We start from the raw sequence: 108,665 nt of genomic DNA, 5'->3' as shown, positions 1-108,665 counted from the left end.
CCCGCCGCGACGACCATGCTCGCGATAAACAAGATCATGTGTGTCGCAGAAACGCTTGCCATCTATCGAATTTCCTCCGTTGTGTCGCTGATGCCGTGTTCGGTGACCAGTTTTACCCGCTCAAGTTCGTCGCCGTCAAAGAGTGTAGCCATCTGATCGGGGTCCTGATCGATCCGGATCTCGAGTCGAGAGCCTGGATACCAGACGTCGGTATCGATTCGGTCGGCGTCGGTAATCGACTCACTCGCGTTGACCTCGGCGACGGCGGTTTCGTACTCGTTCTTAGAGACGTATTCGCCATTGAGCATGAGATCAGTCTTCATCACATCGAGGGCGGTCGTTCCGCGATTGTCGGCGACGACGGTGATCGACTCGAGGTCACCAGAGGAGTTATTCACAGTCTCGACGGTCTCGAGTTCGATGTCGGTGTTTACCAGATCTCGCGTTTGGTCCGACTGCCCGGAGAACGCGTCGCCGACGTTGCTTCCGGCCGTAAACACCGTGGGGAACAACACACCGGCCGCTAGCAGAAAGCCGATGAGCATAATCGCAACTGCACCGCTCGTGCTAAACCCCATTACGTCCTCGAGAGACAATCCATATGCAAAAACGCTCTGGCCATCGTGCGGATGGGTGTCACAAGAGTTTGCCGCGTTCGGCGGAGACAGACCCTCGAGGTCCGGACATTTTGATACGGAACAGAGAATAATCAAACCGTGACACGACGCGATGTGATCCACCTGTGAGTGAGCGGACGTGTAGCGGCCGAATATGCGGGTGAAGGACGAGAAAGTCGGTCGTACTGCGTCTCGAGTCGGACACTCGAGGATGGTAGCGGGGGTCGAGGGCGAGCACGCACCGAGAGAAGTGCATCGACGAGCGCGACGACGACCACGAAACCCCGCGAGAGGCCAAGACCGAATTGGTTGCGAACCGGCGGGAGGCAGAACAGGCCGGTAGAGGCGACGATGCCCCCGCCGAGTATCGCTCGGAGGGCTGCTCGCTCGAGTACGTAAACGCACCCAGTCCGGCCAGCAACAGGAAGATACCGTCGCCCCAGACGATGATCGTGCTGAGATAGCTGCTGCTCGAGGGAATGACATCGGTTTCAACACTGACCGTCGAGGTCCCCGACCCGATCGTACTGATGGTGTTTCGGACGCCACACTCGGGACAGATTTCTGTGCGTTTCTTCATCGGTTCACCACACGACTTACAGAACACTTCGTCAGTAGCTCTGGGTCGGTCATTGGTTTGTCAGAGGCGTATTCGTTTTCGAATCGATTATTATCTGCCGTCCAGCAGAATCGAGTTTCCTCGGATATTGGTTGTGATTGATTTTTCGCTGCAGATGGGGATAGCACACGAAAATTTGTCAGCCGAACCTACAGCCGAACCGTGTCACCGTCGGCGCCGTCGAGCGTGGTCGGTACCGAGAGTTCCGTAGTGATCTGTGCGCCGTCGTTGGTGACGATTTTGATTATCGCTTCGTCGCCCGGCTCGAGGACACCCACTTTGGACTCGATATCGAGGGTGATCGTGCCGCGGTCGTCATCGTCTTCGAGAATAGTGCTGTCGGTTCCGTGGACGGTGACCGGCATTCCGTTCACATAGGCGCTGCCCGATGGCCCGACATAGTCGATAACAGCGTTGTCAAGATCGATTGGCTTGGATCCGGGGCCCAGGCTCACCGTCATCTCGAGGGTGTCGACGTTGCCGTCGGCGTCGACGGTCCCGGTCGTGGTGTAAATGTTGAGGCTATTCGAAACCTGTGCGATGCTTTCCTGCCCGGTTGCTTCGGCCTGTGACTGAAGGACGCCAGCAGTGCCCATCAGGACGCCCGCCGTGAGCGCAGCGACGAGTACCATCGCTACGAACAGGACTAGTGTCCCAATGCCTACTTGTGCACGTCTATCTCCGTCAGAGACCGTCTCGAACATCAATAAATAAAACCTGAAGTGTGGTAGCTATCTCTAAACCGGTTTTAGAGAGTGATCGCGTCGGACGTCAGCGTCGACGGTGCCATCAGCACTTCAGTCGTCTGTGCGTTGTCTGCAGTGACAATCGAGAATTCTGCAGATTCGCCTGCCTGAATCGGCGTGAAGTCTTCATTGTTACCGCCGTTGAGTTCGAGTTCGATCTGGTAGCGCTCGTCGGAGGTGAGCACAGCGTCGTCGAGTTCACCCTCAGCGAGACTGTCGCCTTGGAGGTTCTCGATGTCGAGGTGCTCAAGGTTACCAGCCTGACCGCGCTGGGTCTCCTCACCGACGTATTCGAAGGTTGCTGCTTCGAGGTCGACAGCATCTGCACCAGGGCCGAGCGAAACCATCAGCGATGCAGTCTCGATGTAGTCACCGGTGCCGCCGTTATCTGGGTAGTCGGCACCCATTGCAGCAGTAATCCCGCCTTCGCTGTCTTCAATGATGTTGACTCCATTATCGAGTGCTCGTGCATCAAGATCGAGAGTTACGGATTCACCACGGAGGGATTCTGGGTTCGAAGCATCGTCATCGACAGTGATTGTGATTTCGCTATCACTAGAGAGGTCCAAGGCATCAGTGCCGAATTCTGCATCGAGGTGAGGCGTGGACCCGTCAGCTCCGGTAACAGCAGAACCACTGTACTCGACGGTGACGGATTCGAGCTGTCCGATCTCGTCATAGAATGTGACGGTACCGTAAGTTCCGGAATCGAAATTCAAGGGACTGTACACACCAGCCAGCGAACCGGCGCCATCGTGATCAAACTGGAGATCAATAGCACCATCTTCGTTCACGTCGTTCGCACTAATAGTGTACGTCTGGTCGTCCCCTCCACTCGCAGTCGTAAATTCTAGGGTATCCTCATCGGAGAGATCCAATCCGGCTAGGTTCTCTTCGAGAGTGGTCAGTGAGGAACTTGACGCTAGTTCTTCACCACTGCCGGTGGAAACTGTAATCTCTTCGTTTGGTGCAGAGTTCACCTCAGTGAAGACAATATCAACATCTTCAAGGGGAGCACCCGAGCCAGCGACCTGTCCTGTCGCCGACTCGATCTCGACGACGTTCGAGACCTGCGCTGTACTTTCTTGACCCGTTGCCTCCGCCTGGGACTGCAGAAGACCGGCGGTGTTGATCAGTACACCTGCCGCAATCGCTGCGACAAGTACCATCGCGATGAACACGATGAGTGTACCGATACCCACCTGACCGCGCTCTTCTTCGTCCGTGATTTGTTCGAACATTATTGTTTGTGTCTGCTCCAGCACCCCTCGAAAGTATATGTGCGCCTCCGCTGGGTAGCCGGAACGTATGATCGATATTTAACTAATCTGTATTAAGTCTATTCGCCATATCTGACACTATATAACTCTACTTGCCGAGCGCTCTATCCCTTAAATCTACTTGCCGACGAGGCCTTTTGGTATATAATACTACTTGCCGACTGGCCAAGATATAATAAATTCATCATGGTGATCGGGCGAGACACTTAAGACCGACGACCCGAATTTCACAGCTATGGACATCATCGACGGAGAGAAAGTCGAGTGTAGCCGCTGTGATGAAATCACAGATCTCGAGGAGGTCAACGTCCTCGGGAAGCGAAACAATCGGACCTACGCGAAACCGGTCTGTGACGACTGTCTCGACGGCATCGGCGTTCCGCGGGGCTACGAACTCGAGCGCGACGTGAGCTATCTTAAGGAGGGCACGGACGAAACCCACTCCTGAGCACCGCCGGTCGAACCTGTCTTTTGTGACTCGCGCGCAGATTGGGGAGCCGACGGCTCGAAAAGATTCGAACCGCCTGTATCAGTCGTCAGTGTCCGTCTCCCCACTGTTTCGAACAGCGGCCCAGTGGTTCTGGGCAACCGGTCCGACGGCGTCCTCGAGCGAGGTTGTCTTCCGTCCTGAAGCTGTTTTCTCGACGAGTCGGTTCATGCGTTCGATAATCCGTTCGGGATCGCCTTCGGGTTCGACGATCACCGTTCCATCCCGTTCGGAGATTTCGACTTCCGTTCTGGGAGTCAGTCCGACCCAATCCAAGTACCCTGCGTCACCAACTCCCGAGTACTCATCTGTGAGTGAAAATCATGGATAGAAATATATAGAATGTCGGTTTCACCCCCGTTTCGAGCCCGAATTTCGACGAATCGCCCCCGAACTCGAACCCGTTGGCTTCGACTCGAGAACCGTTCCCAAACCCCGTGACGTAGCCCCGATGGACGGTCGGCAACGCCGATTACGGTTCCACCCGAAACGGACGGTCGAGAACGTCGCGAGTGGAGTTTGGAGGCCTCGAGTGATTCGAGTAGAGTGCTGACGACCGCCGGTAGCGTTTCGGATCTCGAACGGAACTCGCGCGAACTTCGAAAGCTGGCTTCGCGTGCGCGTAGATTAAATTAAGTGAGGCACTGGAGTCCACACCGGGACAGGCGACGAAAAGTTAGTCTCGTCGGACGTTATTTTCACTCCGAAACAGTAGCTATATGACACTACAGTACAATCGCTCAAATGGAAGTCATGGACTCCGCGCACGGGGGCATATTGAATTTGAAATGCCCCGGGTGGTCAGAGCACCCGAGACGTGGCTTCCAAACCCGAGAGGGTTTGTCAACCATGTTCGGATCTATTCTCCGCGGGCTTAAACATCCCGTCCGACAGACGAATCGAACCACCAATACCGCTGCCCTCGAGCGATTGGGACCGCCAGCGACGACCGCGGGAGGTGGGCGACAGTGACCGGCTCGAGGCGCCCGCTCCTCGTCGACATCGCCGCGACCCTCGAGCGCCACGGCCTGCCGCCGGATGACTACCGACTGGCCGACGAAATCGACCCCGAGGCGGTCGAACGCGTGCTCGGCTCCGACGGGCCCGAAACCGAGGTCCGCTGTTCGGTTCGAGACGTGTCGCTGGTGATTACCGCCGACGGTCCACGGGTGAGTGCGGCGTGAGCGAGTCCGAACGCGACTCGAGCGCGGAGCGGTCCGATTCGGGGACCGAACGCGAGACCGACCACGCGGACACCGTGGACTCGAGCGAGGACCGCTCGAGCGCCGATTCGGGCGACGACGCCGCGGGCGCTGCGGACGCGAGTGCCGCCGATTCGAACGCTGCGAATTCGACCGACGACTGGGAGAGCCAGACCGATCTGGACCCCGCCGAGTCGCCGTTTCCGCAGTGTCCCCGTTGTGGCCGGCCCGTCACTCGCGTGACCTCCACCGGACCGACCGACCACACCGCGAGTCCCTGTGGCTGTCGCGTGAGCCCGAACTTGCTCGAGTGAGGGGTACTCGGACAGCTGTATCCGGCAACTGACCGGGACTACTCCCGAGCGAGATGCGTTTTCCCGCCGAGGAACACGGCGAGCGTCGCGACCGAAACGAGGCCACCCAACCCTGACGTGTCGTCGGCCCCGGTCACACCGGTATCGGAATCCTCGGTTGGCAGCGAGAGGACCGCTTCGAACCCATCGAAATCGGTTCCCGCATCCCACGTTGCCCGATTGTCCGTTTCAACTGTCGGATCGTGCGAAGCCGACTCGAGCGTTGCGTTCGCAGGTCCTTCGAGAACGACAGTCCTGTCGGTTTCGAAGCCGCTGGCAAACGGTTCCGTGACGGTAAGCGTTCGGTCGTCGACTGTCGCCAGTCCGTCCCACGTCACCGAAAAGGCCGCTAAACCGCGTTCGTCGGTCGTTCGCAGGTCGACTGAGTGTTCGGAAACCGCTTGTTCGCTATCGTTATCGACAGCGGCCGCGACCGACTGGAGCCGGCCGGTGAATCGCTCGAGTAAGTCCGATTGTGCCCCCTCGTCTTCGCGAAGCGATTCGAACGCGTCGCGCTCATCGGCCTGCGTGAAATTGTAGCCGGTTACCAGCGTTACCGTTGCGTCACCGCCCTCGGACAGGTTAATGTGGAGGGTCGATTCCGCTCCGTCCTCGAGGGTGGGGCCATCGTGGCTGGCACTCGATCCGGCTACCGGAGCCGCGATACCGCTCGACAACAGTATCGAGGCGATACACAAAGCGGCGAGCCTACTGCGCATTGTCAGGCGAAGGCCGGCCGAGAGTTACCGTCGTCTCTGTTCGACGTGTCGGACTCCGAACCATGATCTGTTTCCGATTCGTCGCCTTCATCGGCTTTTGGCTCCGGTTTGCTTGTGGAAGCTTCTGGCTCCGATTCGTCGCCTTCATCGGCTTTTGGCTCCGATTCGCTCGTGGAATCACCATCAATCGGTCGCTCTGAAGAGGAGTCACCAGCGCTGGCGTTTCCTCGCTCTCGTGGGGTGTTCTCGGCAGCGGGAACCGAGGCCTCAGTTCGGTTCGACTCGGTATCGACCGGCGGGCCGGCCGGGACGTCAGCGGGACCGTTGTCGCCCGCGACTGGACTCCCAGCCGAATTACCCGCTATCGATTGTGCGATCTCAGCGGTTTCCGGTCCGGTGAGTTCGTCGGCGCGCTCGCTAAGTTCTTGAATCGCGCTGGCGTTGACTCCCTGTTCTTCGAGCAGATCCGCCGGCAACTCGCTTGCGTTGGATTCAGCGTCGGCAGCTAATCGTTCGGCGGTCGCCTGTTCGGCCCGAATCGTGGCAATCTCCGCTCGGTATTCTCCCTCGCTAATGTTCCCCGTGTCACGCTCGTCTTCGAGTTCGTCGCGACGGTCCTCCAGATCCTCGAGCCGATCGTCGATATCCTCGAATTGCTCGCCGATAACAGCGGCCTCTGCATCCGCGGTCTGTGCGTTCGCGATTTTGATACCGTATGCTCGCTCGGTGACCGCGCCGTTGACTTCCGCGTTCTGAACGCCGAGGACACCAGTTAACTGCGCACCGGGTGCGATCGATTCGTTCGTCGCTTGGTCGTTCTGTGCGGCTTGTACCTTCTCTGGCTGAGCAGTCGCCGTCCCGACTGGCAATATTGCCAGAGAGACAATGAGTACCAATGCCAATGTAATCGTTGGAGTTCGGTCCATTGCACTCGAGCATAGCTGTCCCCCCGTAATAGACCGGTGCGATAATCACCCGGGTTCAACGACCGTTTCGCCGATTTTATTCGTTTTTCACCCCGATTCCTGCTGTCGATTTCGCCGGTGACAAAGCGGTCACGTTCCAGCCGAGAGGCGAGCGCAGCGAGTTACTCAGATCGATCATCCAACGTCTCCGCATCCGCGTTCGGAAGCGAAAGCACGTTTTCCCGACCGATGCGGAACGACTCGAGTTCGTTCTCGTCGCGCAATCCGGTTACCACCTTACTCGTCTTTGCGTCTGTCCAGCCGAGTTCCGTCACGACTGTTTGTTGTTTCATTCGTCCACCGTTTTCCTCGAGCAGCGACAGGAGCCGTTCTTCGTTACTCATAAGTGACGGAGGCGGGCTCGAAGACGAGTCATCCGAGGAAGTGTCAGGTATTACACCATCCGGTTCCGTGTCCCGGTCAACAGGGGGAGAGTGATCGGACTCGCTTTCACGAGTTCGGTACCACCAACCGGCACCAATCACGGCAACGCCGGCGATGCCAGCACTGACTGCGGCCACAGGTGCAACTGCTCTACCGTCATCTGCCGAGAGAACGAGCGTCGGTTCGCCGGATATAAAATCGGTTTCGCCTCCGTGCCAAAGCGCCGCCTGATTGCGTTGGGTATCCGGAGTAGGAGAAATCGACTCGAGCTCGTACTCTTCCGGCCATTCGATCAGCAGGCGCGAGCCATCGTCGATATTGATCCCCTCGATTGCGTCCCCGACGTGCAATCGGTCGCCGTCGACAGCGGCAAAGCCTGTCCACCGGAACGTATAGCTGATAACGCCGTACTCGCGCGCGAACGATTGACGCGAGGTGGCCACGCGAAACTCGTTCGCCGTCATCTCTCTGTTTGTTGTCTCGCTTGCACTATCGACGGTCGTCTCGATTCGCTCTGAAAATTCCTGCGTGTGAGCCGACGGGTTCTCGTCGATTTCGTCCTCGAGCGATTCGAACGCCTCGATTGTTTCGTTGTCGTCGAGATGAACCCAGAGTTCGATCCTCCACGTAGCAGACCCGTTCGAGTCTACGGCGACATTCATCCTGATTTCGTCCGAGTCGACGTTTTCGGGTTGTGAGACGAGCGGGTTCGATGCTGTAGAACCTGCCACAGCCGGTCCACTCAGCATGACCGGACCCACGATGAGAAAAACCAACAGACCCAAACGAACGTCCATACGGAACCTGTGTGAAGAACTTCGTATAAAATATTCGGAATAGGTGGTATTCAGCTATAATGGCACAGATCGCCCCATATGGGCCGATATCCAAAACACTCAGTTCACACAGAACCATATTGTCAACATTAATTCCTTATCAGCCGTCAGTATGAGGTTTCGAGGACAGATCGCCAGAGCATATCGCTTTGTTCTCGAGACGGAGAATCGTCAGAGATCGATGCTATCGTCGCTGTCATCGGTTTGGCCGTCGATAGCTTCGTTTCCATCAGCCTATCACCGGTTACGTCCTCAGTCGACTCGTTTTCGGACGATTCGCCGTCTATTTCAGAGAACTCGTCGATAACGCTTTTCACGAACGCAGAGAGTACCCGACCCAAGACAGTACACACAGTCGACGGGTCCGTGGCGGGATTTTGGCGGTCGGATCCGTGCGAACACGTATGCCCGACGACCGCTCAACCGACGACACCCTCGAGCGCGAGGACCAGGAGATCGCCGCCGAAATCGCGGGCGACGCCGAGTCGCTGCTCGATGCGCTCCCCCACTACTACAGAGGCGAAGTTGCCCAAACGACCACCGCACAGGATCGGATCGACCAGACGACCAACTGGGCGATCACGGTGCTCGCGGCCCTGCTTTCCGTGGTCTTCTCGAGTCCCGACATGCCCGCCTACCTCTTGCTGGTCGGCATGGTCATTCTGGCGGTCTTCCTCTCGTTCGAGGTTCGTAGGTACCGATTCTACGACCTCTACCGGTCTCGAGTGCGCTTCGTTCAGGAGAACGTCTTCGCGAACGCCCTCGATCCCCGGGGCGTCGAACACGCCAACTGGCGCGAGGAACTGGGCGAGGACCTCCGGTATCCGACGTTCAAAGTGACGCTGCTCGAGGCGCTCTCCCGACGCGTGCGTCGTATCTACGCGCTGTTGTTCGCGGTGCTCGGGGTCTCGTGGGTTGCGAAGGTCACGCTGTTCACCCCGGAATCCCGATGGACGGAGGCCGCCGAACTACCGGGTATCCCCGGGCCCGTCGTGGCCGGGCTCCTCGCCCTGTTTTTCCTCGGACTCGTCGTGCTGGCGAAGTGGCCGGGGTCGCGCGAGGCGAAAGGAGAGATACACGGCGAGGAGCCCGGCGAGTGGAAAGAGACGGGTGAAAACGAACCGGAGCCCTGACCTACTTGCTGTTCATCGACTCGCTGGCGATATTTCGCCCGCGGGGTTTCAACGCGACCTCCCGGCGGACTCGGACCTCCTCTAACACGTCGAGTTCGATCATGCGCTCGTACATCTCCTCGACGTCGTCGGTATCGATGTCGAGGAACTCGGGCACTTCGAACGGCGACACGCCGGAGTAGATCGCCATCAGCACCTCCTGTTCCTGACTCGAGAGGTCTATCTGCGAGGCGTTTTTCTCCGCACCTCGGTCGAGGACGGACTTGAGCATCGCGCAGTTTTGCCCGCCCCCGGAGAGGTACGTCTGGACGCTGGTTCCCTCCTCCGTGTGTTCGGCTTCGACGACCGGGCGCTCCTGTCCTCGGACTGCTCGTTCGTCGCTCTCGACCGTACCGACGTCGTCGACTTCGATCTGGACGAAGTTGCCGTTCTCGACGGCGAAGTTCGCCACGCCCTCGTTGATCTTGACGCGGGCTTTCTTCCAGGCGGAATCCTGTACCACGCCGCCTTTGACCGCCGGGTGTTTCACCAGGACGATTTCCCCGTCGAGAATCGCCTTCTGGATCTGGAGTTCGAACTCCTCGACCTCGCCCATCGAGATCAAATACACGTTCTGGCCGGCGTTGACGCTGATGTAGTCCGACACTTTCGCGATCGTTCGGTTGACGTCGTACCGACCGCGGATGGACTGGATCTGCGCGAGCGGCACCGTCTGCTTGCCGCTGTTGCTCGCGATCACCAGCCGCTTGTTCGAGAGGACGATCCGGCCGTTCGACCAGTCGGTATCGGAGAGCTTTCGCCCATCCTTGACGACCTGGGTGAACTGGCCGGTCACGTCCGCGAGTTTCGTCTCGGATTTGCTCATGCGAAGTCACCAGTTGGCGCGCCGACGCCGCCGAGTTTCGACAGCGCCGAGAAGCCACGCTTTCGCAGTCGGTCGTTCTCCACTCGGTCGACGAACCCCGAAAGCCGGTCTCGCGATAAATCCCCGCCTATCTTCCCGAGGACGAACAGGGCCCGCACGCGCGTTTCCACGTCGACGTGCTCGTTTTCGACGAGATCGAGCAAGCGGGTTTCTAATTCGTTTCCATCCAACATCGAAAGACTCGTCGCCGCGAATTTCGAGGTCATCGTATCGTCGTCACCGAGCGTATCGATCAGCGCGTCCTGAGCCTGGCTTCGATGATCGTCGTCCGCCACGCGACCGAGCAACCAGGCGGCGTTCCGGCGCTGGGCAGTCTCGGTGCTTTGGGTCAAAATGTCGACCAGCGGTTGGACGGACTCGCTGGCGTTTGCCTGCTCTAGCTCGCCGACGATCTTCTCGCGTACCTGGTGGCTCGCGTCCGCCGGCGCTTCCGAGAGCAGTTGGACGAGCGAGAACATCGCCGTCCGGCGAACGGTCTCGGAGTCGTCACGCAACGCCTCCGCGAGCAGTTCGACCGCCTCGACGCTTCCGAGACGGCCGAGCGCGTCGACCGCGATCCGCCGGAGCGTCTCGTCGTCGGCGTCGGCGACCCCCGAGAGTTCCCGGATGGCGTTATCGGACCCGATGTCCGCGAGCGCGTAGGCCGCCTCGACGCGCACGTCGTACTGATCCTCGTGGAGGATCTTCGAGAGCCCCGGAACGCTCTCTGCGGCACCGATGCGACCGCAGGCTCGAGCGACCCGTTTGCGCACCCGCGGATCGGGATCGCCGAGCTGATTGACCAGTGGCCCGACGACGTTGTCCTCGCCGATCTTGCCGAGTCCCGTCGCGGCGGCCATCCGCAGTTCGGGCCGATCCGCGCTCAGACTCTGTGCCAGCGCCTGAGCCTTCTTCCACTCGGCGACGTCCTCGAGCGGCTGGCCAATGATCTCGCCGATGAGCTGTTCGAGCGCCGCCTGTCCGTACTGATCGAGCGCGTCGATCGCGGTCGCGCGGACGTCCTCGCTCTCGTCCTCGTTTGCCGCCCCCACCAGGGCGTCGACGAGTTCGTCTCTGGGAAATTTGCTGTCTTCGTGCTCGGATTCGAGACTCCCGATAATCTCGCAGGCCCGACTCCGGACGTTCGGGTTCGAGCTCGACTCGAGGAGCTCGACGAGTTTCTCGAAGTCCGCGTTCCGCTCGAGTTCGAATAGCGTCATTGTTTCGTTATCACCTTCCTCGAGGGAAATGTCCCACCAACCGATACATGGCCAACTATTTCCCCCACTGGTCCTTAATCTTGCCTTTGGTAGTTGACACGCCCGGACTGGCGTTGCGTGTGACCGCCCAGTTTGCGGACCACCGATGCCAGAGAGCGTTATTCCCCATCGCTCTCGTTGCCACCCGACCCGCCGTCTACCGACGAGTCGCTTATTTCGGACGAATTCGTTCGATTGGCCGGGTCGGTCTCACCCGTCTCACCGGACGTCTCGTTTCCATCCGACGTGGTGCCGTCATCACCCGTCGGCGGATCGCTCTCGTTCGAAACCGCTGGGTCGTTTCCATCCCCGTAGGATTTCGACTCCACGATCGTCCCCCACAGCTCGTTTTCGTTGATTTCGCCGTCGAGATACCGCTCGACCCAGTCGGTGTCGATGCCCCAGCCACGGGCTTGCTCCTCGAACGGGTCGACGATCTCGGTATAGAGGTTCTCGAGCGAGGAGCCATGGTCGATCAATTCCTGATAGGCCTGATAGATGACAACGATCTCCTCGTCGGATTCGGAGCGAGTCTCCGCGCTCGAATCGTAGAACAGATCGAGTCGGTTTTCCTCAGGCGTGTGATAGAGCTCGTCGACGACGATATCGTGTTCTTCGATCAGATGATAGAACTCGCCCGGCGTCGCGTCCGGGTTTTCGCCCGGATCTTCCGGTTCAACCAACCGCTGTCCTGATGAGCCCTCGAGCCCCGGAATCGAGCCGAGACAGCCGGCGACTGCTCCCAGCGAAAGCGTTCCGACGCCCGCAAGCGCCCCGCGACGGCTGAGCGAGTGTGTCGCTCGAGTCGTATCGGTCGCCCCACGCGACTGTGACGACCCGGAATTCGCGCCCAGCCCGCCGTCGTCGTTCCTGCTGGGAGAGTCGGCTTCCCGTGACATCTATACGTCAGCGTAGCACCAACTACGTGAAAAGCGCGTTGGCCGTCCGGCCGTTTATATAATATACCCAATAATAATCGCCCAGAGAGTATTTCAACACCCCATCCAAACAGATTGAAACATACGATTGGTGTCGTCTGGATGAGAACGAATCCACCCCCGCACTCGCTAGTCAGTTCCGACAGGTATGCCGCTATAGGAGATTGTCTTCGATCGAAAAGACACGACCTGCGAGCGGTCCGATCCTCGCTAGCGATCGGTGTCTTGCTAAGCGTGGTCCTCTGTGGACTGTTACTCACGGCGGGAATCGGCACCGCGGCGGGCGCGGAGACGGACAATACGACCGACGACTTTGAGTCCGGCGAACTGCTCGAAATCGAGAACCAGACCAACGTGCCACTAGCCACGGGATCGTTCGACGACACGGGGTACTACGGTCATGACGCGGTAGTGACCTTCGATGGCGATATCGTTCGCGGCGAAAACGCAGCGGGGGACGAAACGCCTAAAGACCCGACCATCACCGTCAATGGCGAGGATTTAATGGTCGCAGATGACGGCACCGTCGAAACGATAACCGACGGACGACATGTGACGACGAGCGATGGCAATAAAACGGTCACCATCGACGACAACCTCGTGGTCACCGATGACGGAATCGTGGAGTTAGCGGATGGTACTTCCCTCGAGGTCGATGGGGCCTCGATAGAGTACAGTGCGTACGACCAGGGGATTCCATCCACGAACGTTTCTGCGGATGGAGACTACTCCGAGGGTGAGCAACTGTCAGTCACTGTCGACATCACGAACGTTGGATACGGAAATATTCGAGACGAAGTCGAACTCTACGGAGTTGATACCGACGGAAACGTCGAGGATCGGTTGATTGGCGAACCTGAATTCATCAACGAATCCGGTGGCAATACCACATCGCTGACGTTCGAGCGCGAACTCGTGGCGGGGGATCACCAGATCGACGAACTTCGCCTCGACATCCTCTCCGAGCAGTTCACGACGCCGATCAACATCACGAAATCCGAAATTGCGATCACGAACGTCGAAACCAACGATCCGGTCGCTGGCGAACCCCTCACCGTCGCCGCCGACCTTGAGCGACGCGGCGCACTGGATCTCGGCGATCGGACCGTGACGCTCTCGGTCGACGGAACCGAGGTGGAGTCGCGCTCGATCACCCTTGCCCAGGGCGCTAGTACCACCGAAGAGTTCAGCTACGACACGGGAGACATCAACGCCTCGGAAGTCGACATAGCGGTCGCGGTCCCGGAAGACTCGAACACCGAGCGAAAGGCCGTGACGGTCGTGTCGAAGGATGCCCACAATGAACGGATGTCCGCAACGGTCATCAACGAGCCGACTGCGAGCCTCTCAGAAGAACTCGAGGTCGTCGCAAATATCGACTATGACGGGACGGTTCCGGGCGGCGAGACCGTCGTCCCCACGACCTTCCGCATCGGCGACTCGGTCGAAGGCGAGCGCAACGTCACCGTCGAGGACGGCGCTCCGACCGAAGCGACGTTCTCGACGTATCTCGACAGCGGGTCCGTCCCGCTGACGAGCGTGACGGTCGAAACGCCAGGCCAGAGCGACACGCTCGAGTTCGAGCGTAACCTGTCGACGAAATTTACCGATGTCGACGAGTCGTTCGGGTCTGAAGAGTCGCTAGATGCCGTCGTCACAGTCGAGAACGACGGCGAGACGCCGGAGGTCGTCGAACTCACGGTGGCGGTCGACGATCCAGACGGCGTCGCCGACGACGGCAGCGAGACGGTGATGGTGACGGTGAATCCGGGCGAATCTGTCGAAAAGGGCTTTTCCTTCGAACCAACCGAAGACGCGCCGTCGGAGATCGAACTCACGGCGGAGACAGATGTCTCAAGCGATACGGCCGTAGCGATTCGACCGGCGTTCACCGTCGAAGACGTCAAGCTCGAAGGAGCCGACAACGCGAATTCGGGGCTGACCATGAGCGGGAACGTGACGAACACGGGCGAGCGGGCGGACACCCAGTCCGTACAATTCAACTTGGGCGACGAACTCGTCGCCGAGGAGAGCGTCACACTCGCGGCCGGCGAATCGAAGACGGTCGAAACGTCGATCGAACCGCCGGCGGAAAACGGCGAGTATAGCTACAATATGACGGCACTCAACGTGAGTGGAGCCGAGTCCGCCCAGAAGAGCGCACAGATCAACGTCTCCGGCAAGTCGATCCTCGACCGGGTCACCTCGCTTGGCCTCCCGCTGGCGCTGCTCGCGGTGCTCGCGCTACTCGCGATCGCCGCCGTCGCACTCAAATACCGCGACGATCCCGAAGCGCTTCAGGCGCAGTTACTCACGGCGAAGTCGCGCGTACAAAACGCCGTACAGGGAGTCGTTGGAGGTGGCGGCAGCGTCATCGTCGAAAACGGCCTGCCGAGAGATTCGACGGTTCGGCTGCAGATCAAAGACGAGAGCGGAGTCGTGTTCCAGGAAGACCTCCAGCTCGCAGATGGCGAACAGCGAGAGTTTCCATCGCTTCCGGGCGACGGACAGTTCGAAGTCGGCGTCGGCGTCGACGATGTCGCATCACACTCGGAGGTCTTTCAGGGTGCCACCAGCGATATCGGCGTCGTCCTCCAACCGGACGGCATTCGGATCGGCGAACTGTAACCCACCAGCTGAGATCAGACTCGCGTTCTCTCGAGACGCTCCAGGGGCACCGCGACCGACACCTCAGGGGATCGCTCGAACCGGTCGGGGGAGATAATCGGTGCGAGGGCCTCGAGTGTCTCGACCAGACGCGGACCGGGTCGGTTGAGATAGTGGTTGCCGTCCATCGCCCAGACGCGGTCGTTCCGAACGGCCGAAAGCTCCGCCCACCCCTCGAGCGACGTCAGATCCGACAGGTTCGCGGCCGTCTGCGCGAGGTCGAACCCACACGGCGCGACGACGATGACCTCGGGGTCGTACGCGCGGATCTCGCCCCATTCGCGGGGCCTCGAGGCCTCGCCGGGGTCTGCGAGTCCGTACTCGCCGCCGGCCCACTCGACGAGGTCCGCCGTCCAGTGGCCCGCGACCATGACCGGATCGGTCCAGTCGAAGACGGCGACGCGCGGTCGGTCGCTCGAGCCTCTCGGTTGAGTGCTCGAGTGGGTTACAGTGGCGCTCGAGTCGGTGGCGGCGTCACTCGAGTCGCGGCGTTCGTCGTTCGCCCGGGAGCGGACCGATTCGATCCGATTCTCGAGGTCGTCGACCACTGTGCGGGCTCGTTCGGCCTTTCCAGTCACTTCGCCAATGCGCTCGACGTCGTCCAACACGTCGCCGACGGTGTGGGGATCAGTCGTCAGAATCTCCGGCTCGGCGTCGATCCGTTCGGCCGCTCGCTCGACGACGACCTCGTCGACCGCACAGACGTCGCAAACTCCCTGCGTGACTATCAGATCGGGGTCGAGTTCCTCGAGCGTCTCGATATCGATGTCGTAGACGCCGTCGCCATCGGCGACCGACTCGAGGACCTGTCGGTCGATCTCGGAGCTGCCGGCGTCGGCGTCGACGCTCGAGGCCGTCACCGCGGGTAGCGAGCTCACCGACGGCGGATAATCGCACTCGTGGGAGACGCCGACCGGCTCGAGACCGAGCGCGGTCACGATCTCAGTCGCGGACGGCAGCGTCGTGACGATTCGCATAGCTGGATGGTCGATCTACAGGCCTAAAAACGGGACCCTCGACGTCGACTCGAATCTCGAGCCGACGACACTGCCAGCACTTACCGCTCAGGGGAGTCCGCTTCGATGTCGAACTCGTCGGTCTCGAGTTCGTCGCCATCGACGTCGACGGTGCCGTCCTCGATCTCGATGACGACGCCCTCCTCCGAGGGTTCGCCGCGCCCGAGAACGCGCATGGCGGCCGACTCGGTTTGCTCGTTGATCGCCCACACGAATCGTAGGACGGTCTCGAAGTCGGTTCCGGCGGCGCGACCGACGCCGTCGTTCGCGAGTTCTCCGAGGCTCTGTGCGCCCTCCGGATGCAGGTACTGGATCGGGTGATCGTTCGGTACCTCCTGGAGGTCGACGTCGAACGACCACAGGTACGGCAGCAACTGGACGGCGTACCCGTGCGGTTTCGGCGCTCGCCGCCCGGCGGCGGTCAGCGCGACCGTCGCGGCCGTGCTTTCTGCGCTCGTATCGTAGTAGACCCCCTCGAGGCCCGGAATTGAGACTTTCACGGGAGAAGCCTAGGGGCACCCGCTCGAGAGTCTGTACCCGGCACAGCCAACCCCGTTTTATCGGGGTGGGTACGCTCGAAGACGGCTGTACGTTCGGCGGTGGCTGTGCGTTCAGCGATTGCTGGACGTTCAGCGGTTGTTCGACGGCGACGGCTCCGCGTGCGGCCTACTCGAGGTCGTAGAGGTCGCCGTACTTCGCGTCGACGTACTCGAGGAAGTACTCCGCCGTGAACGGCTCGCCGGTTGCCGACTCGATCAGGTCGGGCGTGGTGTAGCGCTTTCCGTGCTGGTGGACGTTCTCGCGGAGCCAGCCGTTGAGATCGTCGAACTCGCCCGCTCGAATCTGGTCGTCGAGATCGCCGAGTTCGTCCTCGGCGGCCGCGTAGAGCTGGGCCGCGAGCACCGATCCCAGTGAGTACGTCGGGAAGTAACCAAAGGAGCCGTGCGACCAGTGGATGTCCTGCAGACAGCCCTCGGCGTCGGTCTCGGGGCGCACGCCGAGATACTCCTCGTACTTGTCGTTCCAGACCTGGGGAACCTCGGAAACTTCGAGGTCGCCCGAGATCAGGCCCCGTTCGATTTCAAAGCGGATCACGATGTGGAGGTGGTAGGTCAACTCGTCCGCGTCGACGCGGATCAGGTTGTCGTCGTACACCTGATTCGCGGCCTCATAGGCCTCCCGCGGGGAGACGTCCTCGAGCTCGGGGAACCGCTCTCTGGCGGTCGGCAGGAACCGATCCCAGAACGGCCGGGAGCGGCCGACGTGATTCTCCCAGAGTCGCGACTGGGACTCGTGGACCGTGAGGTCTCGAGCCTCGCCGAGCGGCGTGGCGTACTCCTCGTCGGGGAGGCCGATCGTGTAGTTCGCGTGGCCGAACTCGTGGATGACCGACGTGATCGAACCCAGCAGGTCCTCCTCGTCGAACCGGGTCGTCACCCGCGCGTCGAACTGCGTCCCCGACGAGAACGGGTGCGGTGCCGTATCGAGGCGACCGCGACTCCAGTCGTAGCCCAAGGCGTCGAGGGCATCGCGGGCCAGCGCCTCCTGGTCGTCGTCGTCGAACTGGCCGGCGAACGCGTCGGTCGCGAGGTCCGCGTCGCTCTCGTCGATCGCCTCGAGCAACGGGACGAGAGTATCGCGCAACTGCGCGAGGATTTCCTCTGCGGTCTCGAGGTCCAGATACGGCTCGTAGTTGGCGAACAGGACCTCGTAGGGGTCCGCGTCGGGGTCGATGTGGGCGGCGTACTCGCGTTTGAGGTCGACAAGTTTCTCGAGCGTCGGCGCGAACTGCTCGAAGTCGTCCTCCTCGCGGGCCTGCATCCACGTTGGATGCGCGTTCGAGGTCGTCTCCGAAATCTCCTCGACGAGTTCCTGTGGCACGCTGGTCGCGCGGTCGTACTGCCGGCGGACCTCGCGGACGACCGCCCGCTGGTCGTCGGTGAGATCCGCATCCGCGGCCTCGAGTTCCGCGAGAAGGTCGCCCGTCTCCTCGTCGGTCAGCAGTTCGTGGCTGAGCGACGACAGTGTGGAAAGCTGTTTCGCCCGCGCTGGCGTCCCCGCGTCGGGCATGATAACTTCCTGGTCCCACCGCAGGACGCCCGCGGCGTTGCCGATGTTCGAAATCCGCTCGACGCGCTCCTCGAGGCGGTCGTACGCCGCGGTCGCGTCGGTCGCCGTCTGTGTCTGATCTGCTGTCATTAGAACACAGTATGAGTGACTCACCCATCAACGTCCGGGTTCCGGTGGAAGCGGCGAACCGACCAGACTCGTCGTCACTCGTCGATATCGTGCTGGTAGATCGCGAGATAGATGGAGCCGATCGCACAGAGAATCCCGCCGGCAAAGAGCAGCGAGTACGGCGATTCCTCGGGCGCGAGCCACGAGTCGGTCAGCGTTAGCCCGATGAATCCGACGGAAAGCAAGACGGGCGCCCCGTTTTGCATCGCCATCGCGATGCGCCAGAGCCACCCCCTCGAGGCCGACGAACTCGGCGAGTCGTCGAGTCGCTTCCGGTCGGTTCCACCGGTGTCCATTGAACGAATTGACAGTCTCGAGGAGCCTAAGTCCACCGAAGGACGACACTCGCGAACGACCGACTCATCAGGCGTCGTGGACGACCACGACCGTCATCGGTGCGGTTCGGACGACCGATTCGGAGACGCTGCCAAAGAGGAGTCGCCCGGCTCGTTTGCGGCCGTGACTGCCAATCACGATCTGATCGACGTCGTTTTCGACGGCGTGCTCGACGATCTCGTGTGCCGGTTTCCCCGTTTCGACGACCGTCTCGATGTCGCGATCCGCGTCGGACGCCCGCTCGACCGTCTCCTCGAGGAGGTCGTTCGCACGGTTGTGCGCTTGCTCGTGTCCGGGGAAATCGTCTTCGGACTTGACGAACGCCGCCCAGTACCCCTCGGGGAGTTCGATGACGTGTATCGCGGTGATCGACGCCTCGGGGAACTCCGCGAGCGCGTACTCGAGCGCGGCCGTCGCCTGCGGCGAATCGTCCATCGGAACCAGGATTTGCTCGACCATGAGATCATCCACCACGGACGGGAGCTTAAACCATCCCTACCGGACGAATCGATCGCATCTGACAAGGTAACGGTCCACATCAACCCTGCTCGAGCGAGGGCGTCGTCGAACTCACAGCCACCGCTCTGCGAGTCGCCGATAGGTCTCGAGACACCGCTCGAGGACCGAAATCGAGACGCTCTCGGTTTTCGTGTGGGCCTCGCCGGGCTCGGACGCGCCGTAGATGACACACTCCGTGCCGGCCCGCGAGAGCCAGCCCGCGTCCGTCGCGTGGGGTTTCGTCACGAGTTCGGGAGCGGCCGATTGGGACCGGTCTGCGGCCTCGCGGACCGCGTCCGCGAACGCGCCGTCGTCACACCGCATCGGCGGCAGGTCCTGGTCGACCGTCCATTCCACGCCCTCGAGGTCCGCCACCGTCTCGAGAGACGCCCGCTCGCCCGGCACCGTTCGCTCGTCTACCGTGATCGTACAGTTCTCGGGAACGACGTTCCACGCCGAGCCCCCCTCGATCTCGGTGACGACGAGACTGCCCTCGAGTCGATCGCCCGCGACCTCGAGTGACGGGGCCTCGAGATCGCGAATCGCGTCGACCGCGTCCGCGGCGCGGTAGATCGCGTTCTCGCCGGCCTCGGGTTCGCTCGCGTGGGCGGCGGTGCCGCGGGCGGTGATCGTGCTCGCGCGCCGACCCTTGTGGGCGACGGCGACGTCCGTGACGTCGGGCCCGGAGTAGTTCGTCGAGCCTTCGCCGACGACGGCGTGGTCGGGCGCAAACCCGTTCTCGATCGCGTGGCGAGCGCCGATACCGCCGTCTTCCTCGCCGACGAAACTCGCGAAGACGAGTTCGCCGGGCCGAGGTTCAGAGTCGACGTTCGAACCGGAGTTCGCACCCGGGGTCGAGTCAGCACCGGAGGGCGACTCGAGGCCAGTGTCTGGAGCCGACTCGAGGTCGGCGTCTCGGAACGCGACGGCCGCCGCCGCGAGCGATCCTTTCATGTCCGCGGTCCCGCGGCCGTAGAGCCTGCCGTCGCGTTCCTCGACGACGTACTCGCCGTTTTCGATCTGGGAGTCGTCCGGTGGGACGACGTCGTGGTGGCCGACGAGCGCGAGCGTTCGCGGGTCAGCCGCTTCGGCCTCCGCAGTGCCGACTGCCTCGCTCGAGCGTCGCCGGGCGATGACGTTTCCGAGTTCGTCCCGCGTGACCGTCGCGTCGGTTTCGGTCCGGAGCCACTCCTCGAGCGCGTCGCCCGCCGCGGTCTCGTCCTCGTGGCTCGGAATCGAGACCAGCGTCCGGGTGAGATCGACGACAGACATAGCGAGCGGTACGGTCTCGAGGGTGTTCGTTCCACCGGAACACATCGAAGTGAGACCGCATCGACTCAGCGTACCCCCGTTAGTCGGCGACTCGACTTCGACGGTTCGCGAATAGCGCTCGAGCCCGCCAACCACCGTCCCGCTCGTTGAACACCCTTATTGGCGTCGGGTACCGTAGATTGACACATGAACGTCGTGCCGGACACGAGCGTGGTCATCGACGGCCGCGTCTCGAAGACGATCGAAGACGGGCAGTTCGAGGGAGCGACGGTTTCGATACCGGAACCCGTCGTCGCGGAACTCGAGGCGCAGGCCAACGACGGCTACGATAGCGGCTGGGACGGCCTCTCGGAACTCAAGCGGCTGGCCGATCTCGCCGACGACGGCGTCGTCGACGTGGAGTACGTCGGTGAACGGCCCAACGCCATCGAACGCGGCCACGCCTCCGAGGGCGAGATCGACGCCCTGATCCGAGATCTGGCCGAGGAACTCGAGGCCACCTTCATCACGAGCGACATCGTCCAGGCTGAGGTCGCGCGAGCGAAAGGCCTCGAGGTCGAGTACGTCTCGCCCGAGACTCGGGAAGTGGGCACCCTCACCGTCGAGGACTACTTCGACGAGGAGACGATGAGCGTCCACCTCAAGACGGACACGGTACCGATGGCCAAACGCGGCGCGCTCGGCGAGATGCGCTACGAGGAGATCGCCGACGAGCCGCTCGATGAGGCGACGATGGACGAGTACGCCCGCGAGGTCGTCGACGGGGCCAAGGAGTCGAGCGACGGCTTTATCGAACTGAAAGAGCCGGGCATGCAGATCGTCCAGTTCCGGGACTTCCGGATCGCCATCGCTCGACCGCCCTTCTCGGACGGCATCGAGATCACCGCCGTTCGACCGATCGCCCAGACCGACATCGAGGACTACGAGCACGCCGACGAGTTGAAAGATCGACTGCTCGAGCACCAGCGCGGGGTCCTGATCTCCGGCGCGCCGGGGGCGGGCAAGTCGACGTTCGCGCAGGCGGTGGCGCGGTACATCTCCGAGAACGATTACTCGGTGAAGACGATGGAAAAGCCCCGGGACCTGCAGGTCGGTCCCGAGATCACCCAGTACACCGAACTCGGCGGCGAGATGGAAAAGACCGCGGACGCCCTGTTGATGGTCCGACCCGACTACACCATCTACGACGAGGTGCGAAAGACCAACGACTTCGAGGTCTTCGCGGACATGCGACTCGCGGGCGTCGGCATGCTCGGCGTCGTCCACGCCACGCGGCCGATCGACGCCCTCCAGCGGCTCATCGGTCGGGTCGAACTCGGGATGATCCCGCAGGTCGTCGACACCGTCGTCTACATCGAGGCCGGGGAAGTCGCAAAGGTCTACGACGTCCGGACGGAGGTCAAGGTCCCCGCGGGGCTCACCGAGGAGGACCTCGCCCGGCCGGTGATTCAGGTCACGGAGTTCGAAACCGGCGTTCCTGAGTACGAGATCTACACGTTCAACCGACAGGTCGTCACCGTCCCGCTCGACGACGACGAGGGCGGGCCCGGTTCGGAATCCGGCGTCGACCGCATCGCCAAACAGGAGATCGAACGGGAGATTCGCTCGATCGCCCACGGCTACGTCGACGTCCAGCTCAAGGGCCAGGACCGGGCGGTCGTCTACGTCACCGACGACGACATCTCGAGCGTCATCGGGAAGGGCGGCGGTCGGATCAACGACGTCGAGAACCGGCTCGGCATCGACATCGACGTTCGGACCCACGACGAGAACCCCCACGCCGGGGCGGGCGGAGGCGGCGGAACCCGACATGCTGGCGGAAGCGGCCCCGCAGACGCAAGCGGCGGGGCAGATGGCGGCCAGTCCGCCGGGCAGATCGTCCAGCCCGAGATTACCTCGAGGCACATCGTCGTCCCCGTCGACGGCCACCAGAGCGAGACCGTCGAAGTGCAGGCAAACGGCGAGTACCTGTTCACGGCGACGGTGAGCCGCGGCGGCGAAATACAGGTGTCTCGAGGGAGTGCCATTGCGGATGAACTTGAGCAGGCGATCGACCAGAAAGATCCGATCACCGTCGTTCCGTCGTAAGAACTCCGACTGCGAGTGAGCGAAGCGAACGAGCGGCCGTTTTACAGAAGGGGCGAGGGCAGGCCTGAAAACGGTGGTAACAGCGTTTTTGGAATCGAGAGCAGACAAGCCGAATGGACGAGTCAGCGAAAAACGCACGTCCAGTAGTTGGTAATACGGTTTCTTTATCCAGAGCTCGTCGTGAAATCCAGTGGTACAGGAGAGGGACGTACTATCGGGCTGTTTAAGAGAATCTATTGACGACCCGCTCGGCGACGTGGCCAGCGACCCACATACCGACTACAAACGCTGCGGCAAGGACTGTGATTCCTGCAGCAGAGGTAACAAGCCAATTGAGTTGGAGGAGACGGAGTATCCCTGCAAAAAACTCGTAAACAAAAAACGTGACGGGGAGACCAATTATGAGTACAGAACCAAAATAGACCACACTGGACGTTGCTAGCGGGCGGCGGTGTTGGAGGTGATTGAGTGCCATCTCGTTATCAATTCTACCTGTATCACTATATGTTTTCCTCGAGAAGTCTATCAGTAACGCTCAGTTCGTATCCGTAGTTACTGAATTACCCGATTCAGTTTCAGGAATAGTACTGGATAAAGAAAACGTGCTATTATCTACTGTTACGCGTGAAATAACGCTTTCATCGACAGTACAAGACCGTTAATTGATTCCATATAAATAGATAGAAGTTTTAATATTCAATTTATATAGACCAAGACCTATAGTGGGTGTTCACATTAGCAAGTGCCACGATGGCAGATCAAACTGATGCCGAAGTCATTCGTCGAGAGCTGGACACGGACGGCGAGACGCCGACCGTACAGATCGTAGAAATCGTCGCCAGTCTCGAGGGAATCGATCAAAGCGAACTGCCACCGATGTACAACTGTATCGACGGCGTTCTCAAAAACCTCTTTTCCGATCCGCCCGCGCCCGAAGCACAGATGATAATCGAATTCAGTTACAGAACGTATCGAATCACCGTCAATCAGGACGGCACAGCGAAGTTCGTGAAGACGGAATAGAGACGAACAAGAGCGCTCGAAACGATACGTGGGAAGCGGTTTTCAGATTTTGAGCGTCCGGGTAGCTCGAGGCGAAAAACTGCTTCGAACCATGGAGGGTTCTCGAGAAGCATCTACTGCTCACTCCAGCGAATCGAGTGAGAGCCCGACGCCCTTTCTCGCTACTAGTTGTTTAAGGCGCACTCCTTTATACGAGTAGCATCTCGATTCAGTCATCAAATGACGGGGTACGTGCTGCGCTGCAGCGGTGAACTGCATGCCAACTGAGGACGCCGACCTCGAGTCGGACGGACGGCCGTTCCTGACCGACCGGGAGAGTCTGGCGGCGGTGTACGAACGGATCACATCGTCCGTCGAATCGCTGGTCACCGAGGCGGGTGCCGACGGGGTCGTCGTCGCGATGAGCGGCGGCGTCGACTCGACGCTGACCGCGACGCTGGCCGCCGACGCGGTCGGGGGCGAGAACGTCCTCGCGCTCGGGATGCCCTACCACAAGACCGAACAGGCGGGGATGGTCGACGCTCGAGCGGTCGCCGAGAACCGCGAGATCGACTTTCGCGAGATCCACCTCCGGTCGCTGATCGACGCGTTCGACGAGTCGATCTCGCCGGCGCTCGAGCCGGACCGAGAGTCGCTGTCCCGTCCGAACCAGCGAAACCACGCGCTCGGGAACGTGGCTGCCCGCATGCGGATGGTTACCCTGTACTACGCGGCCAACCGCCAGTCGCGGATCGTCCTAGGAACGGCGAACCGCTCCGAGTCGCTGCTGGGGTACTTCACGAAGTACGGCGACGGCGCCGCCGACTGGTATCCGATCGGCGACCTCTACAAGACCGAGGTGCGCGCGCTCGCGGACTACCTCGACGTTCCCGATAGGATCATCGACAAGGAACCGACGGCTGGCTTTTACGTCGGCCAGACCGACGCGGACGAACTCGGGGCCCCCTACGCCGTCATCGATCCCCTCCTCGAGCGTGTCGTCGACCGAGGTCAATCGCTCGAGCACGCCGCCGACGAGATGGGTATCGACCGGGATACCGCACGGGAAGTGTTGGGGATGTACGACTCGTCCAAACACAAGCGGACCATCCTACAGACCCCAGGTATCGGCGACGGAAAGCGGCTCTAACGCGAACCCTCGTGAGTCCGATTATCGCGAGTCGTCGTCGGACCGGTACAGGCCGGTATTTCGCCAGTAGAACGCCCCCCAGGCGGTCACGAATCCGGCGATCATCGCGAGTAGTTCACGAACGAGTCGGCCCAGTCCGGCTTCGAGTGTCACCGCGACGGCAAACCCGGCGGCGATAGCCGAGCCGACCACTACGAAAAAGACGTCGCCGAAGTAACTCGCCGAAGAGCCCTCCCAGTAGGCGGCGCGGTCGTCTTCGTACCAGACGCTGACGTAGATGACGACGAGTGACATTCCGCTGATGAGCGTCACGACGTAGTACTCCGGCGGCAGGCCGATTCGGCCGAGTACGAAGGCGTTGAGCAGTTGCGCGAAAACCGCCATCGCGAACAACCCGAGTAACAGCCAGCCCCACTGTGGAAGTCGCTCTTTGTCCATAGACGAGAACGTCACCGCGCGAAAATAATCCTGCCGCTCTCCCGATTACGCTCGAGGCCGATTACTCGGCACAGCAGGCGTCTTTCTCCGCGGGGGCCTCCTCGACGCCGTTACCGTCGGCCGCGACCGGTTCCTCGATCCGATACAGGCTCTGGCGCGCGTCCGCGAAGTAGATGTCCTCGTCGACGATGCCGATGTCCTCGAGTCGCTCGAGGGCGTAGCGAACGGTTCGAGCAGAGAGCATCGACTCCTGAACGATCTGTTTCTGGGTCAACGGACCATCGTACTCGAGCACTTTGAAAACGAGTTTGGCGCTCGGCGGCAGGTCTTCGATTTCCTCTCCGTCGGTCTCTTCCATACTACGAATCGAAAACTCCCAGACGCATAAAAGTTGAGCCTTACTCGAGTGGTTCGGACGTAAGTATTCGAAATAAATGATCGAAAAATACCGTTATGGGTCGTTACGAGCGGGATATCGAGCTAATTGACCAGTCAGTCAGGACCCGTTGTAAGTCGGACGCAACTGTCGAATCAGTTCACGTCGGGCAGAATTCACACGAGATCGGGGGAACCGTTCGGAGATCGAAAGCGGCCCAAAACCGTCTGCGGACACGACGCAAACGACTGAGCCTGTTGAATATACGGGCGAAACGTCGTCCCTGGCCCCTCGTGGCCCGCGAAGGGCCTCGGACTACCCTTCACCGATCAGTCGGTCCTCGTCGGCCCACTCCTGCTCTCTGAGTTCGTACTTCTGGGTCTTTCCGGTCGCGGTTTTCGGGAGCGTTTCGACGTACTCGATTCGGCGAACGGCCTTGTAACTCGCGAGTTCCGCTCGCGTGTAGGCGGTCAGTTCGTCGGCCGAAACCGGCGGGTTGGCGACATCCCCCGACGATGGGACGACGAACGCCTTCGGCGTCTCACCCCACTCGTCGCTCGGCGCCGGGATCACAGCCACGTCCGCGACCGCGTCGTGGTCGAACAGCGCGTCCTCGAGTTCGATGCTCGAGATGTTCTCGCCGCCGGAGACGATGATGTCTTTCTTCCGATCCCGGATCGCGATCATGCCGTTCTCGTCGACGGTCGCCAGATCGCCCATGTGGTAGTAGCCCTCGAGACGGTCCGAGAAGGCCTCCTCGGTCGCCTCGGGCTTGTTCCAGTAGCGGTCCATCACCTGATTACCACGAACGACGACTTCCCCGAGCGTCTCGTCGTCGCGCGGAACGTCCTCCCCGTCCTCGTCGACGACGCGAACGTCGCTCCCGAGGATGCCAAAGCCCTGGCGTTTCTTTATCTCGAGGCGGTTCTCCTCGTCGATGAGGCGTTTGGCGTCCGAGATCGTGATCAGCGGGCCGGTCTCGGTCGCCCCGTAGAGGTGTTTGAGATACCAGTCGAACTCGTCTTCGACGGCGCGGATCGTGGCCTCCGGCGGCGCGCTGCCGGCGGTCGTCACCCGGACGTCGTTCGCCCCGGCCATCGCGGGCTGGCCCTCGGACTCGTAGTACTCGAGCAACTGGTTGAGGACGGCGGGGGCGGCACACAGGAACGAGACGTCTTCGCTCGTTATCGTCTCGACGACGGAGTCTGGCGAGACCCCGCGCGTGCAGACGTGCGTCGCGCCGATCCCGGTCACGGCGTAGATGTGTCCCCAGCCGTTGACGTGGAACATCGGCAGGGTCCAGAGGTAGACGTCGTCGTCGGTGAGCTCGTGATAGATCGAGACGAGGTACGCGTGCAGCGTTTCGGTCCGATGGGTTCGACAGACGCCCTTCGGATCGCCCGTCGTCCCCGACGTGTAGTTGATCGTGATAACGTCGTCCTCGGCCATCTCCGGTCGGTCGTACTCGGGACTCGCCGCTTCGAGGGCGTCGTCGAACGACTCCCAGCGGCCGTCAACCGCGTCCGCGTCGTTCGTGATAAACGTCTCGGTCGGCACGTCCTCGCGAATCGTCTCTATTTTCTCCGCGTACTCGTAGTCGGCGACGACGACGTCGACGCCGGCGTCCGAGAGGATGTACTCGTAATCCGACGGCGTCAGCCGGTAGTTAAGCGGCGTGTGGACCGCGCCGATCTGCATGGCTCCGTAGGCCGCCTCGAGGTGGTAGTGGGTGTTCGGATCGAGCACCGCGACCCGGTCGCCCTTCTCGACGCCACGATCCCGTAACGCCGCGGAGAACCGATCGGCTCGCTCGCCGAACTCCCCGTAGGTGAATCGATCGCCGTCCGCGCCGACGATCGCCTCCTCCTCCGCGTAGTACGTCCGCGCCTGATCCAGAAAATCCGTGACGAGCAGTGGTGTCTCCATACAGCACGTTCTCTCTAAACGATAATGATTAATATTGCGATTTAGGGTGCGTCCTCGGGACGTCTCGAGGACGACTCGGATCACTAAATCGCGTCCCAGCCAATGCGAACGGCTTTTCACCGACGGCGACTGAGTTCGGCGTATGTCGACGGAATCGATTAGCGACCGATACGAGCACATACGCTCGGTCAGCGTGACGGCGCTGTCAGCGCTGCTCGGGGTCGCAACCGCGTTCGTCTGCCTCTCGCTGTACGGGACCGGCGAGGCGGGCGCGCAAAACCAGGAGGCGCTATTGGTCGTCCTCGGAGCGATCGTGATTCAGTTCCCACTCATCAAGCTCTCCGGAATCTACAACGAGGACGAGTTCGGAGCCAAACACTACCTGTTCATCGCGTTCATGACCTTCTCCCTGTGGTTCGTGACGTGGGGAATCCTGCTCACCACGGGGGTCACGATCTGACGATGGCAGACGATAGCATCGCCGTCGTAGACCTAGACCGATGCCAGCCGGATCGGTGTAACTACGAGTGCAAGAACTACTGTCCGCCGAACCGAACGGGCAAGGAGTGTATCACCCTCCGCGGCGAGGAACCCGACCAGGGCCAGCCGGAACAGGTCCGCATCTCCGAGGAGATCTGTCTCGGCGAAACCTGCGGTATCTGCGTCGAGAAGTGCCCCTTCGACGCCATCGAGATCATCAACCTCCCGCAGGAACTCGAGGACGATCCGGTCCACCGCTACGGCGAGAACGCCTTTTCCCTGTACGGGCTTCCCGCCCCACAGGAAGGGCAGGTGACCGGTATCCTCGGCCCGAACGGGATCGGGAAGACGACTGCCGTTCGCATCCTCGCGGGCGAACTCGAGCCGAATCTCGGCCGATACGACGAATCGCCCGGCTGGGAAGAAGTGCTCGACGCCTACCGCGGCACCGAACTGCAGGACTACATCGCAGACGTGCGCGACGGCGACGTGACTGTCTCGAGAAAGCCCCAGTACGTCGATCAGATCCCCAACCAGTTCGACGGCAACACGCGGGAACTGCTCGAGCGAACCGACGAACGCGGCGCGCTCGACTCGCTGGTCGAACGACTCTCGATCGGGCCGGTCATGGACCAGTCCATCGACGACCTCTCGGGCGGGGAACTCCAGCGCGTGGCCATCGCGGCCACGCTGGCTCGGGACACCGACTTCTACTTCCTCGACGAGGTGACGCCGTACCTCGACATCGGGCAGCGAGTGACCGCCGCGCGGCTCATCCGCGAACTCGCCGAAGAGGAGGGCAAATCCGTCCTGGTCGTCGAACACGACCTCGCGATTCTCGACCTGCTCTGTGACACCCTCCACGTCGCCTACGGTGAGCCCGGTGCCTACGGTGTCATCACGACGCCCAAATCGGTCCGCAACGGGATCAACGAGTACCTCTCGGGTTACCTCGAGAACGAGAACATGCGGATTCGCCCGAGCCAGATCGAGTTCGAAGAACACGCCCCGCGGACGGCGACCCACCGCGACACCCTCGTCGAGTATCCGGATATGACGAAGTCCTACGGCGACGGCGAATTCGAACTCGCGGTCGAGGGCGGCGAGATCATGGAAGGGGAAGTGCTCGGTATCGTCGGCCCGAACGGCATCGGGAAGTCGACGTTCGCCCAGTTGCTCACCGGCGACCTCGAGCCCACAACGGGCGAAACGGACCTAGACCTCGACATCTCGTATAAACCCCAGTACGTCACCATCGACCAGCACATGCGCGTCGACGTGTTCCTCTCGTCGATCACCGACCAGTTCGGTTCCTCACACTGGAACACCGAAATCGCCCAGCCGCTGCAACTCGAGCGGATCATGGAACAGAACCTCTCGGACCTCTCGGGCGGCGAGCGCCAGCGGGTGGCCATCGCGGCCTGTCTCTCCGATACCGCCGACCTGTACTTGCTCGACGAGCCGTCGGCCCACCTCGACGTCGAACAGCGGGTGCAGGCGACGAGCGCGATCCGACGCCACGCCGAGATGCAAGACGCCACCGTGCTCGTGATCGACCACGACACGTACGTGATCGACCTGCTCGCGGACCGCCTGATGGTCTTCGACGGCGAACCCGCCGTGGAAGGCCGCGCCGGAACGCCACAGCCGATGCGCGAGGGGATGAACGACTTCCTCGAGAACCTCGAGATCACGTTCCGTCGCGACAAGCGGACCTCGCGCCCGCGGATCAACAAACCGGATTCGCAGTTGGATCGCGAGCAGAAACGCGAAGGCGAGTACTACTACTCGGTCTGACCGCGACGCGACTCGATCGAACCACGGCTTATTCTCCGTTGCCATCCAGCGAATACGCGACCAGACCGCCGACAAGTGCGATAATAACGCCAGGCAACGCGTACGCGACCATCGCACTCGAGACGGCCACGCCCCCCGTCGCGCCGAACACCGCCCCGGCGGCAGCGACGAGAACGCCGGCCAGAACCAGCCCGAGAGCGATCGAGACGCTCAGGGCGTCGAATCCGTCTTTCTCGACGGGGTCGGGACGTTCCGGCGGGTCGACGAGCCGCCACGTCGGCCCCGTCCCCGTCCGCTCGAAGCGCCCGCCAAGCGAGGCCTCGAGCAGCGAGTTCACCGTTCGACCCGCCGCCCTGGCAGCGGTCCCCCGGAGGCCGTCCCACTCGTCGGCGTCGTGCTCGCGGTCCGCACGCGCGAGGTACACCGATTCGCCGACGAGGTGGCCGACGGAGGCCGCGTCGTAGCCGACGTCCTCGACGATCCGGGCCAGCAGATACTCCTCGGACCAGGGAATCGGCTTCTCGAGTTCGAACGACGTCGTCCGGCCGTGGGGCAGCGCGACCTCGAGACGCACCGTCGTCTCGTCGACGGTCTCGAGGTCGGTGACGCGGCCCTCGACGTAGCCCTCCGGCGTCGACATGACGTCGACCCGGCCGAGTTCGTCCTCGAGGTCGCGCGGCCGTGACCCATCGCTGTCCTCGAACAAGCTCGAATCGCGACGCCACGGCGCGGTCTCGAATTCACCCTCGGACGGAGTCCCGTCGTCCGACGACTCGTCGACGGAACGATCGCCCTCGGTTTCGACGTCGATTTCGATCTCCCGCTCGTCGTCCGTCATCGACGCTCACCCCCGTTCCCGCCGCTACACGGGGCCGAATCAGCCGTACCGTTCCGCGAGAAGATGGCGGGTATCACGGCGGTGATCTTAGGCGGCCGTACGAGATTGGTGCCTAAATCGTTGTTCCCGACGGTGATCCGTGAACCGGCCGGAGCGAGCGAGCTACTCGAGCGTGGCGCGAACGACGCCGAACAGTCCGTCGCCGTGTCCCGATCGAACGCGACCGGTCGCCGTCGGTTCGGCCGCCAGTTCGTCGCCGCCCGGTTCGTCACCGTCCAGTCCGTCACCATCCGGTCCGTCGCCACTCGATTCGTCGAACACCGTCTGGAGCCGATCGCGAACGACGAATCCCGCGTCCTCGAGGGCAGCGCAGACCTCCTCGCCGGTGACGAACTGTGCGTCCGCGTAGAACGGGCTCTCGTCTTTGGTCGCCTGATAGCCCTGTCCGAGCGGACTCGAGCGGTCGAGAAAGGCGACGACGAGTTCGCCGTCAACAGCGAGCACGCGTCGGGTTTCCGCGAGCGTTCGCTCGAGATCATCGAGGAAACACCAGACGGTAACGAACAGGACCCGCTCGAGCGCGCCGTCGCGCACTGGAAGCCGTTCGGCGACGCCCCGAATCGGTTCGACGCCCCGCTCTCGCGCTTCCGAAAGCGGATTCGCCGCCGGATCGATCCCGACCGGAATCCCGAGCGGGCCGGCAAAGCGGCCGGTGCCGACGCCGACCTCGAGCGTGGTGGGGCCGGTAGCGTCGTCTTCATCGTCTATAGAACCGATCTTCTCGGGGAGCAAACGCTCGAGCGCGGCCAGTTCAGCCCGATAGGCGTCGGAGTTCGATTCGAACCACGCGTCGTACTCGTCGGTGAGCGTCTCGAAGGGGGCAGTGGTAGGCACTGGTTCGAATACGTCGTGGCAGTAAAGAAAGGTTAGGTCCGCTCTCGAGGAGAGCGGTTGGCGTGCGAACTACGTTATCAGCCGTTGACAGCTCCCACAGAGGTTCTCCTCTTTGATGTCGACTTCGCGCACCGTCGGGGAGAAGTTCATCACGCAGCGGTTGTTGTCGCAGTGTTCGAGGCCGTAGGTGTGGCCGATCTCGTGGACGATCTCCTTTCGGACGCGGTCCTGAAAGATGTCGGCGGCGCTCTTGTTCGAGAAGCCGCCGTCCGAGGACGTCTGGAGCCGATAGGTCGAGACGACGCTCCCGCTGCCGTCCAGGTACGCGAGCCCGAAGACGTAGTTTCGGCGCCGGTAGAACAGATCGTGCGGCGTGATCGCGATGTTCTTCTCGCCCCGGCCGGTTCGTTCTGCAAGCTGGATAAACGCCTCCGCAGAGTACTGGTTCCGTCCGTCGTCGTAGGCGCCGCTCGGAATCGACTGCGAGTCGTTGATCGCGACGTCGCAGTCGTAGACGGAACGCAGCGCCGTCGAGGCCGCCCGCTTGACCTCCGCGGAGACCGACCCCACCGGAACGATATCGACGAGCATGGAAACGACTATGGCCGCAGGTGCCATAAACGTCCCGCCATGGCACACTCTCGTCGGAATACGGAGGCAATCCGCGATTACCTCTCGGACGCGGATCGGGTGGTCGAGGTGGGGATCGGCCGCCGAACCGATCTGGCGAGCGTGCTGTCGAAATCCGGGGTTTCCGTCACCGCAACCGACGTTCACGACCGATCCGTCCCCGACGCGGTGCGGTTCGTTCGCGACGACATCGTCGAGCCGGAAATGGGCGTCTACGAGGGGGCCGACGCGCTGGTCGCGCGAAACCTGCCGCCGGAACTCCACCGACCGACGCTCACGGTCGCTCGAGCGGTCGACGCGACGTTCGCGTTTACGACCCTCGGCGGCGACCAGCCGACCGTGCCGGTCGAACGGAAGACGATTCCGGGCGGGACGCTGTTCGTCGCGGACTGAGCAGTCGAAGACGAGAGGCCGATCCAGAACACTTAGGCCGGGGTACGAACGTTCTGGGACATGCTCGTGCTCATCGGGTTTCTCATCAGTCTGCTGACTATCCCCGGCGTGGTCGTCCACGAGTTCGCACACAAGAAGGCCTGTGACGCGATGGGGGTTCCCGTCGTCGACGTCGCGTACTTTCGACTCGGAACGCCCGCCGGCTACGTCACCCACCGCGAACCCGATCGCTATCGGGAGTCGTTCGTCGTCAGCGTTGCACCGTTCGCGTTCAACACCGCGATCGCGTTCTGTCTGTTCGTCGCTCTCGCCGTCGTCGTCCGCTCGAGCGGCGCGCTCGCGGGCGGTATCGGGCCCGGCATGACACTTCCGGGCGAGGAGATCGTCGCAACGACGGTCGCGTTGGGCTGGCTCGGCTTCAGCATCGGCTCGCAGGCGTTTCCGAGCACGGGCGACGCGAGGACGCTGTGGAACCGGACACGATCGGAGTGGCGCCGCTCGCCGTCCGTACTCTTCGGAATTCCGTTCGTGATCGCGATTTACGTCGCGAATCTGCTCTCTTGGTTTTTCCTCGATACGCTCTACGCGATCGGGTTGTTAGCCCTCGCGTCGTGGTTGACGCTCTCGCTCGGCCTGTGAACCGTCTCGGCCTGTTCCGTCTGTAGAATCGGCCGTCAATCCGCGTCTGTCGTCGAACCGGGACGATACCGCCGGCTCACGGCCTTCCAGCGACCGGAGCGAAAGAGCCAGTAGTTGATCCCGCCCGGGACGAACGTCTCGAGTAAGAACGCGAGATAGAGCGCCGAAACGCCGAGCGGCGTCACGAGTCCCAGCGCCGCGGCGGGGAGCGCGCAGGCGTAGCGACCGATCAGCGAGGCGACGAACGGCCAGCGGGTCGCACCCGCCCCCAACAGCGCGCCAGCGGCACCGCCGTCGATCCCGAACCCGATCGCGCTGATCGCGCCGACCGCGACGAAGGTGCCGGCCTGACCGACCTCCGCGGGACTGCTCACGAACACGCTGGCGATCGGATCGGCAAAAATCAGGACGAACGCGGCCGCGACGATGTAGAACAGCGTCGACAGCCGGACGATCGCCTCGCCGTAGGCTTCGGCCTCGTCCTCCTCGTTCGAACCGAGACGCTGGCCGACCAGCGAACTCGAGGCCAGGGACATCCCCCAGTTGATGCTGTTTATCAGGCCGCGGATGCGTCTGCCGACCTCGTAGGCGGTGACGATGACCGGACCGAACGCGGCGGCGATCCAGAGCAGCGGGAAGACGACGACGCCCTGTGCGAGTCGCCGGCCGATCTCCGGCAACGATATCTCCATCAACTGGCGGACGATACCCGCGTCGAACAGCGGCCCAGTCCGGGTGAGCGGAACGGGACTCGGTTCCATCCCCAGCGCCCCGTATCGCCGCCCGAACATCCCCCAGGCGAGCACGACGGTGACGAACCCCGTCGAGAGCGTCGTGCCGATCGCCGCGCCGGCGACGCCCATGTCGAACCCGAAGATGAAGAGCGCGCTGAGGACGACGTTGAGAACCGCGCCGCCGCCGCGGGCCATCATCTCCGTGAACGTGTCGCCGATCCCGGTGTACGTTCGACTCGCGATGAGGTTCAACAGCTCGAAGAGGACCGCCGGCGTGACGAAGGTCAGATAGGTGCTCCCGTGACGGATCGAATCCGGATCGTTACCGAGGAGACCGATCAACGGCTCCGTAAAGAGGGTGAAGACGGCCATCACCGGCAACGCGAACGCGATGGCGACCAACGCGCTCTGTTTGACCACGACCGAGGCGCGGCCGGTCTGCTCGCCGCCGTAATTCTGAGAGACCAGGGTGACGGTTCCGCCGGCGAGGCCCAGCCCGAGCATGGTCACCACCTCCCAGTAGGCAAGCGCGAACGCGAGCCCGGCGGTCCCCGTCGTGCCGACGGCGATGCCGACCATCGCCAGGTCTGCCGTCTGCTTGGACATGATCGCGAAGCCGGTCCCGATCCGAGGCAACGCGAGTTCCATCGTCGGGCGGAACCGCTCGGCGGAAATGATGCCGAGACGCTCGAGTCCCCGCGCGACGGCATCGACGATACGTCCCTGTCCCCCGCTCATAGCGAGGACGTTTTCGCGACACGGACTTCTCTCTGCTGGTTCGACGCGAGGCAGCGGTAGTAAACGGAGCCAGCGTAGTCGAGTGTACCGCCGGCCGAATTCGGCGCGTTTTATCACCTCGAGCCCGTGTCTCGACGTATGACCACAGACGAGAGCCCGGACGAAGACGGCGACGGTGCGATAGCAGCCGGTACCGTCGACGTCAACGCCGACGACGCGGCCGCGAACGCCGCCATCGATGCCGACGCGGTCGTCCTCGACATCGACGGCGTGCTCGTCGACGTCGAAAACTCCTACCGGCGCGCGATCATCGAGTCCGTCGAGCGGGTCTACGACCGAACCATTCGGAAGGCGGACATCCAGCGGTTCAAAGACGCCGGCGGGTTCAACAACGACTGGGAACTCACCTACGCCGCGGCGCTGTACGTGCTCGCGACCGAGGAAGGCTACCGCGGCTCGATCGACGAGTTCACCGACGAGATCGCCGAACGCGGCGGGGGCCTCGAGGCCGCGACGACGGTCGTCCGCGAGGGGATCGGCGCGACGGCGACCCAGCGCGTGACAGACCGCTGGGATCGCGAGCGGCTCCGGGACGTCTTCCAGCAACTCTATCTGGGGAGCGAACTCTACCGCGGACTCGAGGGCGGCGAGCCCGAGAGCGAGACGCGCGGATTCATCCACGACGAGCCGGTATTGCTCGAGGAGGACACTCGAGAGCGGCTGACCGACGGCTACGACGTGGGCGTCGTGACCGGGCGGCCGGAGGCCGAAGCCGAGATCGCCCTCGAGCGGGTCGGCCTCGAGATCGGTCCCGGCGACCGGTTCACGATGGACGACTGGGAGGAAGGCAAACCGCACCCGCGCGCGTTGACGACCCTCGCGGCGCAGTTCGAGGCCGAGACCGTCGTCTTCGTCGGCGACACGCTCGACGACGTGCGGACCGCCGTCAACGCGAGCGAGGCCGACCCGGGTCGTACCTACCACGGGATCGGCGTCCTCACCGGCGGGTTGACCGGCGACGACGGGCGGCGGAAGTACGACTCCGCGGGCGCGTCGCTCGTCCTCGAGTCGGTAAACGAGTTGCCCGACGCACTCGGGGAGTAACCTCCAGCCGGAGCGGGAGAGTTTCGATCGGGGGATCGAATCTATCGCTCTGCCGCACGATGACGCACCGACGCCGAGATTCGGTCGTCTAAGGCCGAGTTGGCGGCGATTCGACCACGTCTCGGCGTCGCACCGCCCCACCCGTTTTTTGCCGCCCGCCGTGGTACCGCCGGGTCAGATGCCCGAACCCTTCAGGCGGCCCGCCGACGACCTCCCCGGCGAGCCTGTCTCTCCCTGGCTCGCGAGCCCGCTCGAGGCCGAATACGATCCGCTCGAGTCGAACCGATCGGTTGACGCGGCCGTCGTGGGCGCCGGAATCGCCGGCCTCTCGACGGCGTTGGAGCTCCGAGAGCGCGGGAAATCGGTCGTCGTCCTCGAGCGCGACCGGGTCGCGGCGGGCGTCACCGGGAAGTCGACAGCGAAGCTGACGAGCCAGCACGGACAGATATACGACCACCTTCGTCGGGAGTTCGGCCGCGAGGCCGCTCGCCACTACGCGTCGGTGAACGAACGAGCGATCGACATCGTCGAGGACCGGATCGACGACCTCGGGATCGACTGCGGGTTCGAGCGCCGGCCGTCGTACCTCTACGGCGACGAGCCCGACGCGATCGAACGGGAGGCCGACGCGGCCGCGATGGCGGGGCTCGAGGCGACCGAAGTGCGGTCGGTCCCGCCGTTCGAGCGGGCGGCGGCGGCGCTGCGATTCGACGACCAGGCGTGGTTTCACCCGCGGCGCTACCTGCTCGCGCTCGCAGAGGAAATCCACGAGAGCGGGGACGTGAACGGTGACACCGAAAGCGCGGGTTCGGCCGGCGAAACAGGCGTCTACGAACGCACTCGAGTGACGGACGTGACGCCGGGGAACCCCTGTCGGCTCCGAACGGAGCGGGGCCAGACCGTCACGGCTGAGCGGGTCGTCCTCGCGACGGGCTACCCGATCCTCGATCGGGCGGGCTACTTCACCAGGATGCACCCGAAGCGGTCCTACGTGTTGGGGCTGCGGATTCGGGGCGAGCCGCCGTCGGCGATGTACTATCGGCCCGGAGAGCCGTACCGCTCGGTGCGGACCCACCACGACCGCGAGGGGGCGCTCGTGCTGGTCGGCGGCGAAAATCACAAGACGGGACAGGGCGGGCCGACCGCCGACCGGTATCGCAGGCTCGAGCGCTGGGCGCGCGAGCGGTTTCCCGTCGAATCGATCGACTACCGGTGGTCGACCCAGGACTACGTGACCGCAGATCGAGTGCCGTTCGTGGGCCGCGCCGGCGTCGCCGCCGAGAACGTCTTCGTCGCGACCGGCTTTCGTGGCTGGGGAATGACGAACGGCGTCGCCGCCGGTCGGCTGCTCGCCCGACTCATCGACGGCGAACACCCGCCGGAGGCCGACCTGTTCGATCCGCTCCGGTTCACGCCCAAACCCTCGGCGGCCGACGCGATCACGGAGAACGCGGACGCCGCGAGCCAGTTCGCGACCGACTGGCTCCGAACGCTGTTCGCGCCCGACCTCGAGTCGATCGCGCGCGGCGAGGGGCGGGTCGTCCGCGACGGGCCGAAGCCGACCGCGGTCGCACGCGACGCCAACGGCGACCTCCACGCCGTTTCCGCGATATGTCCTCACACCTACTGCGTCGTCGACTGGAACGACGCCGAATGTAGCTGGGACTGCCCGTGTCACGGCTCGCGGTTCGACCCCGACGGGACGCTTCTCGAGGGCCCGGCGACGGACGACCTGCCGACCCGCGACGCCGGGCCGGCGTCCGATCGCGATCGATAAACGGACGATCCTCTGTGATCGGGAATCGATCCGCGCGGTGCGTGTCGCCGGCAGGGGAGTTCTGGCGCGCGAATCTCACTGTGGGTTACTGCTCGAGACCGTTCCCAGTCCGGGATAGTCGGCGATGATCCCGTCGACGCCCGCCTCGGCGAGCTGGTCGAACTGGGTCCACGTCTCGGCGGTCCAGACGTTCACCGCCCGTCCCTCGTCGTGGGCGGTCTCGAGCAGGTCGAAAGCCGGCTCGTCGTCCCTCGAGAATCCGGCGTACTCGGTCCCCGCAAGTCCCGTTCCCGCGATGGCGTTTCGCGGCGGGTGGATCGCCTCGCAGTCGTACCGGCGGGCGATTTCGAGGCCCGCCTCGAGGTCGTCCCAAATCAACGGGGCGGCAGCGTAGGCCGGCGCGACATCGCGGACGGCCGCGAGCGCGCCCTCGCAGAACGACGAAAAGAGGATCTCGCCGGCGAAGGCGTCGCAGTCGGCGACGACCCGTTCGACGAACGGCTCCCAGACCGCTTTCCGTTCTCCGCGGTCGTCTTCGGAGAGCGATTCGCCGAACCGAATCGCCGCGGTGCCGGGATTTTTCAACTCGACGTTGATCGCCATCGACGGCGGAATCGCCTCGAGAAACTCCGCGAGCGCCGGCACCGTCTCGTCGGTACCGAGCACCTTCGCGTCCCGGATTTCAGCGAGAGGCGTCTCCCAGACGAGGCCCTCGGCGTCCGTCAGCGGCTGCCCGTCGCGGGCCCCCTCGAGTCGCTCGTCGTGGACGACGACGGGAGTTCCGCAGGCCGCCGGCTGAACGTCGATCTCGAGCATCGACGCGTCGGTACGCTCGACGGCGGTGCGCGCCGCGGCGACGGTGTTCTCGGGGGCGACGCCGGCGAATCCGCGATGCGCGATGACGGCGGGGTCGGCCATTGGGCGAACGAACGCGGGCGGTCCTGTTGTATTTGTTCCCCGGAGCCCGGTATCTGTGCACCGAGCGGGGAACATGCGCGCAAACCTTGAAACCACTCCCCGTCGAGACACCGTCCATGACGGATCGGAGCCTTCCCGACATCGAGTCAGACCTCGAGCGAGCCGCGGACCTCGAGACCGGCGCGGCCGTCGAACTGCTCGAGCGCGCCCGCCGAGATCTCGCGGAGCTCGCGGATGACCCCGGCGTGGATCAGGACCACCGGCGGACGCTCGAGAACCGACTCGAGCAGCGGATGCGCGAGTTGCGGAATCGGGACGCCTACGACGGCGGCGACTTCGGCGCGGCGATGGATCCGGACGAAGATAACGCGCCGTGACTCTCCGCTGTCGTCCGCGGTCGAAGCGCCTGCGATCGCCCGTTTCGAAGCGCTACGTTCGCCTGTGTTCGGGAGCCCGGAGCCGCTCGGGGACGACGGTCCGCTCGAGGAGGTACGCGAGCGCGAAGCCGGCGATGCTGCCGGCGATCCATGCGTCGAAGAAGAACAACACGCCGCCCAGTGCGAGGTCGACGCCGAGAGTGAGGAAGAAACAAAGAAAGACCGCCCCGAGAACCGGGTACAGAAGATTCTCGCGACGAGAGGCCGGAATGCGATCGCGAGCGACCCAGACGACCGGGCCGACGAGGAGGAACGAGCCGAGGGCGTACCCCGCGGCCCAGAGCCACGCGCTCGAGCCGTGTGCGAGGAGATCGGCCGCGCTCGAGATGACGAGGAACGCCAGACAGGCGAACAGGATCGCGCGCCGGGTTCGTGCCGATACAGAAACCTCCATGGCGGAACTGACACCCGCAGTGACAAATATGTGGTGCGAGCGAAGGCCGTCCGCCGGAACGACAATCAGCGACCGACTGCCAGCCGCGGTTCCGGCGGCGGGCCACCGACTACCAATCGCGGTTCCGGTGGCGAACGATCGACAGACAACCGCGATTCCGGGGAAGATGATCGACCGACGACCGCGGTTCCGGCGAGTTCGGCCATCCTCCCACCCTTTATTCGGACGCCACACTGATGGGGAGACATGCGCATCGCACTACTCGGCGGAACCGGCGACATCGGAGAAGGGCTCGCGCTCCGGTTTGCACACGATACCGACCACGAGATCCTGATCGGCTCTCGAGACCCCGAAAAAGCTCGAGACGCGGTCGAAGAGTACGAAGAGCGGCTCGCAGAACGCGGCGTCGAAGCGTCGATCAAGGGCTTTACGAACGAGATGGCGACCGATCGGGCGGACCTCGTCGTCCTCTCGGTACCGCCCTACTACGCCGGCGACACCGTCGACGCCGTCGCGGAAAAACTCGACGCGGACACGATTCTCGTCACCCCCGCCGTCGGGATGAAAGGCGACGAGGACGGGATGCACTACCACCCGCCGTCGGCCGGCAGCGTCACCGAACTCGTGGCGGGCCGCGCACCTGACGAGGTTCCGGTCGTCGGCGCGTTTCACAACCTCGCGGCGGGCGAACTCTCGAACCTCGAGCACGACCTCGACCTCGATACGCTCGTCGTCGGCGGAGGATCTGCGAAGGACACAGTCACGTCGCTGGCGAGCGAAATCGACGGGCTTCGTGTCCTCGACGCCGGCCCACTTACGAACGCGGCCGAAGTCGAGAGCATCACGCCGCTGGTGATCAACATCGCGAAACACAACGAGGAGTTACACGACGTCGGCGTCAAGTTCCAGTAACCGGCGTCACGGCGGATCGAAATCGGCGACGGACCCGCGGGTCACCGGTCGCGGTTCGGCGGCAGAAAAAGCGAATCGACGGCGCCCTCTCGATCAGGCCCCGGCGGATTCGAGGGCGTCTTCGATGTCTTCTCGCTGCGTAACACCGACAAAGCGCTCGACGATCTCGTCGTCGTTCTCGATGACGAGCGTCGGGAGCGAACGCACCTGATACTCGTTTGCGACGTCTTGCTGTTCGTCGACGTTTACTTTCTCGACTTCGAATCGGCCCTCCCAGTCTTCCTCGAGATCCTCGAGGATCGGATCCTGGGTCTTGCAGGGGCCACACCAATCTGCGTGGAAGTCTTTAAGTGTGACAGTCATACCGTTCAGTGGAGTTTCCCGCGCTGCGCGCATAAGGGTTTCCCACTGCTGCGTGTTTGCCGTGACCGACGACGCCGATAGGTCGCGGGTCGTGCGGACGGTCGAAAGATTTAGTGCCCGGCGAGCGAAAGAGGGGGTATGGATAAAGGACAGAACACTGGCGGGCTGATGTCCAGTGCCGGCCTCATCCGGTACTTCGACTCCGAAGACTCGAACGCGATTCGCATCGATCCCAAGACCGTCATCGCGACCGGCGTCATGCTCGGCGTGCTCGTCCAGTTGCTGACGTTCGTTTCGTAACGAATCGCTACGTCTCGCGAAGATATTCGATCCGTTGTAGTTTCTCTTTTGATCGCCGAGTTAGAAATCCCCGTTGATGATGTCTGCAACCCGCTGGCGGTCGAACAGGTGTTCGTCCGTGGGGAGATCTGGATACGGCTCACCATCGACGTAGCCCGGCCATTCACCAAACTCTGCCGGATACAGTTGTTTAGCAGTCATCTCCAGCTGGAAGAGGTTCATAAGCGGACCCTGGCGTGGATTGCCAGAAGCGTAGAGACGGTCGTTCTGAACGGCGGTTAGTTCCGACCCGACACTGTGCTCGCGAAGGGACTGCTTGATAGAAGCGACGTCGTAGTACGACGAGATTCCGTAATTCATGATGAGTACGTCCGGGTCGGCCTGGAGCAGCACCTCATAATCCACGAGTTGACCACCGAATTCGTCTGCCGTGATATCCTCGAAGACATCGACTGCTTCCAGCGGGCGAGTGTGTGCGAAGAAGTACCCCGGTTGGTTGAGTTTGTGGATATAAAAAGCGTCCTCCGAAAGTCTCGGGTACACCATCCCGACAGTAGGCCGGTCACTCGATGCGGGGAGTTTCGATCGTATGTCAGACAGAAGCGTTTCTCTGACGGTGTTTAATTGCGCAAATCGGTCCTGCTCTTCGAATACCTCGGCGAATTTTTCAGTAAGCTCCCAGAGGGTGTAGTACCGATAGGAATCGCGCCAAGATTCGGGCGGCTGTCGGTGCTTTCGGCTATACATGTTGCCGAAAAAAGGGCCGACGGTCTCTTCGACCTCGTCGATATCAGATTTGCTCCAGTCGTCGAGTGAGTTGACGTACGCTGGATCGAGGAAGTGAACGTCGCTGTCGAGTTCGTAAAGCGTTTCCTTACTGAAATTGCCCGCCTCCTTGAAATCGATCCAATCGGTTGAGACATCCAGCGTAGAGTAATAAAATTCCAATGATGGAGTGGAAGTCGACGGACTCGACGTCGATTGTACCGCAGAACCGTGTCCGAGAGCCGCGACGATATCGATGTTGGACGTCGAACTCGCTAGTGCGTTCTGCGGGACGCTATCGAACGAGACTGTCCCCATCGGTGACATCGTTACCGAGTAGGACTCGTCCGACGGTGTCGATTCCTGAGAAGTATCGCCGACACAACCCGCGAGGATTCCACCGCCAATCACCGACCCACTATACTTCACACAGTCACGCCGCGTCAGGGTTTTATCTCCGTTAGTCGCTCGAACCATGAAAGTTAGGCTCGCCTAAAACAATATAGATACTTCGATATTTACTCGTCACGAACTGTGGCTGATTATATTCTCTTCGGGCGTCCGGTGCGTCCGTGACGCGAGTTTTTTCACGTTGCTCGCACTATTCCGGCTATGTCACTGGTAGCGGGCGTCGTCGCCGTGCAGGGCGACGTCTCCGAACACGCAGCCGCGATCGAGCGGGCGAGTGCGGCCCGCGGCGAATCCGTCGAGGTCCGCGAGGTCCGCGAATCGGGTATCGTCCCCGACTGTGACCTGCTCGCGATGCCCGGCGGGGAGTCGACGACCATCTCGAGGCTCGTCCACTCGGAGGGAATCGCCGGAGAGATTCGCGACCACGTCGCCGCCGGGAAGCCGCTGTTCGCGACCTGTGCCGGGCTCATCGTCGCCTCGAGCGACGCGGGCGACGACCGCGTCGAGACGCTCGATCTGATCGACGTGACCGTCGAGCGAAACGCGTTCGGTCGACAGAAAGACAGCTTCGAAGCGCCCCTCGAGGTGGCGGGGCTCGCGGACGAGGAGCCGTTTCCCGCCGTGTTCATCCGCGCGCCGGTCATCGACGACGTGGGCGACGCGGCGGTCCTCGCATCGTGGGACGGGAACCCGGTCGCGGTACGGGACGGCCCCGTCGTCGGAACGTCGTTTCATCCCGAGTTGACGACCGACGAACGGATTCACGAACTGGCGTTCTTCGAGACCGACGGCGCGTCGGTGCCAGGACTCGAGTAAAACAGCGGACGACCCGCCCGCGGCTCCGCAAGAGACGACGGTTGCAGGCGTACAGACTTTTGCCGTTCGCCTTCGTGTATCGTGATATGAACGCGTCCATCGACGCCGTCCGCGTCGCGGGCACCCAGCAGGGCCCGGTCCCGGTCTTGATCCTCGCCGTCGACGGCGAGGAGGACATCGTGCCGATCTTCATCGGCTTCAACGAGGCGACGAGCATCGCTCGAGGGCTCGAGGCCGAGGACATCGGACGGCCGCTGACCCACGACCTCCTGCTCGACGTGATGGAGGAACTCGGCGGGCGAGTCGATCGCGTCGTCGTCAACGAGATCGAAGAGCGCGCCGACGGACAGGGCGGCACCTACATCGCGGACATTCACGTCGACACGCCTCGCGGCGAAACCGTGATCGACGCCAGACCGAGCGATTCGCTCGCGCTCGCGGCCCGAACCAACGTCCCGATCGAGGTGACGGAGGCGGTCTTCGAGGACGGGCGAGACGACAGCGAGAAGTTCGCCGAACTCGAAGACATCCGTGACGTTCCCGGTGAATTATAAATGGACGAGACACTCGCGGAGCTGTTCGCCGTCATCGAAGACCGCAAGGAAACGCTACCCGACGACTCCTACACCGCGTCGCTGTTCACCCACGAAAAGGGGGAAAACGCCGTGCTGGAGAAACTCGGCGAGGAATCGACCGAACTGGTGTTGGCCGCCAAAGACGACGACCGCGAGGAGATCGCCTACGAGGCCGCCGATATCGTCTATCATCTACTCGTTTTGCTCTCGATGAAAGATATGGACCTCACAGAGCTCGAGGACGAACTCGAAGCGCGCCGGTAGGCTCGAACAGTCGTTTCCGACGCTTCGCCGATGGACCGACGACTCGAGGGCACAGGCACCGGTCGATCAGATAAACTGAAACCTTCGTTAAACTTTACGCGTAGAAATCACCACAAAACTCATCCCAGACGGCTCAGAGGAGGTGCTATGGGTTCGTTTGAAGACGACCGGAGCCAGGCCGAGGCGATACGGCCCTCCGTCCCGGAATATGAGCATTTTCCTGCGGATACCTACTGCGTCGCGTGCGCCGTCGCGGTTTCTCAGGACGAGCTAACGGCGTTCCGAGAGCTGATCGAACGAGAGACTGCGACTACGGCAGTGGTCGAACAGTCGACGTTTCTCTCTCGAGAGCTAGATTGTGGATTGGAACTCCAGCAAACGGAAGCCGATCTCGCGGCGTTCGCCCACGAACTCGTCGAGACCTGGGAGGGGCAGCTAGATGGCGATCCGTCGGCCGTCTGGTGGCCGCTCGAGTCGGACTGGCGAGTCGCGTTGTACGTGCGATACTGCCGCGCGAGAGCCGAACACGAAACCGATGAGTTCGACTGCGCGGAGCGGATCGAGCGCGTCCGGACGGTGGTCTCTCGGTGTGAATCGGCGGCCGAAAACGCTGCAAAACGCGGTCTCGTTCACAGGGACCACGTACCGGGGGAGCGAGTCGAGCAGTAACCGAGGCGTGTTTTTGGCATTTATCCGATAGTTCGGGTAGATGGAGCCACACTACTCGGTCCGTCCGTCGCTTGCACTCGCCCGTGCCAGTTTGATACCCGACGCTGGCGTTCGTCTACGCGATGGCACTCCAACAACTCGAGCACGCAGACGAGCAGATGCGAGAGTGTATCGACAACTGTCTCGAAGCCGCGCAGGTCTGTGAGTGGTGTGCGGACGCCTGCGCGGACGAGGGCGAGGAGATGGCCCGCTGTATCCGACTCTGCCGCGACGTGGCCGACCTGGCGACGTTACACGCGCGGTTCATGGCTCGAGACTCGGGCTATCACGGCGAGCTGGCGTCGATCTGTGCGGACGCCTGCGAGGAGTGTGCAGAGGAATGCGAACAGCACGACCACGACCACTGTCAGGCCTGCGCAGAGATCCTGCCCGAGTGCGCCGAGAGCTGTCGGGAGATGGCGTCGGCCTAATTCGACACGTGACAGGTCGTCGGAACACGAGCCGGTCGGATGCATGCGGCCGTTTTTTCGTACCGATCAGTGCGATTCCGAGCGACGGCGACGAATCGAATCGATCGGTCGAAGTCAGTTTGCGAGCAGGCTGCCGACCGCCCCGGCGAGCGCGCTCTCTATCGCCATGATCAGGGCGAGCCCCGCCACGAACACGAAGATGCCGACGCCGAGCAGGCCGCCGATCGGACCCAGCGTGAGACCGGTGAGACCGACGACCACGCCGAGGATGAACGCGCCGATAATTCCTCCGAGTGAGCCCGCGAGGAGGCCATGCCAGAAGCCCCGAAGCAGGCCGCCGCCGGCGATGAACCCGGCGGCGAATCCGCCGGCGAGACCGCCTGCGAGCTGTCCGATCCCGGGGAGTACGAGCCCGAGAGTCGAGACGACGATCGCGACCAGAAAGCCGATGAAAACGGCGCGCCAGTTAGTCATAGAGAGAGTACGACGCCCAGTAGAATAAGCCCACGGGCGGGTTCGGCCTCGAGTCACAGGCGAGCGATGGGACAGAGACGCGGCCTCGCGGACGAACCGACAACGAACGCCCTTTTAGTGTCGAGGCTGTACTGGTGACTATGATTTTCGAAGACCTTCCGACGACGCCGACGTCGGAAGAGCTGATCGACAAGGCGTTCTCCCGGGCGGCCCGCTCGGGCAACGCCAAGAGCGGCCTCGAGGCCCAGCAGTCGATGCTCCAGACGGCGGCGAACATCATGTCGGACAACTTAGAGAACGTCGTGACCGCGTGGCCGGATTTCGAGTACGACGTCGACCCGTTTTACTACGAACTCGCAGACGCGATCCTCGACGTTTCCATCACCCACTCGAAGGAATCGGACGGCGACGAACCGACGACCGGCGTCGACGCCCTTCGCCAGAGCCTCTCGCAGGTCAGTTGGGCCGGCCGAAAGACCCGTGAGATCCACGAGGAGTACCAGTCGCGGCTCCGCAAGACCGACGTCGACACCGCACGGAAGCACCGCCAGCAGGCGTTCGCCCGACTCGCCGACATCGTCGAACAGGTCGACGAACACCTCCGGGTGATAAACGACGCGCGTAACGAACTCCGTGACCTGCCCGAGATCAACGCCGACGAACCCACCATTGTCGTCGCCGGCTACCCGAACGTCGGCAAATCCTCGTTCGTCAACGACGTGACCAACGCCCGCGGCGAGACGGACTCGTATCCCTTCACGACGACCGGGATCGGACTCGGACACTTCGAGCGGGACCACATCCGCTACCAGATCGTCGACACGCCGGGACTGCTCGACCGACCCCCACAGGAGCGAAACGAGATCGAATCGCAGGCCGTCAGCGCCCTAGAGCACCTCGGCGACTGCGTCCTCGTCTTGCTCGACCCCAGCGGCGAGTGTGGCTACCCCCTCGAGTCCCAACTCGAGTTGCGCGACGCCATCGAGGCCCAGTTCGAAGACGCGCCCGTCCTCACGATCGGCAACAAAGCGGACCGATCGAGAGACGTCGAGGCGGACTACTACATGAGCGTCGAAACCGGCGAGAACGTCGAGCGAGTGCTCGAGGCAGCGATAGAGGCAATAGACTACGAACCCGAACTCCCCTTCGACGGCTAACGGCGGTTCCGACTGTTACTGGGCGGTTGTAGACGCCGATTCGTACTGAATCGGTTCGACGCGAACGTCGATAGCCTCGCCAGTGGTTTCTTCGATGGTTTCGGCGACATCGGTCGCGAACGTCTCGGTATCAGCAGCGCCCGTTTGGGTTACCACGACCGTCACGCTCCGCGGGCCGGTGTACGGCGACATGTCTGAGTACTGCGTTTGCACGGACACCGCGGTGAGATTGCCGTAGGCGGGGTCCTCGAGCGTCTCCTCGACCGACGCTGCGACCTGCCGGTCGACGCCGACCTGTTGGACGGTCGCGAACCCGACCGAGAGCGTGAGCGCGACGACGACCAGTGCGAGTAGTCCCGTCGCGACGAGGGATCGATCGAGGTCTCCCGCCGGTGATGCGCGCTCTCGAGAGACGTAACCGAGGAGAACCAATACGGCGAGTACCGCGAGATTGATCACGACCATGGTCACGCACAACAGAATTACCGTTCCGATCGCGAGTTCGAGCTCGATCCAGGCGATCGAAATCCCCGTCGCCGCGGCCGTTGGAAGCAATGCGGCGGCGATCATGACGCCGATTATCGAGGTCGGCCCCTTCGTCGTCAGCCCGATCCCCGCGGACAGCCCCGCCGCGACGGCGACGACCAGCGAGAGCATATTCGGCGCGAGTCGGACGCCGAACAGCTCGAGCGCCGGGAGGTCGAGGTCAGTCGGGACGAAGCCAGCGAAGCGAAACACCGCTGCGAGCGCCGTTGCGGCAGCGATCGCCAACACGAGCCCGTAGAGTTGCATCCAGAGACTATCGGCGATCATCCTTCCGTCGCCGGTCACGGTCCCGACGCTGGCGGTCAACGCCGGCCCGATGATCGGCGCGATCACCATCGAGCCGACGACGATCGCGGGCGAACCGATTAGTAATCCTGCGGTTGCGATAAGCGCACTCAACACCATCAACGCCGCGTAGGAGGCGGTATCCCTGCTCAGGTCGCGAGCTTTCGTCCGAAGCTCGATCGCCGTCATCGGCTTGTACTGTCCCGCGTACTCACGCTCGAGCGTCTCCGAGGTCGTCGTCATCGCCGCCTCGGCGCTGGCGACGACGGTGTACCGTTCGATATCGACCTCGGCCGCCTCGAGTTCGTCGAGAACGTCACCGACCGCGTTGCTCGGGACCGGGATTTCGAACATGACGCCGTCATCGGCGGTCGGAATGACAGTGAACGTGAACTGCCCGTCCTCGAGCGCCGCCCGGACTGCATCCTGGCGCGCATCTGGAACGGTGACGTGAACGAGACGCACGGGTAGGAGGCCAACACGGAGGGCAAAAAGGCACAACCCTGTGTGCGCCGAGAGCGGTCGAAACCGACGGATCGGGATCGACAGTCGATCCGAAAATCAGGCTGCGGAGGCAGTCACCGCTGGGCGACTTCCACGAACCGGACTTCGACGTCGATCGAGCCGTCTCCATGACGATTCACCCGATCGTCGAGTTCGTCGGCCAAGTCCGGATCCGTCTCGCCGGGAGGACCACCGACCGTCGCAATCACTCGTTCGGGGCGCACGAACGGATAATTCTCGTCCATCACGACCTCGAGTTCGAGCAGCTGGTAGCCGTCGTACTCGGGCTGCTCGAGGAGGTCCTGAACGTCCTCGCGGGTGTTTTCCTCGAAGGTCGCCGCCGAGTAGGAGCTGTAGGTGATCCCGCCCAGAAACACCCCGAAGAGGAGAACGATGACGATCAGCCCGACCGCTCGACGGCGGACCCGCCTCTGTGTCGGGCGAAGCTCGAACAGGTTCTCCGGGCGATAGCCCGCGTACCAGAGCGTAAGCAGCCCCGCGAGGTTCACCGACAGAACGTTGACGAGCACGAGCACTGTCGAGCCGATCGCCGCCGAGGGCTGGCCCCACGCGAGCGCGATGCCGACCGTGGCGGCGGGCGGAATAAGCGCCGCCGCGATCATCACGCCGACGAGCGCGACCGAGATCCCGGTCGAGATGGAGACGATCCCGGCGACGCCGGCGCCGAGTGCGATCACGAGCGAGAGCAGGTCCGGCGCGAGCCGTTCTGCGATCTCGTCGACGCTCGAGATGTCGAGCCCCGGGGGAACGACGTACGTCACTCGAACGGTCCACGCGAATATCGCCGCCGCGGCGATTGCCAGCACGACGCCCATCAGTTGGTACTTGAGACTGCTGAGAAACAGCTCCTCGTCGTCGATGACGGAGCCGACGCTGGCACCCAACGCCGGCCCGATCAACGGGGCGATAACCATCGAGCCGACGACCACCGCCGCCGAATCGAGCAACAGCCCGGCCGTCGCGACGATGGCGCTCACGACCGTCATCGTCACGTAGACCTCGAACGAGGGGGTCAACGACTCCGCTTCGGCTTGCAGCTCTTGTCTCGAGATCCGCTCCGATTCCACGTCTCCGTTCTCGTACTCCTCACGGAGGGCCTCGAACCGGCGTGAGATGACGGTCTCGGCGTCGACGACGACCGTGTAGGCGTCCTCGTCGACCCCCTGTTCCTGTAGCGAATCGAGGACCGGTTCGACCGCCGCCGCGGGGAGCGGGAAGTACGCGACCGCCGTGTAATCGCGGTCACTCGTCTCCTCGGTGACGACGTAGTCAACGCCCTTCTCGTCGAGCGTCTCGAGGAGGGTCTGTCGTTTCCCCGTCGGTATCGTCAGCTGTACGAGCCGCACACCCGGTATCTCACACCGCGGTATGATAACTCCAGTGCCGACGGCGGGGGTGGAATCGTGGGCGGAGACCGACCGAACCCGAGAGGCGAGGAGTCGGCGCGCCGTCGCGGCGCTTATTACCCGGCATCGTCCTACGTCAGGTATGTTCGAAACCCGCCCGAACTGCGAGGCCGAGGTCGCACTCGTCGGGCGCTCTAACGTCGGCAAGTCCACGCTCATGCGGGAACTGACCGGCCACTCGTTCGACACCGGCGGCAAGCCGGGCGTCACCCGGTCGCCGAACCACTACGACTGGTCGGCAGAGAATTTCGTCCTCACGGATCTCCCCGGATTCGGGTTCATGAGCGGCGTCGAGGAAGACCACCGCGAGCAGATCAAGACCGACATCGTTCGCTACCTCGAGGAGTACGCCGACAAGATCCTCGTCGCGGTGCTGGTCGTCGACGGCAAGAGCGTCGTCGACATCATCGACCGCCACACCGGGCCAGATTCGATCCCCTACGACGTCGAGATGTTCCACTTCCTGCAGGATCTGGGAGTGCCGACCGTCGTCGCCGTCAACAAGATGGACAAGGTCGACGACCGCGACGAGCGACTCGACGACCTCGCCGAACGCCTCGGCCTCTATCCGCCCTGGAAGCAGTGGCAAGAGACCATCGCGCCGATCAGCGCCAAGCGCGGCCAACTCGAGCCGCTGTACGAGGCCGTCCGCACCCACCTCCACGAACAGGAGCGCGACGATCTGTTCAAATTTTTCTAGAACCAAACTTTTGCTCTGCGGGCACGGCTGCGCCGTGCCCTCGGCAAAACTTTGATGAAAAGCACTCCTCCTTCCTCTCTGTTCGCGTTGCTCACTCCGAGTCAGTCGTCGGCCCGCTCGCTCGGCCTGCGGCCTCGCTCGCGGTGATGGGGGTGTGTGCCTGCCCTTCCCCGAGTTGCACGCCTCTCGTAGTACTCGAGCCGTGCGCCCGGCCACCGCGAATCGTGATCCGCACGCGTCGCAGCGACGAGTTCAGACGACCCTGTTTTGCAGGTCGTCGTCACGCTCGAGCCGAGCCACGTTCTCGGTGACGATTTCGCCGACGTTGGAGCCGTAGTCTCGCGTGAATCCCGCGCAGTGGGGCGAGACGATGACCTCGTCGAACTCCCAGAGCGGCGATTCCTCGGGGAGCGGTTCGGTTTCGAAGACGTCCAGTGCCGCACCGGCGATATCGTCGGCCTCGAGCGCCTCGACCAGCGCCGGTTCGTCGACAACGCTGCCCCGGGCGACGTTGACGAAGTACGCGTCATCGCGCATCGCGGCGAACGCCTCGGCGTCGAAGCAGTGGCGCGTCTCGTCGGTCAGCGGAACGGTGGCGATCACGAAATCCGCGTCGGAAATCGCCTCGAGCAGGTCGTCGTTCGCGTACATCTCGTCGAACGCCGGGAGCGGTTCGGTCGATCGGCGGACGCCAGTGACGCGGACCCCGAGCGATCCCAGCACGTCGGCGACACCGGTGCCGAGCGTCCCGGTGCCGACGACGCAGGCCGTCGTTCCTGAGATCGTGAACGCCTCGTCCCACGCCGGGGGCTCCCAGCGGCTGTCGTCCTGATTCGCGACGGCGTCGTGGAGCCGGCGGGCGAACGCGAGCAAGTAGCCTGCGACCGTCTCGCCGACCGATCGGCCGTGAATGCCCGTGCTGTTGGTCAGAATCACATCCTCGGCCTCGAGCGTCTCGAAGGGAAACCGGTCGACGCCCGACTGGATCGAGTGGATCCACGCACACTCGAGCATGGCGTCGTCGTACTCGAGCGTGACGACGGCGTCGCAGGCCGCGATCTCGTCGTCGCCGATAGCGTCGACCTCGAGCGGGAGGTCCTCGAGCGAGTCGACGAGCACGCGGGCCGGAAAGACGGTCGCGACCGACTCGTGGACGCCGAGTCGTTCGATATCGATGTGCATGAACGGTGCTACAGAGTACACCGTGTTCAAGGTTTCTCCGGCGAGCAAGGCCCTCCCACGAGAAGATCGGACCACCGTCTCGCACGGCGCGTCGGCTCGAGCGGACAACGCACGTCAGGAACGGACGGCGGCTCGGTGAAAGTCCTCGTCACAAGGGGCTCGGAGGGGGTAACTCTTCGTCACGGCCGCCACCCGAACGTCGTCTTCGAGGGGTTTCGGTCTGTCGTTTCGCGCGAACGCCTCGAACCGCGACCGAATGATTCGCGATTACGACTCGTTCCACGCCCCCAGTTCCCGCAGTTCCGCGGCGATCGAATCGATATCAGCCCGTTCGAGCGGACCGCGTTCGGTGACGTACTCGTCCACGCAGTCGGCCGGCGTCACGTCGAACGTCGGGTTTAGCACGTCGATCGACGCCTCGCCGTCGTAAACGGCCGCTCTGGAACCCGATTCGAGGTTGACATCCGAACGCGTCGAGACCTTGTCCGCGGCGGCGATCACGGAAAATGGAATACCCTCGCGGGCCGCCGTGAGCGCGATCGAGCGCGTGCCGGTTTTGTTGACCACGGCACCGTCCGGGCGGATCGTGTCGGCACCGACGACGACGCGGTCGACCGCCTCTCGAGAGAGTACCGCGGCCGCGGCGGCGTCGGTGTGGATCGTGACCGGGATCTCTCCCGCGAGTTTCTCGGCGACGTCGACGCCCTCGCGAGCTGGCCTGGACTCGGCGACGAACACCCGGGCGGGGGCCCACGCCTCGAGCGCTGCAAGCACCGTCCCCGAACGCGAGAGCGTCAGTACCCGCTCGTCACCGCCGAAGTGTTCGGCGGCGGTCTCGGCGGCCGTCTGATCGACATCGACCGACCGATCGATCCCGGTCACCGCCGACTCGAGGAGTTCGAGAGCGCCGGGGACGCTGGGAGCCGCGGTTGCGGTCCTGTCCCCGGCAGAACCCTCGGCCTCGGCGTCGTCCCCCGCCGATGCGTTTGCCATCGCTCTGTTCACCCGATTTCGGAGGACGGCCATCGAGGGCCGAGCCTCGAGCAGTCGGCCGGCGAGTCCCGCGAGTTCGCCCCACTCCGCTTCGGGGTCGACACCGGCGTCGGCGCGTTCGCCGACCAGCAACCCAGCTCGGTCGCGAAGCACCTCGAGCGCGCGAACCGACAGGAAGGCCGCGCCGTGTTCGTCGTCCGCGGCGACCGACCGTACCGAGGGGGCGACGCGCTCGTAGGCCTCCCAGAGGCCCGGGACCGTCTCTCTGTCGTCGATTCCAGGGATTTCGGCCGCGGCGGCCACCGACGCCGACGAAGTTGGAACCGATCCGTCCGCGAGATCGATCGCTACCGTCGGAGAGACCCACTCGAACGCGTCGTGTTCCTCGCTCAGTTCGACCGCGCGCGACTCGCACTCGAACAGGTACGGGTGGACGACCCACTCGCGCTCGAGTTCGTCGTCGATCACCTCGAGTTCTCGCCCCGAGCGGACCAGCGAGACGCGGTCCTCGAGGCCGGTCTCCTCGACGATCTCGACGCGTACCTGCTCGTCGGGGTCGTCCTCGGCGAACCCGGAGACGCCGCCCCACTGTCCCGCGTAGGTCCCGACCGCGTCGCTTCGACACAACAGTAACACCTCGCCGCGATTCCGGAGGAACGCGGTGACGACGTGACTCGCGTCGCCTTCCTCGTGCTCCGTGCTCGAGCCTGTCATGGGTGGGTGGACGACCGCCTCGAGGGAAGGCGTTTCGGGACCGAAACCCGACTGGAGTTACGATGCCCCGCGAAAAACGAAAGCGGCGTCGCTACGCCCCGCGAACGACGTGGCCGTACTTGAGAACGGCGACGAATATCGCGCCGCCAAACGCGTTCCCGATCGTCGAAAGGGAGAGAAACGCGAGGTAATCCAACGGTGTGATCGACGCGGAGATAAACAGACCGAACAGCACCTCGACGTTGCCCGCGATGGAGTGTGGGAGGTGAAGGAGCCCGATCGTGGCGGTGACGATCCAGATGATGGCCACTCGACTCAAGGTTCCCTGCGCAGCGGTAATCAACCACGCTAGCAGCCCCATCAACCAGCCCGCGAAGACTCCGGCGACGAACAGCCAGTGTAGTTGGTGGGAGACGAGTTTGGTCGCGATCAGTTCGAACGCCTCCGGCGAGATGACGCCGAGCCCCGGCATCAAGACGACGGCGAGTAACGTGAACAAGAGCCCTCCAACGATATTTCCGACGTAGACGAGTCCCCAGAGACGCATCAACTGTCCGATCGACGCCTGTCTATCGAGAACCGGGACAACGGCCAGCGTCGTGTGCTCGGTAAACAGTTCCGAGCGACCCAGAATCACGAAGAGAAAGCCCACAGAATACACGCTCGCCAGCAGCAGTTCGGTCGTGAGATCGCCGTAGGAGCCCTGCGAAAGCGTGAGGACGACCGCCATCAACAACGGGCCGAATCCGATATCGAGACCGGCAGAGAACCCCGAAAGCAACAGGCCTGATTTTTCGCGTCGTATCTCGTGGAGTCCGCTCTCGATGAGAGAATCGAGAACCTCCTGCGTCGGCATCTGTTCCATCACGGCGAACGTATCGGGCTCTGAGTCATCCACGCGTTGTCACCACGCTTGCCTTATCGGCCGACCTGTATCCGCCTTTTCATCTACCAGATGCGATAGCAACCACCGGGACGGCGGGACTCTCCGATGACGGTGCGTTTTTGGCGCGGCTGACCCTGTTTCCGGTATGGAACTACACGCAGTGGCGGGTCTGCCCGAAATCCGTCCCGGCGACGACATCGCCGAACTCGTCGCGGACCGGGCTACGCTCGAGGCCGGGGATGTCCTCACCGTCGCGAGCACGATCGTCTCGAAAACGGAGGATCGAGCCGTCGACCTCGAGGAGTTCCCCGTCAGCGGCCGTGCGGCCGAAATCGCCGATCGGCTCGAGGGGATAACCGGCGACGAGAAGGATCCGCGGTTCGCACAGGCCGTGCTCGAGGAGAGCACCGAACTCCTGATCGACGCGCCGTTTCTGCTGACCGAAACCCGATTCGGCCACATCTGCGTGAACGCGGGGATCGACCGTTCGAACGTGCCGGACAACGATATCCTTCTCCTGCCGAAGCGACCGGCCGAGAGCGCCGAACGGATCCGATCGGGTCTCGAGGACCGGGGGATCGAAGACGTCGCGGTCGTCGTCACCGACACCTGTGGACGGCCGTTCCGACACGGCCAACGCGGCGTCGCCCTCGGGTGGGCGGGGATGCCCGCCAGCCGGGACTGGCGCGGCGAAACGGATCGCGACGGCCACGAACTCGGCGTCACCGTCCAGTCGGTCGTCGACGAACTCGCCGCCGCGGCGAACCTCGTCACCGGCGAAGGCGACGGTGGGACCCCGGCCGTGGTCGTCCGCGACTGGGAGTTCGGCGACCACGGCGGAAGCGACGAACTGTTCCGATCGGTCGAGGACGACCTGATCCGGCAGGCGCTCCGCGAGTGGAGGTTCGACGAATGACCGACCGATCCATCTGGGGAATCGAACTCACCCCCGAACACCCGCCGGATCGGATCGCCTCGTTGGCGGCCCAAGCGGAGGAGAGCGGGTTCGACATCGCGTTCACGAGCAGTCATTACTTCAACCGCGATCCGTTCATCACCTGCTCGAAGATCGCCGAGGCGACCAACGAACTCCGAATCGGTCCGGGCGTCGTCAATCCCTACGAGACCCATCCAGCGAGACTCGCCGCGCAGGTGGCGACCGTCGACGAGGTCAGCGACGGCCGCGCCGCCTTCGGCGTCGGCGCCGGCGACCGCTCCTCGCTTTCGAACCTGGGTATCGAGCGCGACCGCCCACTCCGGCGCGTCCTCGAGACGTTCGACGTGGCTCGAGACCTCTGGGCCGGCGAGACGGTCACTCACGAGGGGACGTTCACCGCGAGAGACGCCTCGCTCAACCTCGAGTCGCCGTCGGAGACGATTCCCGTCTACGTGGGCGCACAGGGACCGCACATGCTCCGCATGAGCGCGAAACACGCCGACGGCGTCCTGATCAACGCCGCTCATCCGACGGACCTCGAGTGGGCGAGCGAGCAGGTCGAACGGGGGCTCGCGGACCGCCCCGACGACCGCGGCTCGTTCGAATCGCTCGCGTTCGCCAGTACGAGCGTCGCCGCCGACGAGGAGACAGCCAGAGAGGCGGCCCGACCACCGGTCGCGTTCATCGTCGGCGGCGCGGCCGATCCGGTGCTCGAGCGCCACGACGTCGATCCCGACGCCGCGGCGGCGGTCAGCGAGGCGTTAGAACGCGGCGACCTGCACGACGCCTTCGGCCGAGTTACGCCCGAGATGATCGACGCGTTCTGTATCGCGGGGACGACCGAGACGGTCGCCGACCGGTTCGAGGCGGCCCTCGAGCACGTCGACGGCATCGTCGTCGGCTCGCCGCTCGGGCCGAATCTCGAGGACGCGATCGAGCGCTCGAGCGAGGCGCTCCGAACGGCGACCGGAGACGAACGGCGAATCGACTAACGATCAGTTGGTCGGTATCGAGAGACGAGAAAGCCAATCGCGAGTCGCGTTCTAGTTCGCAGTGAAGAGATTTCCGACGGCACCGAGAGTCAGCGCGCCGAAGATTCCGAGGCTGGCGACGACGATGAGTCCGCCCATCGCGACCAAAAGCGGCGCGGCTCCGTCGCCCATCGCGACGTCGGTGAAGAGGTCGTTCATCTCGACGAGGTTGTCCACGATGACGTTCAGCGGTACGGCGGTGTCCATACGTGCGGGTTGTCACCGATGGTACTTGTCCGTGCCGGTCCGAGGCGAGCGCCGGCCGAATCGAGTATCCGTCTGAGACGGCAGCGCGTTCGTCCGAACTCGGATATCGGTCGCCCGAGTCGTTAAGTCGCTTCCGGACCTATCGCCGCCCGTGACAGAGGACGCGACGCTCTCGGCGTTTACCGGGGACGAGGACGCGGCGGACTCGAGCGCCGAGGAGGGAGCTTCGGAGTCAGACACAGCGTCGGAGACGGAATCAGACGCGGAGTTGGACGCGAAGCCTGAGAACGCACTCGAGAGAGACGACACGACCGAACCGGGTCCCGCCGTCGAGCCGGCGACCTCGACGTACGTCTGGGGAAGTTACACCTGCGAGACGTGTTCGGAGACGGTCGATCGGGCCTGGCTCGAGGACGGAGCGCTCGTGTGTCCGACCTGCAAGGACTGGTGAACGACCACGACAAACAGTCGGGTCGGCAAGAATCGGCAAACACCGCACAATCGCCCCGAACATTTATGCTATAGTCGTGGCTCTAGATGCCTGCAATGGCGAAAGGCACGGTCGAATTCTTCAACGACACAGGCGGTTACGGCTTTATCGAAACCGAGGACGCAGACGAGGACGTGTTCTTCCACATGGAAGACGTCGGCGGTCCTGATCTCGAGGAGGGACAGGAAGTCGAATTCGATATCGAACAAGCAGATAAGGGCCCGCGCGCGACCAACGTCGAGCGACTGTAAGCGCCCGAAGAAGGGGTATCGTTTTTCGAGTACTCACGGCCGTAGAGCCGTCAGTGTATCCTGGGATCGAACGCCGGCCGGATCCGCCTCGAGGACTAGCTATATCCGGAGCGACGTGGACGTATGGATACCAAAACCCGACCGTGACCCGGGCGATGAGTTCCGACTGGAATCTGACCGTCACAAAACATATACGGGTGACCGACGCAGAGACGCTAACGATCCGATCGCGGTCTCCGCACCACTCTCGCCAGATATATGCCCAACACAAACTCAACCGCTCGAAGCGAACGCGGCCAGCAGCCGCCAGAGCCCCTCCCGGTCGATACCGTCGCCTCCCTCTGTACGGAGATTCACGAGAACGTCGGCCGCGTCATCGTCGGTCACGACGAGGTGATCTCTCACGTCATCACGACGATTCTCGGCCGCGGTCACGCCTTGCTCGAGGACGTTCCCGGCGTCGGCAAGACGATGCTCGCTCGCTCGATTTCGACCTCGATCGACTGCGAGTTCAGCCGCGTCCAGTTCACCCCCGACTTGCTACCCGCCGACGTGACGGGCGTGAACGTCTTCAACCAGAAACGCCGCGAGTTCGAGTTTCGATCCGGCCCCGTCTTCGCCAACATCGTCCTCGGCGACGAGATCAACCGCGCCCCGCCGAAGACCCAATCAGCGCTGCTCGAGGCCATGGAAGAAGAACAGGTCACCGTCGACGGGACGACCCGCCGGCTCCCGAACCCGTTTACCGTCATCGCGACGCAGAACGCCATCGAACCCGATCGGACCTACGAACTCCCGTTCGCGGAGGTCGACCGGTTCATGAAGAAACTCCACCTGGGATATCCCGACTCCGACGAAGAATCGGACATGCTCGAGCGGACCGTCGGCCACCACCCGATCGAATCGCTCGAGCCGGTCACCGACCTCGAAACGATCGTTCGAGCCCGCGAGACGGTGGCGAACGCGACCGTCGAGAAACCCGCGCGGGAGTACGCGACGCGGCTGGCGAACTACACGCGCGAGCACGCACACATTGGCGTCAGTCCGCGCGGGACGATCTCGCTGACGCGCGCGGCACAGGCCCGCGCGGTGAGCCAGGGGCGCGGATACGTCGTTCCGGACGACATCAAAGGCGTCGCACCGGTCGTCCTGAGCCACCGCATCAGAACGAGGGATCGAGATCGAGATGGGGCGAGCGTCGTCGAACGCGCGCTCGAGACCGTGCCGGTCGAATGAGACCGACGCGTCGCGGGGTCGCCGTCGTCGCCACGCTCGCGTTCTCGTGGCTCATGGCGTGGCAGTACGGCAGTCGATCGCTGAGCGCGATCGTCTTTCCGCTGGTGATCGCGCTCCTCGCAGCGGCGGTAACGGTGGCTCGAACCGAAGCCCCGACAGTCACGCGAACGCCAGTCGAGCCAGGGTTCGTCGGTGAAACGCGCACGGTCGAGACGGCAATCGAGCCGAACGCTCCCCTCTCCGCGACCGTCTCCGATCGCGTCGGTGCGAGCGGCCTCGCCGTCGACGGGACCGAAAACACTGCAGAGACCACGATATCCGCGTCGGACCGATTTCGGTACGACGTTCGACTCGAGGCTCGCGGCGAACATGCGGTCGGCCCGATCTCGGTCGTCGTCACCGACCTGCTCGGCCTGACGAAACGCCGATTCGAGGACGATCAGACGACATCCGTGCTCGTCTTTCCGAAAATCTACGACCTCACCGGCGGCTCGAATCCCGAGTTACAGGCGATCGCGGCGGCCGCAGACCGCGAGCACCGCGGGGAGTTCGACCACCTCCGGGAGTACGTTCGCGGCGACTCGCTCCGGGACGTCCACTGGAAGTCGGCGGCGAAGCGCCCCGACGACGAGCTGATCGTCAAGGAGTTCGACGACGACGGCGATCGCGGCGCGATCTCGATCGCAGCCGAGTGTCCGCCCGGATACGAGGACGAGATGGCTACAGCGGTCGCCAGCGTCGGGACGTACCTCCTCGAGCAGGGCGTCCCCGTCGGGGTCGTCCTACCCGAAGCGACCAGAGCGCCCGCGAACGGACGAGCGCACCAGCGGGCGATGCTGCGAGCGCTCGCCGTCGTCGAAGCGGGCGAACTCGACGATCGAACGAAGGCAGACGCCGACGTGCTGATCCGGAGTGATACCACCGGGACGACCGTTCTCGTCGACGGGCGCGAGATCCCGTTCGATCGACTTCGCGGGCGCTCCTCGAGGAGCGAGAGTCCCGGTGGTGAGACTCGTCCGGCCGAAACCGACGGCGAGCCCCCGGAGGTGCGCTCGTGAGCTCGCGATCCGAGCGGCGGGCCGCATCGATCGACTTCGACGGGGCGGTCGGACCGCGCGCGTTCCGGGTGCTCGCACTCGCCGGGGTTGGCGTTCTAACGGCGTCGTACGTTCGAGTGCTTCACCGGGAAGTCACCTCGGTCGTCGGCGGTTCGCAGACCTTGTTGGCGCTCGCCGTCACGTCGATGGTCGTGGCGACCGTTCTCGCGTTCACGATTCGACCGCGGACCGCGGCGGTCGCGGCGCTGGTCGCGGCCGTCGGCGGGTTCGCGTACTACCTGAGCGCCGCGGGCATCGAACTCGGCGTCGCGATCGCGGCCTGGGACAAGCTGCTCTCGGACGCGCTCACCCTCGCGACGGGACTGTCGATACTCAGGATGGTCGAGGCCGGAACGTGGGCGTTCGGATTCGTCCCCGGCCCGGTCTTTCTCTCGTGGTACCTCGCGATGCGAGAGCGATACGTCTGGAGCGTCGTTCCCGGCGGGTTCGCGCTGTTGTTTCTGGTCCTGACCGGAAACGCCGCGATACCGATCACCCTGCTCGGAACGCTCGGGGCCATCGCGGCCGTCGCGTTCGGGGAACTCGCTCGCCGCGGCGGCTCGATCGCACAGGCGGACGTCCTCGCGATCGCGTTCGCGCTCATGATCGCGCTCTCGCTTTCGGTCACGGTCGTCCCGGGCGGCGAGAACGGCGGCTCGATCTTTCGCGACGGCGGCGGCCCGAGCACTCTCGAGGGCGCGATCGACGGCTCGCCGAGCCAGTCCGATATCGGCGGCCCGGTCGATCTCTCGCCCGAAGTCAGGTTCACGGCGACGGTCGACGAGCCGACGTACTGGCGGACCGGCGTCTACGATCGATTCACGGGAGACGGCTGGATCCGAACCGGGTCGATGTCGCCGTACGACGGCCGGCTCGAGTCGCCGCCGGGCGAGTACGAGACGGTCGTTCAGGAGATCGACCTCGAGACGGAGATGCAGACGATGCCGACGGCCGCCCAGCCGCTGTCGGTCGAGAGCGACACCGTCTCGGCCGTGGAAGTGTCCGCTCACGGGCAGCTTCACCCCACCGAAACGCTGCTCGAGCAGGACTCGTACGCGGTCGAAAGCGCCGTCGTCGACCCCGAACCAGCGGCGCTGCGGACGGCGGGAACGGACTACCCGACCGAAATTCGCGACAGCGAATACCGCCAGCTGCCCGAAAGCACCGCCGCGGCGTTCGAGGCGGAAACGGCGTCGATCGTCGCGGACGCGGACACTCCCTACGAGAAGGCGAGCGTGATCGAATCGCACCTTCGATCCAGCAAGGGCTACTCGCTCGACGTCGAGAAACCGTCGGGAAACGTCGCGGAGAAATTCCTCCTCGAGATGGACGAGGGCTACTGCGTCTACTTCGCGACGGTGATGACCCAGATGCTTCGGGCCGAGGACGTTCCTGCGCGATACGTGACCGGCTACGGAGCGGGCCAGCAAGTCGACGACGATGAATGGGTCGTCCGCGGATTGGACTCACACGCCTGGGTCGAGGTCTACTTCCCCGACCACGGCTGGGTGGCGTTCGATCCGACGCCGCCGGGAGACCGGCAGGGAGCCAACGCCGACGCCATACAGGACGCACGCGAGAGCGGCCAGAGCGGCATCGATACGGACCAGAGCGAAGACGTGCCGATCGAAGACGCGGAGTCGGACGACGATCCAGACTCGACGGAGCCCGACACGGGGAACGAGTCCGAACAGCCGAACGAGAACGCATCCGAGACGAACGAGTCCGAACAGCCGAACGAATCGAACGGGAGCCAAAGCCTCTCCACCCCCGACGACGCTGGTGGGGAAAACACCGATACGAACGCCGAAAACGGGGGAGGACTTCTCTCGTCGCTTTCGCTCGAGACGCTCGCGATCGGGCTCTCCGCGCTGGTCGCGGTCGTCGCGGGTGCCCACCGGAGCGGAGTCGGTTCGTACGCGAGTCAGACGGCCCACCTCTACTGGCACGGCTCCCGAAAGACGCCGGCGGCCGACGCCGTTCGCGCCTATCGGCGACTCGAGGTGCTCCTCGAGCGATCGTACCGGCCGCGGCGGGAGAGCGAGTCGATACGGGAGTACCTGAATGCACTCGAGGAGACCGCCGACCTCGATCCGCGCGTCGAGCGGGTCGGCGAGACCTACGAGTTGGCGACCTACCGCGGAACTGTCAGTCGCGAGCGGGCCGACGAGGCGATCGATCTCGTCGACGAACTGGCGCGCGAACGACTCCCAATGGTCGGCGATTCGGGCACGACGAGCGCCGTTCACTGAAAAAGAATCGCTCGAGGGAGGGACGGTCCCGATAGTGTTTAATATGCCGCTTTCGTACAGGTGAACGTAATGTCGGAAGTCTGCTCGACGTGCGGGCTGCCCGAAGAGCTCTGCGTCTGCGAGGACGTCGCCAAGGGCCAGCAGCAACTCACAATCCGCATTGACGAGCGCAGATACGGTAAGGAGGTAACGATCATCCAGGGATTCGATCCGAAAGACGTCGACCTCGACAGTCTGTCGTCGGATCTCAAATCGAAATTCGCCTGTGGCGGCACAGTCGAAGACAGCCAGATTGAACTACAAGGGAATCACTCGGGCCGAATCGAGGATTTCCTTCGGGATCGCGGCTTCAACGTCGCATAGGATGATCTGAGACGACTCCCGAAACACGGAAACCCGTATCGCTTCGCTACCGTCCGATTTTCTCTGCGGAACCGTGCGCGACAGCGACGGGACCGGCGGCCTAGTTCCCCCACCCACGTCTCCGTCGGTGACGATCAAACGACCACCGAAACGGACTAGAACGGAGATTCGGTGCCAGCGGTCGCCTCGTCGCTCGCGGACGATTCCGAAACGAGCCCGTACTTCAGCCCGTACTCCTCGAGGCCGCCTTCCATGCTCTCGACCGTCGCGTCAGCGGTGCCTTCGTAAGAGCCGATGAGATTGGCGGCTTGGACGCTCGCTTTCCCGTGCGGGCAGACCGTGACGATGCGTTCTGCGTCCTCGAACTCCTCGACGCGACTCGAGAGTTCGCGAAACGGGACGTTTTCGCTGTCGGGAATGTGGCTGTGGTCGAAACTTCGTTCGTCGCGGATGTCGACGATTCGAACGTCGGCATCGGACTCGAGAAGTTCGCGTACCTCGTCAGTGGAGATTTCGCCGTCCATCGGGCAGGTGTTATCGCTCGGACCGAATAAGGCCACGGGTCGAACGAAACGGAGCGACACACACCTACAGCAGTCCGTCTTCTTGAGCCAACAACAGCGCGCTTATCGTCGAGTCGTTCGCCGGCTGCTCGCGGGCACGCTCGAGAGCCGTCTCGACCGGAATCGACGTCACCTCGAGGAACTCGTTGCTATCGAGTTCGCGCTCGCCGGGAACGAGGCCGTCGGCGTAGACGACCGCCCGATCGTGGTTCAACACGCCCGTCGCGACGGCGTATTCCTGTAAGAGTGCCGTCGTCTCGGGCACGAAGCCCGTCTCCTCTTCGAGTTCGCGCGTCGCGGCTTCCGTGTAGGACTCGCCGTCTTCGACGATCCCGGCGGGCAACTCGAGGTGGTGCTCGCGGATCGCCGGCCGATACTGCTCGACGAACAGCAGGCGATCGCCCGCGGCGTCGTCCCCGCTCGAACCGACGGCGGTCCCGTCGATCTTCGCCACGACGACGACCGCCGGCGGCAACTCCGCCCAGTAGTAGCGTTTCTCGCTCCCGTCGGGCTGTTCGACCAGATCGTATCCGCCGTCGTACCAGCCGGTTTCGTACTCGAGTTCGCGCTCTACGACGTCCCATCCCGCCGGAACGGACGGGCGAGACGACTTGTCTGGCTCGCTCATCGAACCCGACTGGGCGCTCGAGGGGGTAATAGGTGCCGTTTCCGACGCGTTTCGGGGTATCGCGATGGGGAGCGGTCGTGATCGAGATGGGAAGCTACGAGGAGCGGCGATCCTCCAGTCGGTCGCGATACAGGCGGCCGAACGCCTGCCTGCGAAGGGTCGCGACCGCCGCGTCCTCCTCGTTCTGGAAGGTCGCGGCGACGGCCTCGCCGTCGGGGCCCGCGTGCCAGGCGACGGAGTCGACGGACTCGTGGCCCGTCTCGGTCACCTCGCCCGCATAGTCCTCGAGCCACTCGGCGTACTCCTCGCGCGTGCCGACGCGAACCGAGAGCATACTCGCGAAAAGGGCGTCTCGCGCCGTCTCGATGACCTCGCTCGAGACGCGGTCATTGTACTCCTCTCGGTCGAATTCCATCGCTCTGGTGACCTCGCGGACGACGGTCTGGGCCGCAGGGCCGAGGGTCTCGTAGCGTTCGCGCGCCGCATCGATCGAGTCGGGGGAAAACGAACCAGTCGTGTACATAGGAGAGAGGACGAACGCGGACGGTTAGGGGGTTTCGTTGTCAGACTCGGTCGAGTGCTCGTCGTCGGCTGAGTCCGCGGGCTCGCGTCGCTTTCGGGTCAGTTCGCGGGCCTCCTCGAGTGCCTCCTGGGCGTGGGGACTCGGCTGTTGTGTCATCGATCCGCGACCGGATCGACGGGACTGGGCCGCCAGTTCGTCCTCGAGCGACGGCGATCGGCCGTGACCGTCTCCCTGTTCGAATTCGGGCGTCTCGACTTCCCGAGCGTGTTCGACGACGATTTCGGCGAGCTGCTCGGGACTCCGTTCGTTCCAGTCGGACGCGTGGCGCTCGAGCCACTCGAGGTGGTCCTCCCGCCCCAGCGACGCGGTCACGGCGAAGTGATTCGCCAGGTGAACGCCGTCGGCTTCCTCCGTCGAACAGACCGGACAGGCATATCCCATATCCGGGCGTACGTCAGCCAGGGGTAAAGTCGCCACGTCTCCGATTCGGCGAAAGAGCTTCCTCGCTCGGGCACACCGACTTGAGCGGCGTCGTTTCCCGGTTACGAAACGACGGCGAACGCGGGACACCTCGAGTCGCTGTCTCACCGGAGTTCGTAGATCATCACGATGGCGTCCTCGTCGTCGTCGTAGTACCCCGGTACGCGACGGAGCGGGTCGAATCCGAACGAGCGGTACAGCCGTCTCGCGGACTCGTTGGACGGTCGCACCTCGAGTTTGATCGAGTCCGCATTGTACGCGCCGAGCACGGACAGCGCTCGGGTGAGCAGTGCCGAGCCGACGCCCGACTCTCGATGGTCGGGATGCACCGCGATGTCCTTGACGTGGCCCAGATTGCGGCCGTAGTTCGGCGTCACGTCGGAGACGATATACCCCACGATCGTTCGGGTTTCGTCGACCGCGACCAGAAACCCCGGCTCGCCGAGAAACGTCTCGAACGCGTCGTGGGGCCAGGGCTGGGAAAACGAGGCGTTCTCGATCCGAACGATCGCCAGCAGATCTGCCCTGCGAGCCGGTCGGATCGAGAGGCTATCGCCCCCCTCTGGAACAGGGGCCGTCATGCACGGACGTATCACAGCGAACCATAAAAACGAACCGTCGAGCGGTCGACGTTCTCCTCCGTTCGAACTGTCCAACGCCAGCACGTGTTCCCGGCGTATATCACCGCTGACCAGCTACGCCTCGCTCCGACAATACCCCGCCCCTAGGTATCGACAGCTCCATCCTCGACGCGCGCGGCGTGTTCCTCGAGTTCGCCCGCCAGCTTCCGAGCCTGTTCGGGCTCTAACTGGAGTTCGACTACGTGCTTTGGAAAGTGCGCTTCCGTCCGATTGTCCAACTCGACCTGTAGCTGCACCTCCGCCGGCTCCTCCCTGTCAGTCGTCGCGTTCACCACGCCAACTGAGTCGAATTCAAACTCGTAGCCGGTTGCAAGCGCGTCGACGTAATCCAACGTCGTGTGTGCGGTAACGGAGAGCAAACGATTCGACATGCCTCGAATATTACGCCGAAATCACTTAGCCGACGCGGCTCGGAGCGGACTCGAGCGGGCCGCGACGATATGATGACGGGCAGGACAGTCGAAATCGCGCGACTCGAGGTACTTTCGGTCGAAATATCGAAACCGAGATAGCGGCCATCCTTTCCGCCACGAGCGAGTACGGGTATCGCTTGCACCCGAAGGCGAACTTATGGCTGTGTCGCTCATATTGGGTGTCATGAACCACGAATCAGGAACGAAGCGCGGGAGTCGAGAGCGCGCGTCGGGCAGTGTTTCGCTGCGAGCAGACGTGACAGAGGGGTACCATGACTAAAGCTGAGTGCGCGACAGAGCCAGCAGAGGACGACGAACGCGACGACAGCCACCTCGACGACGTCGAAGTCGGCGCGGGATGTACGGAAATCTGGGAGCACCTCGCCGAAGAGCGCGACGAGTAAGGCGCTATCGGAACAGGGACTTTTTGGCGATCAGATTCCTACTACGTTGGTATGAGCGACAATCGGCGCGGAGAAAAACAACAGGACGGGACCGATCGATCAGTCCCGACGGACCGCAAATCGCCCGTCGGAGCGCCCGTCATCCGCGGTGACGAATCCGTCGCCGGAAACCGTGCCGACCGAGCGGTTCAGTTCGACCCGGACGACCCCGACAGCCTCGCCGACGCCGCCGAAACGGTCAGACAGTTCGCGGCCGGCAACACCATGGGCGACCACCTCGACATGCTTCGCGGTGCCGCCGCCTGCGCGGCGCTCGTCCGCGGCGAAGGATCGTACAAAGCCGCCGCAAAACGGGCTCGAGACGGCCTCGAAGAGGAATCACGGGAGAGAGACGACGAGGACGAAACCGCCACTGTTTCGTTCATCCGAAAGTGGGCTCGCGTGCACGACCTCCCTCGATCGGTCCGTCGACAGGTGGCGCTCGGACAGATCGCCCCAACCGCGGCGAAACACATCGCACGCGTTTCCGGCGAATCTCGCCTCCTCCTGGCCTGGGCGACGCTCGACGGCGACCTTACCGTCAGAGAAGTTCGAAGCGTCGCGAGCGCGGTCAACGACGACACACCGATTGACCAGGCGCTCGCCCAGTACGACGTCCACCTGGGAACGCTCGAGTTGACGCTCCCGCCGATCCGCTATCGCGACCTGCGACAGCAGGCGTCGCTCGAGGGCCGGCCCGTCGGCGAGCTCGTCGCGGACGCGCTTGAGGGATACCTCAAGTGAGTTCGAAGCGGATCACCATCGGAGAAAGAAACGTTTAACCACTGCTCGGCGATAGTACCAGTTACGGGGCCGGTAGCTCAGTTTGGCAGAGCGTCTGGCTTTTAACCAGACGGTCGCGTGTTCAAATCGCGCCCGGCCCGTTTTCACGACGAACAGACGTGAGGAGTGAAACGGCCGCCGCGATTTGAATCGCAGGGAAGTCGTACACAGCGAGAGTCACCGAAGCGGTTCGACTGTCGTTTCGCTCGTAAAGTGCAGTTCTTTCCGCCCGTTGAAGGAGGTGTCCTCAAGGTCCGTCAGGCGGTAGCGAACATCGACTTCCACGTTCGGAGGAGACACATTCTCCCACGCGACGAATTTGATCCGGCCGCTCCAGTCCTCGAGGATCCCCGCGTGTGCCTGACTCGCGGACGCATCGTCCCACAGTCGCCTGATCTGGCCGTAACCGTGATTTTCGGACCGACCTCCCCTAGATCAGCGACACCCGTCGGCCGGAAAACGTGGGTCTCGATCTCCTCGAGAAACGCCGATTCCTCGCCCGACCTCGTCAACAGATCGAGCGTCGATTCCGACCGCGTCACCGCGACGTAAAAGAGTCGCCGCTCCTCAGCTTCATCGCTCGCACGCACGTCGCGAGCCAGATCTAACAACTCGTCGTTCGCACGTCGGGTGAGAACCCATCCGCACCCGCGGCGACGTGCAGTAGAATAACGTGTGGTTCCTCCCGTCCTTAGCCTGATGGGCCAAGAACACCGAGACACCGCCGTCATCTGCCTCGCTACCCGTAGTGGTGCATCGGTGGACGGAACGAATCGCGTCGTCTTTGCCGTCGTACGGGCTCTCGCGATCCTCGAACGCGGTCGTGACCCGATTCACGAAGTCGGCACCGTATCGTATCGAGAGAGGATATGACGTCGTTCGGATCGCTCTCTGCCTCGATGGTCTGCGACCACGTCGACGCGACCCGTACGCGCCTCGCGTGCGATCGCGTTCGCGAACCCGTGAGTCGTGCGCACCTCGACGCCAATGATACCGAATCGGTCCTTGAGGCGGTCCTGTATCTCAGCTGTCGATTCGTTAGTGAGCGTGATCGCGACGATTCGTTCGGGGTCGACCCCGCACTCGATAAGATAGGTAATCCGGTGCGCGAAAAGGAGCGTCTTACCGGATCCAGCCCTAGCAATGACCTAGTTGTACTCGTCGTCTCGAACGATCGCTTTCTGCTGGTCTTCGTTGAGATTGTGTCCCGCCTCGTCGACGTCCGTAACGAGATGTGCGTACCGCTCGAGTTCCTGCTCGACGAACTCGTCGTTGTAACTCCGCACTCGTTTCGATATCGACTGTAACGTTTCTCGTATTTCGGACAATCTATCGAGGTCGTCCTCCGAATAGCGAAACGGCCAGTTCGTCGAGTAAATATCCGCGTACGTCTCGGAGAGTCGCTGAACAGTCGCGTCCAACTGCTTCTGCTCGGGCGCCGTTAGGTAGTGTTGCCCGTCGAGAGTCGCTCCTGCGTCTCGACTACCGCCTCGAGCTCGGCCCTGAGGGAATCCACTCGAGATTCGAACGACTGCCGCTATCGTCCGGAATCTCTGACCCATAGTCGAACGAGAAATTTTGGGATAATACGGAGGAGAAATCGTACGAACAAAGACCGCTCAGTTACCACTGGAACCTCGATCCGTCACTCGTTCATTACTCTGATATTCGACGATAGACTCGTTATAAATTCTATGAGAGTGATAGAATTCAACGTGGAGTCAGTACAGACAACAACTGGTTGTGGCAGCTCGTACGCCCTCGACGAACGAACCGGGTATGATAATTCGAATAGATGGCGACCGTGTCGGTAGAAAGGAGTTCTGGAAGGACAAGCCAAGGGCCGGCTTCTAGCCGAACCCTTACAATCCATTGTTCCGTGAACGTTGATAGATGAGCGACTCCGACCCACGCGCCGAAGTCGACACCCTCCGCGACCGTCTCCGGTCGAACGGGGAAGACTCTCGCTACGTTCAGTTCGAGGCCGACCGCCGTCACCTCCTGAAGTTCTCGGATAACATCCGGCTCGTTCCCTCGGAGATCGGCGACCATCGCCACCTCAAGCTGCTCCGACACTGCAGCCGAATGGCTTCCCTGGTCCCACCGCCATCCGTCGAGGACTTCGAAGACAACGGCGAGGCCGACGAGATCGACGACGAATCCGACGTCGACGAGCTCCTCGAGGAGCACGGCCTGCTCGGACTCGCACTCGAGTACCGTGCCGCTGCGGAGGCTGTCGTCCGCTGGATCAACGAGGAGTACACCAACGAACACACCAACCAGGACTACCGGACGGCGCTGCGATCGTTTGGTCGCTACCGACGCAAACTCGACGAGCCGCCCGAGAGCCTCAAATGGATCCCGACCGGGACGAGTAACGACTTCGACCCTGTCCCCTCCGAACGCGATCTCCTGACCTACGACGACAGCCAAGCGATGGTCGAGACCGCCCACAACGCGCGGGACAAGGCACTGTTCGCCGTCCAGTTCGAGGCGGGTCTCCGTGGGGGCGAGCTCTACGACCTCCGCGTCGGAGACATCTTCGACGGTGAGCACTCGGTCGGCCTCCACGTCGACGGCAAAGAAGGCGAGCGCACCGTCCACCTGATCACGTCGGTTCCATACCTTCAGCAATGGCTCTCGGAGCATCCCGCTCCGGATAACGACCAAGCACCGGTCTGGAGCAAGCTCTCCTCGCCCGACCGACCCAGCTACAACACCTTCTTGAACTACTTCAAGAACGCTGCTGGTCGCGTCGACATCACGAAGGACGTCACGCCGACCGCATTCCGGAAGTCGAACACTCGATGGCTGATCCTCCAGAACTTCTCGACAGCTCGAATCGAGGACCGGCAGGGCCGAAAACGCGGGAGCGAGCACACCGCGCGCTACATGGCTCGGTTCGGCGAGGAAAGTAACGAACGCGCGTACGCGCAACTCCACGGCCTCGAGGTCGAATCCGACGAACCCGAAGACGTCTCGCCCGTCCCCTGTCCCCGATGCGGAGAGGACACCCCGAGTGACCGGGATTTCTGTATCCACTGTCACCAGAGCCTCGATTTCGAGGCGAAGGAACTCCTCGACGAAGTCCGCAGCGTCCTCGACGATCGGTCGATCGAAGCCGAGGACCCGGAGGATCGGCGAGAGTTCGTCAGCGCTCGACGGACGCTCGAGGAGAAACCCCACGTCATGGACAAAGACGACCTTCATGAGTTCGCCTCCTCGTTATCGTCTGAGGACTGAAGCACGATCTCGCAGATACGTCGCACCTCGTCGTCATCCTCGTGTTTCTCAGCAATCCGTTCGAATAACGCTCGTTCGTCGTCGGTTAGGTCGTCAACTGGTTGGGGAGAGTCAGCCGTACTCATTGGTCTGTCACCTGTTTTCGGATGTAGATACGCTCGGACCACGGGCGGTCCATCAGCTCAATGCACGTCGTGATCGCGCCCTGTCGGGCGAGAATGACGGTGTCGCTGCGACGGTGGTACCGGGCAACTGCCCCGCGTCGGGCACTCGGATAGTGGATCGGGGTAGCTTCGGACCACGCCTGTTCGATGTCGACGTCGTCGACGAGAGCGCGATCGGGCCATTGGTCTTCGACGTGTTCCGTGGCTCCGACCACGTGCTCGGCTGCACGCAGGCGTTCGCGATCGGCAATGTCCTCGGTGCTCGTGCTCACGCGAACACCACCCCCTTTGCGAGTAGGAGTGAGAATAAGAGGGCTGCTGAGACGATCGCGACGAGAGCAAGGCCCTCGAAGGGGCTCAGTTGCGCTCGCCCGTCGACGAACTGCTCGAGTGTCATCCATGAGCCAGTCTCGAGGTCGACGTCCTCGGGAACCCCGCCTTCGTTGAATAGCGCCTGGACCTCGCTGTAGTCGTCCGGTCGACGTCCAACCAGCTTCTCGAATCGGTTCTTGTGTTTGCGCGCGTGGGCGGGCCCGGCAAGTGGGCTTGCGAGCTCCTCGCCACAGACGGAGCACTCGCTCTGGCTCATTGGTCCCCTCCGGAGACTTCCCGAACATCTCCATAGCAACCGAGAGCAACCGTAATCGCCCGTGCTCGCCCTCGCGTAACACCGAGTTCATCAGCTATAGTACCGAGTGCGTCGAACTCGTCAACAACAGCAAGAACGTCGGCTTCGGTTACGCCATCGGGGAGCGCGATATCGGGTTCGTCCTTCTCGCCATCGACAGCGTCGACGGTGATCTCGTCGGTGTCCTCCTGGACGCCTTCGTCGGTGCCCGCCGACGAATCGTCCTCGTCGTGGTCGACATTTGGTACCTCTGACACCTGTTCGTTAGTGTTGTCTTCGATAGATGCTTCGATTTCCTGACCATCTGACGATGGGGGAGAGTCGGCTTCGTCATCGCCGGTGCCCGCCGGCGAATCGTCCGTGGCGTCCTCCTCGAGGTCGACTGGTGCCTCTGACTCTGACGTTGATTCGGTGGTGTCGTCCTCGGTGGAGGTGCCGCTTTGTCTCTCGTGAATTCCGTTCTCGACCATCCGGTTGTAGACAGCGCCGTAGCCGACATCGAAGCGCTCGGCGGCAGCGCTGATATTGCCGTCCGCTGCGTTGTATGCCCGCTCGAGATCCTCGGTGTCAGTGTGATCCAGCGTCTTTTCGGGGGCATCACCCTCATCACCACGTCGGTCGGCGGCTTCGGTTGGATCTCCGAAGCCCTCGAGATCGTCGTCGCGAACAGTGACGGTGAGCTGGCCGTGGAGCGTTTCGTCGTCGGCCTCGAGCAACCGAGCGTCGTCGATGCCGATCGGTGTGTCCTGGAAGACGGCGACGACGTCGGCGAATCGACGAAGCCCGTCGGCGGGGTCACTCATCGGAATCACCGTAGACGGGTTCATCGAACTTCGCTCCACAGCGGTTACAGTAGTGAGATGGTCCACCTGGGTTACTGGATGGTTTCCCTGTCTTCTTTCGAACCGCGAGTTGGTTGCATTCCGGACAGCGCGGACGCTCGTTGTGTGGCGTCGTCGACGGTGCCTGGCGAGCGTGTTTGAGGTCGAAATCGTCGGGGATGAGTTCACTGCTCACTGACGGTCACCCCCTTCGGTTCCAGTGGAGTTCTCAGACTCTGCGAACGGCAGACAAGTCTCTGGTTGCGATGTCCGGTGAGGGGTACCGATAGGCAGGTACTTGACCGGCAGAAATCTATTGTTATATGTTGTCAATGGACTTGGTTTGATGAACCCATCAGATGCTGACGAAGACAAAGAAAAACTCCCTGGGAAGTGTGACAGTTGTGGTGCAGTCTTCACTGTCTGGGTATTAGCCGACGGCTCTATCCGACCGGTTTCTCCGGAGAATTCATGTGCCTGTGAAGAGGGGATCCTCAGGACTGTTGATAAATCGGATATCTTTGACAACAACGAGTGATGGCCCCTCGCGAACTGGGCACTCTCGTCCACACACTGGCCGCCATCGGTCACGACCGCTCGCTCGAGGTCGACATCATGCATCTCTTTGCGCGCGTGGCGCTCCATCTCGTCAGAGACATCCACGAGATCAGTGTCGCGGTAGGACCAACTGCAGTCCTCACAGTCCGCTCGATGTTGTGGACGTCCACCGTCGGCGATCGCCTGTTGCTCCTGGCAGTCGTGACGGATCAACTCGCCTAGCGTCTCAAATGGGGTCTCGCAAAGGTCACACCAGTGGGCGTCACCTGCGAGGAAGGCATCGCGACCACCGTCGGTCGCCACAACCCGCTCGAGTCGGTCGCGAACGCGCTGGTGGACGTCGTCGCGACGATGCTCGAGTTCGTACTCGCCGACGACGTAGTTGATCGCGACGCTCGTGCTATCGCCGGCGTCGATCAACGTCGCAGCTTCGCGAACGGCGCGATCGACTTACTCGGATTCCCGAATCCCACCGTCGGCTCGGACTTCGCTTGTCCCCTCGTGACGTGCGTCGACGGCGCTGTTCTCGAAATCGTGGGCGCGCTTGAGGACTTGTCGGAACTTGTCTTTTCGTGCCGTTGGGATCGTGGAATCCGCGGGTGGGCGTTTGCACACCGACGGCGGAACTCCGTCGCGATCACATAGTGTCCAGTCCTCACTGGTTGCGCGGTAGCGGGTCTCGAGCCCGATCTCGAGGTCGCGGGTCACACCGAGGACGGCGATCGACGCGACGTCGGTGTTCTCTGCCCACCCACGACGGATGGCGATCGTGTAGAATCGGCGCTCGTTCTCGGCAGGTTTCGGGTAGTCGGCATCTTCGAACGTGCCTTCGTCGGCCCACTGGATGGGCCCCCACTCAAGGCCGTCACCGTCCATCACGACCGGTTCGGGGTAGAGACAGTTGTAAGAGGCCATCACCGCTCACCTCTATCGATCTGTTCGCTGTCGGCTTCTGAGCGGAACCGGCTCTGGGCGTCGTCGACAAACGCCGCACAGTCAGCAAAGTGGGGGCCTGGTGCGACCTCGAGGTCCTGCTCATCGAATTCGACGATGTCGTAATCGTCGAGTTTCGGGAGATGTTGCTGAGATAGCGAGACGTATACGGAGTCGTACTGGCTGTCGGTGATGCACGCGATCGCGTCCGACAGCGCTCGGATATGCATCGGTCCGAGTACGTCGACGAGCTCGACGACGAGTCGGCGGCGAATCGGCTGGAACAGGTGCAGCGCCTTGTCGGTCGTCAGCTTGCGTGGGAATTTCGCAGGCTGATCGGGTCGGGCGGCTGCAGTCATAGTCGCACCCCGTAGAAGAACGTCGAATCGTAGCGGTCGGCACGCTCGAGCGCCTCGACCAGGTATGTCGATGGGGTAGCGTTATCCGCGTCGCGCGTGTGCGAGTTTCCTAGACGGGGCTGGTGGCCTGAACAACCTCCCGTCTGTGCTACCGCGTTGCCGCGCGGTGGTTTTTCGGATAAATCAGTGGGCGCTGGAGAGTCATCTCGGCCGTGTGGACGGCCGGCGGTACTGCGTTCTGTGGGGCAATCTCTTTTTACCCCGGTGTGCTCGTTGGACATGACTTCTGAATTCCCCGTGTGAAGGGTTCGGAAGTCAACCTCGGGGTGCGCCAACACCCCGAATCTTCGCAGATTCTGGCGAGGATGACTTCCTATCTATAGTGACTGGTTCGACCGTTTAATACTTTTCCCACCACTGGCCGGATATCTACCAGCTAGTAACCGGACTCTTATAGGCTAGTGGCCTGAACAGGTCATCATATCGGTGTACATATGAGTCCTACCGACCCAGTTAAACGACAGATGAGGAAGCCGGCAGATTGGATGCGTTCGCCGACTGACGATCGCATTCTGGAACTGATGAATGAGGAGGGGAACATGACGCCTCGAGCATTGTCTCGTGACGGTTTTGTTCCTCGTATCGACATCAGCCGTGAATATGCCGGCGACCGGTGCCGAGAGCTCACGAAATACGGATTGCTTGAGCGACTTGACCGTGGACTTTATCGGTTGACAGAGTTCGGAGAAGCTTATCTCGAGGGGGACCTCGACGCTGGGGAACTCGAGCCGGTCGAGGGCGTCGAAGACTGACATCTTCTCTCACCGGATCTCTGCTTCCACAGCTCTGAGCGCTTCGTTGATCCACTGCGGGACTGTCCGTGTTGGTGGATCGCGATCGGTACACTGCCCCCGGACGAATTCGAACGTCCACTCTTCTGGTCCGTGATTGAGATGCACCGTTCGCTCGCTGTCGTCACCGTACTCGATCTCAAGCGCAATTACCCGTGGCACCTCCGCCGGGATCTCGGCGTCGACGTCAGTGCGGAGGTCGACATCGATCGTTCGCCTTGCAGTCGACATGACAACCGCTGATTGGCATGGTGTTTGCTTTAAACCCCCTTTCAATTCCGAATGTCTCGTCAGATAGATATATTATCTATATCACTCTGAAAGGGTCGCAGAAAACAGTATATTATCTAGAGGGCGTGATTTCTTCTAGCGAGTCAATACCTTGATTGACCAATTCCTTCGGAATCTGAGATAATTTGTTGAACATTGGCAAATCCCGAAATATATATTGAGCTAATACTTCCCCATAATCAGTCAGTCTCCATGATCTCTTGTTACCTGATAGTAAAGGAAGTTCTTTCCAATTTGTTTGAGAGTCATAGTGTTCTCCTGAAAGTGCCCGACCAATAGCCGTTACTTGAGGATCACGGTGTTTCCGGGAACCAATAATTTCAGCAATTTCATGTGAGGATATATTAGGTCCCTCAGTGTTTATTAGTTTGAAAACCTGAAATGCATTGACTCCTCTCCACCGATGATCTCTCAGTCGAGAGGTGTCTTCCGCTAGCCGAGAACTAAGCTGGATTCGCTTTCGGATACGATACTTGGAATACACTTCAAGAATGTTCTCTTTTGAGGCGAACACATCTACATCTAATTGATCTAAATCGTGGGTATCTTGGAATGCCGCCACATTACCTCCAGAACCGGGAATAGTGCTATAACCAACACTCATGTCGATGATATCACTATCCACACCATCTGCGATCAAGTAGTCTCTTGTTTTTTTGATTATTTTGTGACTTCGTGAGTTTCTATACTCCTCCCATTTCGTCGAATAATCAGTATCATCAAGGGAAAATAATATCCCATCGGGTGTGGGGTCTGGAAATAAATGTTGGTCGTCGTCATAAAGATAGCCAGCTTCGAATAATGTATGCCGGATATTTTGATCAATATCTCTCTCGATTTCCCTCCATTTTTGACTATATTCATCCATCCCTTCCGTAAATTCGTCGAATGTCATTCTCTCCTCGTCAAACTTAGAAGCGAATGTGAGTGACATCTCATTTATTTCACCAATAAATTGATCAACTCCATGTTTGTCAACCTCCGCAACTGGCAATGGAAGTATATATGCACCAAGTATGAATCCAAATGACATCTGAGATACTATCTCTCGCATTTGCTGATCATCGCGACCACTCATTACGTGATGTATGGTTTCACCTATTTCTCTCCCTAATTCACAGGCCGGAGACATCGGCCTGAACTCCAGATTTAGCTCTGTCAGTGGTATTGATGAATCATACATTGATAGTGAATTTGGCAAACTTTTGAGCGATAACTGTTCTAGCATATCCACATCCATTCGATCAGAAAGTAATTCCATATCATCCATAAGCCTCTCAAAACGTTCAGGTAATTTATCCTTTTTCGCTTCTATCTGCGACTCCAATTTCGATTTTCGATAACCACCGGTAGATCCGTTTTTTAGGAACTCTCTTTCCGCTTGTGTCAAAGCAAAAGAGGCGGGGCCGCCTCTTGATCGACCTTCATCGGCCATATATAATATACCACGTTAAAGTAGTTTCTCGCCCTATTTAAATCATCCTTAGCAACCAATCTTTCACTGAACAATGATCGAGAACATCCACCTCATTTGGCCTTTACTCGCTTTGGCTCTGGTGAATCGCCATAGGGCGTTGGGTTGGACCTACATAGTGGCACTGTGAATGAGTCCAATCGTTTCGCCAGCAGAGATTCGGGGGAAACTGAAGCCAGAATTGTCCAAGAGTAGTGCATCGAGCACCTGATATAGAGTTGAAAGTCGCCGGAGTCTAGCGATTCACCAGAGCCCTCGCTTTTGTACTCTATACCGTTAGCCTACTCCTGATCAGCGCTATGTGCCAATCAAAGGAAACTGTGAATATTGAAGTTATAATAGATCTGTTTTAAATATAATTGTGGTTCTAAAAGACGATTGGTCATTCTAATGGCATTCTTCCCGGTAGTTCTAGCAATGGTTCTACATCAGAATCAATTACCCAGTAGAGCCGATCACGTGTCGGACCGTCATAGTCGATGAGATCGTACTCTGCAAGCTTCGAGAGCTTCTCCCGGCGAGCGCGTTCTCCAAGTGGTTGCGGCGGCGACCCCGCATAGATATCCCCCGAAACAGCGTCGTAGCGGTCGTGCAACTCCGACGCCGAGAGCTCCTCAGCTTCGTGAATTATCGCATACAGCACTTGGTGGTGAAACGGCAATGAACTTAGATTCAACTTCCGAATTCGGTGGCGGGCATGTTCGTAGGAGTCGTCGACGTCCCGATCGCGCACCCGACGGTGGCCGCGTTCCCGAGCGAGCACTGCCGCGGAGCGCAGCGACTGGATCCCATGGCGAGCGACGCCGGCGACCTCGTCGGCGATCGCCTCGAGTTGGGCTCGAGAGACGGGTTCGCCATGCAATCCCTGGCGGGCACGCCGCTCAAGGATGTCCGCGAGTTCGTCGACGCCGTAGCGTCCGAGCTCAAGGTGACCCTGGTCGAGTCGGTGGCCGTCGGTGACGTCCAGACGTGAGAGCCAATCGGTTCCGTCGTGGGCGATCACCACGACCGTGACGTTCGCCATCGCGAGCAGTTCACCGACTGCGTTCGTCTGGGGGAGATCATCACCTTCATCCAGGACGACGATCGTTTCGCTGGTGATCGCCTCACGGATCTCTCGGCAGACGTCTCTCGTCGGGAGGGTCTGGGCGACCTCGTTCGGTCCTCGAGGCAGCTGCTCGAGCATCGCCCGAAGAATGCCGCCGGTCGTCTTCCCGAGCGAGTCGACGAACACCCGCGTGACGTCGGTCTGTGTCTCGAGGTGATCGACCGCTGTTCGGGCGAGAACTGTCTTCCCGACCCCACTGGGTCCGGAGATAAGGACGTCCGACTCCGCTGGGTGGCGGGTGGTAAACCGGCGGAGAAGCTGTTCGATCTCGTTCTCCCGATGGAGCAAATCGGGTGGGACGAACTCGTCGTCGAACACCCGCAGATCGGCGATCATATTCTCGAAAACTGTCTGGTATCCTAAAAAGACTACTTGTAATTCCGAATAATCGCTGTACTGGGCCCGGTATAGTTCTCATAAGATGCGTGATTGAATATTAGGTGTTCTCGACGAGCCAGAGTATGAGTTGCGAGATAGACGTGATTGCAACGCCTCCGCCAATAGCCGCCATCATGATTTCGAACAACGGCAACAGGAGCCCATAGGCTGTGATAATTTGGCTGGATCCAGCCGCTCCTGTGGCTGAGACGATGGCACAAAGCGCGACAAGCCAGGTAAGCCCCGAACTCACCTCGATATTCTCCTGTTCAAATATTTCAGAGAGTATGAGACGAGCGTACGCCACCATTCCAAAGAGCGTAGAAAAGTACCCGGTTATGGACAGCACTTCGAATAGAGTACCGAAGATAGCCATCTCACTACGTGTGAGTGTTAGTGCATCCTACTTATCAGCTTCTGCAAAAAGAAGAACGAGTTAGTCGTTGAACCGATCCCGCCAGTAGTCTGTCTTCGCCCAGCGCTGCGAGCAGTCCTTCTCGTGCGGGATTTCGTCTATATTCAGATGCGACCGACCGCACTCGCAGCACTCGATTTCGCCGGTCGGCTCACCTTTGCGAAAGCCGTCGACATCGATGGACGTCTCGCTGCGAACGACGTTGTACTCCGTGTCCGGAGCCAGAGCGTCACGGCTCATTGAACCTCCACGACGAGATGGTCGCCTTGTGGCTGGGCGAATGTGATGCCACAGTCGTGGTCACCGAGGTCGCGGAGGACCGCCGGTGGGACGCGGTCGACTCGTTCGAGCAGCACGATCTCGAGGACGTCGTGTCCGTCATGTTGATCGACAGCGCGGGCGTCAAGCACCACTGGGTGTGGTTCCACCGCGTTGGCCGCACCTTTGATATCCGAGGTTTGCACACTCACTTCGACCACCTGGGTTCACCGGAAACGTGCTCTCCTAACTGTTGGTCGACGTCGTCGCGATCGGCACCGAGGGGGATCGATCGCCGGCCCGTCGCAAAGCGGACTCGATGTTGGTGTTTGCAGGTCACACCCCGGTAGGTCGCATCATCGCACTCGCACGTTCGTTCGCGAACGTCGACGAGGTACTCCGATCCACTCTCAGAGACGACCAGATACATGTCGTCGGCATCGCGAACGCGCGGATCGTCCTCGAGGACGGTGAGGTACTGTTCCAGAGCTCGGCGTTCGCGATCGGCGAGGTGGGCCTGTGGAGATTCGGCGACCGCCATCACTCATCGACCTCCTCAAGGAGCGCTGCGACATAGCCATCCAGATCCTCTCGGTCGGCATGGCGAACAACGAGCTCGGCGAGTCGAGCGCCAGGCCCCCACAGTGGCGACCCCTTGAGATCCTTCGCGAACTCGAGCGTCAGTTCGTCGGCGTCTTTGCCGGTGTTGTTCCGGAGGTAGGACTCGAATCGGTGGTCGGCTGCTGTGACAGATTTCGGATCGATCTGACCGCCGACGATCGTCTCGGCAACGCCGACGAACGCCTGGACACGGCCGTCGACCTGAACGCTCCAGGCCTCGAGTTGTTCGTCGTCGATCACGTACCGTAACAACTCATTCTCCCGGGACTCGAGCACCTCTCGAATCGCGTTTCGCTTCCAGTTTCGGAGATCGCGGAAGCGCCAGAACTGTGCGAACTCATCAAGCGTCTCGAGGCGGCGGGTGATCGACACCTCGCCTTCGGTACGCTCGGTGATGTCGCCGTGTTCGCGAACGACGGTCACTGGCCCGGCACCCTCGACGAGGAACGACCGCGGCAGTGCTGTCCCCTCGGTGGTGTCACTGTTGATTGTATCCGCGACGTCGGTGTCGTCTGCTTCGGTCGACATCACTCGCTCACCTCCTGGTCGTCGTTGCGATCGTGGACTCGAGCAACGATCTCGAGGCGAGTCCGTGGAAATGCGTACCCCTGCAGCGGTCCTATATCGGTGCTCGTCCGCTCTGGGAACTTCACCACGACGACGTCATCGTCAGCCGGGTATCCGGGGTTGGACTCCGCGACCGTCTTCCCGTTTCGAGCATCCACTTCATTGGCCGGCTCGAGCGGCGTCCGAACGACGACCATCGTCGCGTCGATGTCCTCCCGGTCCTGGACGTGATCACCGACGTCGACGGGTGGGTACTCGAGTTCGTTCTTGGCGATCTCTAGCTGCGCGTTTTCGTTTGCGGTGTAGGTGTCCGCCTCGCCGCCATCAGCTCGGAGTTCGGTTTCGGGGGCGGTGACCGCCTGCGCTTCGCGCTGGATTCGGAGTTCGTCCTGGGCTTCGGACTCAAGGTGGTCGGCTTCGATGGAGCGTCGTTTTGCGGCCCGCATCTTAGATCGCCTCCGCGACCGCAGTCTCGAGGGCGTCCGTTGCGAACTCTCGTGCAGCGTGGAAGACGTAGAAATCTGGGAGCGCATCAGTCGTCGACGTATGCTCGCCAGCGACCGCACTTAGGTCGGTTTGGGTGGTTTCCGTTTCCGATTCAGCGTTCGATTCGTCCGCAATCGTCTTGAGGTGGGCTTGTGTAGTTGCCATTGCTTCTCACCGAAGCACGAGAGGTCGGTGCTGGAACACCGGCCTCAGATTCTCTGAGGCGTCCCGTGCTTCACAGTCACTACTTTGCACCAGTGCATATTAAATGTTTTGCAGCAATGCAAATGTATGCATAGGCGCAAAGTTTTAGGGAGCTGAGAAAGAAGCTTCATTTGCAATGGCGCAAAATAAAACACCCAGAATGGGACGGTACCGTGCAATCATGACGGACACGGACCGCGAGTACATCTCGGGCGAAGCAGACGCTTCGGAGTCACAGCGCCTTCAGTCCATCTCGCGTGTACGGTCTCGGATCAACGACGAACTGACAAAGGACATCGAAGTACTCGAAGAACACCACCCGGAACTACTCGAGGAACTCCGCGACGTGGTCTGCGAAGACAGTGATTCCAATGAGTAGTGCAGCCACCAACGGGAACTCCCGTCTCGACTGGCCCACTGAGCTCGAGCGAACCGATTCAACGAATCGTGAACGGACCACCAAGTTCGACGTCACACTCGGGAACGCGATCAAGGACATCAAGCGCGAGATGGATCGCCTCGACGTCGACGACTGGCGACTCGAGACCGCGATGCCCCAACGGAAGACCGACGGCCTCCCCTATGCTAGCGCTGCCGAACCCGAGGATCCCGGCGTTGCACTCCGCTGGACTGACGATGGCGAGGACTACGCGATCGCGTGCGATCACTATACGCGTGTCCGTGATAACACCCGTGCGATCGGGCTGTACCTCCGCGAAAAGCGCAAGATGGAGAATCGGCCAGTGACGACCGGGCAGTCGGAGTTCGCGACGGCGCGGTTGCCGCCAGCTAATGAGGACGCGATCGCCGCGCCGCCGGCCTCGAGTGACGACGAGTTTCAGGAGGAACCACACGAGATTCTCGAGATCTCCCCCGACGCATCCGACGACGTCGTCAAGGCTGTCGCGAGACGAAAGTCGGCGGACGTCCACCCCGACAGTGACGCCCCTGATGTTGAGGAATACAAACGGATCCAAAAGGCGAAAGACGCGATGCTTAACCGGTAATCCTCTGCCCCAGATAGCACACCGCCGAAAGTTATTTGAGGTTGTACTATCAGTCTTTGGACCAATGAGCGATGAGGACCGTGCTGTCGGAGACTGTGTTTGCCGAGAAGCGCGGTATACAGTCGACCACCACATTACTCGAATACATAATGTCGATAAGAAGGCTGTTGGAATATTTCGTCTTAACCTCCTCCTTATGGGGGTATTGCTCACGGCATTGACGATAATTTTGAATCGTGATGGGATCGAGGTCGCACCGTTCTTCAATATCTGGTCTTATGGGTGTCTATTTTTCCTAGTTCTATCGACATTTTTTGCATCAATCACGTACACCTCATCTAGCTACGACCTCGGTGTTAGCCCCAAGATTATAGAGGATGTTGAAGAGGGAGAGATCGATTCCTCGGAAGAGTTCAATGACGAGGTAACAGAGTTATATAAAGAATGGATAGTCCACAATAGAAACATGGGGGATTTCAATTCATATCTCATCACGATAGCGATCGCCTCTGCGTTTAATGGGATTGTGCTGCTGTTAGGAGGCGGCGCACTCGGACTATCTGGATACGAAAATGAGGGAATTATTTATCTCACGTTCTTGGTTACATCATCAATTCTCATTTTCCTTGATTGGGTAATCTGGAATGCCGATAGTTTCTACGCTCGCATCAGCGACTGAACTAAAATTATCTCCCCTCTCTTAATGTCGGCAATAAGGCTTATATTCTGGACACCGTAGTAGAAGATGTGATGACCTCGAGTGACAAAAACTCAGAGAAGTCGCGGAAGAGGTCGAGAGGGACGGAGCGTGTGACAAACTCGCCAAATCTTGGCCCGATAACTGCGATGAAGAAGGCCGCGCGTCGACTCCGAAGCGGAAACAGCGATGAGGAATAAGAACAGCAGTGAAGTGCCCCAACCCTACTTCACTATTTTGTAGCCTGCGTAGAGAGATTTATCGCCATTCGTAGTGAACCCACTCGAGATCGTCGCGATGGTTCTCGAGCCACTCCGTCGGATCGTTAGTCTTGCAGAGAACCTCATCCCAGGTGGTGTGCCCTGAATCCAGCACCTGGTACGAGATGATCTTCCCGAACCCGTGGTACGATCTCTGGAAGACGATCGCCTCGAAGCCGCGATTTCGAAGTCCCAGAAACTCCCCGTCGACGAAGCCCTTCTGCAGCCGACGGACGATACTCGAGATGTCGTGATCACGGACCCGAAGATAGTACTTCGAGAGCTCGTGTTTGAGCACTAAACGCCCGCGTTCGTGTGCGCGCATACGCCGGTGTGTCTCGTGCCCTATAGCGAAAGCCTATCTGGGGCGGTTCCAACAATTCCGATTTCGAAAACTACCGATAAAAGACACTGAAATCTGTAATTCAGCGGCAAATACGTTTACGTAGGAGATAGCGCCTAGGCCAACTGCGTAGGGAGAAACCCCCCTCTCCCAATGTGTCCTTGCCGTTCGTCGAGAGCTTTGCCTTCTCACACACCCTGATAGTTATATTGTTTGACATTGTCTAGGGATGCACGCCAGGTCTGTGTGGGTCTCCGCCCAACAGCCATCCCCACCTGGCGTTCTCTCTCATCCCTCGAGCAGAGCGTCGCCATCACCGATTTCTATCCTGCATTAGTATCAACAATACAATAATATTAACTATCTTCAGACGAACACCTAACTGCAACCGGGAAGAGTGAAAGGGGGTTTTGTCGTTGTCACCTACCTCGTCCTACCATCAACACATCACGCCACCATTTCTTCCCGGGTGCACTCAGCGTCACGCTCCATTGGTCCCTTACTACGACAGTAGAACTCACGGCTCGATATCGCCCAGAGACTGATATCCATCGCACTGCGATGTCCACCTACACCAGGAGTGTATAGACTCTCCCCCATATGTCGATACACGTCCCGCCTGGCGTTCTTTCCTTCTCCCAGTCGGACCATGAGTCTTGTCGAAAGACGCTAAAACTGGTTTCCAACAGAAATCATCATATCAAACTGGCGAAAAGATTGATAGCAGTGTGTTCGTGAGGTACAATTGCAAACGGGGAGGAATGGGGGCATCTGTTGTTGCCAAACAGATCGATTGACACACCACATCGCCCTTCTTCCCGTGCGCGCTTTCAGAAACACGCTCCATCCAACACCCCCCTTCTGCGAAAGTTTATATGAGAAGCCGCGGCCAGACACCCCAATGTCCGGAGAACGAGACGACGATTCCTGATCGCAGTGGCATTGACTCGCTTCTCAGTCCAGTTCGAAGACGCCAACCCCGAGCTCGCGAACTACGCGTGGCAGTTGGCAGCTGATCGCCTCGTTGAATACGACATCGCCCCTGCAGAAGCGGTTCATCAGGTGTTGTGACTGGGGCAAATCTATAAAAGAAATGCCGTCGTTCGAGTAAATGGGAAACGTGGTAGGGTCGGTTCCGTTTACCGGCCTATTTTCGACAATATAGATCGAGTAGTGCGATCGCTGTATTCACAGCAAGCAATACGACAGTCGTGAACTGGAGTGTTATCTGGTTGATCATACCCACAGCTATCCGTTGATAAACACCCCACCTGTGGGAAACGTGGTAGGGTAGTCTCCAACGGCAGACTTTCATAGATACCAACCTCATATAAGGGGAAGAGACAGTTCAAAGGAGGAAGGTCGTCTTTAATTTGCTAAAGGTGAGCATTAGTAGGATACTACTAGTTTCATCCTAACATCACATTCTGCCTAGAGAGATTATCTATGTACGATGGCACTGCTCCAAAGGGATTTTGCTAAAAGTGGATTCGACTCCTCGAGTGTCAGGACGTCGAACGGGAACCTGCTTGCTTGTTGATGGGGAATGAGAGTGGAGAAGCAAGCTACTGGGTATTCCACATAAAGTTTACATCAATTCGCTATCACATGACGGTATGCAAAAACCATCACGAAAGGAGATACTCGGCGTTCCAGCCGCGGCTTTACTCGCGTATCTTCTCAGTGGAGGACTGGGCTTTACATCCGTAGAATCCCTTGCAAATGCTTCAACTGCCGCATTAGCGTTTGTCTCCCCTCTCTTGGGCGAGGGCGCTTCTATGGTGTTTACGAATGTCATCAGTATCGAGATCTCCTCACTTGTGGTTGAGATAGTCGGCCCGATAGTAGCAATTGCAGCAGAATCCAATCTGCTCTTGGCCCTCATCGGAGCCTCGACGACGTTCCTTATGATTGACTTCGTGATTACTAAAATTCAAAATACCGACGCCTAACCGTCCTGCCGTCCGAGCGTGAGATCGATCCGCCACGATGTTTTTATATTCAGAAAGGGGTCAGTCCTGAATCAGGTACTCGTCGCTCTCGAGTGCTGGTTAAACTGGATCGAACGAGTACTGATCTGCATTTGCCGGGATCTCCTCAGCGCCGATATTGTCCCATGTGATCTCTGCAGCTGTCTCGCCGGTCATCATGATTTCCGAGATGACTGTATCTTCTTCGCTCCCTTGCTGGTCGACTGTAGGGACGTAGGCTGTGATCAGCAGCTGTTCGACGTCCAGATCTTGCTCGAAGACGGACTTGAAGACGTAGTACGCCGTCCAATTGGCGTTCTCTTCGTACGCCGAGTCCGGTTGGTCGCTCGAGCGGTATTCGAGTTCGCATTCGAGTGACGCGTTGTAACCGTCGCCACTGTCTGCCTCCACAGAGACGATATCGCCGACCTCTTCGACGAACGCCCCATCGTTGTTCGCTCCCTCTTCGATGTAGTGCCCGACCTGTTCACGCGGATCTTCTGGCGGGCTACTGTCTGATTCGCCCGATCCAAGACACCCACCGACTGCAGCAACCCCAGCACACCCTGCGAGGTATCGTCTCCGGATCATATCATTAAATTTGACTGTACCCACGAAAAGAGTATCGTTCGCGAACGTCACCGCGTCGACCGGCGGACGTTCTGCCGGATCGACCCGAATATCGATTCGATCGAGACGCCTTCCTCGAACTCGAGCTCGGTCTGCGCTTGGCTGCCATCCTGGAGCGTCGACGTCTCGAGTGTGAGGACCTCGTCGAAGATCTCGACATGATAGGCAAAGCCGGGCCAGACGACCTTCGGGGCGACCTCGAGCGAGCCCGTCGTTCGATCGACGCTGGCCAGATTGAACAGTTCGTTTCGCGTCTCGACAGTCAGTTCAGCGAGCGTCGTCGCGTCACTCACCACTGGCGGGCCAGGGACTTCTCCATGTTCGGCGATCTCATCGCTGAGTCGGATCTCGACCTCGATCCGCTCGCCCTCGCTATCCGGTTCACCGAATCCTTTGAGGACGTTCGCGTAGTCACGCATATCTCGCTTCTTCGTTTTCGCGAGTCGCCGCCAGTCCGACTCGAGTTGGATCTGACCGGGAGTGAACGACGCTCCCTCGAGGCCATCTTCGGGCCAGGTCGGCTCAGGGTTTTGACTCGAGAAGTCGATCGACGCTGGGAGGAACGCCATCCCCACTTCGTCGTGCAGGTCGCCAAAGTTCTCGTAGTGATTGCCGACCAGCTCGAGATCTTCGATCACGCGGAGGTCGTTCGTGTCGACGCTGAGTTCCCAGCCATCGAATATCTGGCCATCATATCCATAGCGAGGGGTGTCGTCCTGCGGATCTAAATCAGTCCGTATACCGAGTGCGACCTGTCCATTAACGGTCATCGTATCGGTGTCTGACCCGAACTCGGCGCTGGCCGTATTGGCCTCTGTCTGGACGGGCTCCTCTCCGAAGGATACTCCCATTTCGAGCAGTCCGTTCGCATCATTTACGTCGCCATTGACGTACGCACGAGTTATGTTCGTCGACGTTGAAACGTCGACTGCCACCAAAATAACGGGTTTCTCGGGGGAGGGGTACTCGTACGGCCGGTCCAGATGTCCGCCAGGTTCGTGGACGTCGTTGTCAAAGTTGTCGAAGTCGTGGAATCGCTTGTCGAAATACACGACCGCATCGGCGACGTAGGGATCCGTGCCGCCGGATTGTGTGATCTCTATATTGCCGCCGACATCGCCACTGCGTCCATCCCAGAAATCCTGCATAGCGCTCGAGAGATCGACCCATCGGGGAGACGTACTCTCGCTAATATTGTCTCGGACAGTTACTTCCTGGAAGGTTCCGTCCGCCGCCGAGTACGTGATGTCTCCCGTATCTGGGCCGAAGATCCCTTCGCGGACTGCAAAGCCAATATGTTCCGTGGGGATATCGTACGCGAAGAACCCCATCAGATGAGTGATGGGACTATCAGACGTATCCTGTGCAGAACCGCCCGTGTACTGCGGATCTGTTGGGCCGTCTGAGTCTCCAGCGTCTATTGAAACGATTCCTGTTCGCTGTAAAAAATACACATCCTGATCTAGCGTGATCGGGTGGGCGGCAGGGTCAAAGTCCTGCTCCTCGAGCGGGAACACTGCGCTGAGATCTTCGGCCGACGGAGCGTCCTGGAGCAGGAGGCCTTCGTCGACGAGCTCCGGCTCGGGCTCGAGCACGTCCCACTCCCAGTCGGTGAGATACGTGTTGGCGTAGTCCCTGATCGCCTCGTAGCCAGCGATGCTCTGGTAATGAACCTGCGCACCGCCGCGTTTCAACAGGCCTGTGAGGTCCTGTCCGCGGACGGTCATCAGGCCGTCCGGGTCGCCCTCCGTGATGTCGACCTCTCCCCGGTAGATCAAGTGTTCGACGTCGTCGTCATCGACCCAGTAGACTTTGGCGTCGGCGAGCTCGAACCCAGAGAGATCTGCCCGATACTGAGTTTGGACGCTCCACTCGTCCGCCGCCGACAGGCTGATCGGGAGGTTCGGGGCGATACTCTCGTCTGGGGAGATGGTTTTCGTCTCTCCCTCGAGAAGGAATTCGAATTTGTAGCCACTCATGATGGTGAGAGTTTCGGATTAAATTAGCGAGACACTCTGCACGGTGTCGCTTGACTCTATGAGTGTCTCAACCAACGACCAATCCGAGAGGTCATGCACGTACGTATTTTGATCAACTCCTCCATACGCGATATACTGGCCAGACAGTGCGACCCCACGAACGCCGTCCGACGATTCAGTTAGTGTCTCGACCAACGACCAATCCGAGAGATCGTGTACGTACGTGTTGTTGTCATCACTCCCATATGCAATGTACTGATTAGATAATGCAAATACCCACACGTTATCGCCCGACTCGGTCAATGTCTCAACCAGCGACCAATCCGAGAGATCATGAACGTATGCATTGTTATCGTACCCGCCATATACAATGTACTGGTCAGAGAGTGCGACCCCGCGCACGAGGTCTGCCGATTCAGTTAGTGTCTCGACCAACGACCAATCCGAGAGATCGTGTACGTACGTGTTATCGTCTAACCCTCCATATGCAATGTACTGATCAGATAATGCAACACCTAACACGGCGTCCGACGATTCGGTCAGTGTCGCGACTAGCGAAAAATCCGAGAGATCATGAACATATACATTGTTATCTAACCCGCCGTACGCAATGTACTGGTCAGAGAGTGCGACCCCCCGAATGCCGCCTGATGATTCGGTCAGTGTCGCGACTAGTGACCCATCCGAGAGGTTGTGAATGTACGTGTTGCTGTCTTGACTTCCATATGCAACGTACTGGTCAGAGAGTGCAACTTCATAAACCCCACCCCCCGATTCGGTCAGTGTCTCGACCAACGAAAAATCCGAGAGATCGTGTACGTACGTGTTATCGTCAATCGATCCATACGCGACTATACCAGATAGACTGGGAGAGTCATTGATCTCCGTCGAGACGGCCATGATTCCCTGACCAGTCTGGATTCGGAGCTGATCTAACTCCGCTTCGGAGACGTCGACGACGTTGATCGCCCCGATCCCGTTCGCGGTCTGCACCCGCCACACAGGATAATCTACGTCGGCGATCTCGAATACCGGGACCTCGACGATCCCACTGGCTGTCTGCAGGTTTATTGTCCCAATCTGAGCCATCGTTACCCCTCGGTCGAGACATCAAGCGACGTCGAGAACGTCCGCGCTGTGCTGCTCAAGTCGTGCTCTGGGAGCTCCATCGTCGAACACTTAAACTCCGGCGTGTCGGCCTCAGCATCGTCCAGAATCTCAGTCCAGTCCCGAAGGTCGATCTCATCCAACCGATCTTCCTCAGCCGTCCACTCGACGACCAGCTCCTCGGCGCCGGACACATCAACCGTCGCAGTGTCTCCGTCCGCGATCGTTTCGGTCGCAAACGGATCGATCTCCTGTCCGTCGAGTGTGACGACGACGTCCGCGGCGTCGATCGACTCCGGCGCCGAGTACGCGATCTCGACGTCGGTAGAACTCTCGTCATGGGTCAGTGCGAACGCATCCCGACCAGGGATCCACGTCTGTTGCTCTGGTGCGACGGAGTTTGCTCGAGCGAGAAGCGCGTTGTAGTTCGCCATCGCCTGAGCGAGATCGTCCGCCAGTTCCTGCTGCTGCTCGAGGATCTTCGCTGCCGAGGAGACGTCGAAGCCCGCGTCGTCGATCGTGCGTGCTTCGTCGACGATCTGCTCTGCCTGTCGCGTTACTCTGCGGAGCTGTGCTGCTGTCCGTTCGATGTCTTGTGTTCTCATAGGAATCGTCTCTCTTAGTCGAGATCGGTCCGGTACCACTGCCGACCAGTGTCGTTCGGATCGTCACTCGGGTCGCTCGTTCGGTTCTCGAGGTTGGATGCGACGCTGTCGTTCGTGCGGACGTCTTCAGCAAGGCTGTTAGACGCGCTCGAGGCATCGACTTCCCCAGCGTTGGAGATGTTGTTCCCGTTCGCGTCGAGTGTCGCCTGGAGCGTCGTTGCCCCCAGCGTTGCGCTGGCTGCGACTAACTCATCGACTTGGAGGTCGATGAGCTGCCAGTTCGATCCGTTGCCTCGATAGATCTTCCCCGTGTCCGTTGCGACGTACAGCGCTGTACTGTGGGCTGTATAGTTGCCTTTCGAACTATCGGTGTCGAGAATCGTTATCTGGCTATCGATCTCGGCGGCATTTTCGTTCCAGTCTATTCCCCAGCCCTCTGGCTTTCCGATTTCAGGCTGTGTAAGCCCGATATTGTCGGTTTGTTCGTCACTCATTGGTCTAAATTGGTGTGTTCTCGAGGTCGGCTTTCACGTCGTCGACGGTGTCGTACTCGCGAAGATTCGAGAGGACAAACAGATTGAAGTCCAGCCGTCGCGCTGTCGACTCAGCGCCGGCGACCCTCGACTGATCGGTCACGTCCGTGACGAGTGCCCAAAAGCCGGTATGGTCGACGACGTCGATCGGTTCAACCGAGATGACAAGCGTGTCGAAGTACGCATCGGATGGGACACGCTCCGAAAACCACGGGACTCCCGCGTCGGTCGTCCCTGTCGTCTGCGAATTCGGAGCGAACCAGCCGTATTTTCTGAGCGCCAGATACGAATTCTCGACTCCGCCGAGGCCGCCCTGATTGTAGGAGAATTGGCCGTATGCTCCCCGCCCGAACGCGAGGTTCGTCTCCGTGAGGTTATTGTCGAACAGCAACTTCAGCGTGATCTCGGAGCCTCGAGTGAGCGTCGGGACGGGCTGATCGACGACCGCCTCGACGGCATAGCCTGCGACGCGCCAGTTCACTGTCGCCCACCTCGGGATCCTCGAGCGCCACGGACATCTGCTTGAGACGCGATCTTTTCGTTCTCATCCTGGACGACGCCGCGGACCTCGGCTTCCCAACCGTTCAGATCAAGCGTCCCCGAGATTTCTTGGGGCCCGCCGAGCGCACGGATCGCCTCGAGGAGCTGGTCGAGTCGATTAACAACACGGCTGAGATCCTGTTGACCAGATTGTCCAGACGATCTCGATCGCGACTCGAAGTCCTCGAGCATCGAATCGATATCCGAATCCGTCGATTCACTCGATGCATCCAACTGCTCTTGCAACGAGGCAGTGTCTGTCTCGGTGGCCCCCTCGCCGCCCTGGTTGTCCTCCAGTTTGGCATAGATCGATTCGATCTTCTCGGCATCCGCTCCTTCAAGATTTTCGGACTCCTGAAGGGCATCCTCAGGGTTCTGGCCAGCACCCGCTTCCGTATTTTGGAGAGGGTCTTGTCCGTTTTGTCCGCTCGTGAGACCGTCAGTTCCTCCCTCGAGACCCGAGTCCGACATGTCATCTGGGAGGTAATCGTCCTTATCCTGCGCTCCCCTCGAACTAGACCCATTTTCGGTTGTGAAATCGACATCCTCAGCTTCGAAATCAATCTCCCATCTGTTAGGGAGGATTTTGTTGATCTGATCAACCATCCAGTTCAGAAGGTCGAGCACAGTGTTGACGCCGTTCTCCGTCTGGCCCTGGATATCCATGAAGTTGGTCTGCCATGCCGCTGCTAACCCGATGACTGCAGCGATGATGGGTGCAATCGGGCCTAATAGGGCAGACCATAACGACGCGAACGCCCCGGCCGCCATCGATGCCCCAGTTGCCATCGCGGGCAACATGGTCAGGAGCGTCCCAAACAGGATCAACAGTGGCCCGAGCACAGCCACTAACGCGCCGACGACAACTATCGCTCTTTGTTGCCCTTTATTTAATCCCTGGAACTTCTTAGCAGCTACCGTTGCATAGCCTGTTAGCGTAGTCAGCATCGGGATCAAGATAGACCCAATAGCGATACCGACATCCAGGAGATTTGACTTCGCGATTTGCAACTCCGCGTTGAGCGTCTCTCGCTGAGTTGTGGCCATCTCACGGGTCGCCCCGTCTGCGTCCTCGAGTTTCTGAGTGTTCTCCTCGAGGGCGCTGCTCCCCTCCGAGATGAGCGCGGCCATCGCCGGGCCGGCTTCGGTCCCGAAGATCGTAGCCGCGTCGCCGGCTTCGACGCCGGCCTGCTCCATGTTCTCGAGGATCTGCGTCAGCGAGAGGATGTCTCCCTCGGAGTCACGGGTTGCAACGCCCATATCCTCCAGTCGCTTCGTCACTGGCGATGTCTCGTCGGAGATCTGGGAGAGGACGTTCCGGAGTGCTGTCCCAGCACGTTGGCCCTGGATACCGACGTCCCCCATCTGCCCGATCGCAGCGGACGTCTCCTCGATCGAGATGCCGAGTGACGAGGCGATCGGCGCGACGTTCGACATTGCCGACGACATCCCCTGCATCGTCTGGTTGTGGTTCGAGACGGTGGCGGTGAGCGTGTCCGTCACTTCGTTCATCTCGCTGGCCTCGTACCCGAACGCCGACATCACGTTCGTCGCGACGTCGGTCGCCTCCGCCATTTTCAGGTTGCCGGCCTCAGCAAAGGCAGCGACCTCCGGCATCGCTTCCATGGACTGTGCAGCGTCGAGCCCAGCAGACGCCAGATAGTAGTAACTCTGCGCTGCCTGATCGGCGCTGTGGGTCGTCGTATTCGCAACCTCTCGAGCTCGTTCCTCGAGGTTTTCCCGCATCGATGCATCGACGTCTCCCATCACGGCGATCGACTGCTGCATAGCCTGATCGAAATTCGCCGCCGTTCGGGCCGAGAGCGCCCCCATTGCAGCCAACGGCGCAGTAACGCCCATCGTTAGCGACTGGCCGGCGGAGGCGAGCCGATCCCCAGTGCGTTGAGCCCGGCTGCCGAATCCGTCGAGATCTCTCTGAGCGGTATCGAGTTTCGACTCGAAGTCACTCTTGTCGAGTTCGAGAACCGCTGTTAGTGTTGATATTGTTGGCATAACTATCGGTTTTTATCGACTATCAAAAGGGCGGTTGAGGGAGAGTCGAAGGAAGGTGTCACATCTGGAGTTGGTTGTCAAGCTCCTCACGCCTTCTCTGACGCTCTTCGTACCGAGTCATCCAGAACATCTTCTCCGCCTCGCTCATCGCGAAGAACTCGTCGGGCCGGTAGTGCTGCTCCTGGTTGAGCCACTCTAGGAATCGTCCGACAGGAGACCGTCCAACATCTCGAGCTGCTGCGACTGCGTCTCGCCCTCGCCAAGCGCCAAAAAATCTTTGTAGAGATCTCCGATTTCCTCCTCGGTGAAGCCGATCGTCTCCCGCCAGACCGCCGGCTTCTGGAACGACGGGTCGACGGCGTGGTTGGACAGTGTCTCCTCCATCTGCTCGATACCGACCTGGGCTTCCTCGAGGAGGTCGAAGAGACTGGCGTCGCCCTGGGCCTTTTCGAGGACAGTCTGCTGTCGGTCCTCGAACTCCTGTTGAGTCTCGGGGTCAGGATACAGGAACTCGATTTCGACGCCGTGGCGGTCGACAGTGAACGAATCCCGAGAGCGAGCGTCGAAGAGTTCCTGGGCCTTGCCGTAGAGTTCGGCCGTCTCACGCTGCTCTTCCCGCTGCTGTTCCTGCATCGAATCGAGTGCCGAGTTCGCGGAGTCAGCGTTGGCTACAGACATAGGTCAGTGGTTAGGCACCCGGCGAGTAGCTGATCCAGGCATCTCCCTCAACCCAGAACGTCCAGGACGCCGTCGGCGGCGTTGCGGACGGGTCGATCTCCGGCGACGTGACCTCGCAGTCGGCGAAGCGATGCAGGAGCTCGGAGTCGGCCGGGATGTCGACCGAGCCGAAGTCCGGTTCGTCTGCGAAGTACGCGATCTCGAGATACTCGTTATCGCCAGTCTGCCGGTCCGAGCTGTCGAACGTGATCTTCCCGTCGGAGTCGGCGACGCCGATCAGTTCGAGCGCTTCGAGATCGGGCGCGACGGCGGACGCGACTTCGACGTCGATCGTGTTGTTCGTCCGGAAGCGTCGGGTGCGCCGCTGCGAGCCAGGGTTGAAATCTTCGTTCGATTCGTCGACGGTGACCGACAGATCGTCTTTAGTGCACAGTCCCAGAACGGTCCGGACTGGTTCAGCCCCACTCTCGTCGACGTGGATGACCGATACGATGCTGCCCTCGACCTCGAGGTCGTTAGTGATGTCTGCCATGGAATTACTCCTTCAGTGTGATCTGCGATTTGTTGATCTTCGTTTCGCCATCGAACTCGGCGGTGATCTCGATGACGTAGGTGCCGGACCCGTTCGCGTCGGCATCAGTATCCCAGACGTATTCGAACGCTCCGACGTCGTTGTGCGTCATCGACTGCGCGGAGATCACCTCGGTACTGTCACTGTTGGCGGTGATCGTGATGTCGGCGTCTGGATTCTCGTCTGTGTCTTGATCGTCCGGGTCGACCGCCCCGTTCGAGTCACTGTACGCGATCTCGATCGGGACGTCCTCCCCAACGTATGCTGATTTGATTGTCATCGTTCTCCGGGGTTGTAGGTCGTGAGCCGGCCGGCAACCCGGCCAGTGTCGTCTCGACCAAACGCCGCATCGGGCTGGGCGTTGGTGAGCTGTGCGTCGACGTGCGCGGTTGGACCGCGAGTGATTGTTCCTATCGGCATTGTGTCATCGCGTGTAGGTCGTTGTCAGCCAGTCCTGCATCAGTGCGAGGCGGTCGCCAGTGACCTCCGACCAGCTGCTCGAGTCGGTTCCCTCGGGCAACAGTTCCGGCGCGTCGACGGCGATGTCCAGGCGGTCGGCGACCGTCGCCATGATCTCGGCCATGCGGTAGGTCGGCGCGCTCTGTTCGGAGCGCCACGTATCCGTCATGACGACGCTCACCTGCAGGCGGAACTGGCGCTGGATCGTCGAGAACTCGCGCTGGGAGTTCGAGGCCTCGGTAATCGGCTGGACGCGAACGACGACCGGATGGTCCTGGACGTCCTTCGGCCAACCCTCGTCGATCGCGGTCGGGTCCTCGAGGAGAGCAACGAGATCGTCATGAGCTCGAAGGTCGACTATCGTGTCTCTGAGGGCGTCGTGCATCCCGTAGGTCATATATCAAACTCCATGAGATGTTCAGTTCCGTTGATCGCCACGACGGCAAGTGCGCGGCCGAGCGATGGCCAAGTCCAGACCTGTTTAATCTCGGCCGGGACCGTGATCTTCGATACCTCGGTCATGCGTTGCCCTCCTGTGCGGCGACGCGGAAGACCAACTGCTCGATATCACGGATCAGTGCCATTAGTTCACGATCCATCGCTGGCCGGAGCATCGGTTGTGCGCTCATCTTGCTGGTCCCTCGCTCGACAAACTCGGCGTAGCTCGCGGTGTTGCCGACCTCGGTCATGATCGTGCCGCGTCGCGCCTCGGTCAGCCCCGTCCAGGAGGCGCGGAGGTTCCCCGTGTCGACGGGTGAGCGCTGCTGGGCCTCTTTCTGGATGTTCTGCTCGGCCTCTTCCATGCGTTCGACGAGCTGGTCGTCAGCTTCCTCGATCATGTTCTCGAAGACCTCTTGGGCGTCTTCGGGAGCGAAGCCGCTCTCGAAGTCAAGTTGCATATCCATGATCAGACCTCCACTTTCGTCACTTCGAGTTGGACGTACTCGGGGATCTCCGAGTCGAGACGCTGCAGGTTCGGCGGCTGCATCGCAAACTGGCCGTCGACGCTGTCGAGTTCGACGCGATCGTCCGCTGCGACGCCGAGTTCGTAGGAGCGGCCCGTGACGATCTCGTTGCCATCGGCATCTGTCTCGGTTTCATCGACGACGTCGCCAATCGCTCGAGGAGACACGTAGAGCCGGTAGACCTCTTGAGGCCACTCGCCGTAGACCTCACGGACATACGAGGCGCTCTGTTGCTCGGCCCTCACCGAGACGTCTTCGTACGCTGGCGTCCACTCGTAGACCGGTTCGGTCTCTCCGTAGGGGTCCTCATCGGTCCCGGTTTGCTCTTCCGTGTAGAAGGTCGCCGTCTCGTTCTCGAAGCCATCGATCATGATTAGCTCCCTGTCGTCACGTTTCGATCACTATCCCAGACGACGCTACTGCCAAGTTGGCCCGAGGGATCCCACTTCGAGAGGTCGGCCCGAAGCTGTTCGATGCGGCCTCGTTCGTAGGTCTTCCGTGCGTTTCCGACCTGCTTGTCCGATGCTGATCGCTCGGAGGTCGGGAGTGAGAGGATCTTGATCGACGCGAGGAGTTCCTCGACGCGGCGGATCTGCGTCTGGTCCATCGCGTCGACGTCGTTCACGCGCTGGTTGTCCTCCTGGGCGCGATCCAGATACGTCTGGATGTCATCGTCAGACAGCGACGGGTCGATGAGTGAGCGCACGTCACTCGGCGTCGCTTCGGTCACGGATTAGTCCTCCAGTTCGTCCATCCGGGCGTCGATCGCATCTTTCGCGCCGTCACGATCCTTCTGTTCTTCCTCGAGATTCCGGAGCGCCTCGAGCGCGGCGGCGTCGTCGACGTCCTTGACACGCTCGGCGATCTCGTCGTTGGTGTGCTCCTCGGGGTTGAACGGCAGCGTCTCCGACTCGTCGTCGGGTTCGTCGATATCGTCCGAGCCACCGGGCCCGTGGCCACCGCGCTCGATGTGCCGGTGCATCGCCAGCAGCTTGTCGGCGACGATGGGGTCTTCGACGTAGGCGTAGCCGTCCTCGTCGAACTCGAGCGGTGAGCGATCACCGAGGATCTGCGAGTTGCGGAGTTCGCCCGCCTCGCCGGACTCGTGTTTGATGTAGGGCATGGCTGGTTACGTGTCGATCGCGATGTTCGCCGACGGCTGGGTTGCGGCGAAGCCGACCCGTTCGTCGATCTGCCAGACGGTGCTCTCGATGCTCTCCTCGTAGTAGCTCGAGACGTCGACGGCGCGGCGGGTCGATTCCCAGCCGAAGTTGGTCGGATCGACGAGGTACGCCTCCCCTTCGGCGTAGTTGCCGGTGTTGTCGAGGAAGACCGGCACGTCGCCGGCGACGCCGAGGAACGCCTGCTGGCCGACGAGGTTCCCCTCGGGGAGGATACCCATCTCGAGGACGGAGTCGCCGAGTTCGCTGGCCTGCGTGAACTTGTCCATGTTCAGCAGGGCGTTCATGTTCTGGCCACCGGTGAGCAGCCGGAGCTCGCCGAGATCCAGTTCGTCCTGGAAGGCGCGCTGGCGAGCGAGCGTGATGTCTTCGTACTCGATGACGCCGCTTGCCTCGTTGCCGGCGTCGATCGGGCCGGCCGAGTTCGTGTTGTTCGACAGGATGTTGTACGCGATCGCGTCAACACGGGTCTCCTCTGCCCGGATCAGGTCCTCTTCCTGATCCATCGTGATGTCGATGACGTTGTCCTCGACGTCTTCGTCCGGGATGACGATCTCGAGGCCGTATTTCGTGTGAGCGACCTGGACCGTGTCGTAGTCCTTCGTCGCTCGCGGGAAGTCACTTCCCGGCGGGACCTCGGCGACGTCGCCATCGAAGTCGCCATCGGAGATCGGGAACTCGACAGAGTTCGAATCGTTGTTGGTCGCGTCGTAGTCCTTGAAGGCGGTACGACTCTGGTACTTCTTGTTTCGGATCTTCTCGACGATCGCGCGAACGTCGTCGTCGCTGATGATGTCGGATGCTTTCTGAGCCATATGTGATTAGGATGAGTTGTCGTCGTTTACAGCAGGACCCACGCGTAGCCGTCCGGGGCGTCCTGGCCGCGCCAGGAGCCGCCAGCATCGGAGAGTGCGTGTGCAGGGCCACCGGCGCTCGTTTCGAGGACGCCGTCACCGCCGGTCGTCCCGAGGTCGAGATCGTCTCCGCCGGAGACTGTGCCCTCGACCGATGCGACAGTCACACCGCCGACGTGGACTGGTGCGATACCGCTGTTTTCAGTCGCTCGACCTCGAGCGCGAACACCAAGCAGTTGCTCGGTGTCCGTGCCGGGTTCGATCTCACCGCCGGTGATGCCGACCGCGTCGCCGGCTTCGGTGGTGTCGCTCGCATCGGAGTAGCCGATGGTACTGGTACTGTCGCCGCCGTTCTGTCCGGGTTCTGCCACCATGATCAGAGCACCTCCAGCGCACCGTCGTAGTCGTCAGCCCCTGCGAGACTGGCCGCTTCGTCGCGGAGGGCCTCGACACGTTCGTCGGGCAGCGCGTTGCCGACCGCCGAGAGCTTCGTGTCGATCTCCTCGATGCGTTGCTTGTCCTCGTCGGTCGGGCCGCTCGAACCACCGGATCCGCCCGTCGGGCCCGATCCGGCCTCGGGAGACTGGGTGAGCGCTTCGACGTCGAGATCTCCGTCGTCGGTCTTGAACTCCGACGCCATCGCGTCGAAGCTCATCGCCTCGACGGTCGCCTCTCGAAGACCGAGATCTTCGGTGAGTGCCTCGGCCATCATGCCCTCGACGATGTCGACGCGTTCGCGCATCGCTTCCGCCTCTTCGGCGTCCATGACCTCCGGCTCATCGAGGTCCGCAGCCTCTTCGATGAGCTCTTCGTGTTCGTCTGCCTGTTCCTCGAGTTCGGTGAGCCGATCGCGCACCTCGGCCTCGACGACCGTCGGGTCGTCCTTCTGCCGGGCTGCTGCGACCAGCTCCTGCTCTTTGTCAGTTAGATCCATGATGATCGTGTCGTCGTTGGCCGGGGTGCTCTGGCCTCTCGAGTCAGACCCGTTGGTCTGGCCCGAGGGTGTCGTATGGCCGTCATCGCCCTCCGGGTAATCTTCAGTGAGTGCTTCGACGTCGACGCCGTAGTGAGCCGACAGCGCTTCGGCCGCTGCCGGCTCGATAGCCGGCGACTGCCCGACGTTGATCTCGTTGCTCGGGACCGCGCCATCGGCGACCAGGGCGACGTCTCGAGCCACCTCGACGCGAGTAGGCTCGTAGATGGCATCGGGTTCTCCTTCCTCGCCTTCCACGAGTTCGACATCGCGGATGACGACCGGAGAGATCTGAGCAAGGCCGCTTTCGACCGTCTCCTCGGCTTCCCAGTCGGCGAGGAAACCGTCGAAGAGGAGGCCCGCGTCTTCGTCAAACTTCGTCGCCGTGATCTCGCCGACCTTCTCGTCCATCGACACGGCACCGGTCAGCGCTGGTCCGCTCTCGGTCATCTCGACGCCGGCGTGCTGCTCGGGGTCGAGACTGTCTGCGAGCGTGAACGGCTTCCCTTCGAAGATGCCGTCATCGGCCATCTTCTCGAGGATGTCTGCCGGCCAGCGGGTCCGTTTCCCGGTGAGCCCCTGCGTGATGTCGCCGGGCCCGAAGAGCACGCCGTGGACCGGTAGTTGGTTGTCGGCCGGTTCGGCTGCGACGGCTGCGATACCGTCGCTCAGGATTTCGTAGGTGGTCATAGTGGTGTCATGAAAAGTCCATGTCGGGAGGACCTCGCCCCGACGGGGTCATCGGTGGTCGATCAGTCGCCCGTCCAGACCGTATGCACACAGCGGCAGTTCGGATGGATTGGTAGGTTGCCGTAGGCCTCCGACGCCACGAACGGCGCGTCACGGGCGTAGGCCCAGCACTGCTCACACGCACCGTTCGACAGGATGACGTCCACCTTCTCGACGCCGGCGCGTTCCCACTCCTTGAGCCGGGCCCAGTTGTGGGAATTCATCAACTCCGTCCGCGAGATCATCGTCGCGCGGTTCATCGCCGCTCGGGGCGTGCCGTCGTCGACCTTCCCGAGGATATCCGAGACGTCGCCGGCGATCGTCCGCGGGTTGTCGCCGGACGCCAGGCCATCGGCCAGCTCCCGCCGGACGTCCCTTGCGATGTCGTCGGTCATCCCGCGGAGCTCCTCGAGGTTCCGTGAGTACAGCTGCTCGAGTTGCTCCTGGTGGACCGGCATCCGCATCGATGCGGAAGCGGCCGCCTCACCACTGCCGACGTTCAGCGCCCCGAGCTCCCGTTGGGCGTCCTCGATGCCTTTGAGGTAGGAGCGCTCGATGTACTGGTTCTCGCCGCCGTACTCGGTGAGGACCTCATTCTCGAGTTGCTTCTCGAGCCAGCGTCGCGCGGCCTCGACCTTCTGCGGGTCGGTCGTGAACTCGAACTGTCGCGTCGAGGGCGCGTCGACCAGTGCCTCGGTCTGAAGACCGAAGACGTCGTTCTCGACGATCCCCGTTCGGAGCGCCGAGCGGATGTCTGCCAACCGCCCCCGAAGACGTTGGGCGTACTGTTGTCGAACCGATCGGATCCGCGCCGGTTCGTCGCGATCGCGAGCCCGCTCGAGGTAGCGCTCGTGGGCCGACGTTTGCTCCGGGACGCCGGCGTCTGCGTTGGCGGCGGCACTCATCAGTCGTCAGCCTCCACGTAGTCGGGGTCGTCGGAGCGAGCTTCCCATTGGATGGGGCCGCCCAGATTGTCCTCGAGCCATTCCTGGTTGAACACCAGCTCTCCCGCTGGCCCGAATCGGTTGTCTCCCTCAATCGCCAGTCGAAGCGCGACTATGACGAAGCCCTCCATATCCTCATGACGAGTCAGAAAGTCGACCGGTCCTTTTGCCGGTGTGTGGATGACGAGGCGGTGGGTATTGACGTGTTCACAGCCGTTGTAGGACCGGCTATCGGTTTCTGGGAGCTTCCCAAGCGCCGTGTAGCTGTGTTTCGTCGGGTCCGTAAAACCGGTCCCCGACACGTAAACGCACTCGTCGTCCGGGAAGTGCCGTTTATAGTGTTCTCTGACTTCGTCGTGACCCATCAGTCATCAGCCTCCGTGGCCTCCTCGCCGGGTGTCTCGCCGAACATTTCCTGCATGTCCGGGGCCGACTCATCGACCTCGATCTCGCCATCGACGAAGACGTCTTCGGGGAGATCCATCGTCGTCTGGAGGAACTCCTTGAGGTCCAGGACCGAGTCGATCGGCACGTTCCCGAGGCCCTCGTTCAGCGCCGTCATGAACTGCTCCATTTTCTCGATCTCGTCATCGTCCAGCGTCGCGATCGGGTTGTCGCTCTCCTTCGGCGCGATCTTCACCTCGAGGCCGGCCGGATCGAGGTCTGGGTGTCGATCCGCGACCGCACGGAACGCCTGCGTCCAGTCGCGCTCGGCGTCCCGGCGTTCCTCGACGACCGTGTCCTGGTAGGAGTTTTCCTGCCGGTCCGAGACGTGGTTAGCGATCGACTCACCGAACGCGGTCGCGTACTTCGGCGCCGGGAGCGGTGCGAGGATGTCCGCGACGTAGTGCTCGAGCGGACCGTCGAGTTCGGGGATTGTCGGCTCCCACTGGTCGGGCGTGATCGAGCCATCGTGGCCGATGATCCCGCCGGCCTCGAGGTCGTTGACGTTCGAAACCCACTCATCTTGCTCGTCCTGATCCCACGTCTCGACGATCACCTCGTCATCGCCCACCTCTGTGACTTCGGTATCGAACTCTACGAGCCAGACACCGTAGGCAGTCTTCTTGATGGCAACTGCCCGGTCGCGTTTGATCGATCGATACTCTTCGGCGTCAGCGGCGCACGCCTCGAGCGGAGGCGACCCGAATATCCCTTCTTCGGTCGCATCGTCGCCGCCGATGTCCGGGTCGATCGTTCGCTTGAGGACGTCGTTCTGTGAGAGGAGGACCTCGTCTTCGTCCATGCCGTCTCGGCGCTGACCGACGATCGACTGGTCGTCGAACTGAACGTAGGCTGCCGCCTCTCCGCGCTTCGTGATCTCGTCCTCTTCGGCCGTCTCGATGTCGTCAGGCTCGAGGAGGATGTTCGTATTCGCGTACGTTCTCGCCGAGACCGTCTCCGGTCGGATATGCTTGAAGCCCGTAATCGGGCCCTCAGGATCCGTCTCTTTGCCGTCCTGCTTGAGGTACTCGTTGAGCGTCGTCCCTTTCGTCCACTTCTGGACGATGTCCTGTTTCAGATAGGGGTAGAACGGCTGGCGTTTCTCGCCGGCGAGGACCGCGCAGTTCTCGAGGAAGCCGCCCGCAGGAGCAGACTCGGGAGCATCGTCACCGCCCATGAAGTAGGCTTCAGTGGTGTCGTCATCCGCGGTGATCCGGACGCCCGGCTTGACGACATCGCGGACGAACTGGTTGATGTTCGCTCGGATGATGCCGATCTCGAGATAGTAGTCGTGGTACTCGTCGATGTCCTCGGGCGGGTTGATGTCGTCGACGTCGCCGCTCTCGATGAAGATCCGCGAGTTACGCGTGACCGTCTCGACGGTCTGGCTGATGCGTTCGGCGAGCGCTTCGACGCGGCCACGGATCGGGCCTGATGTGGATTGTGTCGTAGACATGAGTTATCGAATGGAGTTCTGACTGGGCATCGAGCCAGACTTGTAGTGGACGGTGGTCTCGGGTTCAGAATCGTGGGTGAACAGCGCGTATCGGCTGGCGTCCAGGACGTGATCGGGGACGTCGCCCGAGGACCCGACGTGTTCCTCTTTGTAGCTCTGGAACTCTTGGACCAACTCGACGCAGTCATCGGAGACCAGAAGACCCGGCCGCTCGGGGTCGCCTTTAACTTCGAGTAGGCCCCGTACAAACGGAATTCCCTCGTCGAGGCTCTTGCTGGCCTTCTGGGCGTTGAAACCTGCCTGGTTGAACTTCTGAATGTGCTCGGGTTCGTGTTCGGCGTACAGTGGCCCGCGCTCGAGATCGTTGTCGTAGACGTATCCAGAACGGTCCTCGGGATCACACAGGTCGTCAAACGCCATTTCGGAGGCGTAGTAGCAGTCGGTCGCGATCCACTGATCGTGGTGGGTTGGATACCACTGGACCAGGACGCGGGGGTGATCCCAACCAGCATCGTAGCCGTAGATTGGCGTGGCGTCCTCGGGGATCAGGCCGTCGACGTCGACCTCGGGGACATGTACCTCCCGAGAGAACTGGCCGTAAACGAGACCTTCCGCAGCGGAGAAGCCACCCTCGAGCGCTTGTTTCTCGCGCTCGGTGCCCTCGAACTGGGCTTTCATCTTCTCGAGTTCGTTGTGGAACGGGTTATCTCGAGTGTCGCCGACGACCACCTTCATCCGATCGCGCCACGGGAGCGGTTCTTCGCCGCCGGCGCCGTCGGGCTGGATCTGGCGCTCGGTGATGTCGTAGAACTGGTTGAAGCCGTTGCCCGTCGACGTCCAGAGTGTGACGTTCGGACCCTGCTCGGTCCGTTGGCGCGTGACGAGCATCTCGTGCAGGTCGTACAGGTCAGTCGTCCCGTAGTGGGCGACCTCGTCGCACCAGATCACGTTGAACTCCGTCCCGGCGAACCGGCTCCAGATGTCCGCGCCACCGAGCTGGATGATGTGCCCGTTGATGAGCGTGACCCGATGCTTGGTGCCGTGGTGGCCGGCGACGATCGGCGAGTTCTCCGGGTCGCCGTCGGCGTCGTTTGGGACGGTGTTCTCTCCGGGGAGGCGCTCGTAGAAGCCTTTGTAGGTCGCCGGGCCACCCTTCGTCTTGTCGGGTGCGAGGATCAGCGAGTGCCCGTTCGGCGTCTGCATCGCCTCGCCGAGGACGTAGTCGCTCCCGAACAGGGTTTTGCCGCCACCGTAGCCGGCGCGGAAGACGACGACGTCGTAGTCGCCCGACTCGAGGGCATCGAACGCTCGGAGCTGGGCATCCCAGTACTCGCCGCCGATCTCGACTGGCTCACTCGTCTGGTTCGTAGCGCTCACGGTTGACGTTCACCTCGATTGCGCCGCCGCCTTCGCCGCTCAGTTCGACCTTGTCCTTGTAGACGCCGAGGACGTCGCCCTTCGCCTGGAGGTGCTGGGACTGTTCCCGCCGAGCCATCGACTGGCCCTCGAGGTCGTCCTGGTCGCGCTCGAGGCCGTCGAACTCCTTGGTGTAGCGCGGCGAGCCGTCGACCGACCGGAGCGGGTACGTCTCGCCCGGCATGACCGATGTCGTCCGATCCTCGTCGAAGCGAATGATGACGTCCCGGTCCTCTGTCCACTCCGGTCGGTCATCGTCGTCGGGGTCGACGATCTCCCACGCCGGCCACTGCATGGGCGTCTCACGGTCGGTCGAGACGGTGTCGGTCTTCGGGACGACGCGGATGATCGGTTCGTCCTGCAGCGACTTCGACTCGGCCTCTCGAGCGCGCTGATACAGTCGCTCCTCTCGCTCGGCGATCTGGAGGCGGGTGTTGGCGTGCTCCTGCTCGATCTGCTCGAGGACCTCCTCGGCCGGCTCCTCGTTGAGGTACCGACGGATGGTCGACTCTGCGTAGGAGCCGATACCTTCGTCCTCGAATCGCTGCTGGATGTCACTGACCTTGAGATTGTCGAGGTAGTGCCACTTCAGCGCGAGTGTGACGCGGCGTTGTTTGGTACTCATGGAGTTCGAAAACCGTTCAGAAGTGATCGGGGGTAGTATATACTATAAATAGGCAGCGTCAGTCCTCGCGGTCGTCGTCTCGAGGCTGGCCACCGTCGGTCGAAATCGTGATTCCGTCGAGGACGCGCTCGACCTCGAGGTCCCACATCCGACCGATGACGAGGAACACGACGGCGGTCGTCCCAAGTTGAAGTTCCCACGGGGCGGGTCGAGCCCCGAAAAACATCGGTCCAAGGACGATCGCCGCCCAGACACCGAACAGGATGATAGTCGCGATCGTCCGTTCGTGTGTCTCTTTGTCAGGCATCAGCGTTCTCCCCAGACAAACGAGCTCGATTTTCGCGCGGTACAGCAGATTGTCGGATTGTGGTCTAACAGACATGGCATCTATCAGTCCTCTTGACTGTCGCCACCATCCTCGCCCTGGAGGTCGCCGACAGCTTGAACGCCATCTGACATCGCATCATCCCAGAGATAGTAGCCAGCTCCGATGGCGATCGCGACCGCGCCCAGAAGAATGAGCGAATCCGGTTCGCGCCCGGTCCATTCCATAGCCAACCAGCTAGCGAACAGTGCAAGGAGAATAACGCCGGCGATGGCTGTCTTGATCAGTCGTGTTGTAGCCGTCTCACTGGCCATGCGAATCACCTCGGAGAACTGCGAGCTTTACTGACCGACGGAAAATCTCGGTGTCGTAGCCCTGGACGTCGTCGCGTTCTTTGAAGAGGCGGACCGCTCTTCGGAGAACGGACTTGTCGAACTCGAGACCAGCTTCCTCAAGCCGGCGAGCCAGTGGCGTCGTCAGTCGAACTGCTTGCATCTTCGAGAGTGTATCGTCGTCAGCCCAGCAACCGATCCGAGCGCAGGTCCGGCAGGTGGTCCGTGGGACGGCGCTGCGCTGCTGGCTCGGACGGGTCGTTCCTCGACCGTCGACGTCGACATCCTGGACGATTCGTTCGTCCGGCTCGAGCGTTGCTTGAGGCGTTCGGTGATGATCTTGTGCGTCGTATTCGTAGACACCACCACTAAACGTCGCCTTGTCGATGTCCTTGACGCGCTCGAAGCACGCGTTACAGCATCTCGGATTCTGCCAGACGATGTGATCGAACGCCCGTTGTGGGGAGACGTGGCCGTCGGTCGGGGTCGGAGCTGTCGTTGACATGGATTTGAGAAAAGCGACGCTGTAGGGCGGACGGGATCATCGCCGGCGACCGCGTCGCCGACTCGACGCCCTTGCAGCGTTCGTGTTATCTTTTGATATGCTCCGGTGTGGTGATAAGGGTACGCGCGTGCGACATTTTGTCGGTCGTTGCTCTCTCGAGTGCGGTTTCGACCGTCTCAGGATATTTCAGTAGTTTTCACGTGAACATAACGCAGGTCGTCATCAACGCGATCGCGTCGAACGAGGTTGCGGTCCTCGAGCTGCGAGATCGCCCGATCGACCGTCCGGTCGCAGTAGTAGCTTCGATCGATGAGTTCCTCCCGGGAGATCGACCCACCCGCATCGCCGACGGCCTCGAGAACGTAGTTGGCGCTCGGTGGAAGGCTCGAGCGGACTGCGTCGACGTCAGTGTTATCGGGGAGGCTCATGGGCTTTGTTTCGTGGCGAGTGCCGCGGCTGGTTCCAGCGGGGCGAGCAAGGCTTCGAGACGCCGGGTGACGAGGTCAGTCACCCGTATCAGGGGCCGGTTGTGGCCAGATTGTTGGTCGAGTGTCGCCACTATCCGTGCCACTCACCCCCTGATCGACGTCATCGTACGTAGTTGGCTCTCGAATCGCCAACGCCCACCTACTAGAGTCTTCGTAGGGGGGAGTTGGCGATTCCTGAATGTCAACAACGCCTGAATGTGGAAGGCCGGAATCGCTGTACAGCGTTGCTCCGTTCACGCCCATTCCCTCGATCGCTTGGACAGCATCACGCTCGACAAGTCGCTCGAGTGTCTGGCGGACGTGCTCTTTCGAGCACCCAACAGCATCGGAGAGCTCCCGCACTGTTCGCGAGCGATGGCTCGAGCGGAGTTCGTCGACGATCGTCTTCTGGAGATCGGAGTAGACCCACTCGACACCTGGTGTCTGGACGTCGGCGAAATTGGTGGGCATCGCATCGGTCCGAACGAACACCGTCGCCGTCACATCGGGATTATCGGGAGATCGGGCGTACCGACCGGCGGCCTGAGCGATGTGGTTCTCGCGTACTGAAGCGAGGATCTCCTTCGCAGTCTCGGCGTCCTGGCCCTCGAAGCCGCGGCCGCGGGCACGGTACTCCTCGCCGGCGTCGTCGACGGCAGTCTCTACCTCGGCTTCGAGGTCGAGTTCGGCGAGGAGATCGACGACGTAGTCGTCACCGGGATCCATGCAGCCGTTGACCAGTCCGATACGTTCATGTTCGAAGTCGTTCCGGCTCTTTTCCTCGCCGAAGTGCATCAACTCGGGCCGATGGCAGCCAGCCTCTTCCATGAGCTCCTCGAGTCGATCCTCAACCTGTCCCGTTGTGATCGCCGTCCGGAACTGGGTACCGTACTCGTCGACGAGCTGGTCGAGCAGGACCTCAAGTTTGTCCTCGTTGAGCCACTCGAGTGCCTTGCTTCCGGAGAGTGGTCGGGTCGCGTCGCCGACTTGGACAACGCGAAGTCCGCGTTCGTATCGTCGCCAGAGTTGGCGCTGTTCGGGTTCGAGAACATTTGTCGTCTTGATCCACGGCAACGTGTTCGCCTGCCAGAGCGGCACTGCAGGATGGGCATCGAGTCCGACGACCGATCGCGCAGCGCCGAAGTCGGGGACGGTCCGAACTGAGCGGACGTCGTTGCTCTCGTCCAGGACAACGCTCACCCATTCGCGGTTCCACTCGTCGTCATCGCGAACGCCGGCCTCGAGGCGCGGTGGTTCGTGCATCGTCTTCCCGAATCGGCGGCCGTTCGCCCGATCCTCGGCGTGGAAGATGGCTCTCGCGAGCGCCGGTGCGAGCGTGTGGGCATCGGGGTCCTCGAAGTACCACTCTTGACCGGGATCGGTCCAAAGGACGTCTTCGAGCGCATCACGTTCGTTCGCGGCGTCGCCCTGGTAGTCATCGTGCCGAGAGAGTTGGACGAAAGCTTCCCAGGTCTTCACCGGCGCGTTGATCTCACGGAGGTAGGCACCGACGGCGTCTCGAATCCGACTCGTCGAGAGATCGTCCTGTTCGTAGCTGGGCTCTTCGTCGACGACGACGTTGTTGTGCATCCGCAGGCCAGGAGCGAACGCAAAGTTGTGCGTCGCGATGACGAGCGGCCAGTAGTCGAGCTCGCCATTAGGACCTTCGCGATAGGTCTCCCACTGTGTGATTGCTGAACACCGGTCGCCGCCACAGGGGAGCTCATCGCCCTGGTCGTTGTGCTCCTCGAGGTAGCGATGCGCTGCCGAGAAGGGCATTCCCTTCCCCTCACACTGGCGATCGAGCCACTCGCTGGCAGGCTCATCGTCGATCGATATCTCGTCGTCATGGTTGCCGGCACACACCGGGCACGCCTCGTGGCGACCGAGGAGGACGTGGTACTGGCCGCCGTGCGCTTCGGCGACATCGACGGCTTCGTCGCGAGCCTCTCGTGTCTCGAGGAGGTGGACGACCGGTCGATCACCGGTGATATCCTCGCGAGCACCCCAGCGCGTCGACGCGATCGTGAACGACTTTCCGAGTGATGTGGGGGCGTCGACGATCCGGTCGTCTTCCTCACGGATCACTTCGGCAATCGTCTCGAAGAGCTCTTCGCGAGCGTCGTCCGTCGACGGCCACTCGAGACCGCGTTCCTTGGCGTATCTACGTCGTTCAGCCGGTTCGAGCGCGTCTAATTGTGCGATCGGTAAAGCAGAGACGGCACGGCCATCGCTCTCTCCCTTATAGTTGTCATCGGGTTCGTACTCCGGGATCGCAAAGCCGAGCTCGCGGAGTCGGTCGACACCGCGCCACCAGGTCTCACCGTCGACGGGCCGGGCGTTCGCGGGTCGAATCTCACCGGCGTCGATCGCGGCCATCGTGACCACGCCACCGTAGCCGCGGAGTTCGCCGGTGTCCTGCCAGCGTTCATCGTTCACGATGTTCGCCGTCCCACCATCGGAGAGTGAGCCCCAGGTAGGCCAGAACGCACGCTCGCCATCACTTGTAGAGGCACCGTCGTTCCAGCGCTGGACGATCGTCCGGTCGGCGACCCGCTGGGCGTCGAGTCGATCTATCGCCGCGAAGACGTCGCGGATATCGTCGGTCGTCTCGCTGCTCAAGGTCGCGTCGGGTTCGTAGTCCTGGAGATCGTAATCGTCGCGATCGAACGAAACGTTGTCCTGGTCGCGGTCGTGACCCCCCTGTCCGAATTGGTTGGTCGCTTCACAGATTGGTTCGAGGACGTCGTCGTTCCACTCGTGAATCTCAGTCGGCGTCCCGGGGACGTGCTCGCCGGTCATTACGCAAACGCGTTTGCCGGGATAGATCTCGATCGACGGGAGGTCCTCGTTGTCGCCCCATGGATCCTCGTCGAGTCGCCAGCCGGCTTGTTTGAGGTCGAGATCATCGAAGTCGCCTCGGTAGATTGCGTGAACACCGGTACCGGACTGCGAAATATCTGCGTACGTTGCGCCTAGCTGTTCGAGGATCGCGACGAACGCTGGGTGGACGTCACCAGTCTCGGGACAGCGGACATCGTCACCGTCGACGTAGACGTACGGATCGGCCTCCGTCTGGAGGAACGCTCGCCCATCGAGTCGCGGATCGATTTCGGCCATCGCGACGGTCTCCCCGTCGACGTAGTGGCCGTGATAGCCCCACTTCCAACGAGCATCGCATTCGCATGTCGAAGCGGTGTCGTGGCCGTCTTTATTGCACTCGGCGGGGGCGTCCTTGTCCCCCCACGGCGCGAACGGCTTTTTCTCGGCGTGACCCATCCACTGCTCGCGTTCGAGCAACTCGTCGGGCCAGGTGTTCGGATCAGGGTTCGCGAAGTCCGCATCCGACCAGTTCGCAAACTGTGTCTTAAGCCATGGAAGCGACCGCGTACGGGACCGTTTCACGCTGTTCGGCGTTGTGACATTTGAGTCTTCTGTGGAATCGGATGACTCGCCGTCGACGATGTCGCGGATTGCTGCAGGGGGTGCGCCGAGCGCGCCGGCGATCGCCGGGATCGATGCGTCGGGGTTGGCCTCAAGGTGGCGTTCGACCTGAATCTTGAGGGAGAGCCCACCAGTCACGCCAGCTCACCTCGATCAAGGTGGGTGCCGCACCAGGGGCAGTACTGCGCAGCTGCTGTGAACGGGGCTCCCTCGCACCCAACACATGTCTGCGTATAGCTCACGCCGACCACCCCCAGTCATCGAACGATGTTTGGCCGTCGACATCGGGACGCTCAACCTCTTGATCGTCGGGGATCTTCGGAATCCCTTCGGTTCGTTCCTCGCCGATATCTTCAGGATCGGTTGCGTACTCGACTTTCTCAGCCTGTTCTTCAAGCTCAGGACGCTCAGTAATCGACTGATACGTCACATCGATCGAACTGCCGGAGTAAGACCGACGTCCGATCATGCCGTCCCACCCCCCTTAGCTGTCGCTATTGCGGAATGTGGTTCATGACACTCTTCGGAGTTATGGAAACGTGTAGTCTCAGGCGTAGAAAATGCCTGAATACCCTCAACCCGATTGGATTGTAAGGTTTTTGATGTAAGCCAAGGGCCGGATTTGAACCGGCGGTGGGCGGCTCTGCAGGCCGCTGCGTTCGGCCGGACTCTGCCACCTTGGCGCGAGTGTTCGTAGACGAGTTGCGCGCATAACGGTTACGGTCCCCGATAGCAATCACGACCGGGACCCGCAACTGTTGGCACTCAAATACATAGCGAAACCCCCAACCAGCGATTTCACTGGTTGAGGGTAATAGAGTAGTATGAAAAGGGGCGGCGAATCAGATTTCCCAGAGGGTCTCCCACTCCAGTACTGACCGAAACGCAGGCGGGCTTATCTTCCGTGTTCGGGATGGGTACGGGAGGAACCCCGCCGCTATGGCCGCCTTAACGCCAACCAACGGAATCGAACCGCTGCACCAACTATGGTGACACCAGTCTCGGTGGTCTCCGTGTCTACGTGTAGTCCAGTTCACGCCTGGACCCGTCTCCGGGTCCGTACATGATCCAAATGCGTATGAATGGTGGCTCGATCGATTAGTGCTCGCGGGCTCAACACCTCGTTGCCTTGGTGCGTACACCCCGAGTCTATCGAACTCGTCTTCTACGAGTGATCTCGGATGGTATCTCTTTTTCAAGTGGGTTTCGAGCTTAGATGCGTTCAGCTCTTACCCCGTGGCGCGTGGCTGCCCAGCACGTGCTCTCTCGAACAACTGGTAC

Annotated in this window: 136 protein-coding genes, 2 tRNA genes and 2 rRNA genes (1 of these 140 running past the window's edge); 45 read left to right on the top strand and 95 right to left on the bottom strand. The window is 61.5% G+C overall.

Annotated elements, in window-relative coordinates:
• The 4 genes from BM348_RS08350 to BM348_RS08335 form a co-directional block, all read right to left on the bottom strand.
• A protein-coding gene (locus BM348_RS08350) for a flagellin (protein ID WP_092903929.1) crosses the window boundary here: on the bottom strand, nt 1-62 show its start. Its footprint begins 436 nt before the window's first position; only the first 62 of its 498 coding nucleotides appear in the window; it begins with the start codon at nt 60-62; its stop codon lies off the left edge, out of view.
• Nucleotides 63-578, bottom strand: coding sequence for a flagellin (locus BM348_RS08345; RefSeq protein ID WP_245779416.1), 516 nt, complete (start codon nt 576-578; stop codon nt 63-65).
• Between the two features lie 807 nt (nt 579-1,385).
• A complete protein-coding gene (locus BM348_RS08340; protein ID WP_092903925.1) occupies nt 1,386-1,940 on the bottom strand; it encodes an archaellin/type IV pilin N-terminal domain-containing protein in 555 nt (184 codons plus the stop codon).
• A gap of 44 nt (nt 1,941-1,984) precedes the next feature.
• Nucleotides 1,985-3,223: an archaellin/type IV pilin N-terminal domain-containing protein gene (locus BM348_RS08335; RefSeq protein WP_092905479.1), complete on the bottom strand. Its 1,239-nt coding sequence runs from the start codon at nt 3,221-3,223 to the stop codon at nt 1,985-1,987.
• Nucleotides 3,224-3,497: 274 nt separating this feature from the next.
• On the opposite strand from BM348_RS08335, the gene BM348_RS08330 reads away from it, so the two are divergent.
• Nucleotides 3,498-3,710, top strand: coding sequence for a hypothetical protein (locus BM348_RS08330; RefSeq protein WP_092903923.1), 213 nt, complete (start codon nt 3,498-3,500; stop codon nt 3,708-3,710).
• Between the two features lie 81 nt (nt 3,711-3,791).
• On the opposite strand, the gene BM348_RS08325 is transcribed toward BM348_RS08330, so the two are convergent.
• Entirely contained in the window at nt 3,792-4,025 is a 234-nt protein-coding gene (locus BM348_RS08325) for a hypothetical protein (protein WP_092903921.1), read from the bottom strand.
• Nucleotides 4,026-4,717: 692 nt separating this feature from the next.
• Here BM348_RS08325 and BM348_RS08320 point away from each other — a divergent pair.
• The gene (locus BM348_RS08320) at nt 4,718-4,933 is read left to right on the top strand and encodes a hypothetical protein (RefSeq protein WP_092903919.1); all 216 of its coding nucleotides are present in this window, start codon (nt 4,718-4,720) and stop codon (nt 4,931-4,933) included.
• Complete coding sequence (locus tag BM348_RS08315; RefSeq protein WP_092903917.1) at nt 4,930-5,265, top strand: hypothetical protein; 336 nt, start codon at nt 4,930-4,932, stop codon at nt 5,263-5,265. Before BM348_RS08320 ends, BM348_RS08315 begins: the two co-directional genes overlap by 4 nt.
• A 38-nt stretch (nt 5,266-5,303) precedes the next feature.
• Here BM348_RS08315 and BM348_RS08310 read toward each other — a convergent pair whose 3' ends face one another.
• From BM348_RS08310 to BM348_RS08300, 3 genes are all read right to left on the bottom strand, one after another.
• Complete coding sequence (locus BM348_RS08310; protein WP_092903915.1) at nt 5,304-6,023, bottom strand: DUF7345 domain-containing protein; 720 nt, start codon at nt 6,021-6,023, stop codon at nt 5,304-5,306.
• A 2-nt stretch (nt 6,024-6,025) separates the two neighbouring features.
• Nucleotides 6,026-6,892: a hypothetical protein gene (locus tag BM348_RS08305; protein ID WP_092903913.1), complete on the bottom strand. Its 867-nt coding sequence runs from the start codon at nt 6,890-6,892 to the stop codon at nt 6,026-6,028.
• Between the two features lie 218 nt (nt 6,893-7,110).
• Complete coding sequence (locus tag BM348_RS08300; RefSeq protein ID WP_342714154.1) at nt 7,111-8,034, bottom strand: helix-turn-helix transcriptional regulator; 924 nt, start codon at nt 8,032-8,034, stop codon at nt 7,111-7,113.
• 578 nt (nt 8,035-8,612) lie between these two features.
• Here BM348_RS08300 and BM348_RS08290 point away from each other — a divergent pair.
• The gene (locus BM348_RS08290; RefSeq protein ID WP_092903906.1) at nt 8,613-9,341 is read left to right on the top strand and encodes a DUF2270 domain-containing protein; all 729 of its coding nucleotides are present in this window, start codon (nt 8,613-8,615) and stop codon (nt 9,339-9,341) included.
• Between the two features lies 1 nt (nt 9,342).
• Here the strand turns inward: BM348_RS08290 and BM348_RS08285 are convergent, their stop codons facing one another.
• From BM348_RS08285 to BM348_RS08275, 3 genes are all read right to left on the bottom strand, one after another.
• Nucleotides 9,343-10,206, bottom strand: coding sequence for a CheF family chemotaxis protein (locus BM348_RS08285; RefSeq protein WP_092903904.1), 864 nt, complete (start codon nt 10,204-10,206; stop codon nt 9,343-9,345).
• Complete coding sequence (locus BM348_RS08280; protein ID WP_092903902.1) at nt 10,203-11,465, bottom strand: HEAT repeat domain-containing protein; 1,263 nt, start codon at nt 11,463-11,465, stop codon at nt 10,203-10,205. Before BM348_RS08280 ends, BM348_RS08285 begins: the two co-directional genes overlap by 4 nt.
• 158 nt (nt 11,466-11,623) lie before the next feature.
• On the bottom strand, nt 11,624-12,403 hold the full coding sequence (locus BM348_RS08275; protein ID WP_092903900.1) for a hypothetical protein: 780 nt from the start codon (nt 12,401-12,403) through the stop codon (nt 11,624-11,626).
• Nucleotides 12,404-12,676: 273 nt separating this feature from the next.
• On the opposite strand from BM348_RS08275, the gene BM348_RS08270 reads away from it, so the two are divergent.
• A complete protein-coding gene (locus BM348_RS08270; RefSeq protein ID WP_092903898.1) occupies nt 12,677-15,070 on the top strand; it encodes a CARDB domain-containing protein in 2,394 nt (797 codons plus the stop codon).
• 14 nt (nt 15,071-15,084) lie between these two features.
• Here the strand turns inward: BM348_RS08270 and BM348_RS08265 are convergent, their stop codons facing one another.
• The 6 genes from BM348_RS08265 to BM348_RS08240 form a co-directional block, all read right to left on the bottom strand.
• Nucleotides 15,085-16,086, bottom strand: coding sequence for an ABC transporter substrate-binding protein (locus tag BM348_RS08265; RefSeq protein ID WP_092903896.1), 1,002 nt, complete (start codon nt 16,084-16,086; stop codon nt 15,085-15,087).
• Nucleotides 16,087-16,166: 80 nt separating this feature from the next.
• Nucleotides 16,167-16,625: a hypothetical protein gene (locus BM348_RS08260; RefSeq protein WP_092903894.1), complete on the bottom strand. Its 459-nt coding sequence runs from the start codon at nt 16,623-16,625 to the stop codon at nt 16,167-16,169.
• Nucleotides 16,626-16,791: 166 nt separating this feature from the next.
• Nucleotides 16,792-18,324, bottom strand: a complete 1,533-nt coding sequence (locus BM348_RS08255) for a carboxypeptidase M32 (RefSeq protein ID WP_092903892.1) — start codon at nt 18,322-18,324, stop codon at nt 16,792-16,794.
• Between the two features lie 74 nt (nt 18,325-18,398).
• The gene (locus tag BM348_RS08250; RefSeq protein WP_092903890.1) at nt 18,399-18,659 is read right to left on the bottom strand and encodes a hypothetical protein; all 261 of its coding nucleotides are present in this window, start codon (nt 18,657-18,659) and stop codon (nt 18,399-18,401) included.
• Nucleotides 18,660-18,726: 67 nt separating this feature from the next.
• Nucleotides 18,727-19,158 carry a universal stress protein gene (locus BM348_RS08245; protein ID WP_092903888.1) on the bottom strand — a complete coding sequence of 144 codons (432 nt, stop codon included), beginning with the start codon at nt 19,156-19,158 and terminating at the stop codon, nt 18,727-18,729.
• Between the two features lie 111 nt (nt 19,159-19,269).
• Nucleotides 19,270-20,469, bottom strand: coding sequence for a M20 family metallopeptidase (locus BM348_RS08240; protein WP_092905476.1), 1,200 nt, complete (start codon nt 20,467-20,469; stop codon nt 19,270-19,272).
• Nucleotides 20,470-20,655: 186 nt separating this feature from the next.
• Here BM348_RS08240 and BM348_RS08235 point away from each other — a divergent pair, with 186 nt between their 5' ends.
• From BM348_RS08235 to BM348_RS08220, 4 genes are all read left to right on the top strand, one after another.
• Entirely contained in the window at nt 20,656-22,557 is a 1,902-nt protein-coding gene (locus tag BM348_RS08235; RefSeq protein WP_092903886.1) for a PINc/VapC family ATPase, read from the top strand.
• Nucleotides 22,558-22,747: 190 nt separating this feature from the next.
• Nucleotides 22,748-22,999, top strand: a complete 252-nt coding sequence (locus BM348_RS20605; RefSeq protein WP_139231164.1) for a hypothetical protein — start codon at nt 22,748-22,750, stop codon at nt 22,997-22,999.
• A 308-nt stretch (nt 23,000-23,307) separates the two neighbouring features.
• Nucleotides 23,308-23,580 (top strand): HalOD1 output domain-containing protein, encoded by a 273-nt coding sequence (locus BM348_RS08225; RefSeq protein ID WP_092903882.1) that lies wholly within the window; start codon nt 23,308-23,310, stop codon nt 23,578-23,580.
• A gap of 256 nt (nt 23,581-23,836) precedes the next feature.
• A complete protein-coding gene (locus BM348_RS08220; RefSeq protein ID WP_092903880.1) occupies nt 23,837-24,709 on the top strand; it encodes an NAD+ synthase in 873 nt (290 codons plus the stop codon).
• A 21-nt stretch (nt 24,710-24,730) separates the two neighbouring features.
• Here the strand turns inward: BM348_RS08220 and BM348_RS08215 are convergent, their stop codons facing one another.
• The 3 genes from BM348_RS08215 to BM348_RS08205 all read right to left on the bottom strand — a co-directional run bounded on the left by BM348_RS08215 (nt 24,731) and on the right by BM348_RS08205 (nt 27,449).
• Nucleotides 24,731-25,147 carry a hypothetical protein gene (locus tag BM348_RS08215; protein ID WP_092903878.1) on the bottom strand — a complete coding sequence of 139 codons (417 nt, stop codon included), beginning with the start codon at nt 25,145-25,147 and terminating at the stop codon, nt 24,731-24,733.
• A 61-nt stretch (nt 25,148-25,208) separates the two neighbouring features.
• Entirely contained in the window at nt 25,209-25,505 is a 297-nt protein-coding gene (locus BM348_RS08210) for a winged helix-turn-helix transcriptional regulator (RefSeq protein ID WP_092903876.1), read from the bottom strand.
• Between the two features lie 333 nt (nt 25,506-25,838).
• On the bottom strand, nt 25,839-27,449 hold the full coding sequence (locus BM348_RS08205; protein ID WP_092903874.1) for a long-chain-fatty-acid--CoA ligase: 1,611 nt from the start codon (nt 27,447-27,449) through the stop codon (nt 25,839-25,841).
• Between the two features lie 142 nt (nt 27,450-27,591).
• Here BM348_RS08205 and BM348_RS08200 point away from each other — a divergent pair, with 142 nt between their 5' ends.
• On the top strand, nt 27,592-27,909 hold the full coding sequence (locus tag BM348_RS08200; RefSeq protein WP_092903872.1) for an EMC6-like membrane protein: 318 nt from the start codon (nt 27,592-27,594) through the stop codon (nt 27,907-27,909).
• 2 nt (nt 27,910-27,911) lie between these two features.
• A complete protein-coding gene (locus BM348_RS08195; protein ID WP_092903870.1) occupies nt 27,912-29,726 on the top strand; it encodes a ribosome biogenesis/translation initiation ATPase RLI in 1,815 nt (604 codons plus the stop codon).
• A gap of 28 nt (nt 29,727-29,754) precedes the next feature.
• On the opposite strand, the gene BM348_RS08190 is transcribed toward BM348_RS08195, so the two are convergent.
• From BM348_RS08190 to BM348_RS08180, 3 genes are all read right to left on the bottom strand, one after another.
• Nucleotides 29,755-30,564: a hypothetical protein gene (locus tag BM348_RS08190; protein ID WP_092903868.1), complete on the bottom strand. Its 810-nt coding sequence runs from the start codon at nt 30,562-30,564 to the stop codon at nt 29,755-29,757.
• A 162-nt stretch (nt 30,565-30,726) separates the two neighbouring features.
• The gene (locus BM348_RS08185; protein WP_092903866.1) at nt 30,727-31,458 is read right to left on the bottom strand and encodes a class I SAM-dependent methyltransferase; all 732 of its coding nucleotides are present in this window, start codon (nt 31,456-31,458) and stop codon (nt 30,727-30,729) included.
• A gap of 69 nt (nt 31,459-31,527) precedes the next feature.
• Nucleotides 31,528-32,049, bottom strand: coding sequence for an archaemetzincin family Zn-dependent metalloprotease (locus BM348_RS08180; RefSeq protein WP_050050279.1), 522 nt, complete (start codon nt 32,047-32,049; stop codon nt 31,528-31,530).
• 39 nt (nt 32,050-32,088) lie between these two features.
• Between BM348_RS08180 and BM348_RS08175 the strand changes: the two genes are divergently transcribed.
• A complete protein-coding gene (locus BM348_RS08175) occupies nt 32,089-32,481 on the top strand; it encodes a UPF0146 family protein (RefSeq protein ID WP_092903864.1) in 393 nt (130 codons plus the stop codon).
• A 60-nt stretch (nt 32,482-32,541) separates the two neighbouring features.
• The gene (locus BM348_RS08170) at nt 32,542-33,120 is read left to right on the top strand and encodes a metalloprotease family protein (protein ID WP_092903862.1); all 579 of its coding nucleotides are present in this window, start codon (nt 32,542-32,544) and stop codon (nt 33,118-33,120) included.
• Between the two features lie 35 nt (nt 33,121-33,155).
• Here BM348_RS08170 and BM348_RS08165 read toward each other — a convergent pair whose 3' ends face one another.
• Complete coding sequence (locus BM348_RS08165) at nt 33,156-34,592, bottom strand: MATE family efflux transporter (RefSeq protein ID WP_092903860.1); 1,437 nt, start codon at nt 34,590-34,592, stop codon at nt 33,156-33,158.
• Nucleotides 34,593-34,826: 234 nt separating this feature from the next.
• Here BM348_RS08165 and BM348_RS08160 point away from each other — a divergent pair, with 234 nt between their 5' ends.
• Both BM348_RS08160 and BM348_RS08155 read left to right on the top strand, forming a co-directional pair.
• Nucleotides 34,827-35,696, top strand: a complete 870-nt coding sequence (locus BM348_RS08160) for a TIGR01548 family HAD-type hydrolase (RefSeq protein ID WP_092905474.1) — start codon at nt 34,827-34,829, stop codon at nt 35,694-35,696.
• 178 nt (nt 35,697-35,874) lie between these two features.
• Nucleotides 35,875-37,473: an FAD-dependent oxidoreductase gene (locus tag BM348_RS08155; protein WP_092903858.1), complete on the top strand. Its 1,599-nt coding sequence runs from the start codon at nt 35,875-35,877 to the stop codon at nt 37,471-37,473.
• A 75-nt stretch (nt 37,474-37,548) separates the two neighbouring features.
• Here the strand turns inward: BM348_RS08155 and BM348_RS08150 are convergent, their stop codons facing one another.
• The gene (locus BM348_RS08150; RefSeq protein WP_092903856.1) at nt 37,549-38,391 is read right to left on the bottom strand and encodes a glycerophosphodiester phosphodiesterase; all 843 of its coding nucleotides are present in this window, start codon (nt 38,389-38,391) and stop codon (nt 37,549-37,551) included.
• A 116-nt stretch (nt 38,392-38,507) separates the two neighbouring features.
• Between BM348_RS08150 and BM348_RS08145 the strand changes: the two genes are divergently transcribed.
• Nucleotides 38,508-38,768 carry a hypothetical protein gene (locus tag BM348_RS08145; RefSeq protein ID WP_092903854.1) on the top strand — a complete coding sequence of 87 codons (261 nt, stop codon included), beginning with the start codon at nt 38,508-38,510 and terminating at the stop codon, nt 38,766-38,768.
• 52 nt (nt 38,769-38,820) lie between these two features.
• On the opposite strand, the gene BM348_RS08140 is transcribed toward BM348_RS08145, so the two are convergent.
• Nucleotides 38,821-39,222: a hypothetical protein gene (locus BM348_RS08140; protein ID WP_092903852.1), complete on the bottom strand. Its 402-nt coding sequence runs from the start codon at nt 39,220-39,222 to the stop codon at nt 38,821-38,823.
• Nucleotides 39,223-39,468: 246 nt separating this feature from the next.
• Here BM348_RS08140 and npdG point away from each other — a divergent pair, with 246 nt between their 5' ends.
• On the top strand, nt 39,469-40,134 hold the full coding sequence (gene npdG / locus BM348_RS08135) for an NADPH-dependent F420 reductase (RefSeq protein WP_092903850.1): 666 nt from the start codon (nt 39,469-39,471) through the stop codon (nt 40,132-40,134).
• A gap of 93 nt (nt 40,135-40,227) precedes the next feature.
• Here npdG and BM348_RS08130 read toward each other — a convergent pair whose 3' ends face one another.
• A complete protein-coding gene (locus BM348_RS08130) occupies nt 40,228-40,497 on the bottom strand; it encodes a thioredoxin family protein (protein WP_049953715.1) in 270 nt (89 codons plus the stop codon).
• A gap of 138 nt (nt 40,498-40,635) precedes the next feature.
• On the opposite strand from BM348_RS08130, the gene BM348_RS08125 reads away from it, so the two are divergent.
• On the top strand, nt 40,636-40,797 hold the full coding sequence (locus tag BM348_RS08125; protein WP_049953716.1) for a preprotein translocase subunit Sec61beta: 162 nt from the start codon (nt 40,636-40,638) through the stop codon (nt 40,795-40,797).
• A gap of 60 nt (nt 40,798-40,857) precedes the next feature.
• On the opposite strand, the gene BM348_RS08120 is transcribed toward BM348_RS08125, so the two are convergent.
• Complete coding sequence (locus tag BM348_RS08120; protein WP_092903848.1) at nt 40,858-42,039, bottom strand: ABC transporter substrate-binding protein; 1,182 nt, start codon at nt 42,037-42,039, stop codon at nt 40,858-40,860.
• Between the two features lie 135 nt (nt 42,040-42,174).
• On the opposite strand from BM348_RS08120, the gene pdxT reads away from it, so the two are divergent.
• From pdxT to BM348_RS08095, 5 genes are all read left to right on the top strand, one after another.
• The gene (pdxT, locus tag BM348_RS08115) at nt 42,175-42,789 is read left to right on the top strand and encodes a pyridoxal 5'-phosphate synthase glutaminase subunit PdxT (RefSeq protein ID WP_092903847.1); all 615 of its coding nucleotides are present in this window, start codon (nt 42,175-42,177) and stop codon (nt 42,787-42,789) included.
• An 86-nt stretch (nt 42,790-42,875) separates the two neighbouring features.
• Entirely contained in the window at nt 42,876-43,343 is a 468-nt protein-coding gene (locus tag BM348_RS08110) for a bifunctional nuclease family protein (protein ID WP_050050267.1), read from the top strand.
• On the top strand, nt 43,344-43,628 hold the full coding sequence (gene hisE, locus BM348_RS08105; protein ID WP_092903845.1) for a phosphoribosyl-ATP diphosphatase: 285 nt from the start codon (nt 43,344-43,346) through the stop codon (nt 43,626-43,628).
• Nucleotides 43,629-43,775: 147 nt separating this feature from the next.
• A complete protein-coding gene (locus BM348_RS08100; protein WP_092903843.1) occupies nt 43,776-44,297 on the top strand; it encodes a hypothetical protein in 522 nt (173 codons plus the stop codon).
• Nucleotides 44,298-44,419: 122 nt separating this feature from the next.
• Nucleotides 44,420-44,767 (top strand): four-helix bundle copper-binding protein, encoded by a 348-nt coding sequence (locus tag BM348_RS08095; protein WP_092903841.1) that lies wholly within the window; start codon nt 44,420-44,422, stop codon nt 44,765-44,767.
• Between the two features lie 114 nt (nt 44,768-44,881).
• On the opposite strand, the gene BM348_RS08090 is transcribed toward BM348_RS08095, so the two are convergent.
• Nucleotides 44,882-45,241: a DUF5518 domain-containing protein gene (locus tag BM348_RS08090; RefSeq protein ID WP_092903839.1), complete on the bottom strand. Its 360-nt coding sequence runs from the start codon at nt 45,239-45,241 to the stop codon at nt 44,882-44,884.
• A gap of 140 nt (nt 45,242-45,381) precedes the next feature.
• On the opposite strand from BM348_RS08090, the gene BM348_RS08085 reads away from it, so the two are divergent.
• Nucleotides 45,382-46,398, top strand: coding sequence for an NOG1 family protein (locus tag BM348_RS08085; protein ID WP_092903837.1), 1,017 nt, complete (start codon nt 45,382-45,384; stop codon nt 46,396-46,398).
• Between the two features lie 15 nt (nt 46,399-46,413).
• Here BM348_RS08085 and BM348_RS08080 read toward each other — a convergent pair whose 3' ends face one another.
• Nucleotides 46,414-47,694 (bottom strand): DUF389 domain-containing protein, encoded by a 1,281-nt coding sequence (locus BM348_RS08080; protein WP_092903835.1) that lies wholly within the window; start codon nt 47,692-47,694, stop codon nt 46,414-46,416.
• A 113-nt stretch (nt 47,695-47,807) separates the two neighbouring features.
• Nucleotides 47,808-49,100: a TIGR00341 family protein gene (locus BM348_RS08075; protein WP_092903833.1), complete on the bottom strand. Its 1,293-nt coding sequence runs from the start codon at nt 49,098-49,100 to the stop codon at nt 47,808-47,810.
• Nucleotides 49,101-49,242: 142 nt separating this feature from the next.
• Here BM348_RS08075 and engB point away from each other — a divergent pair, with 142 nt between their 5' ends.
• Complete coding sequence (engB, locus tag BM348_RS08070; RefSeq protein WP_092903831.1) at nt 49,243-49,860, top strand: GTP-binding protein EngB; 618 nt, start codon at nt 49,243-49,245, stop codon at nt 49,858-49,860.
• Nucleotides 49,861-50,112: 252 nt separating this feature from the next.
• On the opposite strand, the gene ddh is transcribed toward engB, so the two are convergent.
• Nucleotides 50,113-51,042, bottom strand: a complete 930-nt coding sequence (gene ddh, locus BM348_RS08065; protein WP_092903829.1) for a D-2-hydroxyacid dehydrogenase — start codon at nt 51,040-51,042, stop codon at nt 50,113-50,115.
• Between ddh and BM348_RS21255 the strand changes: the two genes are divergently transcribed.
• Entirely contained in the window at nt 51,041-51,181 is a 141-nt protein-coding gene (locus BM348_RS21255; RefSeq protein WP_175507138.1) for a hypothetical protein, read from the top strand. The genes ddh and BM348_RS21255 overlap by 2 nt on opposite strands.
• 128 nt (nt 51,182-51,309) lie before the next feature.
• Here the strand turns inward: BM348_RS21255 and BM348_RS08060 are convergent, their stop codons facing one another.
• Together BM348_RS08060 and BM348_RS08055 are read right to left on the bottom strand one after the other, a co-directional pair.
• A complete protein-coding gene (locus BM348_RS08060; RefSeq protein WP_092903827.1) occupies nt 51,310-52,749 on the bottom strand; it encodes an initiation factor 2B in 1,440 nt (479 codons plus the stop codon).
• Between the two features lie 91 nt (nt 52,750-52,840).
• A complete protein-coding gene (locus BM348_RS08055) occupies nt 52,841-53,647 on the bottom strand; it encodes a formate/nitrite transporter family protein (protein ID WP_092903825.1) in 807 nt (268 codons plus the stop codon).
• Nucleotides 53,648-53,780: 133 nt separating this feature from the next.
• Between BM348_RS08055 and BM348_RS08050 the strand changes: the two genes are divergently transcribed.
• Nucleotides 53,781-54,551, top strand: a complete 771-nt coding sequence (locus BM348_RS08050) for a coenzyme F420-0:L-glutamate ligase (protein WP_092903823.1) — start codon at nt 53,781-53,783, stop codon at nt 54,549-54,551.
• Nucleotides 54,548-55,564, top strand: a complete 1,017-nt coding sequence (locus tag BM348_RS08045) for a 5,10-methylenetetrahydromethanopterin reductase (RefSeq protein ID WP_092903821.1) — start codon at nt 54,548-54,550, stop codon at nt 55,562-55,564. The genes BM348_RS08050 and BM348_RS08045 overlap by 4 nt, the downstream gene beginning before the upstream one ends.
• 51 nt (nt 55,565-55,615) lie before the next feature.
• On the opposite strand, the gene BM348_RS08040 is transcribed toward BM348_RS08045, so the two are convergent.
• Complete coding sequence (locus BM348_RS08040) at nt 55,616-55,810, bottom strand: hypothetical protein (protein ID WP_092903819.1); 195 nt, start codon at nt 55,808-55,810, stop codon at nt 55,616-55,618.
• A gap of 151 nt (nt 55,811-55,961) precedes the next feature.
• Between BM348_RS08040 and BM348_RS08035 the strand changes: the two genes are divergently transcribed.
• From BM348_RS08035 to yciH, 6 genes are all read left to right on the top strand, one after another.
• The gene (locus BM348_RS08035; RefSeq protein ID WP_092903817.1) at nt 55,962-56,261 is read left to right on the top strand and encodes a DUF7573 domain-containing protein; all 300 of its coding nucleotides are present in this window, start codon (nt 55,962-55,964) and stop codon (nt 56,259-56,261) included.
• A 95-nt stretch (nt 56,262-56,356) separates the two neighbouring features.
• Entirely contained in the window at nt 56,357-56,551 is a 195-nt protein-coding gene (locus BM348_RS08030; protein WP_049953734.1) for a cold-shock protein, read from the top strand.
• A 258-nt stretch (nt 56,552-56,809) separates the two neighbouring features.
• Nucleotides 56,810-57,787 carry an AAA family ATPase gene (locus BM348_RS08025; RefSeq protein WP_092903815.1) on the top strand — a complete coding sequence of 326 codons (978 nt, stop codon included), beginning with the start codon at nt 56,810-56,812 and terminating at the stop codon, nt 57,785-57,787.
• Nucleotides 57,784-58,845 (top strand): DUF58 domain-containing protein, encoded by a 1,062-nt coding sequence (locus BM348_RS08020; protein ID WP_092903813.1) that lies wholly within the window; start codon nt 57,784-57,786, stop codon nt 58,843-58,845. Before BM348_RS08025 ends, BM348_RS08020 begins: the two co-directional genes overlap by 4 nt.
• Nucleotides 58,842-61,136, top strand: coding sequence for a DUF3488 and transglutaminase-like domain-containing protein (locus tag BM348_RS08015; RefSeq protein ID WP_092903811.1), 2,295 nt, complete (start codon nt 58,842-58,844; stop codon nt 61,134-61,136). Before BM348_RS08020 ends, BM348_RS08015 begins: the two co-directional genes overlap by 4 nt.
• 69 nt (nt 61,137-61,205) lie before the next feature.
• Complete coding sequence (gene yciH / locus BM348_RS08010; RefSeq protein ID WP_049953737.1) at nt 61,206-61,499, top strand: stress response translation initiation inhibitor YciH; 294 nt, start codon at nt 61,206-61,208, stop codon at nt 61,497-61,499.
• Between the two features lie 155 nt (nt 61,500-61,654).
• Here yciH and BM348_RS08005 read toward each other — a convergent pair whose 3' ends face one another.
• The 6 genes from BM348_RS08005 to BM348_RS07980 all read right to left on the bottom strand — a co-directional run bounded on the left by BM348_RS08005 (nt 61,655) and on the right by BM348_RS07980 (nt 64,705).
• The gene (locus BM348_RS08005; RefSeq protein WP_092903809.1) at nt 61,655-62,023 is read right to left on the bottom strand and encodes a rhodanese-like domain-containing protein; all 369 of its coding nucleotides are present in this window, start codon (nt 62,021-62,023) and stop codon (nt 61,655-61,657) included.
• Nucleotides 62,024-62,087: 64 nt separating this feature from the next.
• Nucleotides 62,088-62,690, bottom strand: coding sequence for an NUDIX hydrolase (locus BM348_RS08000; RefSeq protein ID WP_092903807.1), 603 nt, complete (start codon nt 62,688-62,690; stop codon nt 62,088-62,090).
• A 94-nt stretch (nt 62,691-62,784) separates the two neighbouring features.
• Nucleotides 62,785-63,213, bottom strand: coding sequence for a DUF5809 family protein (locus BM348_RS07995; RefSeq protein WP_092903805.1), 429 nt, complete (start codon nt 63,211-63,213; stop codon nt 62,785-62,787).
• A gap of 24 nt (nt 63,214-63,237) precedes the next feature.
• The gene (locus BM348_RS07990; RefSeq protein ID WP_092903803.1) at nt 63,238-63,654 is read right to left on the bottom strand and encodes a DUF5810 domain-containing protein; all 417 of its coding nucleotides are present in this window, start codon (nt 63,652-63,654) and stop codon (nt 63,238-63,240) included.
• Nucleotides 63,655-63,797: 143 nt separating this feature from the next.
• Nucleotides 63,798-64,274, bottom strand: coding sequence for a ribosomal protein S18-alanine N-acetyltransferase (rimI, locus tag BM348_RS07985; protein ID WP_092903800.1), 477 nt, complete (start codon nt 64,272-64,274; stop codon nt 63,798-63,800).
• Between the two features lie 143 nt (nt 64,275-64,417).
• Entirely contained in the window at nt 64,418-64,705 is a 288-nt protein-coding gene (locus BM348_RS07980) for a DUF6360 family protein (RefSeq protein WP_092903798.1), read from the bottom strand.
• Nucleotides 64,706-65,019: 314 nt separating this feature from the next.
• Between BM348_RS07980 and BM348_RS22190 the strand changes: the two genes are divergently transcribed.
• The 3 genes from BM348_RS22190 (at nt 65,020) to BM348_RS07970 (ending at nt 66,074) form a co-directional block, all read left to right on the top strand.
• Nucleotides 65,020-65,151 (top strand): hypothetical protein, encoded by a 132-nt coding sequence (locus tag BM348_RS22190; RefSeq protein ID WP_281244681.1) that lies wholly within the window; start codon nt 65,020-65,022, stop codon nt 65,149-65,151.
• A gap of 51 nt (nt 65,152-65,202) precedes the next feature.
• Complete coding sequence (locus BM348_RS07975; RefSeq protein ID WP_092903796.1) at nt 65,203-65,934, top strand: DUF7119 family protein; 732 nt, start codon at nt 65,203-65,205, stop codon at nt 65,932-65,934.
• Between the two features lie 66 nt (nt 65,935-66,000).
• Nucleotides 66,001-66,074, top strand: a tRNA-Lys gene (locus BM348_RS07970).
• Nucleotides 66,075-66,150: 76 nt separating this feature from the next.
• Here BM348_RS07970 and BM348_RS22185 read toward each other — a convergent pair.
• The 3 genes from BM348_RS22185 to BM348_RS21250 all read right to left on the bottom strand — a co-directional run bounded on the left by BM348_RS22185 (nt 66,151) and on the right by BM348_RS21250 (nt 67,259).
• Nucleotides 66,151-66,273 (bottom strand): hypothetical protein, encoded by a 123-nt coding sequence (locus BM348_RS22185; protein ID WP_281244680.1) that lies wholly within the window; start codon nt 66,271-66,273, stop codon nt 66,151-66,153.
• 533 nt (nt 66,274-66,806) lie between these two features.
• Nucleotides 66,807-67,118 carry a UvrD-helicase domain-containing protein gene (locus BM348_RS22410; RefSeq protein WP_092903794.1) on the bottom strand — a complete coding sequence of 104 codons (312 nt, stop codon included), beginning with the start codon at nt 67,116-67,118 and terminating at the stop codon, nt 66,807-66,809.
• A gap of 3 nt (nt 67,119-67,121) precedes the next feature.
• The gene (locus BM348_RS21250) at nt 67,122-67,259 is read right to left on the bottom strand and encodes a hypothetical protein (protein ID WP_175507137.1); all 138 of its coding nucleotides are present in this window, start codon (nt 67,257-67,259) and stop codon (nt 67,122-67,124) included.
• Between the two features lie 607 nt (nt 67,260-67,866).
• Between BM348_RS21250 and BM348_RS07955 the strand changes: the two genes are divergently transcribed.
• The gene (locus BM348_RS07955) at nt 67,867-69,216 is read left to right on the top strand and encodes a site-specific integrase (protein ID WP_092903790.1); all 1,350 of its coding nucleotides are present in this window, start codon (nt 67,867-67,869) and stop codon (nt 69,214-69,216) included.
• A 121-nt stretch (nt 69,217-69,337) separates the two neighbouring features.
• Here BM348_RS07955 and BM348_RS07945 read toward each other — a convergent pair whose 3' ends face one another.
• From BM348_RS07945 to BM348_RS20600, 4 genes are read right to left on the bottom strand one after another with little or no spacing between them, the layout of a single operon-like run.
• Complete coding sequence (locus tag BM348_RS07945; protein ID WP_092903786.1) at nt 69,338-69,652, bottom strand: hypothetical protein; 315 nt, start codon at nt 69,650-69,652, stop codon at nt 69,338-69,340.
• The gene (locus BM348_RS07940; protein WP_092903784.1) at nt 69,649-69,969 is read right to left on the bottom strand and encodes a hypothetical protein; all 321 of its coding nucleotides are present in this window, start codon (nt 69,967-69,969) and stop codon (nt 69,649-69,651) included. Before BM348_RS07940 ends, BM348_RS07945 begins: the two co-directional genes overlap by 4 nt.
• Nucleotides 69,966-70,811, bottom strand: a complete 846-nt coding sequence (locus BM348_RS07935) for a hypothetical protein (RefSeq protein WP_092903782.1) — start codon at nt 70,809-70,811, stop codon at nt 69,966-69,968. The genes BM348_RS07940 and BM348_RS07935 overlap by 4 nt, the downstream gene beginning before the upstream one ends.
• Nucleotides 70,804-71,025, bottom strand: a complete 222-nt coding sequence (locus tag BM348_RS20600; RefSeq protein ID WP_139231163.1) for a hypothetical protein — start codon at nt 71,023-71,025, stop codon at nt 70,804-70,806. The genes BM348_RS07935 and BM348_RS20600 overlap by 8 nt, the downstream gene beginning before the upstream one ends.
• A gap of 150 nt (nt 71,026-71,175) precedes the next feature.
• Between BM348_RS20600 and BM348_RS07930 the strand changes: the two genes are divergently transcribed.
• Together BM348_RS07930 and BM348_RS21815 are read left to right on the top strand one after the other, a co-directional pair.
• Nucleotides 71,176-71,367 (top strand): hypothetical protein, encoded by a 192-nt coding sequence (locus BM348_RS07930; RefSeq protein ID WP_092905472.1) that lies wholly within the window; start codon nt 71,176-71,178, stop codon nt 71,365-71,367.
• Nucleotides 71,367-71,609 carry a hypothetical protein gene (locus tag BM348_RS21815; RefSeq protein WP_245779415.1) on the top strand — a complete coding sequence of 81 codons (243 nt, stop codon included), beginning with the start codon at nt 71,367-71,369 and terminating at the stop codon, nt 71,607-71,609. The genes BM348_RS07930 and BM348_RS21815 overlap by 1 nt, the downstream gene beginning before the upstream one ends.
• Nucleotides 71,610-71,837: 228 nt before the next feature.
• Here BM348_RS21815 and BM348_RS21245 read toward each other — a convergent pair whose 3' ends face one another.
• Nucleotides 71,838-72,302, bottom strand: a complete 465-nt coding sequence (locus BM348_RS21245; protein ID WP_175507129.1) for a hypothetical protein — start codon at nt 72,300-72,302, stop codon at nt 71,838-71,840.
• Nucleotides 72,302-72,679, bottom strand: a complete 378-nt coding sequence (locus BM348_RS07920; RefSeq protein ID WP_092903780.1) for a DUF7344 domain-containing protein — start codon at nt 72,677-72,679, stop codon at nt 72,302-72,304. The genes BM348_RS21245 and BM348_RS07920 overlap by 1 nt, the downstream gene beginning before the upstream one ends.
• A 494-nt stretch (nt 72,680-73,173) precedes the next feature.
• Between BM348_RS07920 and BM348_RS07915 the strand changes: the two genes are divergently transcribed.
• Nucleotides 73,174-73,491 carry a hypothetical protein gene (locus tag BM348_RS07915; RefSeq protein WP_217642006.1) on the top strand — a complete coding sequence of 106 codons (318 nt, stop codon included), beginning with the start codon at nt 73,174-73,176 and terminating at the stop codon, nt 73,489-73,491.
• A gap of 9 nt (nt 73,492-73,500) precedes the next feature.
• Here the strand turns inward: BM348_RS07915 and BM348_RS07910 are convergent, their stop codons facing one another.
• The 10 genes from BM348_RS07910 to BM348_RS07865 all read right to left on the bottom strand — a co-directional run bounded on the left by BM348_RS07910 (nt 73,501) and on the right by BM348_RS07865 (nt 79,293).
• On the bottom strand, nt 73,501-73,761 hold the full coding sequence (locus BM348_RS07910; RefSeq protein ID WP_092903776.1) for a hypothetical protein: 261 nt from the start codon (nt 73,759-73,761) through the stop codon (nt 73,501-73,503).
• A 112-nt stretch (nt 73,762-73,873) separates the two neighbouring features.
• Complete coding sequence (locus BM348_RS20595) at nt 73,874-75,256, bottom strand: hypothetical protein (RefSeq protein WP_139231162.1); 1,383 nt, start codon at nt 75,254-75,256, stop codon at nt 73,874-73,876.
• A 421-nt stretch (nt 75,257-75,677) separates the two neighbouring features.
• A complete protein-coding gene (locus BM348_RS07900; RefSeq protein ID WP_092903772.1) occupies nt 75,678-76,739 on the bottom strand; it encodes a Cdc6/Cdc18 family protein in 1,062 nt (353 codons plus the stop codon).
• A 100-nt stretch (nt 76,740-76,839) separates the two neighbouring features.
• Complete coding sequence (locus BM348_RS07895; protein ID WP_092903770.1) at nt 76,840-77,157, bottom strand: hypothetical protein; 318 nt, start codon at nt 77,155-77,157, stop codon at nt 76,840-76,842.
• Nucleotides 77,158-77,217: 60 nt separating this feature from the next.
• Complete coding sequence (locus BM348_RS07890; RefSeq protein WP_092903768.1) at nt 77,218-77,436, bottom strand: hypothetical protein; 219 nt, start codon at nt 77,434-77,436, stop codon at nt 77,218-77,220.
• Nucleotides 77,433-77,660, bottom strand: a complete 228-nt coding sequence (locus BM348_RS07885; protein ID WP_245779414.1) for a hypothetical protein — start codon at nt 77,658-77,660, stop codon at nt 77,433-77,435. Before BM348_RS07885 ends, BM348_RS07890 begins: the two co-directional genes overlap by 4 nt.
• A gap of 2 nt (nt 77,661-77,662) precedes the next feature.
• The gene (locus BM348_RS07880) at nt 77,663-77,995 is read right to left on the bottom strand and encodes a hypothetical protein (RefSeq protein ID WP_092903765.1); all 333 of its coding nucleotides are present in this window, start codon (nt 77,993-77,995) and stop codon (nt 77,663-77,665) included.
• Nucleotides 77,995-78,603, bottom strand: a complete 609-nt coding sequence (locus BM348_RS07875) for a hypothetical protein (protein WP_092903763.1) — start codon at nt 78,601-78,603, stop codon at nt 77,995-77,997. Before BM348_RS07875 ends, BM348_RS07880 begins: the two co-directional genes overlap by 1 nt.
• Nucleotides 78,603-79,088 carry a hypothetical protein gene (locus BM348_RS07870; protein WP_092903761.1) on the bottom strand — a complete coding sequence of 162 codons (486 nt, stop codon included), beginning with the start codon at nt 79,086-79,088 and terminating at the stop codon, nt 78,603-78,605. Before BM348_RS07870 ends, BM348_RS07875 begins: the two co-directional genes overlap by 1 nt.
• A 1-nt stretch (nt 79,089) precedes the next feature.
• Nucleotides 79,090-79,293 carry a hypothetical protein gene (locus BM348_RS07865; protein WP_092903759.1) on the bottom strand — a complete coding sequence of 68 codons (204 nt, stop codon included), beginning with the start codon at nt 79,291-79,293 and terminating at the stop codon, nt 79,090-79,092.
• Nucleotides 79,294-79,492: 199 nt separating this feature from the next.
• Here BM348_RS07865 and BM348_RS07860 point away from each other — a divergent pair, with 199 nt between their 5' ends.
• The 3 genes from BM348_RS07860 (at nt 79,493) to BM348_RS07850 (ending at nt 81,018) form a co-directional block, all read left to right on the top strand.
• The gene (locus BM348_RS07860; RefSeq protein ID WP_092903757.1) at nt 79,493-79,711 is read left to right on the top strand and encodes a hypothetical protein; all 219 of its coding nucleotides are present in this window, start codon (nt 79,493-79,495) and stop codon (nt 79,709-79,711) included.
• Nucleotides 79,704-80,339: a J domain-containing protein gene (locus BM348_RS21810; protein WP_092903755.1), complete on the top strand. Its 636-nt coding sequence runs from the start codon at nt 79,704-79,706 to the stop codon at nt 80,337-80,339. The genes BM348_RS07860 and BM348_RS21810 overlap by 8 nt, the downstream gene beginning before the upstream one ends.
• 64 nt (nt 80,340-80,403) lie before the next feature.
• Nucleotides 80,404-81,018: a hypothetical protein gene (locus BM348_RS07850; RefSeq protein WP_139231161.1), complete on the top strand. Its 615-nt coding sequence runs from the start codon at nt 80,404-80,406 to the stop codon at nt 81,016-81,018.
• Nucleotides 81,019-81,294: 276 nt separating this feature from the next.
• Here the strand turns inward: BM348_RS07850 and BM348_RS07845 are convergent, their stop codons facing one another.
• Nucleotides 81,295-81,621 carry a hypothetical protein gene (locus BM348_RS07845; protein WP_139231160.1) on the bottom strand — a complete coding sequence of 109 codons (327 nt, stop codon included), beginning with the start codon at nt 81,619-81,621 and terminating at the stop codon, nt 81,295-81,297.
• Nucleotides 81,622-83,255: 1,634 nt separating this feature from the next.
• Between BM348_RS07845 and BM348_RS20590 the strand changes: the two genes are divergently transcribed.
• Nucleotides 83,256-83,591, top strand: a complete 336-nt coding sequence (locus BM348_RS20590; RefSeq protein WP_139231159.1) for a hypothetical protein — start codon at nt 83,256-83,258, stop codon at nt 83,589-83,591.
• Nucleotides 83,592-83,690: 99 nt separating this feature from the next.
• Here the strand turns inward: BM348_RS20590 and BM348_RS07840 are convergent, their stop codons facing one another.
• The 34 genes from BM348_RS07840 to BM348_RS07685 form a co-directional block, all read right to left on the bottom strand.
• A complete protein-coding gene (locus BM348_RS07840; RefSeq protein ID WP_092903749.1) occupies nt 83,691-84,200 on the bottom strand; it encodes a hypothetical protein in 510 nt (169 codons plus the stop codon).
• 47 nt (nt 84,201-84,247) lie between these two features.
• Nucleotides 84,248-86,218, bottom strand: coding sequence for a hypothetical protein (locus BM348_RS07835; protein WP_092903747.1), 1,971 nt, complete (start codon nt 86,216-86,218; stop codon nt 84,248-84,250).
• A gap of 18 nt (nt 86,219-86,236) precedes the next feature.
• Nucleotides 86,237-87,307 carry a WD40 repeat domain-containing protein gene (locus tag BM348_RS07830; protein ID WP_092903745.1) on the bottom strand — a complete coding sequence of 357 codons (1,071 nt, stop codon included), beginning with the start codon at nt 87,305-87,307 and terminating at the stop codon, nt 86,237-86,239.
• A gap of 2 nt (nt 87,308-87,309) precedes the next feature.
• The gene (locus BM348_RS07825; protein WP_092903743.1) at nt 87,310-87,930 is read right to left on the bottom strand and encodes a hypothetical protein; all 621 of its coding nucleotides are present in this window, start codon (nt 87,928-87,930) and stop codon (nt 87,310-87,312) included.
• A gap of 14 nt (nt 87,931-87,944) precedes the next feature.
• Nucleotides 87,945-88,424, bottom strand: coding sequence for a hypothetical protein (locus tag BM348_RS07820; RefSeq protein WP_092903741.1), 480 nt, complete (start codon nt 88,422-88,424; stop codon nt 87,945-87,947).
• A 4-nt stretch (nt 88,425-88,428) separates the two neighbouring features.
• A complete protein-coding gene (locus BM348_RS07815; RefSeq protein ID WP_092903739.1) occupies nt 88,429-88,944 on the bottom strand; it encodes a hypothetical protein in 516 nt (171 codons plus the stop codon).
• Entirely contained in the window at nt 88,941-90,863 is a 1,923-nt protein-coding gene (locus tag BM348_RS07810; RefSeq protein ID WP_281244698.1) for a phage tail tape measure protein, read from the bottom strand. The genes BM348_RS07815 and BM348_RS07810 overlap by 4 nt, the downstream gene beginning before the upstream one ends.
• Nucleotides 90,864-91,211: 348 nt before the next feature.
• Entirely contained in the window at nt 91,212-91,694 is a 483-nt protein-coding gene (locus tag BM348_RS07805; RefSeq protein ID WP_092903736.1) for a hypothetical protein, read from the bottom strand.
• 10 nt (nt 91,695-91,704) lie between these two features.
• On the bottom strand, nt 91,705-92,226 hold the full coding sequence (locus BM348_RS07800; RefSeq protein WP_092903734.1) for a hypothetical protein: 522 nt from the start codon (nt 92,224-92,226) through the stop codon (nt 91,705-91,707).
• A 4-nt stretch (nt 92,227-92,230) separates the two neighbouring features.
• Nucleotides 92,231-92,545, bottom strand: coding sequence for a hypothetical protein (locus BM348_RS07795; protein ID WP_092903732.1), 315 nt, complete (start codon nt 92,543-92,545; stop codon nt 92,231-92,233).
• Nucleotides 92,542-92,685 carry a hypothetical protein gene (locus tag BM348_RS21240; protein ID WP_175507135.1) on the bottom strand — a complete coding sequence of 48 codons (144 nt, stop codon included), beginning with the start codon at nt 92,683-92,685 and terminating at the stop codon, nt 92,542-92,544. The genes BM348_RS07795 and BM348_RS21240 overlap by 4 nt, the downstream gene beginning before the upstream one ends.
• 4 nt (nt 92,686-92,689) lie before the next feature.
• Nucleotides 92,690-93,121, bottom strand: coding sequence for a hypothetical protein (locus BM348_RS07790; protein ID WP_092903730.1), 432 nt, complete (start codon nt 93,119-93,121; stop codon nt 92,690-92,692).
• Complete coding sequence (locus BM348_RS22180) at nt 93,118-93,246, bottom strand: hypothetical protein (protein ID WP_281244677.1); 129 nt, start codon at nt 93,244-93,246, stop codon at nt 93,118-93,120. Before BM348_RS22180 ends, BM348_RS07790 begins: the two co-directional genes overlap by 4 nt.
• A complete protein-coding gene (locus tag BM348_RS07785) occupies nt 93,243-93,623 on the bottom strand; it encodes an HK97-gp10 family putative phage morphogenesis protein (protein WP_175507134.1) in 381 nt (126 codons plus the stop codon). The genes BM348_RS22180 and BM348_RS07785 overlap by 4 nt, the downstream gene beginning before the upstream one ends.
• An 8-nt stretch (nt 93,624-93,631) precedes the next feature.
• Entirely contained in the window at nt 93,632-94,060 is a 429-nt protein-coding gene (locus BM348_RS07780; protein ID WP_092903726.1) for a hypothetical protein, read from the bottom strand.
• A 2-nt stretch (nt 94,061-94,062) separates the two neighbouring features.
• Nucleotides 94,063-94,419, bottom strand: a complete 357-nt coding sequence (locus BM348_RS07775; protein ID WP_092903724.1) for a hypothetical protein — start codon at nt 94,417-94,419, stop codon at nt 94,063-94,065.
• A 3-nt stretch (nt 94,420-94,422) separates the two neighbouring features.
• Nucleotides 94,423-94,812 carry a hypothetical protein gene (locus BM348_RS07770; RefSeq protein WP_092903723.1) on the bottom strand — a complete coding sequence of 130 codons (390 nt, stop codon included), beginning with the start codon at nt 94,810-94,812 and terminating at the stop codon, nt 94,423-94,425.
• Between the two features lie 6 nt (nt 94,813-94,818).
• The gene (locus tag BM348_RS07765; RefSeq protein WP_092903721.1) at nt 94,819-95,685 is read right to left on the bottom strand and encodes a phage major capsid protein; all 867 of its coding nucleotides are present in this window, start codon (nt 95,683-95,685) and stop codon (nt 94,819-94,821) included.
• A 26-nt stretch (nt 95,686-95,711) separates the two neighbouring features.
• Nucleotides 95,712-96,098, bottom strand: a complete 387-nt coding sequence (locus BM348_RS07760) for a hypothetical protein (protein WP_092903719.1) — start codon at nt 96,096-96,098, stop codon at nt 95,712-95,714.
• 2 nt (nt 96,099-96,100) lie between these two features.
• A complete protein-coding gene (locus BM348_RS07755; RefSeq protein ID WP_092903717.1) occupies nt 96,101-97,387 on the bottom strand; it encodes a hypothetical protein in 1,287 nt (428 codons plus the stop codon).
• A gap of 62 nt (nt 97,388-97,449) precedes the next feature.
• Nucleotides 97,450-98,331, bottom strand: a complete 882-nt coding sequence (locus tag BM348_RS07750) for a hypothetical protein (RefSeq protein ID WP_092903715.1) — start codon at nt 98,329-98,331, stop codon at nt 97,450-97,452.
• Nucleotides 98,331-98,735 carry a hypothetical protein gene (locus tag BM348_RS07745; RefSeq protein ID WP_092903713.1) on the bottom strand — a complete coding sequence of 135 codons (405 nt, stop codon included), beginning with the start codon at nt 98,733-98,735 and terminating at the stop codon, nt 98,331-98,333. The genes BM348_RS07750 and BM348_RS07745 overlap by 1 nt, the downstream gene beginning before the upstream one ends.
• Nucleotides 98,735-100,270 carry a hypothetical protein gene (locus BM348_RS07740; RefSeq protein WP_092903711.1) on the bottom strand — a complete coding sequence of 512 codons (1,536 nt, stop codon included), beginning with the start codon at nt 100,268-100,270 and terminating at the stop codon, nt 98,735-98,737. Before BM348_RS07740 ends, BM348_RS07745 begins: the two co-directional genes overlap by 1 nt.
• Nucleotides 100,271-100,273: 3 nt before the next feature.
• Nucleotides 100,274-101,647: a terminase large subunit domain-containing protein gene (locus BM348_RS07735; RefSeq protein ID WP_092903709.1), complete on the bottom strand. Its 1,374-nt coding sequence runs from the start codon at nt 101,645-101,647 to the stop codon at nt 100,274-100,276.
• Entirely contained in the window at nt 101,622-102,311 is a 690-nt protein-coding gene (locus BM348_RS07730) for a hypothetical protein (RefSeq protein ID WP_092903707.1), read from the bottom strand. The genes BM348_RS07735 and BM348_RS07730 overlap by 26 nt, the downstream gene beginning before the upstream one ends.
• 58 nt (nt 102,312-102,369) lie before the next feature.
• On the bottom strand, nt 102,370-102,618 hold the full coding sequence (locus BM348_RS07725; RefSeq protein ID WP_245779413.1) for a hypothetical protein: 249 nt from the start codon (nt 102,616-102,618) through the stop codon (nt 102,370-102,372).
• An 83-nt stretch (nt 102,619-102,701) separates the two neighbouring features.
• Nucleotides 102,702-102,863, bottom strand: coding sequence for a hypothetical protein (locus BM348_RS21235; RefSeq protein ID WP_175507133.1), 162 nt, complete (start codon nt 102,861-102,863; stop codon nt 102,702-102,704).
• Between the two features lie 76 nt (nt 102,864-102,939).
• The gene (locus BM348_RS07715; protein WP_092903701.1) at nt 102,940-103,473 is read right to left on the bottom strand and encodes a hypothetical protein; all 534 of its coding nucleotides are present in this window, start codon (nt 103,471-103,473) and stop codon (nt 102,940-102,942) included.
• 176 nt (nt 103,474-103,649) lie between these two features.
• Entirely contained in the window at nt 103,650-103,901 is a 252-nt protein-coding gene (locus BM348_RS07710) for a hypothetical protein (RefSeq protein ID WP_092903699.1), read from the bottom strand.
• A 75-nt stretch (nt 103,902-103,976) separates the two neighbouring features.
• Nucleotides 103,977-107,522, bottom strand: a complete 3,546-nt coding sequence (locus BM348_RS07705; protein WP_245779412.1) for a hypothetical protein — start codon at nt 107,520-107,522, stop codon at nt 103,977-103,979.
• A 100-nt stretch (nt 107,523-107,622) separates the two neighbouring features.
• Complete coding sequence (locus tag BM348_RS07700) at nt 107,623-107,853, bottom strand: hypothetical protein (RefSeq protein WP_092903697.1); 231 nt, start codon at nt 107,851-107,853, stop codon at nt 107,623-107,625.
• Nucleotides 107,854-107,991: 138 nt separating this feature from the next.
• Nucleotides 107,992-108,067, bottom strand: a tRNA-Cys gene (locus BM348_RS07695).
• 146 nt (nt 108,068-108,213) lie between these two features.
• Nucleotides 108,214-108,335: ribosomal RNA gene (gene rrf, locus BM348_RS07690) — 5S ribosomal RNA — on the bottom strand.
• A gap of 127 nt (nt 108,336-108,462) precedes the next feature.
• A 23S ribosomal RNA gene (locus BM348_RS07685) occupies nt 108,463-108,665 on the bottom strand; the annotation flags it as partial.

The organism is Halostagnicola kamekurae, assembly GCF_900116205.1.
GTDB lineage: Archaea > Halobacteriota > Halobacteria > Halobacteriales > Natrialbaceae > Halostagnicola > Halostagnicola kamekurae.
This window is presented reverse-complemented; position numbering and strand designations above follow the sequence as displayed.

Coding starts and splice junctions, on each gene's coding strand:
- BM348_RS07955 (WP_092903790.1), top strand. CDS start 67,867: ATGAGCGACTCCGACCCACGCGCCGAAGTCGACACCCTCCGCGACCGT.
- BM348_RS08120 (WP_092903848.1), bottom strand. CDS start 42,039: ATGGTTCGAGCGACTAACGGAGATAAAACCCTGACGCGGCGTGACTGT.
- BM348_RS08005 (WP_092903809.1), bottom strand. CDS start 62,023: ATGGACGGCGAAATCTCCACTGACGAGGTACGCGAACTTCTCGAGTCC.
- BM348_RS21235 (WP_175507133.1), bottom strand. CDS start 102,863: ATGGAATGGACCGGGCGCGAACCGGATTCGCTCATTCTTCTGGGCGCG.
- BM348_RS07995 (WP_092903805.1), bottom strand. CDS start 63,213: ATGTACACGACTGGTTCGTTTTCCCCCGACTCGATCGATGCGGCGCGC.
- BM348_RS08045 (WP_092903821.1), top strand. CDS start 54,548: ATGACCGACCGATCCATCTGGGGAATCGAACTCACCCCCGAACACCCG.
- BM348_RS08280 (WP_092903902.1), bottom strand. CDS start 11,465: ATGACGCTATTCGAACTCGAGCGGAACGCGGACTTCGAGAAACTCGTC.
- BM348_RS07975 (WP_092903796.1), top strand. CDS start 65,203: ATGAGCGACAATCGGCGCGGAGAAAAACAACAGGACGGGACCGATCGA.
- BM348_RS07810 (WP_281244698.1), bottom strand. CDS start 90,863: ATGGGCGTTACTGCGCCGTTGGCTGCAATGGGGGCGCTCTCGGCCCGA.
- BM348_RS08040 (WP_092903819.1), bottom strand. CDS start 55,810: ATGGACACCGCCGTACCGCTGAACGTCATCGTGGACAACCTCGTCGAG.
- BM348_RS08210 (WP_092903876.1), bottom strand. CDS start 25,505: ATGGAAGAGACCGACGGAGAGGAAATCGAAGACCTGCCGCCGAGCGCC.
- yciH (WP_049953737.1), top strand. CDS start 61,206: ATGTCGGAAGTCTGCTCGACGTGCGGGCTGCCCGAAGAGCTCTGCGTC.
- BM348_RS08100 (WP_092903843.1), top strand. CDS start 43,776: ATGGGTTCGTTTGAAGACGACCGGAGCCAGGCCGAGGCGATACGGCCC.
- BM348_RS08155 (WP_092903858.1), top strand. CDS start 35,875: ATGCCCGAACCCTTCAGGCGGCCCGCCGACGACCTCCCCGGCGAGCCT.
- BM348_RS07765 (WP_092903721.1), bottom strand. CDS start 95,685: ATGGCTCAGAAAGCATCCGACATCATCAGCGACGACGACGTTCGCGCG.
- BM348_RS08085 (WP_092903837.1), top strand. CDS start 45,382: ATGATTTTCGAAGACCTTCCGACGACGCCGACGTCGGAAGAGCTGATC.
- BM348_RS21240 (WP_175507135.1), bottom strand. CDS start 92,685: ATGCCGATAGGAACAATCACTCGCGGTCCAACCGCGCACGTCGACGCA.
- BM348_RS07845 (WP_139231160.1), bottom strand. CDS start 81,621: ATGCGCGCACACGAACGCGGGCGTTTAGTGCTCAAACACGAGCTCTCG.
- BM348_RS08235 (WP_092903886.1), top strand. CDS start 20,656: ATGAACGTCGTGCCGGACACGAGCGTGGTCATCGACGGCCGCGTCTCG.
- BM348_RS07860 (WP_092903757.1), top strand. CDS start 79,493: ATGGGACGGTACCGTGCAATCATGACGGACACGGACCGCGAGTACATC.
- BM348_RS07700 (WP_092903697.1), bottom strand. CDS start 107,853: ATGATCGGACGTCGGTCTTACTCCGGCAGTTCGATCGATGTGACGTAT.
- BM348_RS07850 (WP_139231161.1), top strand. CDS start 80,404: ATGAGCGATGAGGACCGTGCTGTCGGAGACTGTGTTTGCCGAGAAGCG.
- BM348_RS08245 (WP_092903888.1), bottom strand. CDS start 19,158: ATGGTCGAGCAAATCCTGGTTCCGATGGACGATTCGCCGCAGGCGACG.
- BM348_RS07940 (WP_092903784.1), bottom strand. CDS start 69,969: ATGAGCCAGAGCGAGTGCTCCGTCTGTGGCGAGGAGCTCGCAAGCCCA.
- BM348_RS07915 (WP_217642006.1), top strand. CDS start 73,174: ATGAGTCCTACCGACCCAGTTAAACGACAGATGAGGAAGCCGGCAGAT.
- BM348_RS07750 (WP_092903715.1), bottom strand. CDS start 98,331: ATGAGTGCCGCCGCCAACGCAGACGCCGGCGTCCCGGAGCAAACGTCG.
- BM348_RS07800 (WP_092903734.1), bottom strand. CDS start 92,226: ATGGCAGACATCACTAACGACCTCGAGGTCGAGGGCAGCATCGTATCG.
- BM348_RS08090 (WP_092903839.1), bottom strand. CDS start 45,241: ATGACTAACTGGCGCGCCGTTTTCATCGGCTTTCTGGTCGCGATCGTC.
- BM348_RS07820 (WP_092903741.1), bottom strand. CDS start 88,424: ATGAGTGACGAACAAACCGACAATATCGGGCTTACACAGCCTGAAATC.
- BM348_RS08345 (WP_245779416.1), bottom strand. CDS start 578: ATGGGGTTTAGCACGAGCGGTGCAGTTGCGATTATGCTCATCGGCTTT.
- BM348_RS07920 (WP_092903780.1), bottom strand. CDS start 72,679: ATGACTGCAGCCGCCCGACCCGATCAGCCTGCGAAATTCCCACGCAAG.
- BM348_RS08310 (WP_092903915.1), bottom strand. CDS start 6,023: ATGCGCAGTAGGCTCGCCGCTTTGTGTATCGCCTCGATACTGTTGTCG.
- BM348_RS07780 (WP_092903726.1), bottom strand. CDS start 94,060: ATGATCGATGGCTTCGAGAACGAGACGGCGACCTTCTACACGGAAGAG.
- BM348_RS08000 (WP_092903807.1), bottom strand. CDS start 62,690: ATGAGCGAGCCAGACAAGTCGTCTCGCCCGTCCGTTCCGGCGGGATGG.
- BM348_RS08250 (WP_092903890.1), bottom strand. CDS start 18,659: ATGGACACCGGTGGAACCGACCGGAAGCGACTCGACGACTCGCCGAGT.
- BM348_RS08030 (WP_049953734.1), top strand. CDS start 56,357: ATGGCGAAAGGCACGGTCGAATTCTTCAACGACACAGGCGGTTACGGC.
- BM348_RS08330 (WP_092903923.1), top strand. CDS start 3,498: ATGGACATCATCGACGGAGAGAAAGTCGAGTGTAGCCGCTGTGATGAA.
- BM348_RS08170 (WP_092903862.1), top strand. CDS start 32,542: ATGCTCGTGCTCATCGGGTTTCTCATCAGTCTGCTGACTATCCCCGGC.
- BM348_RS20590 (WP_139231159.1), top strand. CDS start 83,256: ATGCAAAAACCATCACGAAAGGAGATACTCGGCGTTCCAGCCGCGGCT.
- BM348_RS07840 (WP_092903749.1), bottom strand. CDS start 84,200: ATGATCCGGAGACGATACCTCGCAGGGTGTGCTGGGGTTGCTGCAGTC.
- BM348_RS08180 (WP_050050279.1), bottom strand. CDS start 32,049: ATGCTCGTCGATATCGTTCCGGTGGGGTCGGTCTCCGCGGAGGTCAAG.
- BM348_RS08020 (WP_092903813.1), top strand. CDS start 57,784: ATGAGACCGACGCGTCGCGGGGTCGCCGTCGTCGCCACGCTCGCGTTC.
- BM348_RS07875 (WP_092903763.1), bottom strand. CDS start 78,603: ATGTCGACCGAAGCAGACGACACCGACGTCGCGGATACAATCAACAGT.
- BM348_RS07760 (WP_092903719.1), bottom strand. CDS start 96,098: ATGGTGGCAGAACCCGGACAGAACGGCGGCGACAGTACCAGTACCATC.
- BM348_RS07835 (WP_092903747.1), bottom strand. CDS start 86,218: ATGAGTGGCTACAAATTCGAATTCCTTCTCGAGGGAGAGACGAAAACC.
- BM348_RS07890 (WP_092903768.1), bottom strand. CDS start 77,436: ATGAGCCGTGACGCTCTGGCTCCGGACACGGAGTACAACGTCGTTCGC.
- BM348_RS08275 (WP_092903900.1), bottom strand. CDS start 12,403: ATGTCACGGGAAGCCGACTCTCCCAGCAGGAACGACGACGGCGGGCTG.
- BM348_RS08255 (WP_092903892.1), bottom strand. CDS start 18,324: ATGACAGCAGATCAGACACAGACGGCGACCGACGCGACCGCGGCGTAC.
- BM348_RS08215 (WP_092903878.1), bottom strand. CDS start 25,147: ATGGACAAAGAGCGACTTCCACAGTGGGGCTGGCTGTTACTCGGGTTG.
- BM348_RS08025 (WP_092903815.1), top strand. CDS start 56,810: ATGCCCAACACAAACTCAACCGCTCGAAGCGAACGCGGCCAGCAGCCG.
- BM348_RS08190 (WP_092903868.1), bottom strand. CDS start 30,564: ATGACGGACGACGAGCGGGAGATCGAAATCGACGTCGAAACCGAGGGC.
- pdxT (WP_092903847.1), top strand. CDS start 42,175: ATGTCACTGGTAGCGGGCGTCGTCGCCGTGCAGGGCGACGTCTCCGAA.
- BM348_RS08050 (WP_092903823.1), top strand. CDS start 53,781: ATGGAACTACACGCAGTGGCGGGTCTGCCCGAAATCCGTCCCGGCGAC.
- BM348_RS07710 (WP_092903699.1), bottom strand. CDS start 103,901: ATGAGCCTCCCCGATAACACTGACGTCGACGCAGTCCGCTCGAGCCTT.
- BM348_RS08290 (WP_092903906.1), top strand. CDS start 8,613: ATGCCCGACGACCGCTCAACCGACGACACCCTCGAGCGCGAGGACCAG.
- BM348_RS07895 (WP_092903770.1), bottom strand. CDS start 77,157: ATGGCTATCTTCGGTACTCTATTCGAAGTGCTGTCCATAACCGGGTAC.
- BM348_RS07990 (WP_092903803.1), bottom strand. CDS start 63,654: ATGGGATATGCCTGTCCGGTCTGTTCGACGGAGGAAGCCGACGGCGTT.
- BM348_RS21245 (WP_175507129.1), bottom strand. CDS start 72,302: ATGGCCTCTTACAACTGTCTCTACCCCGAACCGGTCGTGATGGACGGT.
- BM348_RS08200 (WP_092903872.1), top strand. CDS start 27,592: ATGTCGACGGAATCGATTAGCGACCGATACGAGCACATACGCTCGGTC.
- BM348_RS08140 (WP_092903852.1), bottom strand. CDS start 39,222: ATGGAGGTTTCTGTATCGGCACGAACCCGGCGCGCGATCCTGTTCGCC.
- BM348_RS08265 (WP_092903896.1), bottom strand. CDS start 16,086: ATGCGAATCGTCACGACGCTGCCGTCCGCGACTGAGATCGTGACCGCG.
- BM348_RS08205 (WP_092903874.1), bottom strand. CDS start 27,449: ATGGAGACACCACTGCTCGTCACGGATTTTCTGGATCAGGCGCGGACG.
- BM348_RS08110 (WP_050050267.1), top strand. CDS start 42,876: ATGAACGCGTCCATCGACGCCGTCCGCGTCGCGGGCACCCAGCAGGGC.
- BM348_RS08300 (WP_342714154.1), bottom strand. CDS start 8,034: ATGAATGTCGCCGTAGACTCGAACGGGTCTGCTACGTGGAGGATCGAA.
- BM348_RS07930 (WP_092905472.1), top strand. CDS start 71,176: ATGAACCCATCAGATGCTGACGAAGACAAAGAAAAACTCCCTGGGAAG.
- BM348_RS08240 (WP_092905476.1), bottom strand. CDS start 20,469: ATGTCTGTCGTCGATCTCACCCGGACGCTGGTCTCGATTCCGAGCCAC.
- BM348_RS08335 (WP_092905479.1), bottom strand. CDS start 3,223: ATGTTCGAACAAATCACGGACGAAGAAGAGCGCGGTCAGGTGGGTATC.
- BM348_RS08150 (WP_092903856.1), bottom strand. CDS start 38,391: ATGGCCGACCCCGCCGTCATCGCGCATCGCGGATTCGCCGGCGTCGCC.
- BM348_RS20595 (WP_139231162.1), bottom strand. CDS start 75,256: ATGGCCGATGAAGGTCGATCAAGAGGCGGCCCCGCCTCTTTTGCTTTG.
- BM348_RS08060 (WP_092903827.1), bottom strand. CDS start 52,749: ATGACAGGCTCGAGCACGGAGCACGAGGAAGGCGACGCGAGTCACGTC.
- BM348_RS22190 (WP_281244681.1), top strand. CDS start 65,020: ATGACTAAAGCTGAGTGCGCGACAGAGCCAGCAGAGGACGACGAACGC.
- BM348_RS07880 (WP_092903765.1), bottom strand. CDS start 77,995: ATGGCGGTCGCCGAATCTCCACAGGCCCACCTCGCCGATCGCGAACGC.
- BM348_RS07935 (WP_092903782.1), bottom strand. CDS start 70,811: ATGAGTGACCCCGCCGACGGGCTTCGTCGATTCGCCGACGTCGTCGCC.
- BM348_RS07830 (WP_092903745.1), bottom strand. CDS start 87,307: ATGGCTCAGATTGGGACAATAAACCTGCAGACAGCCAGTGGGATCGTC.
- BM348_RS08095 (WP_092903841.1), top strand. CDS start 44,420: ATGGCACTCCAACAACTCGAGCACGCAGACGAGCAGATGCGAGAGTGT.
- BM348_RS08225 (WP_092903882.1), top strand. CDS start 23,308: ATGGCAGATCAAACTGATGCCGAAGTCATTCGTCGAGAGCTGGACACG.
- BM348_RS07910 (WP_092903776.1), bottom strand. CDS start 73,761: ATGTCGACTGCAAGGCGAACGATCGATGTCGACCTCCGCACTGACGTC.
- engB (WP_092903831.1), top strand. CDS start 49,243: ATGTTCGAAACCCGCCCGAACTGCGAGGCCGAGGTCGCACTCGTCGGG.
- BM348_RS07900 (WP_092903772.1), bottom strand. CDS start 76,739: ATGATCGCCGATCTGCGGGTGTTCGACGACGAGTTCGTCCCACCCGAT.
- BM348_RS07730 (WP_092903707.1), bottom strand. CDS start 102,311: ATGAGTACCAAACAACGCCGCGTCACACTCGCGCTGAAGTGGCACTAC.
- BM348_RS07980 (WP_092903798.1), bottom strand. CDS start 64,705: ATGTCGAATCGTTTGCTCTCCGTTACCGCACACACGACGTTGGATTAC.
- BM348_RS08220 (WP_092903880.1), top strand. CDS start 23,837: ATGCCAACTGAGGACGCCGACCTCGAGTCGGACGGACGGCCGTTCCTG.
- BM348_RS07785 (WP_175507134.1), bottom strand. CDS start 93,623: ATGCAACTTGACTTCGAGAGCGGCTTCGCTCCCGAAGACGCCCAAGAG.
- BM348_RS07870 (WP_092903761.1), bottom strand. CDS start 79,088: ATGCGGGCCGCAAAACGACGCTCCATCGAAGCCGACCACCTTGAGTCC.
- BM348_RS07805 (WP_092903736.1), bottom strand. CDS start 91,694: ATGTCTGTAGCCAACGCTGACTCCGCGAACTCGGCACTCGATTCGATG.
- BM348_RS08145 (WP_092903854.1), top strand. CDS start 38,508: ATGACGGATCGGAGCCTTCCCGACATCGAGTCAGACCTCGAGCGAGCC.
- BM348_RS08125 (WP_049953716.1), top strand. CDS start 40,636: ATGGATAAAGGACAGAACACTGGCGGGCTGATGTCCAGTGCCGGCCTC.
- BM348_RS07755 (WP_092903717.1), bottom strand. CDS start 97,387: ATGACCACCTACGAAATCCTGAGCGACGGTATCGCAGCCGTCGCAGCC.
- BM348_RS21810 (WP_092903755.1), top strand. CDS start 79,704: ATGAGTAGTGCAGCCACCAACGGGAACTCCCGTCTCGACTGGCCCACT.
- BM348_RS08130 (WP_049953715.1), bottom strand. CDS start 40,497: ATGACTGTCACACTTAAAGACTTCCACGCAGATTGGTGTGGCCCCTGC.
- BM348_RS07865 (WP_092903759.1), bottom strand. CDS start 79,293: ATGGCAACTACACAAGCCCACCTCAAGACGATTGCGGACGAATCGAAC.
- hisE (WP_092903845.1), top strand. CDS start 43,344: ATGGACGAGACACTCGCGGAGCTGTTCGCCGTCATCGAAGACCGCAAG.
- npdG (WP_092903850.1), top strand. CDS start 39,469: ATGCGCATCGCACTACTCGGCGGAACCGGCGACATCGGAGAAGGGCTC.
- BM348_RS21815 (WP_245779415.1), top strand. CDS start 71,367: ATGGCCCCTCGCGAACTGGGCACTCTCGTCCACACACTGGCCGCCATC.
- BM348_RS22180 (WP_281244677.1), bottom strand. CDS start 93,246: ATGACCGAGGTATCGAAGATCACGGTCCCGGCCGAGATTAAACAGGTC.
- BM348_RS07725 (WP_245779413.1), bottom strand. CDS start 102,618: ATGCCTGACAAAGAGACACACGAACGGACGATCGCGACTATCATCCTG.
- BM348_RS08165 (WP_092903860.1), bottom strand. CDS start 34,592: ATGAGCGGGGGACAGGGACGTATCGTCGATGCCGTCGCGCGGGGACTC.
- BM348_RS07770 (WP_092903723.1), bottom strand. CDS start 94,812: ATGCCCTACATCAAACACGAGTCCGGCGAGGCGGGCGAACTCCGCAAC.
- BM348_RS08340 (WP_092903925.1), bottom strand. CDS start 1,940: ATGTTCGAGACGGTCTCTGACGGAGATAGACGTGCACAAGTAGGCATT.
- BM348_RS08195 (WP_092903870.1), top strand. CDS start 27,912: ATGGCAGACGATAGCATCGCCGTCGTAGACCTAGACCGATGCCAGCCG.
- BM348_RS08175 (WP_092903864.1), top strand. CDS start 32,089: ATGGCACACTCTCGTCGGAATACGGAGGCAATCCGCGATTACCTCTCG.
- BM348_RS21255 (WP_175507138.1), top strand. CDS start 51,041: ATGAACGGTGCTACAGAGTACACCGTGTTCAAGGTTTCTCCGGCGAGC.
- rimI (WP_092903800.1), bottom strand. CDS start 64,274: ATGACGGCCCCTGTTCCAGAGGGGGGCGATAGCCTCTCGATCCGACCG.
- ddh (WP_092903829.1), bottom strand. CDS start 51,042: ATGCACATCGATATCGAACGACTCGGCGTCCACGAGTCGGTCGCGACC.
- BM348_RS07745 (WP_092903713.1), bottom strand. CDS start 98,735: ATGGGTCACGACGAAGTCAGAGAACACTATAAACGGCACTTCCCGGAC.
- BM348_RS07790 (WP_092903730.1), bottom strand. CDS start 93,121: ATGACCTACGGGATGCACGACGCCCTCAGAGACACGATAGTCGACCTT.
- BM348_RS08285 (WP_092903904.1), bottom strand. CDS start 10,206: ATGAGCAAATCCGAGACGAAACTCGCGGACGTGACCGGCCAGTTCACC.
- BM348_RS07715 (WP_092903701.1), bottom strand. CDS start 103,473: ATGTCAACGACAGCTCCGACCCCGACCGACGGCCACGTCTCCCCACAA.
- BM348_RS07740 (WP_092903711.1), bottom strand. CDS start 100,270: ATGTCTACGACACAATCCACATCAGGCCCGATCCGTGGCCGCGTCGAA.
- BM348_RS07825 (WP_092903743.1), bottom strand. CDS start 87,930: ATGAGAACACAAGACATCGAACGGACAGCAGCACAGCTCCGCAGAGTA.
- BM348_RS07795 (WP_092903732.1), bottom strand. CDS start 92,545: ATGACAATCAAATCAGCATACGTTGGGGAGGACGTCCCGATCGAGATC.